Raw genomic sequence first — 115343 nt, 5'->3', positions numbered from 1 at the left:
AGCGCTGACGCACCTCGTCGACGGGGGACTGCTGGCGCGCGTCGTGCTCCCCCTCACCCTCGCCGTCCTGGGGTGGGGCGTGTCCCACCTCCTCGCCCCGCTGGGGCGCACGGCGCAGGTGGCGGGCGCGGGCTTCGCGGTCTGGAACGCCTACACCGTCGAGCGCCTCGCCCTCGGCCAGTGGGCGCTGCTGCTGGGGGTGGCGGCGCTGCCGTGGCTGGTGGCCGCCGCGACCAGGTTCCGCCGCGACGGTCGCGTGGCCGACCTGGCGTCGGCGCTCGCCTGGTCGGCGCTGGCCTCGCTCACGCCGACCGGGGGCCTGCTGGCGCTCGCCGGGCTGGTCATCGCCTGCTCCCCGCGCGTACGACGCCTCGCCCCCGCCGTGCTCGGCGGCCTGCTGCTCCAGCTCCCGTGGGTCGTCGCCGCCGTCACCGGTCCGGCCAGTCCCGTCTCCGACGCCGCCGGTGTGGCGGTCTTCGCCCCCGACACCGAGTCGCGCTACGGCCCCGTGGTGGCGCTGCTGGGCCTCGGTGGGATCTGGGACCGGCTGTCCGAGCCCGCGACCCGCGCGACGTGGCTCGCCCTGGTGGCCGCCGCCGTCGTCGTGGTGGTGCTGCTGGTGGGGCTTCCGCTGCTGCGCCGCGCCTGGGGCACGGGCGACACCGTGCGCTGGCTCGTCCTCGCGCTGGTGCTGGGCGGCACCGCGGTCGCGGCCGCGACCCCGTGGGGCGGCCAGGTGATGGAGCAGCTCGTGAGCACGGTGCCCGGCGCGGGCCTGCTGCGCGACACCCAGAAGCTGCTGGCACCCGTCGTGGTCCTCGCCGCTGCCGCGTTCGGGGCCTGCACCGCCCGGCTCGTGCGGCCCCTGGCCGGGCGTGAGGCGGCGCCGATGGTGGCGTTCCTGCTCGCCCTGCTCCCGCTCGTCCTGCTCCCGGACGCGACGGTCCGCACCTGGGCGACGGTGTCGCCAGTGCACCTCCCCGACGACCTGGACCGGGTCGCCGAGGCGCTGTCGGGCCAGGACGGTGTCGTCGTCACGCTGCCGTGGCGTGCCTACCGGGCCTTCTCGTGGGGACACCCCGGGATGACCTCGTCGGACCCCGCGGTGCGGTTGCTCGACACGGACGTCGTCACGAGCGACTCGCTGCAGGTCGGCGCGACGTTGGTGCCGGGGGAGAGCACCCGTGCCGCGGAGATCGGGGCCGCGCTGGAGGACGGTCGACCGGCGGACGTCCTGGCCCCGCTCGGCGTGACGTGGGTGCTGCTCTACCCCGACGACCGCGAGGCCCAGCTGGTCGACCTGGCCGGGCTGGAGCCGGTGGTCGTCGGCGACGACGCCGCCCTCTACCGGGTGCCCGGAGCGGCGGCGCGCAAGGAGCCGGACGCGGAGGGCCGGCGCGTCGCCGTCCTGGGCGCCCACCTCGTCGCGCTCCTCGTGGCGCTGGGGGCGCTCGGCACCCGCGCCCGGGACGTGGTGGCGGCCCGTCGGCGCCGCCGCTGAGCAGCCCGCAGCGACCGTGTCGGGAGGCAGACGCGGACCCCGCGTTGATGTACCCTGACGCTCGGTAACTTCGGCAGAGGGAGACATTCAGTGAGCAGCACGGGCACCTCCGGTTCGGCAGTGGGCAGCTGGCTGACCCTGTTCCTCCCGATCCTCATCGGCTGCATCCTGGCTGCCATCGGTCTCTTCGGTCTCGTCTACAGCCAGACCACCGCGCCGGACAAGAACCCCGCCAGCCAGCAGATCCTCGTCTACGGCGACTGATCGCCCCGTGCTCCGGCCGCTGACCGGAGCACCTGCTCGGCCCGCTCGGCACACGCCTCCCAGGTCAGGCCTGCGGCGAGCTGCCGTGCCGACGCGCCGAGCGCGCGGCGCTGCTCCGGCGCCTGCAGGAGCTCCCGGGTGACGGCCACCATCGCGTCGAGGTCCTCGACGAGGCGGCCGCTCTCGCCGTCGCGGATCGACTCGGTGACCCCACCCGCGCTCGCGTAGGCGATGCTCGGCGTCCCCTGCGCGCCGGCCTCGGTGATCGCCAGGCACCAGCCCTCCTTCACCGAGGGCATCAGCATCACCCACGCGCGGGCGACGAGCTCGTCGCGCCTCGCGGTGTCGACGTGGCCGTGGAAGGTGACCCGGTCGGTGACGCCCTCGGCCGCCGCCGCGGCCTCGAGCTCGGCGCGCCACCACCCGTCGCCGACGACGTCGAGGTGCAGCCCGGGCAGGTCGTCGGCCAGCCGGCGCACCACCGTGAAGGCGTGCTCGATCTGCTTGTGCGGCACCAGCCGCGAGAGGACCACCAGCCGCGGGGTGGGCGACTCGGCCGGCGGGTGCTCGGGCGGTGCGGCCGCGAGGCCGTTGCGCACCACGGTGGTCCGCTCGGCCGGCACCCCCAGGGCCGCCAGGTCGCGGCGCGACGCCTCGGAGACCGTCAGGAAGCTCCGTCCGCGGTAGAGCAGCGGGACGGCCCGGCTCTCGACGAACCAGCCGACCCGGCCGGCGAGCCCGGGGTAGATGATGCGCCACTGCTCGGCGTGCACGTGGTGCACCAGCGCGACCACGCCGCGCCGTCGTACGAGCGGCGTGGCGAAGGGCAGGCCGTTGACCACGTCGACGACCACGTCGACGTCGTGGCGGTGCCGCACCAGCCACGCCAGGCCCCAGGGGTAGACGGAGAGCCGGCCGCCGAGGCGCCGCAGGCGTACGCCGTCGCGCACCTCGCGCCGGGCGGCGCCGGGGTGGCGGGCGCACAGCAACGTCACCTCGTGGCCGCGCCGGACCAGCTCGCGGCCCACCGACTCCACGAACACCTCCGAGCCGCCGCCGTCGGGGTGCGTGGTGTCGCGCCAGGACAGGAAGGCGATCCGCAGGGTGCCGGGGCGCGTCATCGCGCCGCTTCGGCCTCGCCGAGGACCTCCGTGCGCAGGCGCTCGCAGATGCGGGGCGGGAGGCTCTCGCCCCGCTCGGTCAGCACGTGCCTGGCCAGCGGGCGCGCCGCCCGGCTGGGCTGGAGCGTCGTGATGTCGACGGGGAGGTTGTCGAGGTCGTCGTCGCGGTAGGTCGACCTGAGGTAGCCGGCCCACCCGCCCGGCGTCGACCACACCTCGACCCAGCCGAAGCCGGTGAGGTCGGTGACGCCCACGTTGACGCGGTAGGGCGGGAGGACGTCGAACCACGGCGCGGCGAAGAAGCCGTTCTCGTCGCGCAGCAGCACCCGCGCCCGCCCGTCGCCGCTGGTCTCGAGGAGCACCTCGCGGTCGGGATCGGTCTCGATGTCGGCGATCGGCACGCGGCCGGCGGTCGCCCGCGGCGGCACCTCCACGCGCACGATGGCCTGGCGGCGCTCGACGAGCATCCAGTGGTCGGCGGTCGCGCCGGTGCTGTAGTAGAGCGCGTCGCAGTCGCCCTGGATGTAGAGCCGGTCGGGCCCGGCCGGCACCGGGGGCAGCCCCTCGCCCTCGTCGACGAGCGGTGCGAGGCGGGACCCGCTGACCGAGATCTGGGTGTCGACGTAGCGGTTGAGCTCCGGGCCCGCGGACGTCGTGGCCGACGCGGTGAAGCCCACGAGCAGCATCGCCGCCACGGAGTACGCCGTCCCGGTGGCGAGACCGCCGGCGAGGGCCGCCCGCAGCGCCGGTCCGCGCTCGACGACCCGGTCGACCAGCACGACGGTGGCCACCATGCCGCCGAGCACCAGCAGGGGGACGAACTCGCTGGTGTAGCGGAAGGCGATGTAGCCGTAGTTCAGCACGCCGGCAGGCACCACGAGCGCGGCGATCATCGGGACGCGCAGCAGCCGGCGCTCCAGCGATCGCCGGCCGAGGAGGAGCACCATCGCGGCGAGCGTCAGGAGGACGAGGGCCGGCATGAAGGCGGTCACGCTGCCCGAGCGGTAGGACTGGTCGAGCGTGGCGCCGGCGTAGGCCCGGGCTGCGTGCTCCGGCATCGTGACGAACGGGAAGTAGTCGACGAAGCGGATGCCGAGCGGGTCGAAGTAGCTCACGAGCGTGCTGGGCAGGAACTGCAGCCCGGTGATCGACCCGCCGTTGACCTCGAGCGCGAGCTGGCGCTGCGGGCTGATCCGGGTGAAGACCTGCTCCTGGAGGGGGAACATGTAGGGGTGGTCGAACTTGGCGTAGTTGTAGGCCGCCGCCACCAGGACCGGGGCGAGACCCACCCCGAGCAGCACCCAGCCCCACCGGCGTGACACGTGCAGCCGCCCGGTCAGCATCCACAGCCCGGCCAGCACGGCGCCGCCGCACATCGCCCACCCGCCGGTGGTGCGGGTGAGCGCGAGCGCCAGGAGCGTGACGAACAGCCAGGAGGCCGCGGGTCGCGTCGGCTGGACGAGCACGCGCAGGAGCCAGTAGAGCGCCGCGATCGACAGCGGCACCGCCCACGCGTAGACCTCGTGGAAGGCCCAGGGGAGCGAGGCGTCGAAGGTCAAGGTGGTGCCGCCGAGCGCCAGGGCCAGGAACGTCCCCGAGACCACGGCCTCGAAGCGGCCCACCGGCGCACCGTGCCGCAGCAGGTCGCGCACCAGCCAGAACAGCCGCAGGGTCATCACGACCATGAGGACGTAGGCGAGCAGCATCGAGAACACGGTGAGCTCGCCCTTGAGCCCGTCGGTGACCGCGAAGACCGGCACGCGCAGCAACGCCGGGAACGGCCCGAAGTACTGGAACTCCTGTCCGTCGTGGATGAAGCCCTCGATCCCCATCGAGCCCGGCGGCAGGTGGATGTCGCCGTTGAGGAAGGCCTGGGCCTGCACGTCGAAGAAGTCGGAGGCGTAGCGGGACTCGGTCCCGGTACGGGTCGGCTGCCACGACCATGCGAGGAGGGTCAGGACGTAGGCCAGCGACCCGACGACGACCCCGACGGTGCTGGACAGTCGGCGCCAGAGCCGGCTGCGGTCAGCCATCGTCAGTCTCGCTCCAGCCGGTAGAGGAACTGGTAGCCGAAGAGGGTGGGCCACACGCGCGTGGCGAACCGGTCGAGGCGGCTCATCAGCCGGAGGCCCCGCGAGGTGACGTCCTCGGCTCGGCCCCGGTCGAGCACGTCGATGGGGGAGCCGACGACGTCGCGCTCGACGACGTGCAGGTTGCTCCTGGCCACCAGGCGCTCGAAGCTGCGGCGGGTGAAGAAGCGGACGTGCCCCTCGTCGAGCGGACCGCGCGAGTCGTACGCGAAGGTGCCGCTCGCGGCGCGGAAGCGGGGGTACCAGTGGCCGAAGTTCGGCACCGACACCACGACCTCGCCGCCGGGCGCGAGGCGCTCCCCGAGCTCGTCGAGCAGGGTGGCCGGGTCGATGACGTGCTCCAGCACGTCACCGGCGACCACGACGTCGTAGGGGCCGTCGACCCCGGCGGGCAGGCCGCCGTTGAGGTCGGCCTGCACGAAGGAGTCGACGCGCGTCTCGACCCCGGGCTCCTGCACCAGGTCGGTGCCGGTGACGTGGTGGCCCTGCTCGCGCAGCAGCGAGGCGAACATGCCGTCGGCGCAGCCCACGTCGAGCACGCGGGCCCGGGAGCGGCGCCCGGTCCACCGCAGCAGCACGCCGTGGGAGGAGTGGGCGGAGGGCTTGAGCGGGTACGCGCTCTCCACGGCGGGCGCGACGCCGTCGGTCGAGGTGCCGAAGCCCATCGACCGGGCGCGGAACTTGACCACGTCGACCATGACGTCCTTGGCGTAGGCCATGCCGTTGACGCGGCAGATCTCGTCGCCGTAGTAGGTCGGGATCGGGACCTCGCGGATCCGCTTGCGGTGCGCGAGCAGCCCCAGGATGATCTCGGTGTCGAAGTCGAAGTCGTCGCTGTAGGTGTCGAGGGGCAGCTCGTCGAGCGCCTGCACGCGGTACGCGCGGTAGCCGCTGTGCCACTCGCTGAGCTCGAGCCCGGTCAGCTTGTTCTGGGCGGTCGACAGGATGCGGTTGCCGACGTACTTGTAGAGCGGCATGCCGCCGCGCAGCGCCGAGCCGGGCTGCATCATCCGCGAGCCGAACACCGCGTCGGCCTCGCCGCGAACCAGCGGCTCGACGAGCGACTCGATGTGCTCGGGGGCGTACTGCCCGTCGGCGTGCAGGAGGACCACGACGTCGAGGCCGTGGTCGATGGCCCACCGGTAGCCGGCCTTCTGGTTGCCGCCGTAGCCCAGGTTGGACTCGCGCGAGACCACGGTCATCGGCAGCCGGCCGCTGGCCTGGAACCGGACGCCCACCTCGTAGGTGCCGTCCTGGCTGGCGTCGTCGGCGACGAGGAGGTGGTCGGCCATCTCCACGAACGAGCGCGGGAGCCGGGCAAGGGTCTGGGCGAGCGTGGTCTCGGCGTTGTAGGCCACGACCAGGACACCCACCCGCGGATGGGGCACGGGCTCCGCGGGGGCGCCCGCGTCGACCTCGGGCGCGGGGGTGATGCTCATGACTTACTCCTCAGTAGCTAGCCGGCGGTGGCAGTGTAGGCACATCCCGCCTCGTCGTGGGCGAACCCCGCACCAGCCGTCCCACGGTGTGCGATAGTACCCGCCATGCAGCGTCTGAGCTTGGTGAACATGGAGAAGCTTCGCGACCAGATGGACGCGAAGTCGCAGGCCTACCGGACCGCCTCCCCGTTCCCCTACATCGTCCTCGACGACGTCCTCACCACCGACGCGTTCGGCCGGTGCGTGGAGGAGTTCCCGGGCATCGGCGACGAGTTCTGGAAGGGCTACCTCCACGTCAACGAGACCAAGTACTCCAACACGGTGCCCGACAGCTGGGGCTCGACCCTCAAGGCGGTCGCGGAGGAGTTCTGCTCCCCGGAGTTCGTGCAGTGGCTCGAGGACCTCACCGGCATCCCGGACCTGATGCCGGACTGGTCGATGGACGGCGGGGGCCTGCACCAGACGCTGCGCGGCGGCCACCTCAACATCCACGCCGACTTCACCACGCACCACGAGCACGACAGCTGGAAGCGCCAGGTCAACATCCTGCTCTACCTCAACGAGGAGTGGCGCGACGAGTGGGGCGGCAAGCTCGAGCTCTGGGACCAGCAGATGCGCTCGTGCCAGGCCACGGTGACGCCGGCCGGCAACCGGATGCTCGTGTTCACCACCTCGTTCGACAGCTTCCACGGCCACCCGGACGGCCTGGAGTGCCCCGACGACGTCGCCCGCCGGTCGATGGCCCTCTACTACTTCACCGAAGAGGTCAACCCCGAGCGCCGTTCCACCAACTACCAGGCGCGTCCGGAGGACGGCGCGGTGGCGAAGGCCGCCGTGTGGGCCGACCGGACCGCGCTGGCGCTCTACGACCGCGCCAAGCGCCGCCTCGGGCTCAGCGACGACTTCGCGCAGCGGGTGATGTCGAAGGCTGACCGGCTGCGTCCCAGACGGCGCTGAAGTCGACGGGGTCCACGCGGCGGGTGTCGTCGCGCGGAAGGTCCACCCGTGACCACCACCCGGCCGCCAGCAGGTGGCGGACCTGGCCCTCGACGAAGTACTCGCTGGCCGCGGCCAGCAGCAGCGCGAGCGGCCACGCGACGGCGACCCGCTGCCACGACTCCCAGTCGGCGCCGTGCGCGGAGACCTGGTTGAACACCGGGAAGTGCCACACGTAGACGCCCAGTGAGCGGCGTCCGAGGAAGGCGAGCGGACGGGCTCCGACCGTGCGGGCGACGGCCACCGGGACGGACGGTGCGACCGCCACGCCGGCCAGCAGCGCCATGAGCGTGAGGTCGAGGGCGACCCCGCCCCACCCGAAGTGCCAGGACTCGTCGAGGGTGACCCAGGCCAGGGGCACGAGCGCGAGGACCGAGACGACGACCACCGCGCGGGCGTGGGGCCGGACGTGCTCGAGCCACCCGGTCGCGGTCGCGGCACCGACGGCGGCACCGGCGAGGGCGGCGTCGGCGCGGGTCGTGGTGCGCAGGAGTGCGTAGAACTGGCCCTCCTCGACGAAGACGTGGTGGCGCCAGGCCCAGCAGGCCACGAGGAGCAGCAGGAGGACGACCACCAGCGTCGTGGCGTGCCGGCGCAGCACGTGGACGAGCAGCAGGACGGCCAGGAAGACCTGGAAGTCGACCGAGACGTACCAGAGGTGGCCGAGGTCCGGGCGGGCGAGTGCCACCTCGTCGAGGACGAACCAGTTCCAGCTGTGGGTGAGCACGTGCACGGCGGAGCGCCCGAGGTCGGTGCCCGGGTAGGTGTCGCCCCCGTCGAGGACGGTCACCGCGGCGACGGCGAGGAGCAGCACCGCCACCTGGGCGGTGAGGCGGACGTAGCGACGGGCCACCACGACCGGCGGGTTGATCCCGAGGTCGGCGCGGTCGCGGCGGCGCACGAGCGAGCGGGTGTAGAGGAAGGCGCCCACCGCGAAGAAGATGCTCACCGCGAGGTTCCCGCTGTCGAGCAGGGTGGCCACGACGGGGTTGGTGTCGTCGGTGACCGGGCTCCACAGGTAGTAGTGGTGCGAGAGGAACACCAGGATGATCGCCACGCCCCGCAGGCCGTCGAGGACGCCGATCCGCTCGCCGACGAGGGTCCTTCGCGACCTGCTCCCGGACCCGTGCCCGACCCCGCTCCCGACCGTGCTGTCGACCGTGCTCTCCGCCGTCACGGGGCGTGACTCTAGTACGGGCGGGGGAAGTCCTCCGGCGAACGCCCGCACCTGTTAGGTTGCAGCCCGCGTCGCACCGAACGGATGGGGGACACATGGACGACGACAGCGAGTGGAGCCGTCCCTCGCCTCGCCGGACCCCACGCTCGCTGCGCACCCGGCTGCCCGAGCTGGTGCTCGTCGCCGGCATCGCCGTGCAGACCCTCGTCCTGGTCTCGATGTCGCGTCGCCTGTGGTTCTTCGGCGACGACTGGGACTTCCTGCTCACCCGCGGCACGATCGACGGCGGGCCCGACCGCGGCCTCTGGGCCCCGCACAACGAGCACTGGTCGACGCTGATGGTGCTGCTGTTCCGGGCGATCTTCCCGTTCGCCGGGCTCCGCAGCTACCTCGCCTACAGCATCGTGCAGATCGTCATGCACGCCGTCGTCGTGCTCCTCGTCTTCTCGGTGTTGCGCCGCGTCGGGGTGTCGCGCTGGACCAGCGTGGTCACCGCGTGGTCGGTCCTGTTCCTCGGCGTGGCCACGGAGGCGCTGCTCTCCACCACGTCGATGAACCACACCGGGTCGACGATGTTCGCGCTGGCCGCACTGCGCTGGGCGATGGTCGAGGACCGCCGGCGCCGGCACCTCCCGGTGCTGTGGCTGCTCATGCTGCTGAGCCTCATGTTCTCGGCGACGGGCGTGCCGATGGTCGCCTTCGTCGCCTACTACCTCCTCTTCTCCCGGGGACCCCGCGCATTCGCGGTCGGGCTGAGCGTGCCGGTCGCGCTCTACCTCCTCTGGTACGCCACCGCGGGCCGCGGCGAGGCCCACGACTTCGTCAGCGCGTGGGACTACACCCGCTCCACCGAGTTCGTCTGGAGCGCGGTCGCGCACGCCTTCGACGGCGCGACCGGCCTCCCCGCCGGTGGCGCCGTGCTCGCCGTCGTGCTCGTCCTGGTCCCGCTGCTCGGCATCGACCGCGAGCTCCGCGACCCGCGCCTCGACACGCTGTGCTGGGCGGGGCTCGCGGGCTACGCCAGCCACATGATCCTGGTCGTCGCGCTGCGCCTGAGCTGGGGCTTCGAGGACGCGCTGGGCGGGCGCTACGCCTACGCGGCCTTCGTCTACCTGAGCCCGGCGCTGGCGGTCTGCCTCGGCGTGCTCGCCCGTCGGGTCGTGGCGCCGCTCACGCTGCTGGTGCCGCTCACCGGGCTGGTCCTCCTCGCCTACGCCCTGCAGGGGGCGAGCACCGCCCACGCCTACTACCAGGACCTCCACACCTTCACCCGGGTCTGGCCCGACCGGCTGCTCGGGGCCGGCCAGGCGGTCGACGCCGGCCAGGAACCGCTGACGCAGTCCACCGGCGACTGGGGCGGCCCCACCATCACCGCTGACCTCGTCACCTCGCCCGAGATCCGCGACGCCCTGCCGGACCGGCTCCCGTCGGGCAAGGGACGCGTCGACGCCGAGTCGATGTTCTTCGTGGGGGTGGGCCCCGACTCCTACGACCTCGCGGCGCCCACCGCCATGCTCGGGTGGTCGGGGTTCGGCTCGCCGCTCGACGCGTCGTCCGGCTGCCGCGCCTACGACACCGCCGGGTCCCTCGAGTTCTCGCTCGACGTGGACGAGGGCGGCTCCGAGGTGCGCCTGGAGGCGGACGAGCTCACCTCCGTGCGCACCCGCATCGAGCGGTTCGGCGTGGAGTCGTGGACCCGGGACTGGTCGGTCGACTCCGACGAGGTGGTGATCGGGTCGACCGCTGCGGCGTCCACGCTGATCGTCCAGGTCGAGGGGACCGGCCCCGTCCGGATCTGCGTGCCATGAGCCGGCTGGTGTCGACGTCCACGGCGCTCGCCGAGGAGATCATCGCGCGCGACCTCCCCGACGTGGGCCCAGAGCGCCGCGCGGCTGCCGTGCGCCAGGTCGGTCGCGCCGTGGCCGCCCTGCCCGACTCGGTGCGGCCGGGGGTCGCGATCGCCGGCCGGGCGGTGCTCGTCCGGCGACGCTGGGCGGGGGAGCGGTGGCTCGACACCGACCTCCCGGTCCTGCGCGAGTACGTCCGGCTCGTGCGCGGCCTCGCCCTCGCGGCGGCCTGCGAGGCGGCCGACCCCACCCTTGGTTCGGACACGGGCTCGGACACGGGCTCGGACACGGGCTCGACGACCGGCTCGGCGACCGGGGAGGGCCCGTGAGCCGCCGGGTCGACGCGGTGGTGGTCGGCTCGGGTCCGGGTGGCTCGGTCACCGCGGACGGGCTCGCCGCCGCGGGGCTCGACGTCCTCGTGCTCGAGGAGGGCCCACGGGTCGCCCCCGAGACGCAGGTCCAGTACTCCCTCGACCAGATGGCGGAGTCCTACCGCAACGCAGGTCTCACCGCGGCGCTCGGAGCGCCGACCATCGCCTACACCGAGGGGTGCGTGGTGGGCGGGGGCAGCGAGGTCAACTCCGGGCTCTACCATCGCCCGTCGGCCCAGCTGCTCGCCGACTGGACGCGGACGCACCGCATCGAGGACCTCGCCCCGGAGGCGTTGCTGCCCCACCACCGCCGGGTCGAGGAGTCGCTCGGGATCGACGACGACCTCGGCGCCGCGCACGGCGGCGGGGCCGGACGGCTGCTCCGCGACGGCGCCGACACGCTGGGCTGGCACGCGGTGCACGTGCCGCGGGCGGCCCGGGCGTCGGCCTCGGGCACCGTCGAGCGCCAGACGATGAGCCGCACCTACCTCGCCCGGGCCGAGCAGGGCGGTGTGGAGGTGCAGGACTCGACGCGGGTCGTGCGGGTCCTCCGGCGCGGTGCCCGGGCGGTCGGCGTCGAGGTCGTGCGTCGCGCCGGCGGCCGGGACGTGCGCGAGCTGCTCCACGCCGACGTGGTCTTCGTGTGCGGCGGCACCATCCAGACCCCGGCCCTCCTGCAGCGGTCGGGCTGGCGCCGGCACGTCGGGGGCAACCTCTCGGTGCACCCGACGGTGAAGGTGGTCGCCGAGCTGCCCGAGCACGTCGACGACCTCGGCGACCTGGGCGAGGTGGCGTCGGTGCAGGTGCGGGAGTTCGCGCCCTGGCTCAGCTTCGGGTCGTCGGCCAGCACCCACGCGATGGTCGCGCTGGCGCTGTCGGAGAACTGGGACTCCTTCGGACCCCAGCTCGAGCGGTGGCAGCGCCTCGGCGTCCACTACGCCGCGATCCAGACCACCGGACGGGGACGCGTCCAGGCGGTCCCGGGCCGTCGCGACCCCGTCGTCACCTATCGCCTGTCGGCCCTGGACCGCGCGCGGCTGCGGAGCGGGCTCGCCCGGCTGATGCACCTCCTCCTCGCCGGCGGCTCACCGCAGCTGCTGCCCGCGTTCTCCGGCGCCCGGGCGGTGACCGGTCGCGACGACGCCGTCTCCGTCGCCGAGGGCTTCCGGCCCACCCGCTCGAGCCTGATGACCGTCCACCTCGCCGGCACCGTCCCGATGGGGGAGGACCGCGACCGCTGCGGGGCCGACTCGTTCGGTGCGCTGCACGACGCCGAGCGGCTGTGGGTCAACGACGCGTCCCTCCTGCCCTGGGCCCCCGGCATCAACCCGCAGGGGACGTTGATGGCGATCGCCCACCGCAACGTCGCCCGTTTCCTCGCCGACCAAGGAGCCCGCTGATGCCGACCGACCGGCCGGAGAGCCTGCCGCCCCTGCTCGCCCCCCCGGGGATGACGGTCCTCACCGGTGCCGGCGGGTGGTTCGGCCAGGCCTACCTCCGTGCGCTCGCAGAGCCGGCACCACGCCACGGCCCGGTCGGACGGTCCGGGACGGTCCGCGCGCTCGTCCGGGACCCCGCCGAGGTGCCCGGCGTGCTGGCGGCCTTGCCGGGCTGCGAGGTGCACGTGGGCGACGTCGCCGACGAGGTCGTCGTCGCGCGCCTGCTCGACGGCGCCGACGGCGCGTCCGTCGTCCACGCGGCGGGGGTCATCCACCCCGAGCGGGTCGCCGACTTCGAGCGGGTCAACGTCGGGGGCACGCGCACGGTGCTGGACGCCGCGGCCCGGGCCGGCGCGCGTCGCGTCGTGCACGTGTCGTCCAACTCGCCCTTCGGCGTCAACGTCGCCGGCGACCGGTTCCGCCAGCACGAGCCCTACCGCCCGGTGCTGGGCTACGGCGGGTCGAAGATGCGCGGCGAGCAGGCGGCCCTCGCACGGCACGACCCCGACGGGCTCGAGACGGTGGTCGTGCGCCCGCCGTGGTTCCAGGGCCCCCACCTGCCCGAGCGGCAGGTGCGCTTCCTCCGCATGGTGCGCGCCGGCCGGTTCCCGGTCCCGGGGTCGGGCGAGCAGCAGCGCTCGGTCGTGCACGTCGACAACCTGGTCCAGGGCGTCGCGTTCGCCGAGCGCTGCCGCGACGCCGGCGGCCAGGCGTTCTGGGTCGCCGACCCCGAGCCGCTGCGGCTCGTCGACATCGTGTCCACCGTGCAGGACGCCTTCGAGGCGGAGGGGCTCACCGTGCGCCGCGGCCACGCCCGGCTGCCGGCCGCGGCATCGGCCCTCGCCGAGCGCGCCGACGCCTTCCTGCAGGCACGCGGACGCTACGTCTCCGAGCTCCACGTCATGGGGGAGCTCCGGCACTCCATCGCCTGTGACGTCAGCGCGACGCGCGACGTGCTGGGCTACGCGCCGCGGGTCGGCCTGCTCGACGGCACCCGCGAGGCGATCCGCTGGTGCCTGGCCCACGGCGTCGAGCTGTGAGCACCGGCGACGCGCCCCGTCGCGCCCTGGTGACCGGCGGCAGCGGCTACCTCGGCTCCGAGGTGGTCCGCCAGCTGGTCGCGGCCGGGGTGGACGTCCGCGTGCTCGACGTGGTGGACGATCCCGGCCGCCCGGCGTCCGCCGACCTCGTCGTGGGTGACATCCGCTCCTCCGCCGACGTCCGGTCGGCCCTCGACGGCGTCGACGTCGTGCTGCACAACGTCGCGCAGGTGCCCCTGGCCAAGGACCCGGAGCTCTTCGAGTCGGTCAACGTCGGCGGCACCGAGGTGCTGCTGCGGGCGTGCGCCGACGCGGGTGTGCGCAAGGTGGTGCACACCTCCTCGTCCGCGGTGTTCGGGGTGCCGCGGGCCAACCCCGTCACCCGCGACACCGAGCCCCGCCCGGCCGAGGCCTACGGCCGGGCCAAGCTCGACGCGGAGCACCTGTGTGCCGCGGCCGTCTCCCGCGGCCTCGACGTGAGCATCGTGCGTCCGCGCACCGTGGTGGGCCCGGGCCGGCTCGGCATCTTCGGCATCCTCTTCGACTGGATCGCCGACGGAGCGGCGGTCCCGGTCCTGGGTCGCGGCGACAACCGCTACCAGTTCGTCCACGCCCACGACATCGCGACCGCGTGCCTGCTCGCGGCGGCGCGCCCCGGACCGTCGGTCTACAACATCGGCTCCGAGTCGTTCGGCACGATGCGCGCGACGCTCGAGACGCTGTGCGCGCACGCCGGCACCGGGGCGCGCGTGGTCGGCCTGCCCAAGGCGGTCATGCGGCCGCTCGTCCAGGCCACCGGGCAGCTCGGGCTCTCACCGCTCGGCCCCTACCACTGGCTCATGTACGGCGAGTCGATGTGGTTCGACGTCGCCCCGGCGCGCGACGAGCTCGGGTGGCGCTCGCGGTACTCGACCGACGACGCGATGCGCGAGGCGTACGACTGGTTCCTCCAGCGCCGCGACCAGCCCGAGCAGGCGGGCACGTCGGTGCACCGCCGCTCGGCTCCCCAGGGCGTGCTGCGCATGGGCAAGCGCGCCAGTCGCGCGCTGCTCGTGCGTCAGCCGCGGGCGTAGACGGCCACCACGACCAGCGCCAGCCACGCGGCGCCGAAGAGCTGCAGCACCCGGTCGCCGAACGCGAGGTCCTCGGGCTCGCCCGCGGCACCGCTGTCGACGTCCATCGCGTAGCGAAGCACGCCGAGCACGAAGGGCACCATCGACCCCGCCGCCCACGGCATGTTCTCGCGGTCGGAGATCTCGAACGACCACAGGCCGTAGGACATCACCAGCACGGCCGCGCTCATCGTCCACACGAAGCGCAGGTAGGTCGCGGAGTAGCGCCTCAGCGACGTGCGGGTGACCGACTCGCCGGCTCCCATCAGGCTCACCTCTCCGTACCTCTTGCCCGCGGCGACGAAGAGCGAGCCGAACGCGGCGATGAGGAGGAACCACTGCGAGAGGGAGATGTCGTTGGCCGCGCCCCCGGCGATCGCGCGCAGCAGGAAGCCCGAGGCGATCAGGGCGATGTCGACGACCGGCTCGTGCTTGAGGCGCAGGCTGTAGGACACGTTGAGCCCGACGTAGCAGGCGTAGATGGCCAGGACCTGCCACCCGATGAGGGCGGTGAGGGCGAGGCCGGCGACGGCGAGCACGACAGAGAGGACCGTCGCCAGGCGCAGGGGCAGCGCCCCCGACGCCACGGCACGGTGGCGCTTCACCGGGTGGGCGCGGTCGAGCTCGACGTCGCAGACGTCGTTGAGCAGGTAGACCGCCGAGGACCCCAGGCAGAACGCCGCGCAGGTGAGCAGCGTGGCCCCGACGACACCCGGGCTGGCGACCTCCCCGGCGAAGACCGGAGCGGCCAGGACCAGGAGGTTCTTGGTCCACTGGCGAGGCCTCAGGGCGGACACGATCGCGCCGCCGCGACGCCCTCGCAGGAGCGGCTCCACGGGCCTCGTCTGGGTCACCGGACGAGGCTACACAGATGGGTTGATCGGTTCCCTACCAATGAGTCACTTCGCTGCTAGAGTTCCCCCGACCTAAGCACTGACCAGGAGGAAATCGGTATGCGTAAAGGCTTCGGCATCGGCTTGTCGGTGCTGGGTGGATTCTTGGTCACCCTCGCCATCCTGGCCCAGTTCTGGGCCCCCGGGCGCCTGATGAAGACCCCCCTGGACACCGACAGCCTGACGCTGCTGGACGGCACCGCGGAGCTCTCGGACGGCACCGGCGGCACCACCTCCTTCCCGGTCAAGGCCTTCAGCGTGACCCGTGCCGACAGCGAGCGGTCCGACTCCGACGTCATCGTCTTCCAGAACTCCAGCTGCCTGGTCAAGGACGAGGGCGAGATCGACGAGTGCGTCAGCGCCGACGACCCGCAGGAGCGGCTGGTCTCGGCCAGCACCGACAACTTCGCCACGAACCGCCGCACCGCGATGGCCGTCGACGACCCGAAGTACCTGCCGCCGAGCGCCGAGCCCAAGCAGGGCCTGGTCAACAAGTGGCCCTTCGAGGCCGAGAAGAAGACCTACGAGTACTGGGACGGCTACGCCGGCCAGCCGGTCGACGCCACCTACGACCGCACCGAGTCGGTCGACGGCCTCGAGACCTACGTCTACAAGATCGAGGTCTCGGACGCCCCGATCGAGCTCAGCGACGGCATCCAGGGCACCTACTCGGTGGACCGCGAGATCTGGATCGACCCGACCACCGGCGCGATCATCAACCAGTCGGAGCACCAGGAGCGCGTCGACGACGAGGGCAACCCGTTCCTCATCCTCGACTACGGCTTCACCGACGACCAGGTCGCCGGCAACGCCGACGACGCCAAGTCCAACGCCGGTGCGCTCGACCTGGTGACCAAGACCGTGCCGCTCGTCGGCTGGATCGTCGGCATCCCGGCGCTGCTCATCGGGATCGCCCTGCAGCTGATGCGCCGCCGCACCGCCTGAGCCACCCCCCGTACGACCTCGAGAGGCGGCTCGACCCCCGCATGTCCGACATCGCGACCGTCCACACCGACGACGTCCGGTGGTACTCCGACACCTTCGACCGCGCCGTGCGCAACGTCGAGTCGGCGGTGCTCGGCAAGCGGCACGTCGTGCGCCTCGCCATGGCCTGCATGGTGTCGGGCGGGCACCTCCTGCTGGAGGACCTGCCCGGCACCGGCAAGACCATGCTCGCCCGGGCCGTGGCCAGGTCGGTGGACTGCTCCTTCGCACGGATCCAGTTCACCCCCGACCTGCTGCCCTCCGACGTGACGGGCGTGACCGTCTACGACCAGGCCCACGGCGAGTTCTCCTTCCACCCCGGCCCGATCTTCCACAGCGTGGTGCTCGCCGACGAGATCAACCGGGCCTCGCCGAAGACCCAGTCGGCGCTGCTGGAGGTGATGGAGGAGGGACACGTCACCGTCGACGGCCGGACCCACGACGTGGGCCGGCCCTTCATGGTGATCGCGACGCAGAACCCGATCGAGCAGGCCGGCACCTACCAGCTGCCCGAGGCCCAGCTCGACCGCTTCCTCATGCGCACCAGCGTCGGCCACCCCGACGCGGAGTCCACCGAGGCCCTGCTCGCCGAGTCGCGGGTGCGTGACCGCGCCGCTGGCCTGCAGCCGGTCGTCACCGCGAGCGAGGTCCAGCAGATGGGCCAGCTGGCCGACCTCGTCCACGTCGACCGGTCCCTCATCGCCTACGTCCGCCGCCTCGCCGAGGCCTCGCGCGAGGTCCCCGACGTCCGCATCGGGCTGTCCACCCGCGGGGCGCTGGCGTGGGTCCGCACGGCGAAGGCCTGGGCGCTGGCCGAGGGCCGCGGCCACGTCGTGCCGGAGGACATCGCCACGCTCGCCCACCCCGTGCTCGTGCACCGGATCGTGATGGCCTCGGGCGCGGCCTTCGGCGGCCTCACCCCGGACCAGGTCATCGACGACCTGCTCGCGCAGGTCCCGGTGCCGCGCAGCGGCTCGTGAGCCGTGCCGGTCGCCTCGGGCCGCTGGCGCGGGGTGCGCGCCGGCTGCCGGGCCTGCTGACCCCGCTGGGGCGCGGCGTCCTGGCGCTCGGCGTCCTCGCGCTCGGGACCGCCGTCCTGCTCAACTGGCAGGAGTTCGTGCAGCTGGGCGTGGTCGCCCTCGTCCTGGTCGCCCTCGGCCTGCTGTGGCAGGGGCTGCCCGGAGAGCCGGCGACCGGGCTGGTGCTGCGTCCCAGCAGGCTGGTCGAGGGTGGGTCCACCGCCACCGCGACGATCCGGTTGAGGGCCGGCGCCACCCCGATGCTCTTCCCGCGGCTCGTCGTGCCGGTCGGGCACCGCGAGGTCGGCCTGCGGCTGCCGTTCACCGCCCCGTTCTCCGAGCACACCGCGTCGGTGGCGCTGCCGGCGCTCCCGCGGGGGGTGCACCGCGTCGGGCCCGTGGCCCACGACAAGGCCGACCCCGTCGGCCTGGTCAGCAGGCGGGTCTCGACCGGGTCGGCGGCCGAGCTCTTCGTCGCGCCGCGGGTGGTCGACCTGGCGGTGTTCGCGGGCGGTCTCACCAACGACCTCGACGGCGCGACCAGCCAGCAGCTCTCGATGAGCGACCTGGCCTTCCACGCGCTGCGCGAGTACGTCCCCGGCGACGACCTGCGCCACGTGCACTGGCGCAGCTCGGCCAAGGCGGGGGAGCTGCTGGTGCGGCAGTACCACGAGACGCGCCGCGGCCACGTGACGATCCTGCTCGACGACCGGGTCGCGTCCTACCGCCGTCCGGGCGACTTCGAGCTGGCCGTCTCGGTGGCCGCCTCGATCGCGCTGCGGGCGGTCCGCGACGACTTCGACACCTACCTGCGCTGCGGACCCCACGTGGCGCGCGGGCGCGACGCGGCGGCGATGACCGACGCGACGTGCCGCTTCGTCACCGACACGGCCGACCACTACCTCGCGCTCTCCGCGGAGTCCGCGGGGGCCGTCACCGGCACCGGGCTCCTCGTGCAGGTCACGGGCGCGGCGCGCGACGTCGTGGAGCTGCACGCCGTCGCGGCGCACTTCGGCCAGGGCGTGGAGTGGATGGTGGTGCGGGCCGACGGAGCAGGCACCGCCTCGATCGACGACTCGTCCCTCGCCCGCCAGCTGACCGTCCCCGAGCTGGGCCTGCTGCCCGAGCTGCTCGCCAGGGGCCGTCGGTGAGGGCCGCACCGGCCGGCGCCGGGGCGAGCCTCGCCGACGCCGCGGTCACCCTCGGCTCGATCGCGCTCGTGCTCACGCTGCTCGACGAGAGCTTCTGGTCGCGCGACTACCTGGTCGCCGGCCTGGTGCCGGTCGTCTTCCTCCTCGCCCTCGCCTGGCTCGCACGCCGCTCGCCGGAGGGCGTGTGGCTCTACCTGCTGGGAGCCGTGGTGGCCTACGCGCCGCTGGGTGCGCTCGCGGCGCTGCGCCGACCGGGTCCGTGGATCGTGCCGGGCCTCGACACGATGAACCGGGTGCTCGGCGACACGTGGGCCGCGCCGCGCCTGTTCGTCAGCACCCTGCCGCCGGTCGACGCGTCCGGCAGCGTGATGCTCCTGCCCTACGCCCTGGGCTTCCTCACCGCCCTGCCCGCGGCGTGGCTGGCGCTCGGCACGCGACGTCCGCTGGCGCCCGGCGTGGCGGTGCTCGCCGGCCTCGCCGCGACCATCCCGCTCGCCGTCCTCGTGCCCGACCACTACGTCCTGCGGGGCGTCGTGCTCACAGTCGTGCTCGTCGTCTGGGCCGCCGTCCGCTCCCGCCGCAACGAGTCCCTGCAGTCGCTGGGCGGCGCGACGCGGAGCGGGATCGTCGCCACCCTCGTCGCCGCCGTCCTGGTGGCGGGGGTCTCCGGACTGGTCGGGCTCCTGGCGAGCGACGACGACCAGACCGACCGGATCCGGCTGGAGCCGGCGGGCGCGGCGGTGGCCTCGGACGCGCTCGACTCGCTCGTGACACCCTCGGCCGGGCGCGCCGAGCTGCTCAAGGTGATCGGCGTGCCCGACGGCGAGCGCATCCGCTTCGGGGCCCTCGACACCTACGACGGCCAGGCGTGGGTCCCGGCCGACCAGTCGCCGGGCGCGGGACCCGCAGGGTCGTTCCGCCGGCTCTCCGAGCAGGTCGCGCCGCTGCACCCCGGACGCGAGGTGGGGGTCCGGGTGCAGGTCCGTCCGGCCTACGTCAGCGACTGGCTGCCCACCTTCGGTGAGCTGACGTCGCTCCGCCTCGAGTCGACCGACGGGAGGACCCAGCTGGCGGACGTCCGCTACAACCAGGCGTCGTCGAGCGCGCTCGTGCAGGGCGGGGTCAACCCGCGCGACGACTACACCTTCACCGCGGTCCCGCCGCCGGGGCTGCGGGAGGGCGACCCGACGATGGAGCCCACCGACGACCAGCGCCAGCCCGAGGGCGCGTTCCTCGACCAGTTCCTCGAGCCCTTCGACCGCGCCGAGCTCGCCCCGCTCCGGCGGGTGCTGCTGATGGCGCGCTACCTGCGGCTCAACGGAGAGGTACGGCTCAGCGGCACCTCCTCGCAGGACCCCGTCGACCTCGGCCTGCGCCTCATGGGCGCGCGCCACATCGTCGCCACGCCCTTCCAGTACTCCGCGGTGACGGCGCTCGCCGCCTCCAGGCTCGGCGTGCCGGCGCGCGTCGTCGTCGGCGCGGCTCCGGGTCGCGGCGGCAGGGTCTCGCAGTCCGACGTGCTGTCGTGGGTCGAGCTCCAGTTCGCCGACGGCACCTGGCGCACCCTCGAGCCCAGCCGCTACACCGGCGTCCACCCCTACACCGAGGACGAGAGCGACGACGTGGTGAGCGCCGGCGCGTGGGTGACCCGCGAGCTGGAGATCGACGAGGACGAGGTCAAGATCCCGAAGGGTGCCGACATCGACCTGCCGGCCGACGCGGTGATCGAGGAGAGGCGCGGACCGTGGGAGACGGCCGGGCTCGGGCTGGCCGCGGCGGGCGGGCTGGTGCTCCTGGCCTGGGCGGCGGTCCCGGCGGCGAAGGCCGTGCGCCGTCGGCGGCGGGCGTCGGCGGGCTCGCCGGCCCTCCACGTGCACGCCTGGCAGGAGGTCCTCGACACCGCCCGTGACCTCGGCTCGCCGGTGCCGGAGGGGTGGAGCCGGCTGGCGCAGGCACGGTCGCTCGGTGTCGACCCCGCGCTGGCCAGACGGGCCGACGGCGTGGTCTTCGCGCCCGTCCCGGCACCCGAGGAGGAGGCCCGGCGCTACTGGGCCGACTGCGCGGAGGCGCGGGCGATCCTGCTGGACCAGGCCGGCCCCCGGCGACGGCTGTGGTCCCACCTCAACCCGGCGTCGCTGCTCGCCGGGCGGGCGCGCCGCCGGGCGGCGCGGGCCTCAGGGTCGCGCGGCGTGGGCGACGAAGATCGCCGTGCCCGGCGTCAGCCGTCCCCGCAGGCGTGACCAGCCGCCCCAGACACGGTCGTGGTGCTCGGGCCACTCCGGCTCGACCAGGTCGGTGAGCCCGAGGCCGTGCGCGGTCAGCAGCCGGACCCAGTCGCCGAGGGTGCGGTGGTGCTCCACGTAGGACACGACACCGCTCGCGTCGTCGACCTCGACGTAGGGGGTGCGGTCCCAGTAGGACTGCGTGGCGGTGAGCCCGGGCTCACCGGGGTCGTCGGGGAACATCCACCGGGTCGGGTGGGTCACGGAGAACGCGAAGCGCCCGCCCGGTCGCAGGACGCGTGCGACCTCGGCCACCGCGTCGTCGATGTCGCTGACGAACTGCAGCGCCCCGAACGAGCAGAACACGACGTCGAACGACGCGGTCGCGAAGGGGAGGGCGGTCGCGGTGGCGCGGACGGACGGCACGCTCGTCCCGGTCTCGGCGTCGAGGCGGAGCGAGTGCTGGAGCTGGCGGTGCGACAGGTCGAGGCCGTACGAGCGGCCGCCGTGGGTGCGGACCCAGCGCGAGCACTGCCCGGCGCCGCTGCCGACCTCGAGCACGTCGAGCCCGGCGACGTCGCCGAGGACCCGGAGCTCGTCCTCGGTGTGGCCCTCGGGGCCCCAGACGAAGCCGGCGTCGCCGAGGAACGCCCCGTGGGTCGCCTGGTACTCGTCGGCGTACCTGTCCCAGTCGGGGCCGTTGGCCCGGCGCGACTCGGACTCGGTGACCGGCCGCCGCTCGACACGGACGGACTGGGGCAGGTGGTCCTCCACGGCACGAGGGTAGTCAGGTGGGGCACCGGGCCACGACGCCCGGTGCCCCACCGTGTGCCGCTCAGCCCGCGGCGGGCGGCAGGCGGTGGCCGTGCACGTGGGGACGACGCGGGACCGAGCGCACGTCCGCGGGGTTGGACCCGAGCCGCACCTCCCGGCCGTCGGAGACGCCACCCCGGTCGGTGTCGCACGTGCTCGGGTCGGTCTTGGCCCGGCCGAAGAGCCTGTTGGCCCGGCCGGACTTCTCCACCTTGTCCGTCAGTCCGTCGCGGTCGGTGTCCTTGCGGCGCGGGTCGGTGCGGGTCCTGCCGATCACCAGCGTCCTGCCGTGCTTCAGCACGACTCGCTGCTCGATCCGGTAGCCCTTGACCTCGAGGCCGTCGGTGAGCCCGTCGCGGTCGGTGTCCGAGCGCAGCGGGTCGGTCCGGACGGTGAGGGACGTGCGCACCTTGCGCCCGCAGACCTGGAACCTCTCGCGGATCCTGATGCCCTGCACCTCACGACCGTCGGTGAGCCCGTCGCCGTCGGTGTCGGCGGCCAGCGGGTCGGTGTGGTGGGTGGTGACCTCGGTGCCGTCGGACAGCCCGTCGCCGTCGGTGTCGGCGTCCAGCGGGTCGGTGCCGAGCCCTCCCTCCTGGCCGTCGGTCAGGCCGTCGCCGTCGGCGTCGCCGGGGACGGGGGTCGGGCCGGGCGTGGGACCGGGGGTCGGCCCCGTCTCCGGGGCGGGCGCGAGGACGGTGTAGGTCACCGTGTCGGCGTCGCTGGTGTTGCCGGAGGCGTCGGTCTGCGTCGCGGCGAGCTCGTGCGGCCCGACCGGCAGCGCGACCGCCGACGTGCAGGCCCACGTGCCGTCGGCGGCCACGACGGCGGTGCACAGGACGGTGCCGCCGTCGCGCACGGTGACGGTGGCCCCTGCCTCGCCGGTCCCGGCGACCCGCGGGGTGGGGTCCTGGTCGGCCGCACCGTCCGCGGGAGCGGTGATCTCGGGTGCGTCCGGTGCTGCGGGGTCACCGGGGCTGACGACCACCACGGTGAAGGTGGTCGAGGCGGTCGAGGTGTTGCCGGCGACGTCCTCCGCGGTCGCGGTGAGGGTGTGCGGCCCGAGCAGGAGTGGCACGGTGGGCGTGCAGGACCAGGAGCCGTCGGGGCCGGCGGTGGTGGTGCAGACGGTGCGGCCGCCCTCGCGCACGGTGACGGCGGCGCCGGCCTCGCTGGTGCCGGTGACCGCCGGGGTCAGGTCGGTCGTGCTCGCACCGTCGGCGGGCGTGAAGACCGTGACCCCGGGGCCGGTCGTGTCGACCGTGAAGGTGGTCGATCCCGGCGGGGAGGTGTTGCCCGCCGCGTCGCTCGCGGTGGCGGAGTAGGGGTGCTCGCCCTCGGGCAGCGGGCCGGCGGGGGTGCAGCCCCAGTCGCCGGCCGCGTCGGCCTGCCCGGTGCACACCTCGTTGCCCGCCGCGTCGCGCACGACGACGGTCGCGCCGGGCTCGGCCGTGCCGCCGAACGGCGGCGTGGCGTCGGAGGTGACCGAACCGGTCGGCGGTGCGGTGATCTCGGGTGCGGCGGGAGCCGTGGTGTCGGCGGCGTTGCACGCGACGCCCCCGCTGGGGGCCGTGGCCTCGGCCGCCATCGGCGCCACGGCGAGGGAGACCTCGGTGGTGGCGCCGCCGGGGACGAGGCTGAGCACCTCGAGGTCGATGCGGAGGAGCGCGTCGAGGCTGCCCCGGCCGGTGGCGCCGGTCGAGGTGTCCGTCGGGGTGAAGGCCGTCACCGACAGGTCGACGAGTGCGTCGAGCGCCCCGAGGTCGAGGGACTGCGGCCGGCCGTCGAGCGGGATGCCGACGGTGCTGCCGCCGACGGTGGCGGTGACGGTGGGCGGGCTGACGAACCCGGAGGTGCCGGTGGTGCCGTCGGAGCGCGCCTGCAGCACGACGGGGTCGGTCACGTGGACGTTGACCCGCCCGCCGAGGAGGTCGATGTCGCCGACCGTGGTGGTGGTGCGGGCGACGACGTCGGAGCTCGCGCCGCGGTCGACCAGCGCCGTGCGGGTGCGGGTCTGCGAGGCCGTGACGTCGGCGAGCGTGCCGATCGGCTCGGGGAGCGAGGCCAGCCGCACGCCGGACAGCGTGGTGAGCGCGTCGGACAGGACGCGTTCGCCGCCCGCGCCGAGCGGCACGCAGGCGTCGTTGCCGGCCCAGGCGGCCCGGACGTCGCCCCTCAGGAGGCCGACGTCGGCGACGGGATCGAGCGGGAGGTCGAGGAGGTCGCGACGGGGCGGGTCCGACGTCGGCGGCGCGGTCACGGACTCGCGGTCTGGCCGGACCGGGACGCCCCCGAGCAGGAGCGAGGCGTCGAGGTTGGACGACGAGGCATCGCTCGCCCCCGTCGTCCCGGTGCTCGTCACCGCGCTCCGGCTGTGCCCGATCACCGCCCCCGCGAGCGTGCCTCCGAGGACCCGGGCGTCGAGGTCGACGATGTCGCCGTGGGCCGACGCGGAGTAGGTCGTCGGCAGCGGAGCGGCCGCGGCTGGCGCCTGCGTGAGCGTGACGAGCGCGGCCGGTGCGACGACGGCCAGGACGACCCCTGCCGCGGACGACCGTCGTGGTGTGCGTAGGTGCATCTTCGGTTCCCCCTGTGGTGAGCGCCCCGTGATCCACGTCAGATCCACGGGACTGTGGCAAAGAACTCACCGGAGCAACGAGCGAGACCCAGGGAGGTAACGCACGACGTCGAAGAGGTGGCGGTGGCGGCGTCCTCCGTCGGGTGGTCGTGCCACCATGCGGGCGTGAGCGACCTCGGAGACCTGCTGGCGCCGTTGCCGGGCGGGCACTCCGGGCGCACCTTCGTCTCCGACGTGGCGGGGGAGCGCACGGTCGTGCGGGTCTACCCGCCCGGCGACCCGCGCGGCGAGCAGGCCCCGGAGGTGGACGAGGCGGTGCTTCGCCTGGTCCGCGGGCTGGTGCCGGTGCCGGACGTGCTCGAGCTGCGCCGGCCGCGGGCGACCTCCGACGAGCCGGGCCTGCTGGTCACCAGCTGGCTGACGGGGGAGCGGGGCGACCTCGTGCTGGCCCGACCGGTCGACGACGGCCGACGCCGGGCGCTCGGCGTGGCGCTCGGGCACGTCGCCGGCACGCTGGCCGGCATGCCGTTCCTGCGCCCCGGCGCGTTCGCCGACTCGACCCTGGCGCTCACCGCCCTGCCCGGCGACGACCTGGAGCAGTGGGTCGCGAGCCGCCTCGCGCACTGGCCCGAGCCGGACCTCGCGAGGCTGCGGGAGGTCGCGGACCGGGCGCAGGACCTGCTCGACGCGACGGGTCGGGCCTGCCTCGTGCACGGGGACCTCAACCCCAAGAACGTCCTCGTCGACGCCGCGGAGGCGCGCGTCGTGGGCGTGGTGGACTGGGAGTTCGCCCATGCCGGGCACCCGTGGACCGACCTCGGCAACCTGGTGCGTCTCGACCGGTCGCAGCCCTGGGTCGACGGGGTCCTCGAGGGGTGGACCGCCCTGCGTGGCGGGGACCCGGCCGAGGTCCTCGACGGGGCCCGCGCGGCCGACCTCTGGTCCCTCGTCGACCTCGCCGCCCGCGCCGGTCAGAACCCCGTCGCGGACCGGGCGGAGGTGCTGCTCCGCGCGGTCGCCGCGAGCGGCGACCTCCACGCGTGGCCCGAGGGCGCCTGAGCGTGGATGCGAGCGTGGACGGGCGGCGGCCGCCCGGTTGGACGACGGCACGCGCGCACGCGTAGGCTTGGGAGTTGCGCCAGTCGTCCGCCCTGTTCCCGTACCGAGCGGATCGGGGGCTCGCCGCGTCCCCCACGACCACCCGTGGTCGAGAGGACCAGTGAAACAGACGACTGCGTGCGTCCGCACGACTCCATCCATCCAAGGAACCTCCTTCCACATGACGAGCACCCTCTCCACTCTTCCGGACTACGACGCCCCGCAGGTGGCTGTCAACGACATCGGGTCCGAAGAGGACTTCCTCGCGGCGATCGACGCGACCATCAAGTACTTCAACGACGGCGACATCGTCGACGGCACCATCGTGAAGGTGGACCGCGACGAGGTCCTCCTCGACATCGGCTACAAGACCGAGGGCGTCATCCCCTCGCGCGAGCTGTCGATCAAGCACGACGTCGACCCCAACGAGGTCGTTTCCGTGGGCGACAAGGTCGAGGCCCTGGTCCTCCAGAAGGAGGACAAGGAAGGCCGTCTGATCCTGTCCAAGAAGCGCGCCCAGTACGAGCGCGCCTGGGGCACCATCGAGCAGGTCAAGGAGGAGGACGGCGTCGTCGAGGGCACCGTCATCGAGGTCGTCAAGGGCGGCCTCATCCTCGACATCGGCCTGCGCGGCTTCCTGCCGGCCTCGCTCGTGGAGATGCGTCGCGTCCGCGACCTGCAGCCCTACGTCGGCCAGACGCTCGAGGCGAAGATCATCGAGCTCGACAAGAACCGCAACAACGTGGTCCTGTCGCGTCGCGCCTGGCTCGAGCAGACCCAGTCCGAGGTCCGCCACGGCTTCCTGACCCAGCTCCAGAAGGGCCAGATCCGCAAGGGCGTCGTCTCCTCGATCGTCAACTTCGGTGCGTTCGTGGACCTCGGCGGCGTCGACGGCCTCGTCCACGTCTCCGAGCTGTCGTGGAAGCACATCGACCACCCGTCCGAGGTCGTCGCCGTGGGCGACGAGGTCACCGTCGAGGTCCTCGACGTCGACATGGACCGCGAGCGTGTCTCCCTGTCGCTGAAGGCGACGCAGGAGGACCCGTGGCAGCACTTCGCCCGCACCCACCAGATCGGCCAGATCGTCCCGGGCAAGGTCACCAAGCTGGTGCCCTTCGGTTCGTTCGTCCGCGTCGAGGAGGGCATCGAGGGCCTCGTGCACATCTCCGAGCTGGCCGAGCGCCACGTGGAGATCCCGGAGCAGGTCGTCCAGGTCAACGACGACGTCATGGTCAAGATCATCGACATCGACCTCGAGCGTCGCCGGATCTCGCTGTCGCTCAAGCAGGCCAACGAGACCGCTGCGGCCGCCGACGTGGAGGAGTTCGACCCGACCCTCTACGGCATGACCGCCACCTACGACGAGCAGGGCAACTACGTCTACCCCGAGGGCTTCGACCCCGAGACCGGCGAGTGGCTCGAGGGCTTCGAGGAGCAGCGTGCGGTCTGGGAGGACCAGTACGCCAAGGCGCACGCCCGCTGGGAGCAGCACGTCAAGCAGCAGGAGGAGGCCAAGCAGGCCGAGGTCGAGGCCGGCGAGGCCACCTCGTACTCCTCCGGTGGCGACACCGCGGCCGAGACCGGTGGCGACACCGGTGGCTCGCTCGCCTCGGACGAGGCGCTGCAGGCGCTCCGCGAGAAGCTGACGGGTGGCCAGGCCTGATCGCCTGACCCGCACACGCACGACACGACAGCCCGCCGGGGAGACCCGGCGGGCTGTCGCCGTTCCCGGCCGCTCCGTGCCGCACCCCGCGCCTCAGGTCCGGTCCGCTACAACTGGGCCCATGACAGGCAGCGGCACCTCAGCACTGGTCCTCGGCGGCGGGGGCATCACCGGCATCGCGTGGGAGCTCGGCATCCTCGCCGGCCTCGCGCGCGAGGGCGTCGACCTCACCGACGCCGACATGGTCGTCGGCACGTCCGCGGGATCGGTGGTGGGCGCCCAGCTCGGCAGCGCCGTGCCACTGGAGGACCTCTACGCAGCGCAGCTGGAGCCCCCGGACGCCGAGCTCGGTGGGCGCCTGTCGCGGATTGCCGCGCTCAAGCTGGTGCCGCCCTACGTCCTGCCCGGCAGCGGCCGGCAGAAGCTGGCCCGGGTCGGGCGCGTGGCCCGCGCCGCCCACGCACCCGGGAGCATCGACCGGGCGGCGGTGATCCGCGCGCGGCTGCCCGTGCACGACTGGCCCGACCGCGACCTGCGCGTCACGGCGGTCGACGCGGTGAGCGGCGAGTTCACCGTCTTCACTCGCGACTCCGGGGTCGACCTGGTCGAGGCCGTGGCGGCCAGCTGCGCGGTGCCGACGGTCTGGCCCCCGGTGGGCATCGACGACCGGACCTACATGGACGGCGGCATGCGGTCCACCGCCAACGTCGACGTCGCGGCGGGCGCTGAGCGGGTCGTCGTGCTGGCGCCCCTGCCCCGTTCGTTCAGCAGGCGGACGTCGATCCGCGTGCAGCTGGAGCGGGTCGGCCCGCGCGCCTGGTCGGTCGTGACGCCCGACCCCGAGGCGCTGGCCGCCTTCGGCAAGAACCTGCTCGACCCCGCCCGGCGGGCGGTGGCCGCGGAGGCCGGGTTGCGGCAGTCGCGTGACCTCGTCGCGCAGCTGCGCGGGGTGTGGGACGCCTAGGGTCGTTGCTCCGCCGCGACGCTGCCCGGGTCCTGGCCGGTGACGGACCCCGCGAGCAGCTCGGCGAGGCGGTCGCGTCGCACCTTGCCCGTCGCGGTCAGCGGCAGCTCGTCGACGCGGAGGTAGTCCTTCGGTCGCTTGGCGGGGGCGAGCACGTCGCGCGCGTGGGCGCGCAGCGCGTCCTCCTCGGCGACCCCGACGACGACCGCGACCACGCGCTGACCCCAGTCGGCGTCGGGCAGGCCGAGGACAGCGACGTCGTCGACCCCGCTGACCTCGCGCAGCGCGTTCTCGACCTCGAGCGGGTAGACGTTGACGCCGCCGGTGATGATGAGGTCGGTACGACGGCCGTCGAGGTGGAGGTACCCCTCGGCGTCGAGGCGTCCCACGTCGCCGACGGTCAACGCCGGCCCGTCAGGGGTCTCGCGCCACGCCGCTGCGGTCTGCTCGGGCGCGCCGAGGTAGGTGAACCGGGCGTGCTCGGGCACCGCGCACCAGATCCGGCCGTCCTCGTCGGTGCTGAGCACACGACCGGGTCGTGCCCGCCCCACGGTGCCCGGGTGGGCCCGCCACTCCTCGGAGCGGCACGCGGTGAACTGGCCCTCGGTGGAGCCGTAGAACTCCCAGGTCGACCCGTCGGGGAACAGCTCGACGATCCGCTCCTTGACGGCGGGCGGGCACGGGGCACCTGCGTGGGCCACCAGCCGGAAGGACGTCAGGTCGGGCATCCCCGCCTCGTCCCAGTACGCCAGCAGCCGCTGGAGGTGCGTGGGGACGCAGAACATCGTCGTGGGCCGCTCGGACGCGATGGCTGCGGTGACCCGGACGGGGTCGAAGCGGCCCGGCACGACGATGCGGCCGCCGGCCAGGAGCGTGCCGGTCGCGAAGCGGAGCGGCGCGGAGTGGTGCAGCGGGCTGAGCACGAGGTTGACGTCGTCGTCGCGGAACCCCCAGAGGTCGCGCTCCTCGGCGACGAGCGCCGCGGCGGACACCTCGTCGAGGAGTCCGGACCACACGCCCTTCGGCGTCCCGGTGGTGCCGCTGGTGCAGTGGATCGGCCGTCCCCGGGGCAGCCCGCGCGCCCGGTCGGCCCGCTCCGCCAGGAGGTGGGCGACGTCGTGCTGCTCGGTGACGACCAGGTCGGGCCGGATCGGCGCGAGGATCCGCTCCCGCTCGGCCGCGGTGAGGGCCGGGTCGAGCGGCACCGGGAAGATCCCGTCCGCGAGCAGGGCGAGCACCAGGTCGACGTACGACGGCGTGCCCGGGACCAGGAGGGCGACCCGCGACCCCGGCGCGAGCTCCGGCCTCCGCGCGGTCGGGCTGCTGGCTGCCATGCCGGCATTGTGCCGGGCGTGGTGGCGCGGCCGCTGGCGGGTCAGCCGCGGGCGGGTCAGCCGCGGGCGGGTCAGCCGCGGGGGACGAGGTGGTGGCGCTCGTCGACCGGGCCGAGGTCGTCGAGGTGGTGCGCGGTGGCACCGGGACCGGCGAACCGGTCGTGGCGGGCGTAGCCGACCAGCAGGGGAGCGAGGGCGGCGAGGACGAGGAGGGCGAGGATGGTGGTCATGGCAGCAATTCTCCGCTCGCAGGATTGCTGCCACCAGTGGCAGCAATGACAGTGAGCGTTGACTTCCTGCCACTGATCGAGCAGGGTGGCAGCATGCAGAAGGTCGCCGTTGTCGTGCAGGAGCAGCCCGAGCCGTTCGGTCTCGGCGCGCTGTGCGAGGTGTGGTCCGAGCCCTACCACCCCGAGGACGACAACCCGGTGTTCGACTTCCGGGTCGTGACCCCGCGCCCGGGCCGGCTGCGCACGCGCGCCGGGTTCGACCTGGTCGTCGACCTGGGGCTGGAGGCGGCGGCCGATGCCGACCTGCTGTGCCTTGCGCCCAAGAGCCACCACCGCGGGTCAGACCCAGCGGTGTCGGAGCTGCTGCGGGACGCGCACGAGCGCGGCGCACTGATCTTCGCCCACTGCTCGGCGACGTTCATGCTCGGCGAGGCCGGCCTGCTCGACGGCCGCCGGTGCACCACGCACTGGCGCTACGCCGCCGAGCTCGCCGAGGCCTACCCCGGCGCCGTCGTCGACCGCGACGTGCTCTACGTCCAGGACGGCAACGTCGTCACCGGGGCGGGCTCCGCGGCCGCCCTGGACGCCGCGCTCCACGTGATGCGCCAGCAGTTCGGGGCGAAGGTCGCCGCCACCACCGCACGACGGATGGTCGTGCCGCCGCACCGCGACGGTGGGCAGGCGCAGTTCATCGAGCGCCCCGTGCCGGTCTGCGAGTCGGAGGCCCTGGCGCCGTTGCTGGCCTGGATCAGCGCCCACCTCGCCGAGGAGCTCGACGTCGAGACCCTGGCGCGGCAGATGCACATGTCGGCGCGGACGTTCGCCCGCCGCTTCAAGGAGGAGACCGGGACGACGCCGTACTCCTGGATCCTCGGGGAGCGGGTCCGCGCCGCGCAGGAGCTGCTGGAGCAGACCGACCACCCCATCGACTGGGTCGCCAGCGAGGTCGGGTTCGGCAACGCCGCCACCCTCCGACACCACTTCGGCCGCTCGCGCGGCGTGAGCCCGCAGGAGTACCGCCGCAGCTTCAAGACACCCGCCTGACCCGGGCGCGGTGATCGGTAGCCTTGGGGGCGTGAACGCGACCCCGCTGGCCGACCTGTCCGCCGACGACCTCGCCGCGCTGCTCCACGAGCAGCAAGCCGCCTACGAGGAGCTCAAGGCGAAGGGCCTGAGCCTCGACCTCACGCGCGGCAAGCCGTCGGCCCAGCAGCTCGACCTGTCCGACCGGCTCCTGCAGCTGCCCAGCACGACGAGGTCGGCGTCGGGCGTCGACGTGCGCAACTACGGCGGGCTCGAGGGCCTGAAGGAGCTGCGCGAGATGTTCGCCGAGCTGCTCTGGGTCGAGCCCGAGCAGCTCGTCGCCGGCGGCAGCTCCAGCCTGACGATGATGCGCGAGTGCCTCGTCGACCTCGTGCTCTTCGGGGGCGTGGACTCCGAGCGGCCGTGGGGCCAGGAGGAGAAGGTGCGCTTCGTGTGCCCCGTGCCGGGCTACGACCGCCACTTCACGCTGCTCGAGAGCCTCGGCATCGAGATGCTCACCGTGCCGATGGACGACGACGGCCCCGACGCCGAGGCCGTCGCCGCGCTCGTGGCCGACGACCCGACCATCAAGGGCATGTGGGTCGTGCCGACCTACGCCAACCCGACCGGTGCCGTGGTGACCCAGGAGGTCGCCGCCCGGCTGACGTCCATGCCCACCGCCGCGCCCGACTTCAAGATCTTCTGGGACAACGCCTACGCGCTGCACCACCTGACCGAGGACGAGGCCAAGAGCGCCGACGTGCTCACGCTCGCCTCGGCCGCGGGCCACCCGCACCGCCCGATCATGTTCGCCTCGACCTCGAAGATCACCTACGCCGGCGCCGGTGTGGCGTTCCTGGCCGCCTCGACCGACAACGTCGCGTGGTACCTCCGTCACCTCGGCAACGGCTCCATCGGCCCGGACAAGGTCAACCACCTGCGCCACGTCGAGTTCTTCGGCACCCCGCAGGGCGTGCGCGACCACATGGTCAAGCACCGCGAGATCATCGCCCCGAAGTTCGCCGAGGTCGACCGCGTGCTGACCGAGCGCCTCGGAGGACGCGGTGTCGCGACGTGGAACACCCCCGCCGGCGGGTACTTCGTGAACCTCGACGTCGTGCCCGGCACCGCCAGCCGCGTCGTCGAGCTCGCCCGCGAGGCGGGGGTCGCGCTGACGCCCGCCGGGTCGTCGTTCCCCTACAAGCAGGACCCCGACGACACCAACATCCGCCTGGCGCCCACGATGCCGCCCGTCGCGGAGGTCACCGGCGCGATGGAGGCGGTCGCCACCTGCGTGCTGCTGGCTGCGGCGGAGAAGGCGTCCCAGGGCACCCAGGACGCCTAGGCGGGGGCCGGCGGGCCCGGCGGCACCGCCCCGGCGCCGTCACGCCGCGACGGGCTCGGTCCCGAGGCCGCTGCGGACCAGGTCGGCGTAGCGCCCGCCCAGGAGCAGCAGCTCCTCGTGGGTCCCCACCTCGACCACGCGCCCGTGGCTCAGCACGGCGATCTGGTCGGCGTCGCGGACCGTCGAGAGGCGGTGCGCGATGGTGATGGTGGTGCGGGTGCGCGCGAGCTCCTCGAGGGTGGCGAGGATCGACCGCTCGGTCTCGTTGTCGAGCGCGCTGGTCGCCTCGTCGAGGACCAGGACCGCCGGGTCGCGCAGGAGCGTGCGGGCGATCGCGATCCGCTGCTGCTCGCCGCCCGAGAAGCGGTGACCGCGGGAGCCGACGACCGTGTCGTAGCCGTCGGGCAGCGACATGATGAGGTCGTGGACCCGGGCGTCGCGGGCCGCCTGCTCGACCTCCGCGTCGCTGGCGTCCGGGCGGGCGTGGCGGAGGTTCTCGCGCACCGTGGCGTGCAGGAGGTAGGTCTCCTGGGTGACCACCCCGACGAGCTCGGCCAGGTCGGCGGTGGCCAGGTCGCGCACGTCGACGCCGTCGAGCGTGACGCGGCCCTCGGTGACGTCGTGGAGCCGCGCGACGAGCGAGGCCAGGGTGGACTTGCCGCTGCCGGTCGCGCCGACCAGCGCCAGGCTGGTGCCGGCGGGGACGTGGAGGTCGACGTCGGCCAGGACGGGCCGGTCGGGGTCGTAGGCGAACCCGACGTGGTCGAACCGCACCTCGCCGCGCGCCGCGGAGCGCGGCAGCCGGACGGGGGAGGCCGGCTGCGCGATCTCGACCGGGAGGTCGGCGTACTCGAAGATGCGGCTGAACAGCGCCATCGACGCGGTGAGGTCGACCCCCACGTTGAGCAGGCCCATGAGCGGGCGGAACAGGCCGCCCTGCAGGGCGATGAAAGCCACCAGCGTGCCGATGGTCATCCCGCCCGACGTGGCCGGGAACCCGGCGGCCAGGTAGATCGCGGCCGGGACGGCGGCGAAGACGATGTTCATCGTGGCCATCCGCCAGCGGCCGGCGAGGCGCGAGCGGATCTCGAGACCGACGAGGTCGGAGGAGGTCTCCTCGAAGCGGGCGGCGAGGCGCGGTCCGGCACCGAGGGTCTTGGTGAGGAGCACGCCGCTGACCGAGAGGCCCTCCTCGATCTGGACGTGCAGGTCGGCGAGGCGCCGCTGACGCTCCCCGGTGACGCGGTGACGCATCCGGGCGACCTGGCGGGTCAGCAGCACCGCCGGCGGGAGCACCACGAGCGAGATCAGCGCGAGCCGCCAGCTCAGGGCGACCATCGCGACGGCGGTGCCGACCACGACGGTGAGGTTCGCCGCGACGGAGGTCGCGGTCTGGGTGACGACGCCCTGCATGCCGCCGATGTCGTTGACCAGGCGCGACTGCACCTCGCCGCCGCGGGTGCGGGTGAAGAACCCGAGGGACTGCTGCTGGAGGTGGGCGAAGAGGTCGCTGCGCAGGCGGTGCATCACGCGCTGGCCGACCGACGTGGACAGCCAGGTCTGGACGACGCCGATGACGGCGGTCGCGGCCGCCACGCCGAGCATCGCGCCGACCAGGAGCAGGAGCAGCCGCACGTCCTGTCGGGGCAGGGCGTCGTCGATCACGTGGCGGACCAGGAACGGCTGCGCCAGGCCCACGGCGGAGCTCAGCACGATCAGCGCGACCACGACGGCGAGCGCGGCCCGGTGGGGGGCGAAGAGGCGGGCGATGCGGCGCAGCGGGACGGGGGAGAGCTCGAGCTGCCGGACGTCGGCGGGATCGGGGCGCCCGCCACGCGAGCCGCGCGGACCACGGCTGCCGTCGCGCTCGCCCGGCGGGGTCGCGGAGGGGGAGCTGAAGGGGGTGGTGGTGGGGTGGACGGGGGTGGAGCGTCGGTGGTCTGCCACGCGGCCGGCTCCTCTCTGGTTCCGGGAAGGTGAGGTAACCTCACTGTGAGGCAACAACGCCACTGCGACAGGATGTATTCCGTGGAGCCCGACCCCGACCGGACCCAGACCGGCGACCTCGTGATGGCCGTCGCCCGCCGGATCCGCCGCGCCCACCTCGAGGCGCTGGCGCAGTGGCAGGTGACGCCGTCGCAGTCGCGCGCGCTGCGGGTGCTCGCCTCGCGGGAGGGCGGCATGCGGCCCTCGGTGCTCGCCGACGAGCTGCACATCGCACCCCGGTCCGCCACCGAGGTCGCCGACGCGCTGGAGGACCGGGGCTGGGTCGCCCGCACGCCCGACCCCACCGACCGCCGGGCGACGGTGCTGACCCTCACCGACGAGGGTCGCGACCTCGTCGCCCAGGTCGACGACGTACGGCGGGCCGCCTCCGAGGGCGTGCTCGACGTGCTCAGCGCCGCGCAACGTCGTACGCTCCACGACATCCTGACCGTCGTCGTGGGGGAGGACAGATGACCCTGCGGGTCGGCCTGACCGGAGGCATCGCCTCGGGCAAGAGCACCGTGTCGGCCATCCTCGCCGAGCTGGGCGCGGTGGTCGTCGACGCCGACCTGCTCGCCCGGGAGGTGGTCGAGCGGGGCACGCCCGGCCTCGCGGCGGTCGTCGAGGAGCTGGGGGACGACGTCCTGACGCCCGAGGGCGACCTCGACCGCGCCGCGGTCGGGGCGCTGGTCTTCGCCGACCCCGACGCCCGTCGACGCCTGGAGGCGATCGTCCACCCGCTCGTCCACGCCCGCGCCGCCGAGCTCGAGGCGGCGGCCCCCGAGGACGCCGTGGTGGTCCACGACATCCCTCTGCTGGCCGAGGGCGGCCGCGCCGACTCCTTCGACGCCGTGCTCGTCGTCGACGTGCCGACCGAGGTCCAGGTCGAGCGGATGGTGCGCGACCGGGGCTGGACCCGCGAGCAGGCGGAGGCCCGGATCGCCGCCCAGGCCGGCCGGGCCGACCGGATCGCCATCGCCACCCACGTGCTCGACAACACCGGGTCCCGCGAGGAGCTGCGCGCCGCCGTCGAGCGGGTGCTCGCCGAGCTGGTTGCGCGCGCCTGACGTTTCCGCGCGTTCAGGGTGCGGCCGGTAACCTCCCGGGGTGCTCTCGATCCGACCCCGCCTGGCCGCGATCGCGACGGGACTGCTGCTCGTCAGCGGCTGCGCGAGCCTGGGCGCCGACGGCGGCGAACGGGCCTCGACGTCCTCCTCGACGTCCTCCCCGTCCGCCTCCGCGACGTCGTCCCCGGAGCCCTCCGCGTCGCCCGCCGTCGACCCCGACACCCCCACGTCGTGGGGCCCGACGGTCGGCGAGCTCGAGCAGGCCCAAGAGCTGGTGAGCAGCTGGTCCGACGACCGGCTGGCCGGTCAGGTCATCGTCGGGCGCTTCCACGGCTACGACCCCGAGGTACCGGCCCAGATGGTGCGCGACCTGCACCTCGCCGGTGTCTCGATCACCGCCGACAACGTGACCGACCGCGACCAGGTGCTCGCCATGACGTCGGCCATCACCCGGGCTGCGCGGTCCGACGGCCGCCCGTTCCCGCCGGTCATCGGCGTCGACCAGGAGGGCGGCTACGTCTCCCACCTGCGCGGGATCGCCACCGACTTCCCCCACTTCCAGTCCGCCGGCCTCGCCGTGCAGGGCGACGCGCGACTCGGACGCCGGGTGACCCGCGCCGCAGCCGTCGCGACCGGCCTCGAGCTCCGCGACCTCGGCTTCACCTGGGTCTTCGCCCCGGTGGCCGACGTGACGATCGGCGCCGCCGACCCCACCATCGGCGCGAGGTCGCCCTCGGAGGACCCGAAGGTCGCGTCGCAGGCGGTGGGCGCGGCCATCAAGGGCTACGACGACGCCGGCATCGTCTCGACCGTCAAGCACTTCCCCGGCCACGGCACGGCGACGACCGACAGCCACGACACGCTGCCCGTCGTGGACTCCACGCTGGAGGAGATGCGCGAGCACGACCTGCCGCCGTTCGAGTCGGCGATCAAGCACCACGCGCCCGCGGTGATGATGAGCCACCTCGACCTCACGTCCATCGCGCCCGACGTCCCGGCGAGCATGGCGCCCGAGGTCTACTCGCTCCTGCGCGACGACCTGGGGTTCGAGGGCGTCACGATCACCGACTCGCTCGGCATGGGCGCCGTCGCGGGCCGGCCCACCCCGGCGCTCCAGGCCCTCGAGGCGGGCGCCGACCTGCTGCTGATGCCGGTCGACAACGCCGCCACGCACCAGGTCATCGTCGACGCGCTGCGCTCGGGCGAGGTCTCGCGCGACCGGGTCGAGGAGGCAGCCGCGCGGGTGGTGGCCCTGCAGATGTGGCAGGCGCGCCTGGCAGCACAGCGGCCCGTGCCCCCCGACGTGGTCGAGAGGGCACGGGCCGCGAGCGCGGACCTGCTGTCCGCGGCGTACTGACCAGGCGTCAGGCCGCGAGGTCGGGGTCGCCGGCGCGGCGGAGCTTCTGCAGCGCCTCGCGCTCGAGCTGGCGGACCCGCTCGGCGGAGATGCCGTGACGGGCACCGATGTCGGCGAGCTTGTGCTGGCGTCCGTCGGCCAGGCCGTAGCGGGCCCGGACGATGTCGGCCGAGCGCTCGTCGAGGATCCCGACGAGGTCCTCGAGCCGCTGGCGGGCCTCCGCATCCAGGACGTTGAGGTCCGGACCGGGCGCGGTCTCCTGCGCCATGAGGTCGCCGAGGGAGGTGTCGCCGTCCTCGTCGACGGGCGTGTCCAGCGAGACGTGGTCGCGACCCCAGCTCATCAGGTCGAGCACCCGGTCGAGGTCCATGCCCAGCTCGGTGGCGATCTCGTGCGGCTCGGGGTCGCGGCCGAGCTGGCGCTCGAGCGTGCGGCGGGCGCTGCCGACCTGGTTGAGCTCCTCGACGACGTGGACGGGGAGCCGGACGACGCGGGCCTGCTGCGCGATGCCGCGCGTGATGGCCTGGCGCACCCACCAGGTGGCGTAGGTGGAGAACTTGTAGCCCTTGGTGTAGTCGAACTTCTCGACCGCGCGGATCAGGCCGGTGTTGCCCTCCTGGATCAGGTCGAGCATCGGCATCTGCGAACGGCCGTACTTGCGGGCGATCGAGACGACCAGGCGCAGGTTGGCCTCGATGAAGCGGTCGACCGCGAGGCGGCCCTGCTCGGCGAGCCACTCGAGCTCCTCCTCGCTGGCGCTCATCGGGGCCCCGCCCTTGCGACGGCCGACGCGGCCGGAGTCGAGGAGGTGCTGGGCCATCAGGCCGGCCTCGATCGTCTTGGACAGCTCGACCTCCGTCTCGGCGTCGAGGAGCGGGGTGCGCGCGATCTCGTCGAGGTAGAGGCCGACGCTGTCGCGGCCCTCGATCTCACGGGTCGTGCTTGTGGTGCGGTTGGCCTGTGCAGTGCTCATCTCGTCCTCCTGCTTCAAGTGCGAGCACCCCGGTGCCGCACGCCTTGTCCAACACCTGTGTTCGTCGCGGGATTCCCCGCCGATTGCCGGTGCCTTCATCTCTCTCGACGTCCAGGGAGTACCCGGAATTCCGAGAAAGAAGAACTCTCAGGGTCTTCTCAGCCCGGACTCACCCCTGGGAGCGGGGACGGTCCCCGGACCGACCCCGGCCCACCGCCGGTCTGTGGAGGGTGGGACGCGCGCTGTGGAGATCGGCACGACTTCTGTGGGCAACCCTGTGGGACCGCGGGTTTGTCGTCGCGACCCCTTGCGGGGCGTGCGCACCGGGGCATAGAACTCTGCCTACCGACACCGCTCCGGCGGGGTCGGGGACCGGATCGGATGGCACGTTCCCAGACGGCGAGCCCTGCTCGCCGCGCAGGCCCGGTGACGGGGTCGGCGGGGCACGGTGCCCGGTCCGGTGGACCGGACGTCACCTCACCCGGTCGAACGAGGGGCTCCCGACGCTCATACCGTCGGGAGCCCCTCACCCGTTCCCGCCGGTGGCCCGGCGCGTGCTCGTCGCTGTCAGTCCTCCGACGGGGGTACGACCCGGTGCAGCGCCGGGTCGTCCATGCGGAAGCTGCGCACCGGACCGGGCGGCGTGTGCGCGGTCTCGAACCGCACGGTCACCACGCCCGACCCCGAGCCCCAGACCCAGCCGGCCCCCATCTCGTCGTGCACCACGTCGGCGCCCGGCGGCCAGGCACGACGGGGAGGCTCGGGCAGCACGACCTCGTCGTCCTCCTCCTCGCCCGGCGCGTCGCCGAACAGGTCCTCCTGCACCCAGTCGGCGAGCCCGGAGACGCCCACGCCCAGCAGGCGCACCCCGCCGGTCGTGTCGAGGTCGCCCAGCAAGGTGCGCGCGACGCGGGCGATCGTGGCGCCGTCGTCCGTCGGGCTCGACAGGGTGCTCGAGCGGCTCAGCGTGGTGAAGTCGTGGAGGCGCACCTTGATCGTGACCGTGCGCCCCGAGTGGCCGTTCTTGCGCATCCGCGCGCCGACCTCGCGCGCCTGGCGGGTGAGCAGGCCCTCCATCAGCCGGCGGTCGGTGAGGTCGGAGTCGTAGGTGCCCTCGGAGCTGATCGACTTGGTCTCCCGCTCGGCCAGCACCGGGCGGTCGTCGCGGGCTCGGGCCAGCTGCCACAGGCCGTGGCCCTGGGCCTTCCCCAGCAGCCCGACCAGCTCGTCCTCCTCGACCCGCTCGAGCTCGGCGATCGTGTGGATGCCGGCGCGCCGCAGCCGCTCGGCGGTGGCCGGGCCCACGCCGGGGATCACCGAGACCTTCATCGGCCGCAGCAGGTCGAGCTCGGTGCCCGGCGGCACGACCGTCATCCCGTCGGGCTTGTCCAGCTCGCTGGCCACCTTGGCGAGGAACTTGGAGGAAGCGATGCCGACGGTGGCGGTCAGCCCACCGGTGACCTCGTGGATCCGGGCGCGCAGCCGGGCCCCGGCCTCGGTGACGGTCGCGACCTCGAGGTCGGGCAGCCCGGCCGTGGCGAGGTCGACGAAGGCCTCGTCGAGCGACAGCGGCTCGACCAGGGGCGAGAGCTCGCGCAGGACCTGCATCACCCGCCCGCTGGTCTCGCGGTAGGCGTGGAACCGCCCGCTGAGGAACGCCGCGTGCGGGCAGCGGGCGCGGGCCTCCCGTCCCGACATCGCCGACCCGACGCCGTAGCGGCGGGCCTCGTAGGACGCGGTCGCGACGACGCCCCGCCCGCCGGTCCCCCCGACGATCACGGGCTTGCCGCGCAGGGAGGGCTTGTCGCGCTGCTCGACGGCGGCGAAGAACGCGTCGAGGTCGACGTGGAGCACCGAGGCGGTCGCCCGCATCAGTCGCCTCCCGTGCCGTCGCCGCGGGGGTCGGCGGCGGGGGAGCAGGTGGTCACGCACCCAGTCTCCCAGCCCCGGTCGCGGGCCGGGAAACGTCCACAGGCGGACCCACACCGCCGTCGTCCACAGGCCGGGAGGCGGTCAGGCGTGAGGTGTCGGTGGATGCGGAAACCGTCCTGCCATGACACCGACCCAGCCCTCCCGGCCCACCCCGTCCACCCCGTCCCCCCAGCCCACCGCGCCCACCCTCACCCTGTGCGCCCGCACGCCCGACGACCTCGTCGCGTTCGTGCCCGTCGCGCTCGGTTTCGTCCCCCAGCACTCCGTGGTCGTGATGAGCGTCGGCGGACCCGGGATGCACGCCCGCGTCGACCTCCCGCACGACCCCGACGACGTCGACGACGTGGTCGAGGCCCTGCTCCGGGCGACCCGCCGCAACCAGGTCACCGACGTCGTGGTCGTGGTCTACGACGACGACACGACCGTGGCCGACGAGACCGCCTGGGCGGTCCACGAGGAGCTCACGGCCGCCGGCACCACCGTGCACGAGGTGGTCCGCGTCCACGACTCCCACTGGTACGCCGTCCTCCCCGGCGCGCCGCTCGCGGCCTACCGCGGGGTGCCCTTCACGCTCGCGGACCACCGCTTCACCGCGGAGGGGGTCCTCGCCGGCCGGGTGACGCACGCGAGCCGCGACGACCTGCGGGCCACCCTCGCCTGCGACCCGGCCGCCGCCCGGGCGACGGCGGCCCTGCTCCCGGGTGCGCCACCGCTCGCGCCCGGAGTGCTGGCGGCCCTGGTGCGCCACCACCTCGCGGCCGGGACGGGCTTCACGACCGCCGAGCTCGCCTCGGTCGCCGTCACCGTCACCGTCGGCGAGCGACGGGACGAGGCCTGGGCGTGGCTCACGCGGGAGCAGGCCCGGTCCGCGGTCGACCTGTGGTCCGACGCCGTGCGCCGCCTGCCGTCCTCGCACCTCGCCGGGCCGGCGGCCGTGCTGGCGTTCGCCGCCTGGCTGCTCGGTGACGGCGCCCTCGCGTGGTGCGCGGTCGACCGCAGCCGCGAGGACCGGCCCCACCACTCGCTCGCCGCGCTGGTGGCCGACCTGCTCGAGGATGCCGTGCCGCCCTCGTCGTGGGAGCGGCTGCGCCCGGGGCTGGCCGGCTCGAGCGATCCCGCAGCGTGAGCACGCCCCTGCGGGCTGTTCCCGGCAGCCACCGGCCTGACTAGGGTGCGGTCATGGGAGAAGAGGTCGACCAGCAGGACTTCAGCCGCGCCGACCGGACGCGCCACCGCGAGAAGGTGCGCCGCAACCTCGACGTGTTCGCGCGCATGCTTCGCGAGGCGCGCTTCGACACCGACGACCCGATGACCGGGCTCGAGATGGAGCTCAACCTCATCGACGAGGTGGGCGACCCGGCGTTGAAGAACGCCGAGGTCCTCGAGGCGATCGCCGACCCCGACTTCCAGACCGAGCTCGGGCAGTTCAACATCGAGATCAACCTCGCGCCCGCCAAGCTGCGCGAGGGCGGTCTGTCGACCTTCGAGGACAGCCTGCGCCGCTCGCTCAACGACGCGGAGGAGAAAGCCGCCAGGGTCGGCGCCCACCAGGTGATGATCGGGATCCTGCCCACGCTCGCCGAGGGCCACATGCGCCTCGACACCCTCAGCGCGAACCCGCGCTACAAGCTGCTGTCCGAGCAGATCCTCGCCGCGCGCGGCGAGGACATCACCATCAGCATCTCCGGACGCGAGCGACTCACCACCACCGCCGACTCGATCGTCCCCGAGGCGGCGTGCACCAGCACGCAGTTCCACGTGCAGACCTCGCCCGATCAGTTCGCGGCCTACTGGAACGCCGCGCAGGCGGTCGCCGGCATCCAGGTCGCGGTCTCGGCGAACTCGCCGTACCTCCTGGGCAAGGAGCTGTGGCGCGAGACCCGGATCCCGCTGTTCGAGCAGGCGACCGACACCCGCAGCGAGGAGCTCAAGGCCCAGGGCGTGCGCCCCCGCGTCTGGTTCGGCGAGCGGTGGATCACCTCGGTCTTCGACCTGTTCGAGGAGAACGTACGCTACTTCCCGGCCCTGCTGCCGGTCACCGACGAGGAGGACCCCCTCGAGGTGCTGGAGTCCGGTGGCACGCCCAGCCTCCACGAGCTCCGCCTCCACAACGGCACCATCTACCGCTGGAACCGCCCGGTCTACGACATCGCGGACGACGTGCCCCACCTGCGGGTCGAGAACCGGCTGCTGGCGGCCGGGCCCACCGTCGCCGACACGATCGCCAACGCCGCGCTGTGGTTCGGCCTGGTGCGCCACCTCGCGGAGAGCGAGCGACCGCTGTGGTCGCAGATGTCGTTCTCGGCCGCCGAGGAGAACTTCCACGTCGCTGCGCAGACGGGCGTCGACGCCCAGGTCTACTGGCCCGGCATCGGGCAGGTACGCGCCACCGAGCTGGTGCTGCGGCGGCTGCTGCCGATGGCGCAGGAGGGCCTCGAGTCCTACGGCGTGCCGGCCGATGAGGTCGACCGCTACCTCGGGATCATCGAGCACCGCTGCAAGGCCGAGACCAGTGGCGCGGCGTGGTTCGTCCACCGCGTGCGCGAGCGCGGGGGAGAGGACCGCTACGACGCCCTCCGCGCCACCCTGCTCGACTACCGGGAGCGGATGCACAGCAACCAGCCCGTCCACGAGTGGGACTGACCCGCCTCCGCGTGCTCGGCGTGCTCAGCGTGCTCAGCGTCGGCGCAACCGGCGCCACTCCCGGCTGACGCCCGACACCGGGTCGAACCACCCGCGCCGGGTCACCACCACCAGGCTGATCGGGAGTCCCAGCGCGGACGCCGCCCAGGTCGCGGGCCCGAGCCACCTGAGGTCGTCGTCGTGGGCCGTGAGCTCGCCGGGTCGGGTGAGCCACAGCCGTGGTCGCGGGTGCAGCCGGGACCCGCGCCGCAGCAGCGCGAGCGCGAGGTCCGCCCGCAGCCCCGCGTCGGCGACCGGGACGTCCTCGCGGTGGCGGGCGCTGCGCCCCGGCACCCCGGCGTGCACCGTCGGGGCGAACCCGCGCGAGGGCGAGCCCTCGACGAGCTCGAGCACCGCGGCGCGCAGCACCAGGTGCGTCTCGCGGTCGACGGGCGCCTGGAGCGCGGCGACGACTGGCATCCGCCCAGCCTGCCCCACCTGCGCGGGTGCGACGCGCCTGTCCACAGGTGCCCAACGCTGACGGTTTCCGTTACGGTGCCAACAGGCCAGCCACACGGGCTCTGCGGCCACGAGAGGAGACCCCCATGGGCACCGTTGTCGTCGGATACGTCCCCAAGCCGGAGGGCGAGGCCGCGCTGGCCGCCGGCATCAGCGAGGCCAAGCTGCGCGGCGCCACGCTCGTCGTCGTCAACTCCCACCGCGGCGGGCAGGACTTCGACGGGGCGAGGGCGGCTGCCGCCGAGGACGACATGTCCGCGATCAAGCAGAAGCTCGAGGAGTCCGGCGTCGAGCACGACGTGCGCCAGCTCGTCCGCGGCTTCGAGCCGGCCGAGGACCTCATCAGCATCGCCGAGGCCAACGACGCCGAGCTGCTCGTCATCGGCCTGCGGCGCCGCTCGCCCGTCGGCAAGCTGATCCTGGGCAGCAACGCCCAGCGCGTGCTCCTCGACGCACCCTGCCCGGTGCTGGCGGTCAAGGCGCAGTAGCGCGCGACCCGCGCCGGTCGGGCACAATCGCCCCATGGGCTTGCAGATCACCGGTGACCCGGCCGCCGACAAGGTGCTCGACGACTCCGCGTTCGCGCTGCTCGTCGGCATGATGCTCGACCAGCAGTACCCGATGGAGCACGCGTTCCGGGGGCCTGCGAAGGTCCTCGACCGGTTCGGGACCGTCGAGCCGGGCCCGATCGCCGCCGCCGACCCCGACGAGTTCGCGGCGATGGCGGCCACCCCGCCGGCGATCCATCGGTTCCCGGGATCGATGTCCGCGCGCCTGCAGGAGCTGGCGCGGATCGTCGAGGACACCTACGGCGGCGACGCCTCGCGGCTGTGGGAGGAGGCGAGCGACGGCAAGGACCTGCTCAAGCGAGTGATGGCGCTGCCGGGCTTCGGCAAGCAGAAGGCGCAGATCTTCGTCGCGCTGCTCGCCAAGCAGCTCGGCGTACGTCCCCCGGGCTGGGAGGCGGTCGTCGGCGACTACGCCCTCGAGGGGCACCGCTCGGTCGCCGACGTGGTCGACGCCGAGTCGCTGCAGAAGGTCCGCGACCACAAGAAGGCCGCCAAGGCGGCCGCCCGCGCGCCGAAGTAGGCCGAAACCGCCGCCGGAACAGGCCCGGTGCGCCGGGCGTCGGGTCGTCCGTGGCAGAATGAGCGAGCGGCTCTTGACGTCTCCGGGCCTCGCCGCGCCCCGAAGTTGCTGGACGAGAGGTGTTCGTGTCCTCACACGCACGCAAGTTGCTCCCCGCAGAGGTGCTGTCGCACCCCTCCATCACCGCACTGGTCGAGGGCGGCGCCCCGACCGGCACCGTGTCCCCCGAGGACGTGCGGCGCGCCAGTGACGAGGCCGGTGTCGAGCCTCGCCACCTGAAGGCGCTGCTCGTGCACCTCGGCGAGCTGGGCATCACCGTGCAGCTCGACGCCTCGAGCCTGCGCGCCGTGGCGGCGACCAGCAAGCGTGCCTCGACCTCGGCCGCCGCCAAGAAGGCGCCGGCGAAGAAGGCCGCGACCGCGTCCGCCGCGACGAAGGCTGTCGAGCCCCAGTCGAGCGACGTGGAGACGGCGCCCGCCAAGGCCGCGCCCGCCAAGAAGGCGGCCGCCAAGAAGGCACCGGCCAAGAAGGCCGCCGCGAAGACCACCGGCGAGCCCGTCGACCTCGGTGCGGCCGAGGCCCCGGTGGTCGGTCCCGACGGCAAGAAGGCCCTGCCCGACATCCCGGACGACCAGTTCGAGAAGGACGTCGCAGCGGACCCGACGATCAAGGAGGACGAGAAGCAGGCCTTCACCGTCTCCGCGGCCGACGAGACCGACGAGCCCGAGCAGCAGGTCATGGTGGCCGGCGCGACCGCCGACCCGGTCAAGGACTACCTCAAGCAGATCGGCAAGGTCCCCCTCCTCAACGCGGAGATGGAGGTCGAGCTCGCCAAGCGGATCGAGGCCGGACTGTTCTCGGAGGAGAAGCTCGCCAAGGGCGGCCGGATCAGCCCGAAGATGCTCGAGGAGTACGAGTGGATCGCCGAGGACGGTCGGCGCGCGAAGAACCACCTGCTCGAGGCCAACCTCCGCCTCGTGGTGTCGCTGGCCAAGCGCTACACCGGTCGCGGCATGCTCTTCCTCGACCTGATCCAGGAGGGCAACCTCGGCCTGATCCGTGCGGTCGAGAAGTTCGACTACACCAAGGGCTACAAGTTCTCGACCTACGCCACGTGGTGGATCCGCCAGGCGATCACCCGCGCCATGGCCGACCAGGCCCGCACCATCCGCATCCCGGTGCACATGGTCGAGGTCATCAACAAGCTCGCGCGCGTCCAGCGCCAGATGCTCCAGGACCTGGGCCGCGAGCCCACGCCGGAGGAGCTGGCCAAGGAGCTCGACATGACCCCCGAGAAAGTCATCGAGGTCCAGAAGTACGGCCGCGAGCCGATCTCGCTGCACACCCCGCTCGGTGAGGACGGCGACTCGGAGTTCGGCGACCTGATCGAGGACTCCGAGGCGATCGTGCCGGCGGACGCGGTGTCGTTCACGCTCCTGCAGGAGCAGCTGCACGCGGTCCTCGACACGCTCTCGGAGCGCGAGGCGGGCGTGGTGTCGATGCGCTTCGGCCTCACCGACGGCCAGCCCAAGACCCTCGACGAGATCGGCAAGGTCTACGGCGTGACCCGCGAGCGGATCCGCCAGATCGAGTCGAAGACCATGTCGAAGCTGCGCCACCCGAGCCGGTCGCAGGTCCTGCGCGACTATCTGGACTGACCGTAGGTGCCTCTGACCGGTGTTTGCGCAGGTCAGACGCCCAATCGGACTGTAGGCAGCGACACGCCGAGGTCGCACAGCGCTCCTAGTCCAGATATCGGGCCTAGGCTCAGCGTTGTGTCGACCTCACTCACGGTCCCTCAGGCCGAGCTCCTTGCGCAGTCCTGGCAGCTCTCCCTGCGGGCCGAACGCAAGAGTCCCCAGACGCTGAAGTCCTACGGCGACGGGGTGCGTCAGTACCTGGCCTGGTGCGCCAGCCACGACGCTCCGATGGCCTCTCGAGCCAGCCTCAACCAGTGGGTCGCGGCGATGCTCGACGCTGGGGCGGCTGCGTCCACTGCTCGGGCCCGCCAGCTCGCGGTCCGCCGCTTCGCCTCATGGCTCGCCGAGGAGCGCGAGATCGAATCCGACCCATTCCTGGGGGTCAAGGCCCCGAAGCTGGACGAACAGGTCGTGGAACCGCTCACCGACGACGAGCTCCGCTGCCTCCTCAAGGCCTGCGCCCCGGCGAAAGGCGCAACGCCGGCCGAGGCGCTTCGGCATCGGCGCGATGAGGCGATGATCCGGCTCATGTTCGAGACCGGCATGCGTGCCGGTGAGGTCGTCGCCCTGGAGCTGGTTGACGTCGACCTGGCCAGCGGTACCGCCACGGTCCGACGTGGCAAGGGCGGCAAGGGGCGCACGGTGCCGTTCGGTCCCGACGCCTCGCTCGCCCTGGATCGGTACATTCGCCTACGACGCGGCCACCGCCTCGCAGACACCCCCGCACTCTGGCTGGGGGACCGCGGCAAGCGGTTCTCCTACGACGCGCTCCACAAGACACTCGCCGCACGCGCTGCCCAGGCCGGCGTCATCGGATTCCATCCCCACAAGCTCCGGCACACCGCGGCCCACCGCTGGCTCGCCGCCGGAGGCTCAGAAGGCGGCCTGATGGCCGTCGCTGGATGGACCCGACCGGACATGCTGATGCGCTACACGAAGGCGCAGGCTTCCGCGCGGGCCGCCACCGAGGCACGGGCACTGAATCTGGGGGAGCTCTGAGGGACGATCAGTCGTCTGGCCGTGCCCAAGCCGCAGACAGTCGCCGCCGGCGACGGGACGTGACAGCCGACGATCTCCCCACCCGAGACGACCTCCTCGGCCTGCCTGCCTATGAGCACGCCTGGACACTCGACGTCCTCTTGCTGTGCCCGAGCAATCGCCGGCATCGGCTCGGGTGGATGCGCGCGTCCTTGGGAAGCGGTTGGCGCCCGCACCTGGAAGACGCTGAGCCGTCCCGCACCACCGATCGAAGGCGCCCACCACTTAGCGGCGACGAGGAATCCGCAACGTCGCTCTTCCAGCCCATGGAGGACGCCACCGCCGACGAACCTCCGCTCGCGCTGCCCGTCGCGCCGCAGCCTCCGCGCACCTCCCGTCTCACCTGGGACCTCGACAAGGCCACCGGCGAGGTCCACGGTCTTCGCTGGTCCTGCGCACGCTGCGCTCAAGACCGGACACGCAGGAACAGGGCCGGAGGCATCCCCAAGGACGACAACGTCGTCCGTGCGCAGCCACTGCTCGACCTGCTGGCGGCGATGAAAGACCACGGTCCCGCATCCCTACGCGTGCGGCTGACCCGCAAGGACGTCGAAGTACTCACCGCAAGACTCGCCGAGCGAGAACCGGGCTGAGCCGGCGCACGACCGTCTATGGTCGGAGGACAAGCAACAGGGAGTCCGGCACCGGCTCCATAAATCGGGTGCGCGTTCCGAGTCGCCTCACCGGGCTTGACTCATCGGTTCCGACCTCGCGTCACGCGACGGTCGGTTGTGTCCGCAAGGTCGGACACGACGCGCAAGGAGACCCGCGCCGTGAGCAACCCCAGTAACGATGCCCGCACCCTCGCCGCACGCGCAGCTGCCGCCACGCGATGGGGGACATGCCCGGACAGAACCGCGGCTACCCAGCCAGCCCGAGAAGGTCTACGCGCCAAGTTCGCACGGGAGGTCGACCCTGACGGCACACTGGCGCCAGCAGAACGCGAGTACCGCGTCGAGCAGCTGCACCGCGCACACATGCTCCGCATGGCCATCGCCTCGAAGCGAGTGCGTGCCGCCAAGAATAATGCGGCAGAAGCATGACCGGCCGTACGACGACCCGCGCGCCCGCGGCGCGATGGGCTCACTCGGACGCAACCGCGCCGTTCAACGCCGCGTCAGTACACGACGCCCACGCGTCAGCATCCCGGGAGAGCAGCTGAATGGGCGCACAGCTCGTATCCGCGGCCGTCTCGACGGCGTTACCCCACCTCCGCAGCGATCGGTCTCGCACCGTCCTCCTGGTCATGGCCTTGGTCGCGCTCGACACGGACGAGCAACCGGTCTACTTCGGCGGCTCGGACCACCTCGCTCGTTGCCTGGGCTATGGACATGTCGCGACCTGCACCGGCTGCAGTCGTCGCCAAGACGGAAGACCTAGGTCCACCTGTGATCCTGCTGGTGAGCGCGCTGTGCGGCGCGCTCTGGCAGAGCTAGAGGCAGCCGACCTCATTCGACAGGCAACTGACGGCTCGGGGCGAAGGGTCGGCAATCGACACCACAACAGGAGATGGGAACTCACCCTTGCGCCGCGGGCGGCGCCTGTGGAGAACAATGACGCTGCTGTCGCTCCCGAGCGGACGTCATCGACCGGTCCCGACTCGACCCAGGAGTCCGGTCGCGGGAGCGCAGGCGGACAGCCTGGACCGGTCGGGAGCGGACAGCCCAGTCCTCACCAGAGGAACCAGCTTGAGGAACCACAAGAAGAGGAAACACCGCTACGACCAACTGCCGCTCTCGCTGCCCCAGTCACAGACCGCGCGCGCGAGCATGACGACGACAGAGGAAGGGGGAAGGCAGCCGCATGCCGCGACGCCATCGCGGCGGCAGCACTCCAGCCGTGACCCAGGAAGTGCGCCTACGTGCAGTCAGTCCGAATACCGTTGTGGCCGCGGCGCGCGCCCTCGTGCCGGCGTCGCCCATTCTTTAAGGCAAAACGCCCGAAGACCCGGCAGTCTTTCGTTTTCACACGGGGAACTGAGAAAAAGTCCTGGATATGCGGGATTCAGCGAGAAATCATGCGAGCGCCCGCGGCCGACGTCGGAAAGGCGCTGTTGCATAGTTCTCCCAACGGCGGCACACGATCCATCAGGGGGCGCAGGCGTGGCGAGCGACAGGAACCCATTCGACAGTGAACGCGTGCGAGAAGTCGAGAACAGCCCCGGCGTACATGTCATTTGGGACGCGCAGGGGCGGTGCCTCTACGTGGGGGAGAGCGCGAGCACCAGAACACGGATGCACCAGCACCTGTCCGGGGACCGGCAAGCGTCGTCCCTGCACGACAAGGTCGGTCGCCGGCTGGACGCAGAACTAGGACGAACAGCGACGCGCGACGAGATTCGGGAATGGCTGAACACCTGCACGTTTACGGTCGAGCCCGACACAGACCCGACACCGCGGAAGCGAGAACTCATCCTCGATCTCAAGCCACTGTTCAACGACAGGTTGCCCGCGGAGTTTCAACCCGAGAACGAAGCGGCGTACGCGCAAGGGGAGGATTCGGCGTCCAGCTCGGAGCACCTGGACCTGTCCGATGCGCTTAGTAGAGTCCTGACCGGCCTACAGGGTCGGAATGGCGGGCCAATTGGCGCTGAAGTCAAGAGCCTCGTCACCCAGACGATCCCTGAACTTCTCCGACGCGTCGTGCCTGCCGACGTCTCAGTCCGGGGGAGTACCGGCTACGGGTCCGACGCTGACGTCCCATGGGTCGCCATCACGGGTGGCGGCCCGGCATCCTCGCCGCGAACCGGCGTGTACTTGGTCTATCTCTTCGCGGCAGATGGATCCGCCGTGTACCTGAGCCTCGCTCAAGGCACCACGCTCGTCTCCGGCGGGACCCAGGTCCTGCGGAAGCGATGTTGGGACGTTCGCCGGGCACTGGGCCCGCAGGCGGACCTCGTCACGGAAATCGATCTCAAGTCCACCAACCAGCGCCCCCGCTCTTACGAGGCAGGGACTGCCTTCGCAGCCCCGTACCCAGCCAATGAAGTCCCGCCAACCGAGCGGCTGGTACACGACCTCGAACGAATGCTCGCGCTGCACCAGACCCTGCGAGATCTAGGCCTCACGACACCACCCGAGCATGAGCCCGTCCACATGCTCTTGAAGTGGAGTCGCGAGGTCAGGTCGGACACGATCGAACGCCACCGCGCAGTCGCTGAGGCCCTTGGCAGCGTCTGGTGGGGCAAGATCGGCAAGCCCGGGACCAACGCGATGAGTCCTCAACGACTGGCGCTCGTGAAGGACCAGCTCGCCTCCGGCCAGACGACCTACTGCTACCTCTACCGCACCGGAGAGGTCTGGCGGACGCGCGTCGAGGACATCGTCACCAAGCGCAGCGAGGTCGACGAGGAACGCGTCCCGGCCTACTACGGCGACGAGCACCACACGATGTTCGTCCGTCTCAGTGACTTCCACCAACTGCCTGCGGACTGGCCTAGCAAGAACCTGCTCTCCAACACCAACCCGGACCCAGCGACCCTTCCTGGAGCCTTGAGCAACCAGACGAGTCCTCTGCTGATGTATCGGCTCTGGTCGCCTACGGACGCCTCCGACAAGGACGCAGGCCCCCCCGCTGCGATACCGCCAGAGCCCGAACTGGTTGTTGTTCGTCCCGCACTCGACCTCGCCTGGCTGGAGGCAGAGACGTTGTGCGACCGCGGATGGCTCGAGGACCTGGTCGAGACCTTGCGCCGCCGCCCTCAAGTGGTCCTGGCCGGACCGCCTGGAACCAGCAAGACCTGGATCGCGCGCGCCGTGGCGCGATATATGACCCAGGACGTCCCGCTCTCCTACCGGATCCTGCAGTTCCACCCCTCGTATGGCTACGAGGAGTTCATCGAGGGCCTGCGCCCCGTGCCGGCCGGTGGCGCCATCACCTTCGACCGGGTTGATGGCGCTGTGCTGCGCATGGCGGCTGACATCGACGAGGAGTCCGACCAGCGATACGTCCTCGTCCTCGACGAGATGAACCGTGCCAATCTCCCTCGAGTGTTCGGTGAGCTTCTGTACGCGCTGGAGTACCGTGGTCAACCTGTCGACCTGATGTACACCCCGAACTACTCGCTTCCTGAGCAACTGCTGTTCGTAGGAACAATGAACACCGCCGACCGGAGTATCCGCAGCATCGACCTCGCGCTGCGCCGGCGGTTCGAAGTGTTCGACTGTCCGCCGGACGCCGCGATCCTTGATCGCTACTACGCCACGAGATCGTGCTCGGTCCCGAAACTGGTGGACGGCTTCGTCGCCCTCAACAATCGGCTGACCTCGCTTCTGGACCGTCATCACACGGTCGGTCACTCGTTCTTCATGCGCGACGGGTTCGACGTCGCTGCTCTTCGATCCACGTGGCAGCGTCAGTTGCAGCCGCTCTTCGAGGAGTACTTCTTCGATCGACCGGACGTGGCAGCCAGCCTCAGCCTGTCGGACTTCTGGCCCGATGCCTGACACCACGCTCAGCTACCTGCGCGAGTCCCGCTGGCATCCGGTGGATATCACCGACGACGAAGCCATGACCGTGGCGGCGCTGGGAAAGTCGCTCGCGGGGCAGTCGACCTGGTGGGGTGAGTCCGACTCGAGCGACGCGGAGATCTCTAAGGACTCGTCGGCGGTCCACGTCCGACGGTCCCAGCAGGGCGGGTGGGAGGTGCGGGCCGTTGATGCCGTCGGGGTGATTCGCGTCGGGGAGAAGGTCCTGGCCGTCCGTCCGAAGATCCCTGGGGACCACGTGCTTCGGTTGTTGGCAGTGGGCGGGGCCATACCTCGGGTGGCTAGCTCACCTGTGAACCTGGAGACCGGCGAGCAGTTCTTCGACCTGCTGGCGCGCTGGCTGGTGGGTTCCAGCGAGGACGTGCTCCGAGGCGACCTCATTCGTGAGTACTCAACGAGGGACGAGGAGCTCCCTTACGTGCGCGGTCGGATCGACGTCCGGCGTACGTCCCTGCGCCTGTTGGGTGGCCGGATCGAGATGCTGTGCGAGTTCGATGAGCTCGACGTGGACAACGCGATCAACCGCGTTCTTCGCGCCGCGATCCGGGTCGTGACTCGCAGTCCCTTGGCGCAGGCGACAACCCGGACCCGGGCGAATCGACTGCTCGGTCACTTCACCGGCGTCGCCGACCTCCAGCCGGAAGACCTCAAGGTCCGGGTCGGACCGCGCACCTGGTACTACGAACAGGCGCTGTCACTGGCGAAGCTGGTCCTGCGCGGCACCGCCTTCGACTTGGCTGCCGGAGAGACCTCCGCTTGCGCGTTCCTGATCCGAACCCCAGAGGCCGTCGAAGCGGGCATCCGCGCGCTGCTCGCCAGTCGCCTCGAGCCGGACCACGTCGTGACGAACAAGAGACTGCCCCTACACCCTTCGGCGAAGACCCTGAACCCGGACCTTGTGTTCGACGGAGGCCGTTCCGTCGGGGACGTCAAGTACCAGTTGCAGGGTGGCGACTGGGAGACAGCACACCTCTACCAAGCGGTGGCCTTTGCTACCGGATACCGCGCTCCTCAGGCCCTCGTCATTACTTTCACGACTGGACCAGGACCGCGACCGAGCCTGCAAGTAGGAGACGTGCGCCTGACGAATCTCTGCTGGGACGCACGCCCAGGGATCACGTGCGAAGAAGCAGCCGACGCCTTGACCAGAGATGTACGGGCTTGGCTCTCACATAGGGACACAGTTCCCAGTGCGGTCAGGACCGGCTAATGGCGTCCGTCAAAAAGCACTCTGAGCAGGTCATCGGTTGGTATCCAACTGGGACCGGAGATCCGCGAGGAGGTCATCGCCAATACGCCACCAGATCCAACCGTTGACCGACGTCCCTGTGATGTACGTGGCTGCTCCCGTTGGAGAGTCGAAATATCGACCGTCAAGGTAGATGGTCCCGTCAGACTGGAGCGTGGCCGTGTGCAAGGCGCCTTTGTGCCGCCCACGCAACTCGGTCCCTGGGACCACGACACCGGCCCCGAGCAAGTCACGCATCTTCGGATCGATCGTGCGCTTCGAACCGGTGCCGCGCTTAGGGAGCGCGCCCTGCTCCTGGGAACAGTCCGAGCACCAAGCGGCCGTAAGCCCATGAACGCACTCAACGCCGCCGTCTTGCGACATCTCCACCGCCTCCGTGCACCCAGGGAAACCCGCCGCCCATCTTTGCGCGCAAGGCCGGGCCTGCCAACGTCCCGCGCTGACGCGATGCCTCGGGCGACATGGAATTCTCGCGAGGGGGAGCGGTGACGCCAGCTGACGCCCTTGCCGGCCGCAGGCGCGCCAACGCCTCTGTAGTGGGGACCTCCGTCGCCCAGGACCCTCGGCCACGTCGGTCAGCCGTTCAGTCCGTGCCGTCGAGAGTCGAGGGCGTTCTTGAAGTGACTTTCAGCAGCGTTAACGACCGGCTCGGGGGTAGTTGGGTCGAACACCCGGAGCACCGAGAAACGGAAGGTCGACGGGTCGAGACCGCGCAGTTCAACGTTGCCACCGTGCCCGTTGGTCGCGTACGCCGACCACCGCTGCAAGATGGTCTCGGCCCCGTCCGCCTTGCCGACGTACTGCCGGCCATCACGAGTGTCGGTGATGAGGTAGATCCCGACGACCGAAGACAGAGCCGTGCGCCACGCGGCATATCGGTGTTCCCGGACAACCGCCTGAAGCTGCTGGTGCTCCAGGACAAGCGCGTCGAACCCAGGAAACCTCACTGGCTGGGCGTCGGCGATCTCCATGACCTGGTACGACGCGGCCGTGGTGGCGTTGACCCGCCACGTGCGCGGCGAGCGCCACTGGATGACCAGCCGGTTCCGCAGGTCGCTCATCTCCTCAGAGACCTCGAGATCGAACGTGCGGTTCACCTCATTGCGCTCGAGTTCGCCCTTGTTGATCAGGACCCGCCACAGTCGAGCCCGATCGCCGCCCTCTGGCAGGAACACGACCCAGACTCGAGGAGGCGCAGCCGGGAACGTGCGTGCGCTGACTGACTGGACGCGGGTGTACGCCAAGAGCTCGGTGTCCGACGAGTCGGCGTGGATGCCGGGGGTTCCATCTGCATGCATGGGCACGTACGCGTGCCGAATAATGAGGGTCTCGGCGGGATCGATGTCCGTACTAGACAGGATCGAGGCGAACGTGAGGGTCATCTGAGATAACTCCGTCCAGTCGGTTGTGTAGCGACCCTAGTGATCGCAGCGCGCTCCGGCCGGTTCTTCCCGGTTGCCCTTCACAGAGGGTTGGCCACTGGCGTCACGCCCGTCGCCATCTCGTGCTTGAGCCTGGCGGCCAAACGACTTGTTTACTTGTCGTCCGTGCCGCGGCGCATCCGCCTTGCCCGTTCCGCGACTCGGTTAGAGAGGCGGCTTCTCGAGAGGATGGCACGCTCGTAAGTCTCCGATCCGAGCGCGCGGGCGGCGTCGACGCGCCTGCTGCCTGACACGAGCGCCTTGTCTCGTAGGTCTGTTGCGGCGTCTGCCCAGCGTTTCGCCTCTAGCCGTTCTCGATTCGACTCCATGCCGAGCCTCTGCTCGAAGTCGACCACGACGTCCAGCACGTGCAAACCCGCCCGCACCACCTCGGGTGACCGGGATGGGTGCAGCAGCACCTTAGTGTTGGCAAACCCCGCGGCGGTGTCGATGCGTGACACCAAGCCGTCCGTTGTCCTTGAGATCGTCTCGAGCCGTTCGTTCCGTGCCGCCTTCAAACCGAGGCGGTGGCCGTCGAGATCGCCCGGCGTCGTAGCCAGCACGCGATCGAGCTCAAGCACGGCGATCGCGTCTTGCAACTGAATGGTCCGGGCCAGGATGGCGAGCCAGTGGCGAGTCCTGGACTCGGCGTCCTCGCTCGCCGTGACAAGGTGACCGAGCTTGGACCTTCCCTCGAGCCTTTCCGCCAAGCCGTCGAGCTGAAGCAACGTATACGCCTGGACCTCCGCGATAGTCCCCGACGAGGACTGCACCTTCGACCACGTGACCTCGTTGACCGCCCCCACGTGTGCCCTAAGTTGCATTGCTTCGTCGATCTGGAACCCGACCCCGATCAACGGAGCGACCACAGCGTCCTTCTGAGCGCGGATCAGATCGTCGAGCTTCCCGTCGATCCGGGCCAGATAGTCCGTGATCTCGCCCATGGTCTGCTGCATCGCGAGTTGAGCCATCAGCCCCGCGGCCCCGGCGAGCACGGCCGGGTTAGTCGCGAGCGCCCCAGGCCGGGTAGTGATCTGAAGCCACCCCTTGATGTCTCCGGGCTTGCCTGCCATGGCGTGGCTGACGCCTGGAATCTTGCTCTCCATCAGGCCGTACTTCTTGATCTTCTGGGCGGACTCCTCGGTCAGCTTCACCCATCGGCCCGAGGAAGACGCGATCTCCGAGCCGGCCTGCAGTCCGGCGGAACCGTGAGTCAGGACCCTCCTTAGCTGGGGCAGCCCCAGTTCTCGAGACGGCAAGTCCTCCGCCTGAAGGAACAGCTCGACAGCGGCGGGCTCACCGATGATCGCCAGGCCGTCGCCGTCGCTGATCAGTTGAACCTGGTTATCCACGTCCGCTCCTTATGGCATTGAGCCTCCCGAGCCTCGTCGCCAGAACCACCGATCCTAGGCGCCCTCGCCGGGAATGCTCGCGAGTGGGGCCTGACCTTGCTAAGCGGCTCCGCACTCCTCGTGAACCCAGCCGACGTCGGTCTTAGTGACACTCGTCCCTTCCGAGTAGCGGTCACCGCACGCCTTGCAGTTGGCACTCCACTTTGCGCTGACAACGAAGCGCCCCGCGGTCCCGGCGCCCTGCGCAGCGCTTAGCACCAGCCCGGCGAGGTCAAGCGGCGCCGCCACCGGTTCGCCTAGCATGCCGGCGTTTGCGAGCCGGTCGGCCACCTCATTGAGGTGGACCCCTGAATGACCCCTAACCCAGCGAAACGAGACCTTGCCGGTGGCCACGAGCTCAACGAAGGGCTCCCAAAGGTCCCTGTTCTTCACGGGCTCCTTCTTGGAGTTCAACCAGCCGTTCCTTTGCCAGGTGCGCCACCAGGACCGCTCGAAGCAATCGACCACATAACGGGAGTCCGACCAAACCGTCAGCGGCCGGGGCAGGGCGCGGACCGCCTCCAGCGCCGCACGGATCTCCATGCGCTGGTTCGTCGTCGCGGCGTCGCTGCCGAAGCCGAAGGTGTGTTCATCAACCACCCACCCCCAGCCCCCTCGGCCCCCGGGGTTGCGCTCGCACGCTCCGTCGGTGAAAACCACTGTCGACGCCGTCATCCGACCAGTGTCCACGTTTGCGCGCTTGGCACACCGTTGCTGTGCCCGAGCCGGGCCAACGCCATCCCGCGATCTCGCTCGGACACTCCGCGCTCACCTTCTACGCGCCCGGCCACTGATGTCCAGGCATGACACACGGGTCGACATTGCACACGGACGGGCGGGTCGCGACCACCTCAGCCCGAAGTGGGCTCTGGCCTCAGGCGGTGCCGTCTTCCGGCTCCAGGAGGGGCAGCAGTGTGCCGTCCTCAGACCGACACTCGAGGAGGTCGCGGTGCGGCAGGTCGTCTTGCGCGTAGTGATACCGGCGTTCGAGCAAATCGCGCATGGCGTCAACGTCTACCAAGGCGGTGGGGCTGTGGACGTCCCAGCCTTGGCCAATGGTGAGGAGCTGGCCGGCCATGGAGTGGTCGAGTCGGGCCAGTAGAAGGTCGATGGAGGGCCTCGGTTCGTCCGGTGTCTCGACATGGTCCATCAGGGGTCGCGCTCGCTCGTAGGTCGCGGTCTCGGGGTCGAGGCCCGCGGCTTGCATCCGCAAGCCGACGCCGACATTGGCGATGCCCATGAGGATTTGCCAGTCCTTCCATCCTTCTTCTTGGAGACGCCTGATGGTTGCGCGTCCGCGGTCATCACCGAGGAACTCAGCGACGGTGAGGTGCCAAGACCGCTGTACAACTTCGTAGCGCTCTCTGATGCGTGTCAGCGCGAGTGCGTTGTCGTACTCCGGGCCGTCTTGGGTGGACGCCTTCAGGTGCTCGTTCTCGTTCGGTTCGTACGCCTCAACGGCTGATGGGCGAGAAGCGACGGAGCAGCGCGTGTAATGGTTGGCTGGGATGAGGTCCGCGGCGTCCTCGTACGGCCGTCCGACAATGACTTTCGTGGAAAGTCCCTCGCGGAAGAGGTCGTCGGTGAGTTGGGCGAGGGCGTGCTGCGGCCCAGCGTGCACCGCTTGGAGGAGTTGGAACGCGACGGCGGTCCGGAGAACGGAACTCTCTTCAAAGTTGCTGGTGTCGTTAGACAACCGGATGGCTAGTTGAGGGCCAGAGGCTGTTTCCGCCAACTGAACGTCATTGGTGCTGCCGGGTGCGCCCTCAACGACGGTGACGTTCGCACGGACCGTTGTTGAGACTAGGACGGGGTGGTGGCGTGCGGCGTCCGCGAGGAGAATCTGAAATGCGGCGACCAAGCCTTCTGTCGTGAGGACGGTAGTTCGGTCGTTCCTGAAGGTGAACACCCAGCGAGTGCCTAGCGCCTTGAAGTCGATGATGCGGGTGAGCCCGAGGTCGGATAGGACCGGGCCAGCGAACTGTTCGGCTGCCAGGTCCAAGAACTCTGGTTCGGTGAATGGGACCTCGTTCTGCGGTTCACTCAGCTGTTCGTCGATCAGTTGGTACCAGCCGCTCGTTTGATGTTCAGCAGCGAGCAGGTGTTCGAGGTGAGGCCAGAACGCACGGATGAGGCCCGCGATTCGTAGCTCGTTCTCGCTGAGCGTGTCGAGGTCCGGGTGCTTCTCGAAGTCGAACGGGGCTGACGCGTGACGGTCTTGGACGTGGAGAGCAAGCTCAGTGAGGGCGGCAGAGTCGAGCCAGCATCCGCCGTGCTGAGTGAACTGAGCAGCTTCCATCAGCGCCTTCGGAAGATGGTTCTTGACCTCGGGGTCCGGGTTAAGATGTGCGATGGCGGCTGCGCTACAGGCATACAGCTTCGCCGCGTAAATAAGCCCTAGTCGGTCGTAGACGTTGCCGATAAAGCGCATCGTCATGACGGACCCGTACATAGTCGAGCCGTGGAACCATCGTACTTTCGCGTTGTGAAACTCGTGCAGAGCTTCAAGTGGTTTGTCGGCCCTATACAGCGCCATGCCTCGCTTGCGCGCCTTGTCGGCGATGGCGGCGTCGCCTTCGACGGCACTTAGGGATGTGTCGAGTGCGTCTCGCACCTTCGCGTACCCCGGGTGGCTTGCGAGAGTCGGAGTGAACATATCGAAGACACGCGACAGTGTCCGGGCCGAGTACGGGCGCGCGCTCGGGAGTAGGTCGGCGAGTTGCTCAAGGTAGGTCATGGCTTCGTCAAAGTCGACCAGCCCGCTCCCGGTGAGGAAGGACGTGTCAGCGTCGTCGTCGCTGAACTTGACGCCGACGTGGGCTGCGACCTCAACCGGTTCGGGTGTGCCACGTTGGGCTTCGGCTCGGTCCCAGTTGGGGTGGAGGTGAAGAGAGGCAAGGGTGCCAAGCAATGTGGCTGCGCGAACTGGATTTGCATCTCGATCGGTCCCATCGAGTTCTGCAACAATGTGGGCGCGGAGGCGTTCGTCGGCAGCGGCTATCTCTGCCGCGTTGGCTCGTCCCACGCCAGTGACCCACATGACGCCCCAGTAAGAGACGAGGGTGACAGCGTCGTCGAGGATGTCGGGGCGGTGGCTTGTGCAGGCGAAGTCGACGGCTCGGCGGACGAGATCTTCGACGCCATCGGCTACCCCCATGCCGCGAAACCTGGCGACCGACATCTCGTAGCAGGCGTGGAAGACGAGGTCGGTGTCTCCGTCGCCCTCGTCGGCAGGTGCGGTGTCGCTGAGGAACGCGGCCATGAAGTCGAGCCACTCTGGGAGCTCGGCGTTTGTGGTTTTGTCCCACGTTGCATGTCTAAGCCCGCGGATGACTTCGCCTTGAGCTGCGGGCGTCATCGCTGCTGGGCCGCGATTGCGACGAAGGTCGTCCAGAAGTTCGGCGTACCACTCGGGCGCAGTTTCGCCTTCGGGTTCCGGCTCTAGGTCCGATGGCAGTTCGAGGTAGTGCCTGGCAACCCAGATCAGATCTGGCTCTGCCAGGAGGTTTGCGACCTTGTTGCCGCTGAAGATCTCGAGGGTCACGCCGTACTCGTCGCGGGCTGCTCCCTGGAGTTCGTGGGTGGTCGCCTCGGGGATGGGGTGAACGCTGAAGAGGGCGACGATGTCGGGCGATGTCGCCCCGTCGCGGCAGATGCTGGCGAGGTCGTCGAGGACCTTCCGCTTGAGGCCAGTGCGCTGAATGGTGCACGCGACGACGACGGGTGAAGTGGACGCCGAGGCGGAGAAGCCGGCCGAGTGCGGAAGTTCATCGGGGATGCGAGTCGTGTAGGACTCTGCGTCGCGGCCTTGGTCTCCGCCTGCGCTAACCGGGCCTGTAGCGACAAGAATGTTCGAGCTGATGCGCTTGCGGGCGATGCGGGTCGCGATCTCTTCGAACTGGTGGTGTTGGTTTCGCTCTGCCAGGTCGCTCAGGCGCCATCCGATGTAGGACTCAGCTGCAGGAATCGGCTCGGTCACTTGTCCATCCTCTCGTGTCTTCCGGGCCTAAGCGGCGAAAAGACCACGACAGCCCTCTGGAACTCGCGAGACTTGGCCGCGTTCCGGGTGGTTCGCGTGCGCTCGCGATCACCGGCGTATCGCCGCCCCGCGTCGTCTGGTACCGAGGCGTAGGGGTGACACGATGCCGGGTCATCCGCATACGCGCACCCTCCGAGGCGCCCCAGCGGCGGAACCACGCTTCTCGGACTGCACGGCATGCCCGGTTACACCTGCCGCTTCCCGGCGACCGTATCTCTCTCGGGAATCATGTCGACAAGGTGGCCCGTCTGAAACTGATCCTCAGTCGCCGCTGAAGGGGACCGTAGGGTTAGCGATATGGCCAAGGATCGAGATGAGTTCACGCCCGAGTTGGTTGCCGGGCTGGTTGGGATGGTTCCGCTGGTTGGATCATTGGCTCAACCGCTCGCCCGGCACGTCACCACGAAGATGATGGAAGAGCGTGAACGAAATGCATCAGTGGTGCTGCAACTTGCTTGCCAACGGTCTGGGTATTCGAGGGAGGACCTAAACGAGCTCCTGGAGCGGGAGCCGGCATTAGTGACCCTTGTCAATCGAGTCCTCTATCAAGCCGCCATGAATGGTCAGACCACGGTACTCCAAGTACTCGCCGGGTTTCTCGGCGATGCGCTGAGCGACACCTCAAAGATCGACGACGTCCATGCTCTTCTCGCCCCTATCGCCACGCTGAGCGATCATCACATCCGGGTTCTTGTCGAACTCAACGCTTCTTCCGAAGAGCCGGACGACCTAGCAACATGGAATTTCTCGGCGCTGCTCGCGGCCGTCCCAATCCGAAGCGAAATTGTTCTCGCCGCGATTCAGGGGTTGTACGCCGGAGGCTTCGCTCAGTCGCGGGGCCTGGACGGGGGAGACGCGTCCGGTCTGCTAGGCGGCGAACTGATCTCGATCACACCTCTCGGGCAGACCTTGCTCGAGGTCTTGAGCGCCATTCGCAGCGACGAGGGGACGGGCTGAAAGGGAGACGCGCCTCGTTGGCTCGCTTCGGGAGGGCGCGACAGCGGCGGCCGACCGCCGCTGAGTCGCGTCGAGACTTGGGGCTGCCCGCAATCGGCAACTCGTGCGTCCGACCAGCGTCGGACACACGTCGTGATTCCGTCCGTCGAGCTGCCCCAGTGGCCTAGCCTCTGAGGTGGCCGGACTTCACTGCGGGATAGGGGCCCCCTTGCCTGAGAGCCGCTTCAAGTACCTGTATGAGCGCCTGGGTGACCACAACTTCCAGTTGTTGATCAACGCGCTGCTTGGTGCCCGTTTCAGCGACTACACACCGCTCCCGCTGCGCCAGGCTGACGGCGGTCGAGATGGGATTCGCCGCGGTACTTCAAGGACGCTGATCTACCAGGTGAAGTGGTCCGTGCATGGTCAGGAGAAAAGGCCCGTCGCCTGGCTCGAGTCGACGATTAAGGGGGAGGAGGACAATCTGCGGCGTCTTGCTGCCGAGGGGGTGAAGAACTACGTCTTGGTGACGAACGTGCCGAGTACGGGCATGGCCGAGCACGGCACCTTCGACAAACTCAACAAGCGCCTCGACCAATTGGCTTCGGACTATGGGCTCGAGCAGATGACGTGCTTGTGGCGAGAGTCGATCGACGCCATGGTCGACGATGCGCCCGACTCCGTGAAGTGGGCCTATGCCGACATGCTGGCCGGCTGGGACTTGGTTCGATACCTGATCGCTGAGGACACCGTCGCAAAGCACGAAACCAGACTGCGCGCACTCATTCGCAAGGTCGCGGCAGTGCAGTGGGTTGCTGACGAGCGCGTGAAATTCAGCCAGGTCGACATTGACCGGGAGAAGGTCGCCGATCTCTTCATCGACGTGAAGGCTGAGCGAATCAAGCAAGTCGGCCAGGACATCCAGGTCCAAGAGTCTGTGAAGGGCGCCGCGGCCCACCTCCTCGACCCCCTAAGCGTTACGCGCTCCGGTGCCTGCACCCTAGTTCGAGGCGCCCCCGGTCAAGGTAAGTCGACACTGTCTCAGTTCGTCGCCCAAGCTCACCGCAGCGCCTTCATCCCCGAAAAGTTGCGCTCGATGAAGCTACCGATTGTGGATGACCCCCTGTTTCCCATCCGCCTCGACCTCAGCGACTATGCGCGCTGGGCAGGCGGCGTGGACATCTGGGATCCCGAGGAGAAGAAGGGGAGGCGTCGTAGTGCAGCACGGAGCACGATCGAGTGTTTCGTTGCCGACCTGATGTCACACGCGAGCGGAGGGGCATCCCTCGATGCTCAGTGGGTTCAAGATCTGCTCGACCGGGTCCCGGCTGTCGTAATCCTCGACGGACTCGACGAGGTCGGTCGAATCGAGGTCCGCGCGGCGGTGGTGGCCGAGATTGACCGGTTCGTGACCCGGAGCCGCACCTACGCTCGCCCCCCGCAGGTCATCGTCACGACGCGTCCGAGCACGAACGAACTGCCCGAGCCCTCGACGCAACACTTCGACGTGCTCGTGCTCAACCCTCTCGACACCCGGCAGCGCGAGCAGTACCTGCGCAACTGGACCAAGGTGCGCGGCATTGAGGGCGCTTCAGGCAGGAAGTTGCGCAAGAACTACAAGGCCAAGATCAACGAGCCCTATCTCGACGAGCTCGCCGGCAACCCGATGCAGCTAACCATCCTCCTCGACCTACTCCACAAGCACGGCGAGGCGACACCAACCCAGAGAACCGCGCTGTACGACTCCTACGTCGAACTGCTGCTGGCTCGCGAGGCCAACAAGCATCCGGACTCGGTTCGCAAACACCAGGACGAGCTCCGCGAGATCATTCCTTTTCTTGGATGGCACCTTCATGCCCACACCGAGATCGACGTGGTCAACGCGAGGATGTCGGTTGAGGACCTGAAGGCCACGATCCGACACTTTCTCCAGACCTACGGCAATGAATTGTCGGTGGTCGACGACTTGTTCGAGGCTGCGAGTGACCGGCTCTGGACCCTGACCAGCAAGGCTCAAGGGGCGTATGAGTTTGAGGTGCTCTCCCTGCGGGAGTACTTCGCGGCTAAGTTCCTTTATGAACTCGCAGGTGAGGATCAAAAGGGGTTCGATCGACTGACGGTCATCCGCGAGTTGATGAGTCGGCCCTACTGGCTCAACACTGCCCGCTTCTACGGGGGCAACGCAGGTCTGGGTGGTGTTTCCGAGCTCGCCGACGGGGTCTTGGAACAACTCGAGGGACAAGCATCGCGCCCCTCCGTTATCGCCGCATGGACGCTGCTGACCGATGGTGTCTTCAACCGGCGGCCCCGGCGGGCGCAGGAGGTGCTTGACGCCCTGCTCGCCGACCGGCACCTGATAACCCTCGACATCGCCCAGGCAACGGGCGACATCGGTGCGCTGCCGCGGGCAGCGGCCGGTGGCCCGGAACTAGCGGATCCAGTGTGGGAACGGATCACGAGGGACCTCGCAGCCTCGCCGCGAGATCCCTTGACGCCGCGGCGAGTCGCAGCTTTGCGGGTCCTCCTCAACCGCCGCGACGATTTTGCGGCGTGGTGGAAGAACCAGATTGAGCTGGCACTCGTTGGTGGTGGCGACGTGACCGGGTGGCTGTGGATGGCGTCGAGCCAGCTCGACGCACCGCTGGCAGGTCTCGTCGTCGATTTGAACGGACTCGACCTCGCCGCGCCAAGGGTCGCAGAACGAACCCTTAACACGGGCCTAGTCCCTCCTCGCGACAGCGACTTCGAGGGTGACCTCGTTCAAGCGGTCCTAGACGGGCGGTGCATCAGCGTTCGCACAGCAACGTCCTTCCCGGCGCAACTGGCTGTTGCCTTCAGTGCCGCGACGATGTTCAACGACTCGTCGTCGAGCTTCGGGGGCGACTCTCACGACCCAACCAGCGAGCTACGACGGACCGCGGTCAACGGTCTTCGACGGCGACGACCGCAGTTGGCAGAAGCAGCACGACAGCGGCGATTTAAGGCCGGCGAAAAGGGCAGCACGTTCCCATGGGCCAACACGGCTACCGCACTCCACGAGGCAGTCGGGTGGTGCTGGCTTGTCTCGCAGACGGCGATCATTGGAGCTGGCTCACGTATGCGGTTGGGGCTTACGCGACAGCCGGACAAATCAGCCTTCGGTCCGAACGGGCATCCGGCGGCGCTCATCGAATTGACTCGAGCTAACGCCGACGCGGCGCCTTGGTGGCGCGAGCAGCTGGCCACGCTGAACCAACTCCCTGATGACGTTCGCGAGCTAGCACTCGCCGAGTGGTGCCTCGCGGCGTGGTGTGTCGCGTCGGCACCAGTTGTGACCGAGCTATTCGACACTTGGGAATCGCTCTACCTAAACCTTCCCGACAGCAGGCGCCACACTTTGGCTCACATCGGAGACTACATGGGTCGGCTCGGCTGGTTAGGGGAGTTGCCCAGTACCGTCACGACACAATCCCCGGTCGTCCGCGAACTCATTGAGTCTCGTCGTGATGTGCCGCCCGAGCCGCCGACGGGGGGCGGACGTACCGGCACCGGCGATACCCCCCGTCTCACTCCGCCGCCTCTCCTCGAGATTGCTCGAGAGCAGCAATGGTTCAGGGTTGACCGTACGGGACGATATCGGTGAGCCGTGGAACGTTCAGCTGCTACGGGCAGGGCTCCTATGCGCCGAAGATTCCACCTACTACCGCGCGTCATTCTGGGCCGCTCGGGCGCAGTGGCGGTTCGAGGATGGCCTGGTGGAGCAGCGGCTATGGTCACGAGGCAACTAGCACCTCAGCGGGTGGGTTCCGGCCCGCTCAAGGCGACGGGCATGCAAATTTTCAGTCAAGGATATTGCGACGCATAGTGCTGCATACGGGCCACTCGTGAGGGCTGACTCGCACAAGGGTCAGCCATCCCTAATGCGCGACTACCTGGATTGACGCCCCGGCCCCCTGGGCAGCACGACGGGCACCACGACGGGCACCACGACGGGCAGCACGACGGGCACCACGACGGGCACCACGACGGAGGGCCCGACCGCACCAGCGGCCGGGCCCTCCGTCGTCCCACCCCCGGAAGTGGGTGGACGCGACCGGGGTCCGTGGTGCCACACTCAGCGCATGGGAACTCGGACCTCTCTCGTCGCCGCAGCCGTCCCCGCGCTCGTGCTCGCCGGGCTCGTCGCGGCCCCCGCGCACGCGGAGTTCTACTCGATCGACGACCCGGCCGACGCCACCGCCTCGCTCAGCGACGTCTACGGGCTCGAGGCCAACCACGGCACCGCCAACCTGCTGGTCAAGGTGCGGTTCAACGACCTGGTCCGCTCGAGCGCGGCCGGGCTCTCGGTGTACATCGACACCGACCGCGACCAGCGCGGCCCGGAGTACGTCCTCAGCAGCGGCCTGGGCGACGGCACGGACTACGTCCTCACCAAGGCCGACGGCTGGCACGGCAGCGACTCGCCGGTCGACTGCGACTACTCCGCCCGGCCGAAGTGGCGCAAGGACGTCTTCCGCACCGTGATCAGCCGCCGCTGCCTCGGCACGCCGTCGACGGTGCGGGTCTCGGTGAAGATGGTGGACCAGGCCGACGGGTCGCACCCGGTCATGGACTGGGCGCCCAAGCGCCACCGCTGGAGCCTGCCGATGGCCTCCGGCCTCGGCGTCTGACCCTCCGACCGCGGCCGCCCGCGGTGCTCAGGTGACCGCGACGCCGACGGCCCAGGTGAGCGCTGCCAGGAACGCGGCGACCAGCTCGATGAGGATCGACACGCCCACGGCGCGCAGCGCGGCGGCGGTCGAGGGCCAGGCGCGCTCGGCGCCCACCCGGGCCCGCTCGGCGACGTACACGCCCAGCACGAACCCGAGGAACATGCCGACCAGCGGCACCACGAAGAAGCCGACGAACGCCAGGAGCGCACCGATGGCCAGGGTGCGGCCGGGGACGCCCGAGGCCTTGAGGCGCCGGCCGGGGACGAGGTACTTCACGACCGCGCCGCCGGCCAGCAGGACGGTGCACAGCGAGAAGACCACCCAGCCGGTCGAGGTGCCGACGTCGAGCGCCCAGACCAGGACCGCGCCGAGGACCAGCAGCGTGCCGGGGAGCACGGGGACGATGATGCCGGCGATGCCGACGGCGATCGCGACGGCGACGAGGACCTCGGTCAGGGACACCGGCACAGCCTCGCAGATCCTGCCCCAGACGCAGCACGACCCCGGAGAGCGTGTCCGGGGTCGTGCTGGGAGTCGGGGTGGTGCTGGTCGATCAGGCCTCGCTGCCCGCGGAGGGGGTGTCGAGCTTGTGCGTCTCGTCGTGGACGGAAGCGGCGACCTCGCGCAGCTTCTCGCCGTGCTCGCGGGCGTGGTGGGCGCAGAAGAGCAGCTCGCCGCCCGACTGGAGCTCCACGCGGAGGTAGGCCTGGGCGCCGCAGCGGTCGCAGCGGTCACCGGCCGTCAGGACGGCCTGGGTGGGTGCGGTGGCAGTGGTCACGTCAGCCTCATTTCTGTTCATCGGTGTCTGGCCCAACGTAGCCAGTGGGACAAAGATTCCCGCTGACGCCCTCGGTGCTCGAGCTCCTCCAGTGAATCACGCCACGCTCGGTCGCGTGGGCGTTGTCCGCAACGAGGGATCCCCGGTGTGTCGCGCCGAGACCCTGAGGTACCCCGTCCGGCCCGGTTCCAGCCCCCGATCCAGCCCCCGTTCCAACCGTTGGTCGGGTCGGGTCGGCGCCGCAGCCGCCGGAGGCACGTACGGCTCCGCCGCAGGCGTGCCTGCGCCGGGTCCCGGCGTGTCGCAGGTAGTGTCGGGGCGTTCCGAGATCGACCCGAGCACGACAGGACGTCCGTGGCAGCACCGGCAGACAACACCTACAACGCAGCACACCTCCTGGTCCTCGAAGGACTGGACGCGGTGCGCAAGCGCCCGGGCATGTACATCGGCTCGACCGACACCCGGGGCCTCATGCACTGCCTGTGGGAGATCATCGACAACGGCGTGGACGAGGCGCTCGCCGGTGTGGCCCACCGCGTCGAGGTGACCCTCCACGACGACGGCTCGGTGGAGGTCTTCGACGACGGCCGCGGCATCCCGACCGACAAGGAGCCCAAGACCGGGCTCCCCGGCGTCGAGGTGGTGGCGACCAAGCTGCACGCCGGCGGCAAGTTCGGCGGCGGCTCCTACGTCGCCACGGGCGGCCTGCACGGCGTCGGCCTGTCCGTGGTCAACGCCCTGTCCTCGCGCATGGACATCGACGTCGACCGCTCGCCGACCCAGCAGGGCCTGTCGTTCCAGCGCGGCGTGCCCGGGGTGTTCGACGGCGACGGCCCGTCCGCGCCGTTCACCCCGCAGTCGGGCCTGACCCGCAGGGGCAAGCGCGTCGCCAAGGGCCGCACCGGCACCCGGATCCGGTTCTGGCCGGACCGCCAGATCTTCACCCAGGACGCGCGCTTCGAGATGGAGGGCCTGGTCGGGCGCGCGCGCCAGACCTCGTACATCGTTCCCGGGCTCGAGCTGGTCATCCGCGACCAGCGCAGCGGGGAGATGGTGGAGGAGAAGTTCCGCCACGACGGCGGCATCGCCGAGTTCGTGGAGTTCCTCTCCCACGGCGAGCCCGTCACCGACATCCTCCGGCTCCAGGGCACCGACACGTTCACCGAGACCGTGCCGCTGCTCGACGACCAGGGCCACATGACGCCCCAGGAGGTCGAGCGCGAGCTCACCGTCGACGTCGCCGTGCGGTGGGACACCGCCTACGACACCGAGCTGCGCTCCTTCGTCAACGTGATCGCCACGCCCAAGGGCGGCACCCACGTGAGCGGCTTCGAGGCCGCGCTCACCAAGACGTTCAACGACGCCATGCGCGCTGCCAAGGTGCTCAAGGCCGCCGACACCGACGTGATCAAGGACGACGTCCTGGAGGGCCTCACCGCGGTGGTGACCGTGCGCCTGGCCGAGCCGCAGTTCGAGGGCCAGACCAAGGAGATCCTCGGCACGCCGGCCGCGCGCAGCGTCGTCCGCAAGGTGGTGGCCGGGGAGCTCAAGGAGTTCCTCACCTCCACCAAGCGCGCCGAGAAGGCGCAGGCAAAGCTGCTCATGGAGAAGGTCGCCGGCGCGTCGAAGACCCGCCTCGCCGCGCGCCAGCACAAGGAGAACCAGCGCCGCAAGAATGCGCTCGAGTCCTCGGCGCTGCCCGCCAAGCTCTTCGACTGCCGCAGCACCGACACCGAGCGCACCGAGCTGTTCATCGTCGAGGGTGACTCGGCCATGGGGACGGCCAAGGCCGCGCGGAGCAGCGAGTTCCAGGCGCTGCTGCCCATCCGCGGCAAGATCCTCAACGTGCAGAAGGCATCGGTCGGCGACATGCTGAAGAACGCCGAGTGCGCCTCGATCATCCAGGTCGTCGGCGCCGGCTCCGGCCGCACCTTCGACCTCGAGGCCGCGCGCTACGGCCGGATCATCCTCATGGCCGACGCCGACTCCGACGGCGCGCACATCCGGTGCCTGCTGGCCACGCTGTTCTTCAAGTACATGCCCGAGCTCGTGCGCGACGGCCGGCTCTACTCCGCCGTGCCCCCGCTGCACCGCATCGAGCTGTCCAACCCGAAGAAGGGCATGGACAAGTACGTCTACACCTACTCCGACGCCGAGCTGCAGCGTCGGCTCGCCGACCTCAAGCGCCGCAACGTGCGCTGGAAGGAGCCGGTCCAGCGCTACAAGGGACTCGGCGAGATGGACGCCGACCAGCTGGCCGAGACCACGATGGATCCGCGCCACCGCACGCTGCGCAAGCTCACGATCGACGACGTCGACGAGGCCAGCCGGGTCTTCGACCTGCTCATGGGCTCCGACGTGGCGCCCCGCAAGGAGTTCATCGTGCAGGGTGCCTACGAGGTCGACGTCGAGGCGCTCGACGCGTAGGGCGCGCCCGGCCCCGGGCCCGTGCTCGACCGTGACAGTCGTTGTGTCGTGGTCGTGGGCTGAGTACGTTTGTGGTCCGCGTCACACCGGTCGAGAGGACGTCCCATGCCCGGCGAGCAGTACGACTACATCGTCATCGGTTCGGGCAGTGCGGGCGGCGTCGTCGCCGCCCGGCTGAGCGAGGACCCGGGGGTGCGGGTCCTGCTGCTGGAGGCCGGTCCCGCCGACGACGACGACAACATCCACATCCCGTTGGCGTTCTCGATGCTCTTCAAGACCAAGTGGGACTGGAACTACGAGACCACGCCCCAGAAGCACCTCGACGGACGACGGGCGTACTGGCCGCGGATGAAGGCGCTCGGCGGCTGCTCCTCGATGAACGCGATGATCTACATCCGCGGCAACCACGCCGACTACGACGAGTGGCGCGACGCCTACGGTGCGACCGGGTGGGGGTTCGAGGACGTCCTGCCGTACTTCACCCGGGCCGAGGGCAACACCCGCCTCGCTGGCCCGTACCACGGCACCGACGGCCCGCTCCACGTCGAGGACCGCAGCTACGACCACGAGCTCAGCACGGCTTTCATCGAGGCCGGGGTCGCCGCCGGGCTGAAGCGCACCGACGACTTCAACGGGGCTGAGCAGGAGGGCATCGGGCCCTACCAGGTCACCTGCAAGAAGGGTCGCCGCTGGTCGGTGGCCGACGCCTACATCCACCCGGCGTCGGGGCGTCCCAACCTGACCGTGCGCACCGAGGCGTTCGTGACGCGGATCGTGCTCGAGGGCACCCGCGCCGTCGGGGTGGCGTACACCAAGGACGGCGAGGACCACGAGGTGCGCGCCGACGCCGAGGTCGTCCTCAGCGGCGGGGCGATCAACAGCCCGCAGCTGCTCATGCTCTCCGGCATCGGCCCCGGCGCACACCTGCGCGAGATGGGCATCGACGTCGTCGTCGACTCCCCGGGCGTCGGCCAGAACCTCCAGGACCATCCCGTGTCGGGGATCCTGAGCTACACGAAGGACACCACCGACGTCGCCGAGATGCTGGGGATCGGCAACCTGCTGAGGTGGAAGGCCCGGGGCACGGGACCGCTGAGCTCGAACGTCGCCGAGACCGGCGCGTTCTACGCCTCGCGCGACGACCTCGGGCTGCCGGACATCCAGCTGCACGTCGCACCGACCGGCTTCTACGACAACGGGATGCACGAGCCCGTGCGCCGGGCGCTGACCACGGCCGTGACGCTGGTCAACGTGCAGAGCTCGGGCCACGTGCGGCTGCGCTCGGCCGATCCCACCTGGCACCCCGAGATCGATCCCGGCTACTTCGACGACCGCGCCGACCTGGAGGCGATGATCGGCGGCTTCCGCACCGCCCTGGAGATCCTGCGGCAGGGGCCCATCGCCCGGTTCGTCGACGAGCCGTGGATCCCGGCGTCGGCCGACCCGAGCGACGACGACATCATCGAGGGCATCGGCCGGCTCGGCCAGACGCTCTACCACCCCGTCGCGACGTGTGCGATGGGCACGGTCGAGGGCAGCGTCGTCGACCCCGAGCTCCGCGTCCACGGGGTCGAGGGCCTGCGGGTCGCCGACGCCTCCGTCATGCCGCGGGTGCCGCGCGGCAACACCAACGCCCCCACGATCATGATCGGCGAGAAGTGCGCCGACCTCCTCAAGGAGTCACGATGAGCACCACGCTCGACCCGACCGCCGCATCCGCGACGTCCGCCACCGCCGCCCCCTCCGGCACCTCCGGCGACGACGCGCCCCGGGAGACCTTCGACTCCCTCGACCCCGCCAACGGCGACGTCGTCGGCACCCACCCGGTGTGCAGCCGTGCCGACGTGGACGCCGCCGTCGCCCGCGCGCGGGAGGCCGTCGACTGGTGGGGCAACCTGTCGTTCGACGAGCGGGCCGAGCACCTGCTCACCTGGCGCAGCGTGATCACGCGGCGGATCGCCCAGCTCGCCGACCTCGCCCACCGGGAGACCGGGAAGCCGCACGGCGACGCCCAGCTCGAGATCGTGCTCGCCGTCGACCACATCGCGTGGGCGGCCCGGAACGCCAAGAAGGTGCTCGGCGCCCGCAAGGTGTCCTCCGGCCTCCTGATGGCCAACCAGTCCGCGACCGTGGCCTACCACCCGCTCGGCGTCGTCGGCGTGATCGGGCCGTGGAACTACCCCGTCTTCACACCCATGGGGTCGATCGCCTACGCCCTCGCGGCGGGCAACGCGGTCGTCTTCAAGCCGTCGGAGCACACTCCCGGCGTGGGGCAGTGGCTGGCCGACACCTTCCGCGAGGTGGTCCACGGTCGCGACGTGCTGCAGGTCGTCACCGGCCTCGGCGAGACGGGGAACGCGTTGTGCCGCGCGCGGATCGACAAGCTCGCCTTCACCGGCTCGGGGCGCACCGGCAAGCTGGTGATGGCTGCGTGCGCGGAGAACCTGACCCCGGTCGTCATCGAGGCCGGCGGCAAGGACGCGCTCATCGTCGACGAGGACGCCGACGTCGCCAAGGCCGCCGAGGCGGCGCTGTGGGGCGGGATGTCCAACGCCGGCCAGACCTGCATCGGCACCGAGCGCGTCTACGTCCACCAGAACGTCTTCGACGCCTTCATGACCGAGATCCTCGACCAGGCGAAGGGGCTCCGTGCCGGCGCCGACGCGGGCGCGAAGATCGGCCCGATCACGATGCCGTCGCAGCTGGGGGTCATCCGCAGCCACCTCGAGGACGCGGTCGCGCGCGGCGCGAAGGTCGCGCTCGGCGGGCCCGACGCGGTGGGCGAGCGGTTCGTGCAGCCGACGATCCTCACGCACGTGCCCGAGGACTCGACGGAGATCACGGAGGAGACCTTCGGCCCGACGCTGGCCGTCAACCCCGTCGCCAGCATGGACGAGGCGGTCCGCCTGACCAACGCCACCGAGTACGGCCTGGCGGGCGCCGTCTTCTCCCGCGCCAACGGCATGTCGATCGCGCGCCGGATCCGGTCGGGCATGACCTCGGTCAACGCGGTGATCGCCTTCGCCGCGGTGCCGTCGCTGCCCTTCGGCGGCGTCGGGCAGTCGGGCTTCGGCCGGATCCACGGGCCGGACGGGCTGCGGGAGTTCACCTATGCCAAGGCGATCACGCGCCAGCGGTTCGCGCCGGTGATGAACCTGACGTCGTTCGCGCGCGACGCGGCGACCGACAGCAAGGTCGCGCAGCTCATCACGCTCCTGCACGGGGGCAAGCAGACACTGAAGTAGGCCGGTCGCGTACCGCATCGACCGCACGGACCGGCGCATCGCCCAGGTGCAGGCCGACCCCCAGTTCCGCCGGGCGCCCGGGGAAGCCGACCCGCGCTCCTGACGAACCACCGAGGTGGGGAACCACCCGCAGCGAGCGGAGCCGGACCCGGCCGCTGGCCCTGGGCTGCGGTCATGGTCAGCGTCACGACGGGACGAGCGCGAGCGGCGACGCGAGGAGCAGCGGCGGGTGCAGGAGCAGAGCGAGCGGATCCGCGCGATGGAGCAGGACTGACCCCGTGCCTCACACGTGCCGGGTCAGCAGCCCGGAGTCGACGTCGTAGAGGAAGCCGGCGACCTTGGCGCGCTCGCCGATGAGCGGGTGCGTGCGCACCTTGGCGACGTCCTGGCGCAGCTGGTCGAGCTGGTCGGTGACGACGCCGAACGACGCCCAGCTCGCGTCGGTGCCTGCGGACTCCCCGACCTTCGCCCTCAGCTCGGCCTCGCTCGCCGAGGCCATGGCGCAGCGGGTGTGGGGGACGACGAGGATGCGCTGGACGTTGAGCAGGTGCACGCCGAGGACGAGGGCCTCCAGTGCCTGGGGCGTCACCCGCGCTCCCGGGTTGCGGAAGATCTTGGCGTCGCCGTGCTCGAGCCCGAGCATGCGCAGCGGGTCGATCCGCGAGTCCATGCAGGTGATCAGGCCGATACCGGCGTTGGCCCGACCGTCGAACCCGCCGAGGTCGAAGTCCTCGGCGAAGGCGCGGTTGGCGTCGAGCAGGTCGTCGAAGTCGTGCGAGAAGTCAGCCACGACCCGCAGGGTAGCGTCCGTCACCCGCCGCCGGGGAAGAGGTCCCGGGTGCTGAGCCGGGTCGACCGCACCTGCCGGAACAGCACCAGCGCCAGCACGCCCGCGACGACCGCGCAGCCCGCCGCGCCCCAGAAGACGGCGTGCTCCTGCGCGATGCCGGCGACACGGAGCAGGTCGGAGAAGGCCTTGCAGCGGCTCTTGCCGTCGCAGACCTCCTGCACCGGCGGGACGGCCAGCTGCTCGGAGTAGTAGCGGCGCAGCCCGACGGTGGTGAGGGCGGAGATGCCGACCAGCATGCCGACCATCCGGGCGACCACGACGAACGCGCTCGCCACACCGTGGACGTCGTCGTCGGTGGCCGCCAGCAGCGCGGCGTTGACCGGCGCCAGGGCGAGCCCGAACCCGAGGCCGCCGACGACCAGCGCGACGTTGGCGACCGGTTCCTCGACCGTGGTGAGGCCCCACCGGGTCATCAGGACGAAGCCGGTCGCGGCGAGCGCCATGCCCGCGGCGGTGACGATCCCGGGGGAGAGGGTGCGGATCAGGTACCCCCCGAGGACGGCGCCGACCGGCAGCGCGAGCAGGAAGCGCACGAGGACGAGCGCCGCCGGGAGCTGGTCGTCGGGGTAGACGGTGGTGCGAGCGAAGAGCGGGATGTCGATCAGCGCGGCGATCAGCGCGGCCCCGACGAAGAAGCTCACCACCAGCGCACCCCACGCGGGCGTGCGCCGCAGCGCCCCGCGCGGCACGAGCGGGTCGGCGGCACGGCGTACGTGCCAGGTGAAGGCGGCTGCCGCGACGAGGGCGCCGAGGAGGTACCACCGCCCGCGCGGGGAGAAGACCTCGACCTTCGGGTCGGCGGTGGCGAAGGCGAGGATGACGCCGCCCAGGGCGAGGGCCAGCAGCAGGGCGCCGACCAGGTCGGCGTCGAGCAGCACCCGCACCCAGCCCCGCAGGTCGAGCAGGGGCCGCGGGGCGAGGGCGCACCACGCCACGAGCAGCACCAGGGCGACGACGGCCAGGGCACCGACGGGGGTGAGCCAGCGGCCGTCGCCGGCGAACGGGATGAACAGCTGGCCCCAGGTGAGGTCGCGCATCAGCCCCGGGGGCCGCACGAACACGACCCCGCCGGCGGCGACCGTGACGAGGAGCAGGACCAGGCCCACGACATCGGGTCGGCGTCTCGAGGCGCTCTGAGGTCGCGCCCCGACCACCGAGGGGGCGCGGGCCGCGACCGCGCGCACGGCGGCGACCAGCACCAGTCCGACGGCGAGGTTGACGGCGAAGATGGCGCGCCAGTCGGCCAGCGACAGCACGAGCGCGCCGAAGAGCGGGCCGAGCACCGAGCCGATCTCCTGCACGGCCGAGACGACCCCGAGAGGCACGCCCCGGCGATCGACGGGGTAGAGGTCGGCGACGAGGGCGAGCGTGGCGGGCACCAGCCCGCCGCCGCCGACCCCCTGGAGGAAGCGTCCGGCGACGATGCTGGGCATGTCGTAGGCGAGCGTGGTGACCAGCGACCCGACCGCGAAGAGGGCCAGCGCCATGACCAGGACGGGCACCCGCCCCTGGAGGTCGGCGATCCGGCCGATCAGCGGGAGCATCGCGACGTAGCCCAGCAGGAAGCCGCTGACGATCGGCGCGGCCCGCTGGAGCTGGTCGATCGGCACGCCGACGCCCGTCATCATGTCGGGCAGCGCGAGCACCACCACGTAGGTGTCCGCGGCCGCGAAGGCGACCGCGACCGCGGCGATCGCCAGGAGCAGCCGGGACGTCCGGGGCACTGCGTCGGGGGACCGCTCCGGCGTGCGGGTCACGGTGCGGAGATGTCCTTGGTCGTGCCGTAGTCGGCGAAGTCGACGGTGTAGGTCATCGGGTCGGTGTGGGGGTAGAAGACACCGGTGAGGGTGGCCTTGCGGAGCTCGCCGTCGTCGGTGACCTGCCACTCGGCGTCGAAGGAGTCGCCCGACGCCGACGGGATCACGGCGTCCATGGCGTCGCCCGGGACCGTGCCGGAGTAGGTGGTCAGGACCTCCTTGTTGTCGGCACCCCCGCGCACGCTCTCGCCGGCCTCGGGGGAATCGGTGAGCTCGAGCAGGCCGGCGAAGCCGTCCTGACCGACCAGGCCGGAGGGGTCCGGAGCTCCGTACTCCTTCGGGTCGACCTCGTTCCACCCCGGGGTGAAGGGCAGCTGGGCGTAGACGGTGTCGTCGACCGCCACCACCGGCACGTCGACGGTCTGGCCGGCGAACACCACGGTGATGGTGCCGTCGAAGGCGGGCGCGTCGGTGACGGTGCCGGTCGCCTCCTTGATGCCGGCCACCCCGTCGGGCAGCGCCCCCGTGGCGAGCGTGAGCTCCACGCCGCTGGTCGTGGCGAGCTTGTCGGAGGCCTCGGCCAGCACCTCCTCGGGCGTCTGGCCGTCGGCTGCCTGGGAGTCGTCGCCGGAGCAGGCGGCGAGGGTGGGCAGGGAGAGGAGGACGGCGGTGGCCGTCGCGGCGAGACGACCGGCGGGCCGGGCACGTCCGACGAGGGGAGCACGCATGCGGCTCAGCCTTCCACAGCGTCGCCGGCGGGGGCGTCCGCCGCGGCGGCGTCGCCCGTGACCTGTGCCGTGACGGGGGAGGCGATCGCGGCGATGGGCTGCGGAGCAGGTACGCCGGACCCGTCGCGCCGGCCGTTGGCCGCGGGCAGCTCGACCGGGGCGCCGCTCGCGGCTGCGGCCCGCGCGGGGCCGGGCCCGGCCCAGGCCGCGACGAGGGTGTCCTCGCCCTTGAGGAATCGGTGGCTGCGGACGCCTCCGGTGGCACGGCCCTTGCCGGGGTACTCGGTGAACGGCGTGACCTTCACCGAACCCGGCTCGGTGCCCTCGAGCGCGGTGGAGGACCCGGACGAGGTGACGACCACGGCGTCGGCAGGGTCGAACGCGCCGAAGAACACGACCGTCTGGCCGGCCGCGAGCTTGATGCCCGCCATGCCCCCGCCGGAGCGGCCCTGGGGACGTACGCCCGGGGCCGGGAAGTGCAGCAGCTGGGCGTCGGTGGTGATGAAGCAGAGCTCCTCCTCGCCCGTGCGCAGCTCGACCGCGCCGACGACCTCGTCGTCGTCCTTGAGCCCGATGACGTCCCAGTCGTCGCGGTTGAGCACCTCGGGGTTGACCCGCTTGACGACGCCGTCGCGGGTGCCGAGGGCGAGGCCGGGGCCGTCGCCGGCCAGCGAGGTCAGGGCCAGCACCCGCTCGCCGGCCTCCAGCGCCACCAGCTCCGACAGCGGGACGCCGCCCGCGACGTGGGGGTCGTTGGCGGTGGAGGGCAGCTCGGCGCCGATGTCGAGCACCGGGACCTTCACCAGCCGGCCGCGGTTGGTGACCAGTCCGATCTCGCCGCGCTTGGTGGTGCGCACCGCGGAGACCGTCACGTCGTGGTTGGCGCGGTCGCCGCCCGACCCGAGCGGCCCCGCGTCGCGGGTCCGGGCGAGCAGCCCGGTCGAGGACATCAGCACGAAGCAGGGGTCGTCGGAGACCTCGACGGACGCGGCGGCCGAGATCGCCGGAGCGGCGCCGAGCAGCACCGTGCGGCGCGGCGTGCCGTGCTCCTTGGCGACGTCGCCGAGCTCGTCGGAGACGACCTTCCGCAGCAGCTTCTCGTCGGCCAGGATCGCGTCGAGGTGCTCGATGGTGCGCTCCAGCTCGGCCTTCTCCTTGTCGAGCTCGAGCTTGGAGAACTTCGTCAGGCGGCGCAGCGGCATGTCGAGGATGTAGTCGGCCTGCAGCTCGGACAGCTCGAAGACCTGGATCAGCCGCTCCTTGGCCGCCGCGGCGTTGTCGGAGGACCGGATCACCTGGATGACCTCGTCGATGTCGAGGATGGCGATGAGCAGTCCGTCAACCAGGTGCAGCCGGTCGGCGGCCTTCTTGCGGCGGAAGGTCGAGCGACGCCGCACCACCTCGAAGCGGTGCTTGAGGAACACCTCGAGGAGCTGCTTGAGGCCGAGGGTGCGCGGCTGCCCGTCGACCAGGGCGACGGCGTTGATGCCGAAGGAGTCCTCCATCGCGGTCTGGCGGTAGAGCTGCTCGAGCAGCGCCTCGGGCACGAACCCGTTCTTCACCTCGATGACCAGGCGCAGGCCGTGGTCGCGGTCGCTGAGGTCCTTGATGTCGGCGATGCCCTGGAGCTTCTTGGCCATCACCAGCTTCTTGATCTGCTCCATCACCCGCTCGGTGCCGACGCCGTAGGGCAGCTCGGTGACGACGATGCCCTTGCGGCGGGCGGTGACGGACTCGACCCGCGCGGTGGCGCGCATCCGGAAGGTGCCGCGCCCCGACTCGTACGCGTCGCGGATGCCGTCGAGCCCGACGATCTTGCCGCCGGTGGGCAGGTCGGGGCCGGGGATGAACCGCATCAGGTCGTCGAGGCCGGCCTGCGGGTGGGTGATGAGGTGCTTGAGCGCCTGGACCACCTCGACCAGGTTGTGCGGCGCGATGTTGGTGGCCATGCCGACGGCGATGCCGGCCGAGCCGTTGACCAGCAGGTGGGGGATGGCCGCGGGGAGCACGACCGGCTCCATCTCGCGCGAGTCGTAGTTGGGCTTGAAGTCGACGGTGTCCTCGTCGATGGAGGCCGTCATCGCGACCGCGGCCGGCGCCATCCGGCACTCGGTGTAGCGCATCGCGGCGGGGGAGTCGTCGGGCGAGCCGAAGTTGCCGTGGCCGTCGACGGTCCGCAGCCGCATCGACCACGGCTGCGCCATCCGGACCAGGGCGTCGTAGATCGCGCCGTCGCCGTGCGGGTGCAGCCGGCCCATCACCTCGCCGACGACGCGCGCGCTCTTGACGTGGCCGCGGTCGGGACGCAGCGACATGTCGTCCATCGTGTAGAGGATGCGGCGCTGGACGGGCTTGAGACCGTCGCGGGCGTCGGGCAGGGCCCGGGAGTAGATGACGGAGTAGGCGTACTCGAGGAACGAGGTCTGCATCTCGTCGCGGATGTCGGTGTCGAGGATGTGCTCCTCGAAGTCGTCCGGGAGGGGCTGCTTCGTCGTACGGCGTGCCATGCGGCCCATTCTCGCCGGTGCCGGTGCGCCGCCGGGCGGGGGCTCGCCGGACGGGTCGACATCGGTCGGCGCGGACGGCCGGTGATTCGTTAGATTGATGCCGTGACCGACGTCGACGCCGAAGCAGCCGGGCCGGGCACGACCTCGCCCCCGCGCCACTGGGAGGCCGACGTCCTGCTCCGGGACGGCCGCACGGCGCACATCCGGCCGATGCAGCCCGAGGACCGCGCCCTGCTGGTCGAGTTCTACGCGCGCGTCTCCGACCAGTCGAAGTACTACCGCTTCTTCTCCCCGATGCCGGAGCTCTCCGAGCGCGACCTCGACCGCTTCACCCGCGTCGACCACCGCGACCGGGTGGCGCTGATCCTCACCGTCGCGGGCGAGATGATCGCGGTGGGTCGCTTCGACACGATCCGGCCCGGCTACGCCGAGGTGGCGTTCCTGGTCGAGGACCGCCACCAGGGCCGCGGCATCGGCCAGCTCCTGCTGGAGCACCTCGCGCAGGCCGGCCGCGAGCGCGGCGTCGAGGAGTTCGTCGCCGAGGTGCTGCCGGACAACCAGGCGATGATCCACACGTTCAAGGACGCCGGGTACCAGGTCAAGAGCGCCTTCGAGGACGGCGTGATGGAGCTGGTCTTCCGGATCGACCCGACCGAGACGGCCATCGGGGTGATGGAGCAGCGCGAGCACCGCGCCGAGTTCGCCTCGATCGAGCGGTTCTTCTCGCCCCGGTCCGTCGCGATCATCGGCGCCAGCCGCCGCCAGGACACGATCGGCCGCGCGCTCGTGCGCCACCTCGTCCTGGGCAACTTCGCCGGGCGCATCCACGTGGTCAACCCGAGCGCGGACTCGGTGGCCGGGATGCCGGCCTGGAAGTCGGTGGGCGAGATCCCCGGCGAGGTCGACGTGGCCATCGTCGCGGTGCCCGCCGAGGCGGTCCAGGACGTCGTCCTCGACTGCGCCGCCAAGGGCGTGCACGGGCTCGTCGTGATCTCCTCCGGCTTCGCCGAGACCGGCGAGGAGGGCCGCCAGCGCCAGCGCCGGCTCGTGGGGCTCTCGCGCTCGTACGGCCTGCGGCTGATCGGGCCCAACGCGCTCGGCATCATCAACACCGACCCCGACGTCTCGCTCAACGCCTCGCTGTCGTCGGTGATGCCGCCGCGCGGGCGTGCCGGCTTCTTCTGCCAGTCGGGCGCGCTCGGCTCGGCGATCCTCGAGAAGGTGCAGAACCGCGGCCTGGGCCTGACCACCTTCGTCAGCGCCGGCAACCGCGCGGACGTCTCGGGCAACGACCTGCTGCAGTACTGGGAGGAGGACGACGCCACCGAGGTCGTCCTGCTCTACCTCGAGTCGATCGGCAACCCGCGCAAGTTCTCCCGGATCGCGCGACGAGTCAGCCGCCGCAAGCCGATCGTCGCCGTCCGCTCGGGCCGCAGCTCCCAGGGCGTGCCGATGGGCCACGCGGTCCGCAAGATCTCGGCGCCGGCCGACGCGGTGGACGCGATGTTCCGCCAGGCGGGGATCATCCAGGTGGAGTCGCTGGAGCAGATGTTCGACGTCGCCCAGCTGCTGGCGCACCAGCCGCTGCCCCGCGGGCGGCGGGTCGCGATCGTCGGCAACTCCGACGCCCTGGGCCTGCTGGCGGCCGACGCCGCGAACTCGGTGGGCCTGGTGGTCAACAAGCAGGAGGCGCTCGGCGCCGACGCGACGGCCGAGGACTTCGAGGACGCGCTCGACGCGGCGATCGACGACCCCGAGGTCGACTCGGTGGTCGCCATCTTCATCCCGCCGCTCAATGTCGCCGGCGCCCGCGAGGACGTCGCCAACGTGCTCGCCGCGGTCGGGGAGCAGTCCGACAAGCCCATCGTGTCGACCTTCCTCGGCACCGAGGGGGTGCCCGAGCTGCTCCGGGTGCCCGACGTGGCCGGCTCGAGCGCCGGCCGCGGGTCGGTGCCGTCGTACCCCGAGGTCGAGGCGGCCGTGCGCGCGCTCGCGCGCGTGGTTGAGTACGCGGTGTGGGTGCGCGTGCCCCAGACGTCGAGCGTCGAGCCGGGCGAGGTCGACCGCGACGCCGCCCGCCACCTCGTCAACGAGGTGCTGATGCGCCACCCGGAGGGTCGTGAGCTCGACTTCCCGGAGCAGCTGCGGCTGCTGGAGGCCTACGGCATCCACCTGTGGGAGACCTACGCCGTGGAGTCGCTCGACGAGGCGGTCGCGGCGGGGGAGGACCTGGGCTGGGACGTCGTGCTGAAGGCGACCGCCGACCACCTGCGCGACCGGCCCGACCTCGCGCACGTGTGGCGCAACATCGACACCCCCGACGAGATGGCGGACGCCTGGACCACGCTCAACCAGGTGATCACCGACCCGTCGCGCGCCGGCTTCGTGGTGCAGCGCAACGCCCACCCCGGCGTGCCGGTGACGATCTCGACGATGGAGGACCCGCTCTTCGGCCCTGTGCTCTCCTTCGGGATCGGCGGACCGCTGACCGAGCTGCTCGGCGACCGCTCCTACCGGATCCCGCCGCTGGCCGACCACGACGCGCAGGACATGGTCCGCGAGATCAAGGCCTCGCCGCTGCTCTTCGGCTACCGCGGCAGCGAGATCGTCGACGTGGAGGAGATCGAGCGGCTCGTCCGCCAGGTGGCGCAGCTCCAGCACGACCTGCCGCAGGTGCGCGCGCTGCAGCTGCCGCTGGTCCTCGCCGGCGCCGACGGTGCCGCGGTGCTCGGGGCGACCGTCCGGGTGGAGCCGGTGAAGGACCCCCGCTCCGACTGGTTCGTGCGCCGGCTGTCCACGATGCCCGGGGACACGATCCCCGACTGAGCGGGGACGCGTGACAGACTTCCCCCATGGCCCGCTCCACCCGTGACGCGGACGTCTCCGACGACCTCCGCCAGGCGATCCACCGCACCGGCTACTACCCGGAGGTCGTCGCCGACGGCGTCTTCTCGGCAGCCGGGGGTGAGGACGTCGTCTCGTTCTTCGTCCACCACGAGACGACGTTCGACCACGAGGAGGTGCGACGGCACCTCACGGCGCTGCTGCTGACGCCCACGCGCCTGGTGATCGCCCACACCGACGAGCACCCCGGCGACGACCTCCTGCCCGAGCCCTACACCTCGACGACCACCGAGGCGGTGACACTCACCTCGATCCGCACGGTGGTGGTGACCCGGATGGTGGCCAACCCCACGGCGGGCGTCGCCCCGCCGGCCGAGGCGGTGCTCACCATCGGCTGGGGAGGCGTCGGACGCCTCGACCTGGAGCCGGCCGGCTGCTCGGACCCGAACTGCGACGCCGACCACGGCTACACCGGCACGCTGGCCGGCGACGACTACACCCTGCGTGTCTCCGCCGCAGCCGAGGGCAAGGACGCCGTCGGCGGCCTGCTGGCCTTCGCGGACGCGCTCTCCGCGCGCACGCGCGGCTGAGGCTGTCGGTGACCTCCACCCCGGACGCGGCCGGGCTGACCGCGCCCGCCTACGGCGACCGCTCGCTCGCCGACGTGCTCCCGTCGGTGGCGCGGGCCCTCGGCTCCCCGCTCGAGGGCCACCCGGTCGGTCTCGACCTGCCCCCGGCGCCGTCGTACGTCGTCTTCCTCGTCGACGGCCTCGGCGCCGAGCTGCTCACCCGCCACGGCCACGCCGCGCCCTACCTCTCCTCCCTCCTCGACGGCGGCACCACCGGCACCGCGGGCGTCCCCTCGACCACCGCCACGTCGCTGACCTCGCTCGGCACCGGCCTGCCCCCCGGCGCCCACGGCCTGGTCGGGTTCACCGCGCGCATCCCCGGCACCGACCGGCTGCTCAACCACCTCGGCTGGGACAAGCACGTCGACCCGACCGAGTGGCAGCCCCACCCGACGGCCTTCGGGCGGCTCGCCCACGCCGGGGTCCACGTCACCTCGGTCAACAAGCGCGACTTCAACGGGTCCGGGCTCACCGTCGCCTCCCAGCGCGGCGCCACCTACGTCGGCGCCGACCGGGTCGGCGAGCGGATCGCCGCCACCGTCGCCGCCTCCGCCCACGCCCCGTCGCTGACCTACGTCTACGACTCCGACCTCGACTGGACCGGCCACAAGTTCGGCGTCGCGTCGTCGCAGTGGCTGCAGCAGCTGGCGATGGTCGACGCCGAGGCCGAGCAGCTGCGCGAGGCGCTGCCGTCCGCCACCCGCCTGCTCGTCGTGGCCGACCACGGCATGGTCGACAGCCCGTCGTCCGCGCGCGTCGACGTCGACGAGGTCGACGGCATGCGTGACGGCGTGGCGCTGATCGGCGGCGAGGCGCGCTTCCGACACGTCTACTGCGCGGCCGGTGCCGTCGACGACGTCGTCGCGACTTGGCGCGAGGTGCTGGGCGCCCGCGCGACCGTCCTGAGTCGAGAGGACGTGGTCGGGCGTGGCTGGTTCGGCTCGGTGGCCCCGGGCGTGCTGCCGCGCCTCGGCGACGTGATGGTCGCCTGCCACGACGACACGGCGATCGTGTCCACCCGCGACTTCCCCTACGAGAACACCCTCGTCGGCCTCCACGGGTCGCTGACGCCGGCGGAGATGCGGATCCCCATCCTCGTCGGCTGAGGACCACCCCGGCCCTCGTCCGGCGTCCGGATGAGGCGGCGGTCGCGACACTGGCCCATGAGTCTCCTGGAGACTCACTGCTCCGGGCCCCCCGTCGGCGCCCGCCCGGCCGGCACTGGCCCTTGAGTCTCCTGGAGACTCAAGGTCGTGGCCTGGCCGCGCGTGCGGTCGGCGTCGGGGCCCATGCTGGCCCTCGAGTCTCCTGGAGACTCACGGTCGATCGGGGGGGAGCGGAGACGCCGCAAGATGCCGTGAGTCTCCGAGAGACTCACTGGCCAGTGCCGCGGGGGAGTCCGTCGCAGGACTCGCCACGGGGTCGGGATGGGCCGGCCGCTCAGCCGAACGGCAGCGGCTCCGGTGCCAGACTGACCGCCTTGGCGCGCGCGGCGGTGAGCCGGCGGCGGTGGTGCTGGCGGCAGAGCACCTCGTACGCCACGTCGGCGGGCGGCTCGTCGGCCTGGTCGACGTCGCCGACGACGACGACCTCGCCGTCGGTCACCATGGCGCCGTTCTCGGTGCGGGCGTTGTGGGTGGCGCGCTTGCCGCACCAGCACAGCGCCTCGACCTGGAGCACGTTCATCCGGTCGGCGAGCTCGACGAGCCGGCCGCTGCCGGGGAACAGCTGGGTGCGGAAGTCGGTGAGGATGCCGAAGGCGAAGACGTCGATCTGCAGCTCGTCGACGACCTTGGCGAGCTGGTCGATCTGCGCGGCGGAGTAGAACTGGGCCTCGTCGCAGATCAGGTAGTCGATCCGGCCGCCACGGGTGAGGGTGTCCACGACGTACTTCCAGAAGTCGAAGTCGCTGTCGACCTCGAGCGCGTCGTGGGTCAGGCCGAGACGGCTCGACAGCACGGCCTGGCCGGCGCGGTCGTGGGTGGTGAAGATCCGCCCCACCCGGCCGCGTGCGGCGTGGTTGTGGTTGGTCTGGAGCGCCAGCGTCGACTTGCCGGAGTCCATCGTGCCCGTGAAGAAGTGCAGTTCAGCCATGTCCGGGCGATCTTGTCACAGCCGCAGGCCCGGACGACGGCTACCGTGCCGGGCATGGACCAGGTCGTCAGCCCCGCCCCGCGCAGGCAGCCGCTCATCAGCACCGACGAGCTCGCGGCGACGCTCGGGGAGGTCACCGTCCTCGACGTGCGCTACGCGATGGGGGGTCCGCCCGGGCGCGAGGAGCACCGCGCCGGGCACGTGCCGGGCGCGGCGTACGTCGACCTCGACGCCGACCTGGCCGACCTGCCCGGCGACGGTGGCCGGCACCCGCTGCCCGACGAGGCGCGCTTCGCCGAGGCGATGCGGCGCGCGGGCGTGCGGGGCGACCGCCCCGTGGTGGTCTACGACGACTGGCAGGGCCGCGCGGCCGCGCGGGCGTGGTGGCTGCTGCGCTTCCACGGCCACGACGACGTACGGGTGCTCGACGGCGGCTGGACCGCATGGCGCGAGGACGGCCACCCGGTCGAGTCGGGCGACGTCACGCCAGACCCAGGGGACTTCACGGTGTCGGCCGACAAGCAGATGGCGGTCGTCGGGCCCGACGACGTGCAGGACGTGGAGGTGCTCGTCGACGCCCGCGCGGCGGAGCGGTACGCGGGCGAGACCGAGCCGGTCGACCGGGTGGCCGGACACATCCCCGGCGCGGTCAACGTCCCGACCACCGAGAACCTCGACGAGCGAGGTCGCTTCCTCCCGCCCGAGCGGCTCCGGGAGGTCTACGCCCGCGTCGGGGCAGAGGTGGCGGGGACCGTGGCGGCGTACTGCGGGTCGGGTGTGACCGCCGCGCACGACCTCGTGGCGATGGAGGCGGCCGGCATCGAGGCGGCGCTCTACCCCGGCAGCTGGAGCGGGTGGGTCACCGACCCGGACCGGCCGGTCGCGACCGGACGCTGACGGCCGCGGGCAGCCACGGGTCAGCGGGCGACGACCTCGTCACCGACCGACACGCGGCCGGTCGTCTCGGGCACCACGTGCACCGCGAACAGCGTCTTGCCGCCGACGAGCCGGCGACGCGCCAGCGTGCGGACCGGCTCCTTGCCGGTCGTCAGCGTGTCGAGGTCGATCGTCGTGACCACGCATCGGCCGACCGGCTTGGCGACGCGGAAGCGGACCTCGCCGACCGTCAGCGACGTCCATCGGTCCTCCGCGAACGGCTCGTCGCCGTCGACCACGAGGTTGGGGCGGAACCGGTCGATCGCGAGCGGACCAGGCGGTTCCTCCCCACGCTCGAGCGCCTCCTCGACGATCCAGTCGTCGAGCTGCCGCAAGGAGGCCAGCGAGGCGACCGTGACCGGGAACGAGTCGGCGAACGCGGTGTGGTCGCGCTCGGAGGAGTAGCCCGGCTGGAGGCGTCGCCGGTGCGGCTCGTGGCACCACACCAGACGTACGTCGTCGCGGCCGAGCGCCTTGGCCAGCCAGGCGTCGGCGTCGGGGATCGGCACGGCGGTCAGGTCGAGGGAGAACAGCCGGACGGGCAAGGCGTCACCGGTCGGGACGTCCAGGTCGAGGTCGTCGAGGTCCGGGGCCCGCAGGCGCAGCGCGCGCCTCACCGTGGGGTCGGTCGACGGCGTGTCGGCGACGACGGTGAGCAGCGCGTGGACCTCCCGTGACGACACGAGCCGTCCCGAGCCGTCGACGACCATCCACGACCGGTCGTCGACCAGGCCGCGGGGCTCCACGGACGCCGAGGCCACCGACCGCACCGCGCCTGACTTGAGCGGGTGGACCCCCAGGCGAAGCAGCCGCATCAGTCGTTCTTGCCGCCGCCGAACATGATCTCGTCCCAGCTCGGCACCGAGGCGCGGCCGCGCTTGCGGGCGGGCTTGCTGCGCGGCTCGACCGGCGGCTGCGCGGCGGGCGCCTCCTCGGCGGGCTCGCCGGCGTCGTCGCGCGGGGCGGCGCCGCGGTCCACCGCACCGCGATCGGCGCTGGGGACGTCGGTGCCCTCGAGGTAGGCCTCGACGGGCCGCTCGGCGCCCAGCTCGTCGGACAGGGCGGTCAGCTCGGCCGTGGCCTCGTTGGCCGAATCGTCGTCGGGTGCCGGGGCACGGTCGGTCGTGACCATCTCGATGGCGTCGTCACCCAGGGGGAGCTCGTCGGCGCCGACCGAGCTGAGCCGACGCTGGCGGGCGGCGGCCAGGTCGTCGGAGGCCGGCGCCGCGGGGGAGGCTTCGGCTGCGGGGGCAGGGACGTCGCCGACGAGCCATCGGGCGTCGTCGTCGTCGACGGTGACGAAGCTGCCGCGCGGGTCGTGGGAGAAGGTCGCGGTGCCGATGCGGCCGGCGACGTCGTAGGCCGCGGTGAGGGTCCAGCGACCGTCCTCCCGGCGCCAGGCGTCCCACTCGACCTGGGAGGGGTCGACGTTGTGCGAGCGGAGCTGGGCGCCGACCGCCTCGCCGAGCGTCCGGGCGCCGGACTCGGTCGAGCGGCGGCGCACCGACGCCAGCTGCGCGCGCTCGGCGACGTGGGCGCGCTCGGCGAGGACCGGTGCCGCGAACGGCATGATCTTCTCCACCGAGGTCCCCGCGGCGTGAGCGACCGACTCCGGAGTCTCACCCGCGCGGATGCGCGCCTGGATGTCGCGGGGGCGGAGGCTTGATTCCATCGGGATCTCCAACTGGCCGGTGCGGTCGGGCACGCCCGTGAGGGCGCGGCGGAGCCGGGCGTCGATCACCAGCGTGTGCTCCCGACCCTCGTCGTCCACCAGCAGCAGGCGCTTGCCGTCACCGCTGCGTCCGGTGAACGTCAGCTGGGCCATGGTCGGCGGGCTCCTGACTGCGGCTGGTGGTCGGCTGGTGGTCTCGGCTGGTCGCGGGTGGGCGGGTGTCGTGCGCTCGGCGTGCGTTCCGGCGAGCCTACGCCAGCGCGGGGTCGCCACGGCGCTCCACCTGCGGCGCGCCCGCGGGTGGCCGGCGGGATAATCTTCGCGCGTGCCGTCGCCCGAGCTGTCCACCATGCTGGTGGTCCTCGACCTCGTCGGCATCTTCGTGTTCTCGGTCACCGGGGCCCTCGTCGCGGTCCGCAAGCACCTCGACCTCTTCGCCGCCACGGTGCTCGCCGGCGTGACCGGCCTGGGCGGCGGGTTCATCCGCGACGTCCTCATCGGCGCCACCCCGCCGGCGGCGCTCGCCGACTGGCGCTACCTCCTCGTCCCGGCCACCGCGGGGCTGCTCACCTTCGTGTTCCACCCGACGGTCGGCCGTCTCGAGCGGGTGGTCACCCTCTTCGACGCCTTCGGGCTCGCGCTCTTCTGCGTGACCGGCGCGCTCAAGGCCGTCGACTACGGCCTCGGCCCGCTGCCCGCGGCGCTGATGGGCATGGTCACCGGCATCGGCGGGGGCGTCATCCGCGACGTGCTCGCCGGTCGGGTGCCGGTCATCTTCGAGGGCGTCCTCTACGCGACCCCGGCGCTCGCGGGCGCGGCCGTCGCCGTCGTGCTCGACCGGGCCGACCTGTCGCTGCTCGTGGTGGCCGCCGCGGGCTTCGGCACCTGCCTGGGCTGGCGGCTGCTGGCGCTGGTGCGCGGGTGGCAGGCGCCGATGCCCCGCGGCCCGGCCAACGTCTGAGACGGTCTCAGTCGCCGAGCACCCGGCGCAGGTACGCGTTGGCGAAGACCCGGTAGGGGTCGAGCCGCTCGCGCATCGCGAGGAAGTCGTCGAAGCGGTCGTACGCCGGAGCGAGGTCGGCCGCCGTGCGGGTGTGGACCTTGCCCCAGTGCGGGCGACCCCCTGCCTCCCGCAGCACGGGCTCGAGGCCGCCGAAGTAGGCGCGGTGGTCGGTGTCCATCGGCACGTGGAAGGCCAGGTAGAAGCTGTCGCGTCCGTGCGAGGTCGACAGCGGCACGTCGTCGGCGGGCGCGGTGCGGATCTCGACCGGGAACGCGACGCGCCAGTCGCTCGCCTCGACCAGGCGGCGGCACTCGCGCAGCACGTCGAGCCCGACCTCGCGCGGGACGGCGTACTCCATCTCGCGGAACCGGACCCGGCGCGGGCTGACGAACACGCGGTGCGCGAGGTCGGAGTAGGTGCGCTCGGACAGGGCGTGACCGGCGAGCCGGTTGATCCGGGGGACCAGCGCCGGCACCCGCGACCCGACGCGGCACAGGGCGCCGAACACGGTGTTGGAGACCAGCTCGTCCTCCCACCACGCGGCCAGGGCCGACGGCGGGTCCTGCTCGCCCGGCTCCAGGTCGGTGCGGACGTTCTGCTTGACCATCATCGCGTCGGTGTGGGGGAACCAGTACATGTCGACGTGGTGGGACGCCGCCACCATGTCGTCGTAGGACTCGAGCGCCTCGTCCCAGCGCATCGGCTGCTCGTGCGCCTCGACGACGAAGAGCGGCTCGACGTGGAAGGTCAGCGCGGTGAGCACGCCGAGGGCACCGAGCCCGACGCGGGCGACGTCGAGGACGTCGGGGTTCTCCTCAGCCGACGCACGCACGACCTCGCCGGTGCCGTCGACGAGCTCGAGGCCCGCGAGCTGGGCGGCGAGCCCGGCGGCGACCCCGCCGGTGCCGTGGGTGCCGGTCGACGTGGCGCCGGCGAGGGTCTGCTCGGCGATGTCACCCATGTTGTGAAGCGACAGGCCCAGCCGCTCCAGGGTCAGGTTGAGCTCCTTGAGCGGGGTGCCGGCCCGGGCGGTGGCCGTCATGGCCTCGCGGTCGACCGCGAGCACCCCGGTCATCGCCCCTGGCGTCAGCAGGGTGTGCTCCGGAGCGGCGATCGCGGTGAAGCTGTGGCCGGTGCCGGTCATCTTGACGGTCGTGCCGTCGCGCCGGGCCCGGCGCACGGCGTCGACGACCGCCGCCACGTCGGCCGGTTCCTCGACGTGCTCCGGCACGGCCTCCTCCAGGCCTGACCAGTTGCGCCAGCGGGTGCCGTCGAAGGGCGTGCTCATGCCCGCACGTTAGGGCATCAGGTGGGGCCCGGGCGGGCGGTCTGCGCGACGAGCGCGCCGAGGACGCCGCCGGCGAGCGCGACGACGTACGCCGCCGACGCCCCGCTGTGGTCGACGACGAGGCCGGCGACGCTGGCGCCGGGCGCCACGCCCGCCACGATCCCCGTGTGGAGGATGGCCATCCCCTCGGTGAGGCGGCCCGACGGCACGTGCTGCTCCACCATCGTCATCGTGCCGATGAGGGTGGGCGCGATGGACAGTCCGCCCACCAGCAGGACCACCGCCATCACCGGCACCGACCCGATGAACGGCAGCGGCGCCATCGCCAGCGCCATCGCGGCCGAGCCCCAGCGCAGCCGGTGCTCGGGCCCGCTGCGCCACGCGATCGCGCCCGTCACCAGCCCGGCGACCAGGCTGCCGAAGGACCACGCCGCCAGCAGCCAGCCGGCGACCCAGCGCCGTCCCTGCTCCTCGGCGAACGCGACGGTGGTGACCTCCGCGGCACCGAACAGCGCCCCCAGCGTGAGGCAGACCAGCGCCAGCGGCAGGACCAGCCGCCACGGCATCGGCGGGCGCTCACCGGCCGGCGACGTCCGCCGCGCCGGTGGCTCGGTCGACCGCTGGAGCGCGAACGCGAACGTCCCGACGACCCCGGTGACCAGCGCCGTCGTGAGCCCCGCGACGGGGTGCCAGCTCGTCGCGAGCAACGTCACCACGACGGGACCGACCACGAAGACGACCTCGTCGAGCACCGCCTCCAGCGCGAAGGCCGTCTGCTTCTCGCCGGACTCCTCGAGCAGGTGCGACCAGCGCGTGCGCACGCTCGCGCCGACCTGCGGCAGCGCCGCACCGGCGACGGCGGCGAAGACGTAGGTCCACGGGCGCGCCCAGCCCTGCTCGACCGCCAGCATCATCAGCGCGAGGCCGGCGCCGAACACCGAGATCGCGACCGGCAGCACCCGGAACTGGCCGAAGTGGTCGACCCAGCGGCCGTGCAGCACCGCGAACGCGGCCTCGGCGAGCACGAAGGTGGCCGACACGGTCCCGGCCAGGCCGTAGGAGCCGGTGCGGTCCTCGACGAGCAGCACGATGCCCAGCCCGACCATCGAGATCGGCAGCCGTGCGACGAGTCCGGCAGCGCTGAAGGCGAAGGCGCCGGGGCGCCGCAGCACGCGGCCGTAGGAGTCGAGCATCGCCCGTATCGTAGGGCGATCTACGCTGACGGCATGAATCCTGCGCAGCCCGACGTGCAGCCCTACGACGCCCTGCTCCTGCTCTCCTTCGGAGGCCCGGAGAAGCCGGAGGACGTGGTGCCGTTCCTCGAGAACGTCACCCGCGGCCGCGGCATCCCACGCGAGCGCCTGGAGCAGGTGGGCGAGCACTACTTCCTCTTCGGCGGCAAGTCCCCGATCAACGACCAGAACCGGGCCCTCATCGCGGCCCTGGAGAAGGACTTCGCCGAGCAGGGGATCGACCTGCCGGTCTACTTCGGCAACCGCAACTGGGACCCCTACCTCGCCGACACCCTCGCCCGGATGACCGCCGACGGGGTGCAGCGGGCGGCGGTCTTCGCCACGTCGGCGTACTCGTCGTGGTCGTCGTGCCGGCAGTACCGGGAGAACCTGTACGACGCCGTGGAGGCCGTGCCGGGTGCGCCGCGGCTCGACAAGCTCCGGCAGTACCACAACCACCCCGGCTTCGTGGACCCCAACGTCGACGCCGTCCTCGCCGCGCTGGCCGAGCTGCCCGACGGTGGCGAGCGGGCGCGCCTGGTGTTCGTGACGCACTCGATCCCGACCGCGATGTCCGAGACGAGCGGCTCGCTCGACCCGGCAGGTCAGCCGCGCGGCGCGTACGTGCGCCAGCACCGCAGCACCGCCGACGAGATCGCCCGGCGGGTCAAGGAGGCCACCGGCCGCGCCCACCGCCACGACCTCGTCTACTGCTCGCGCTCCGGCGCCCCGTCCACGCCGTGGCTGGAACCCGACGTCAACGACCACCTCGAGGACCTCGCGACCGACGGCGTCGACTCCGTCGTCATCGCGCCGATCGGCTTCGTCTCCGACCACATGGAGGTCATCTACGACCTCGACACCGAGGCGATGGAGACCGCCGAGAAGCTCGGGATCCGCGCCGTCCGTGCGGCGTCGGCCGGCGTCGACCCACGATTCGTGGCGATGGTGCGCGACCTCGTGCTGGAGCGGGCCGCCGCCGAGCGGGGCGAGTCGCCCGAGCGTCCGGTCGTCGGCTCGATGGGGGCCGGCCCCGACGTCTGCGGTGTCGGCTGCTGCCCCAACGCCCGCGGCGAGCGCCCGGCACTGTGCGGCGCTGACTCGTGAGCGCTGCCCGGGGTGTCCCGGCGCCGGCCGACCTGCGTGACCTCGCCGTCGCGCTCGCGCGGGAGGGTGCGGAGCTCGCGCGCGACATGCGCCGCGGCGGCATCGAGGTGGCCGACACCAAGAGCAGCGCCGTCGACGTGGTCACCGAGGCCGACCGCGCCGTCGAGGACCTGCTGAGGCGCCGCATCGCCGAGCACCGGCCCGACGACGCGGTGCTGGGCGAGGAGGGCGACGACCTCCCCGGCACCAGCGGGGTCCGGTGGGTCGTGGACCCCATCGACGGCACGGTCAACTACCTCTACGGCCTCGCGGACTGCGCCGTCTCGGTGGCGGTCGAGGTCGGCGGCGAGGTCGTCGCCGGAGCGGTCGTCGCGATCTGGACCGGCCTGACGTACGCCGCCGCCCGCGGCGAGGGCGCGACGCGCGACGGACTCCCCATCCGGGTCCGCCCGGTGCCGCCCGCGGGCGAGCGGCTCGTCCTCACCGGGTTCGGCTACCAGCGCGAGGTGCGCGAGCACCAGGCCGCCTGCGTCGCGCGGCTGCTCCCCGAGGTGCGCGACATCCGCCGGATGGGCTCGTGCGCGCTCGACCTGTGCCACGTCGCGGAGGGCGCCGCCGACGGCTACGTCGAGGCCGGCCCCCAGCCCTGGGACCACGCTGCCGGGGGACTCGTCCTCGCCGAGGCCGGCGGGCGGTTCGAGCTGCTCGAGGGCCGGACGACGCCCGGCGGGACGCCGGCGCGGGTCGTCGTGGTCGGGAGTCCTGCGGACGGCTGGGACGGGTTCGTGTCGACGCTCGCGGACGCCGGGTTCTTGGAGTCCGTGGCTCCCTGACGCCCCGGCTGCCGAGGCGTTCGGGACCGCCCGAACAGGTGGTCGGTTCCGGGCCGTTCCCCGGGGGAGCTGCCGCGCAATTGTCGGGGATCCGCCTGGGGCTCGCCGGGGAATAGGGAGACCGGTGCCACTGTTCAGGCGACACGTCGCGGACCGGCTCACCACGGAGCCGGTTCATGGTGCACAATCTGGCGCCGACGACGAGCACAGCTGGCGACGTCCGCGCCGCGATCCAGCGCGACGCCCGCCACGGCAGGGGAGAGGGAATCGATGGCTACCGACTACGACGCACCACGCAAGACCGAGGAGGACCAGAGCGAGGAGAGCATCGAGGAGCTCAAGGCGCGGCGTCACGACAAGAACTCGGGCAAGGTCGACGAGGACGAGACCGAGGCGGCCGAGTCCTTCGAGCTCCCCGGAGCCGACCTGTCGCACGAGGAGCTCGCGGTCGAGGTCATGCCTCGGCAGGACGACGAGTTCACCTGCATGAGCTGCTTCCTGGTGCACCACCGCTCGCAGCTGGCGGACGAGAAGAAGCTCATCTGCCGCGACTGCATCTGAGCAGTCCACCACCGGTCACGACGGCGCCCGGCCCTGTCAGGGGCGGGCGCTGTGTCGTGCCCGGGGTCAGGACGCCAGGTCAGGACGCCGGGTTGGGACGCTCGAGGACCGCTCGACGCCGTGCCTCCCGCCGCTCGTCGAGGTGCACGACCTCAGCAGCGAGCTGGTGGAGCGCCGGGTGGTCGTCGGGCGTGCCGTGCATCAGCCGCTCGACCCGCTTCCAGTGGTGACCCAGGCGGTACCTGATCGCCGGGTCCTGCGCCTGACGGGACCGGCGGACCCACGCGAACGCCTCCACCGACGTCATCGTCCGCAGCTCCCGTGGCACCCACCACCCCGTCGCCCTCAGGTCGACGTGCGCCGGGAACCGGCTGCCGCCGCGCGTGCGGGCACCGTCGGCCCGCATCGGGTCCACCTGCTCGCCCGTGAGGCGGTCGTGGACCGACGCGACCAGTCCGGCCAGGCGCAGCAGCCGCTCGAGCACGCTCACGCGGGGGCTGGTGCGGCCGGTCTCCCACCGGGCCACCACCGACTGGGAGACGTCGAGCAGTGCGGCGAGGCCGCGCTGGGAGACGTCCAGGATGCGACGTACCCGCCGCACCAGGCCGGGCACCTGCCCCGCGAACGGGCCCATCCACCACCAGGCGCGCTCCTCCTCGGTCCACGTCGCGAGGCACTCCCACGGCGGGTCCTCCTGGCTGAACGCCGGCTCCCGCGTTCCTTCGCCGCCGTGAGGGGAGTCCGTGCCTGTGGCCGCGTTCCCGCTGACGCCAGTGTCGGACCCAGCGCCTCCGTCCGTCCGGTCTCCTCCGTCGTCCCTCGTCGCCATGGCAGCTCCGTCCTGGTGGGGCGTCCCCGGTGGACGCCGCTGGGGAGCCATCACACGCCGCCCGTGCGACAACCGCTCGTCGTCTTCCACAGCGGGGCTTCACGAGCAGGTCGGAAGTGGGTCTGTGGACGCCTGCTGGCCCGCTTCACCGCGCCATCGCCGCACTGGCCCGTGAGTCTCCAGGCGACTCAGGGTGCCGACGCCACCCGCCCCGCCTTGAGTCGCTCAGCGACTCACCGGCACGGGATTGACGGGTCCGGCGGCGACGCATCGCATTGAGTCTCTGACGGACTCACGGGCGAGGGTCGCCGGCTGTCGAGGCGGGGACGCGCTGACGTTGAGTCTCTGACGGACTCGAGGGTGAGGGTCGCCGGGCCTGCTGGTCGCCGGGTTCGCGCCACGAACGGTTCTGCCCTCAGGGGCAGGGCGCGTCGGCGCGAGCACGGGCTCGGACGGCGCGCGCGTGCGACGGACCGAGCTTGGGGAGGGAGCCGAAGGGATCAGGACTGGGCGGCAGGCGCGTTCTTGGCGTCCTGTCCGTCTTTCTGCAGCTGCGGGGGGAGGTGGCCGGTGGAGCGGGCGTAGTAGTGCGCCGCTCGGCGCGAGGCCAGCATCCGGGCCACACCGATCAAGGCGCCGCTGATCGTGGCCCACATGACCGCCTCGGGCACGCTGACGTCGGGGTCGGCCGGGTTGGCCGGCGGGTTCTTGCCGGTGGTGGCGCGCCACGAGGTGGTGAGGGCCTTCTTGGCGACGGCCGCGGCACCGAGGGCGGCGGCGAGCGAGAACGCCGAGTAGAACTTGCTGGACGAGTCCGAAGAGGCCATGGGCGCAACCCTACCCAGCAGGCGTGCCGGTCCGGCCCACCCGCACGGCCGAGACGAGGTCGTCCGGGCGGCGGCAGCTGAGCAACCAGTACGGGGCCGGGTCGGCCGGGTCGGTGATCTCCACCTTGACCGCACGCTTGAGGTAGGGCCGGAGCAGCAGGTACGCGCGGGCGTCGGCGTCGCGGCCCGCCATCAGGCGTACGTCCTCCGGCGCGAGAGCGACGACCTCACCGACGTGCTGGAGGCCGACGTGCGCCTTCCCGGCGCGGAGCTCGCCGGCGCCCACGCCGACGCGGGCGCGGCCGTAGGAGAGGAACAGGGCGGCCATCAGCGCGATGCAGGCCGCGCCGACGGCGTGGCCCCACGCGGTGTGGTCGGGGACTGCGGCGACGATCGCCAGCCAGAGGGACGCCACCAGCATCGTGCCCTGCGCCCACCAGCGCAGCGGGACGGTGAGGCGTTCGGCGTAGTCCACGGCGCAGAGCCTATAGATTGCCTCCTCGTGCCCGACCACGACCCACACCCGCCCGCCGCCGACCTCGAGATCGCGGTGGTCCGGCTCGACACGGAGCTCCCGCTCCCGTCGTACGCGCACCCGGGAGACGCCGGCGCCGACCTCCACACCACCGTCGACCTGACGCTGGCGCCGGGGGAGCGGGCGCTGGTGCCGACGGGCATCTCGATCGCCCTGCCGGACGGGTACGTCGCGCTGGTGCACCCGCGCTCGGGGCTGGCCTCGCGGCACGGGCTGTCGATCGTCAACACCCCCGGCACGGTCGACGCGGGCTACCGCGGTGAGATCAAGGTCCTCCTCATCAACCACGACCCCGTCGAGCCCGTGACCCTGCACCGCGGCGACCGCATCGCGCAGCTCGTCGTCCAGCGCTTCGAGCGCGCCCGCTTCGTCGAGGTGGGGGTGCTGCCCACGTCGGTCCGCGGTGACGGGGGCTACGGTTCTACAGGTACCGGTTCGCGTCCGTGAGCCGAGACGAGCACGAAGGAGCAACGACGTGAGGTTCCGCCGCAAGGCCGAGGAGACCGCCACGAGCGCCGAGGCGACCACGACCCCGGTCGCGTCGTCCACCGAAGCCCACGACGCGCCCGACGCAGCCGCGGCGGGCACCTCGCCCGCAGCCGGCGCTGGGCCATTCGACGCCGCTCAGGTCGAGGGCGACGGCATCGAGCGGGCCGACCTCGGCTCGGTGCTCGTCCCCGCGATCGCCGACCGCGAGCTCCGCCTCCAGGTCGACGAGGCCTCGGGCGAGGTGCGCGCGGTCATGCTGGCCGGCCCCGACGGCGCGTGCGAGTTCCAGGCGTTCGCCGCCCCCCGCAACGGCGACCTCTGGTCGACCGTCCGCCCCCAGATCGCCGAGGACCTCGCCCGCCGTGGCGGCACAGCCGAGGAGCGCGAGGGTCGCTGGGGCACCGAGCTCGTCTGCGCCCTGCCGGTGCAGCGTCCCGACGGCACCGTCGCGACGCAGCCCTCGCGGATCATCGGCATCAACGGCGAGCGGTGGTTGCTGCGCGCCTCCTTCCTGGGCCGGCCGGCCGTGGAGCCGGAGGCGACCCCGGAGTGGGAGGACGCGCTCGCGCAGGTCGTCGTACGCCGTGGCGAGCAGGCCATGCCCGTCGGCGAGCCGCTGCCCGTCCGGCTGCCGGACGACGCCCGTCGGGTGCGGTGAGCCGTGCCGAAGAGCCGCGTCCGGCAGGCGCTCTCGAAGTGGGCCGACAGCCAGGACCAGCACCAGCGTGACCTGCGCCAGTCGCACGCCACGGGCGAGGCGGTCGCCATCGCCGACGCGCCGGAGCGCGAGCGGGTCGTGGTCAACGGCGTGCTCCACACCGTGACCCTGCGTCCGCGCGGCGGCGTGCCGGCCCTCGAGGCCGAGCTCGAGGACGGCTCCGGTGCTATCACCATCGTGTGGCTCGGGCGTCGCCGGATCGCCGGCGTCGACCCCGGGCGCTCGGTCACCGTCACCGGCTGCATCGGCCGCCAGGGCGGGGTGCCGATCATGTTCAACCCGCGCTACGAGCTCCGCCCGTGACCCAGCCCCCCGCCGAGCAGCCCCAGCCGCAGCAGCGGCAGCCCGACCAGGTCGAGGCGGAGCAGCCCGAGCCCCGGCCCGTCGCTGCCGCCACGGTCGAGGAGGTCGTGCGCGCGCAGCTGGCGAAGGCCCTCGGTGGCCGGCGCGGCATGGCCGAGGCGGCCGTGCCGACGATCCTCTTCACCCTCTCCTGGCTGACCCTGCGCGACCTCCAGCTCGCGCTAGGCATCAGCATCGGCGCGGCGCTGGTGCTGCTGGCGGTCCGGCTGGTGCAGCGCTCGACGGTCCAGTTCGTCGTCAACGCGCTCCTCGGCATCGGCATCGGGTGGTACTTCGTGCACCGCTCGGCCGCGTCCGGCGGGTCGGCCGAGGACCAGGCGCTCGCGTACTTCCTGCCGGGCCTGCTCTACAACGGCGGGTACGCCGTCGTGCTGGCCCTGACCTGCCTCGTCGGCTGGCCGCTCGTCGGCTTCATGGTCGGCAGCATCACCGGCGACGCGACCGCGTGGCACGGCGACCGGCAGGTCGTCCGGCTGTGCTCGCGACTGACGTGGCTGCTCGCGCTGCCGTGCGCGCTGCGGGTGGCGGTGCAGGCGCCGATCTGGCTCGCCGGGTCGTCGGGGTCGATGGACGCCGACGCGGCCGTCGCGGCCCTCGGGGTGCTGAAGATCGTGCTCGGGTGGCCGCTGCAGCTCGCGGCGCTGGGCACGATGGTCTGGCTGCTCTCGCGCAACCGCACGCCCGTGGCCCCCGGGGTCTCGGGCGTCCCGGACGCCCCCTCCGCCTGAACGCGCCCCGGCCTGTCGGGGCGGGGGCTCAGGACGAGCGGCGGTCGGGGGAGAGCAGGTCCTCGAGCTCGCCCTCGACCTCGGCCGGGACGACGAACAGCAGCTCGTCGCCCGCCTCGAGCGGCTGCTCGGCGTCGGGGGTGTAGACCTGACCGTCGCGCAGGATGGTGACCAGCGCGCAGTTGTCGGGGAACGGCACCAGCCCGCTCGGGGTGCCGACGTAGGGGGAGCCGGCGGCGAGCGTCAGCTCGACGAGGTTGGCGTTGCCCTGCCGGAAGGTGAAGAGCCGCACCAGGTCGCCGACGGAGACGGCCTCCTCGACCAGTGCCGACATGATGCGCGGGGTCGAGACGTTGACGTCGACGCCCCACGCCTCGGTGAAGAGCCACTCGTTGTTGGGGTGGTTGACCCGGCCCACGGTGCGCGGCACGCCGAACTCGGTCTTGGCCAGCAGCGAGGTGACCAGGTTGGCCTTGTCGTCGCCGGTGGCCGCGATCACCACCTCGCACGTGCCGAGCTGCGCCTCGGCCAGCGAGGACAGCTCGCAGGAGTCGGCCAGCAGCCACTCCGCGTTGGGCACCCGCTCTGGGCGGATGGACGAGGGGTTCTTGTCGATCAGCAGGACCTGGTGGCCGTTCTCGATCAGCTCGCGGGCGATCGAGCGACCCACGGCTCCGGCTCCGGCGATGGCGACGCGCATGTGTGCAGTGCTCCTGGCTGAGGTCGGGGCGGTCAGTCGGCTTCGGGGCCGGACTCGAGGACGGAGTAGGCGTGGGCGGCGTTCTCCTCGCGGATGACCAGGTGGAGCATGTCGCCCTCCTGCAGCACGCTCTCGCGGGTCGGGAGCATGCCCTCGCCGAGGCGGTCGATCCACGCGATCCGGCTGCGCGACTGCATCTGGAACTCGACCGTGCGGCTACCGATCCACGCCTCCGGGATCGGGACGTGGTCGACGCGGATCGTGCCGGACGGGTCGCGGAAGTCGGGCTCGGCGCCGGCGGGCAGCAGGCGCCGCAGGACCTGGTCGGCGGTCCACTTCACCGTGGCGACGGTGGTGATGCCGAGGCGCTGGTAGACCTCCGCGCGGCCCGGGTCGTAGATGCGGGCGACGACCTGTTGCAGGCCGAACGTCTCGCGCGCGACGCGGGCGGCGATGATGTTGGAGTTGTCACCGCTCGACACGGCCGCGAAGGCGTCGGCACGACGGATGCCGGCCTTCTCCAGCACCTGCTGGTCGAAGCCGTAGCCGGTGATCTTGTCGCCGTTGAACTCCGGCCCGAGACGACGGAACGCGTCCGGCTCGCTGTCGATGATCGACACGGTGTGGTTGCGGTCCTCGAGGCTGCGGGCGAGCGTCGATCCGACGCGGCCACAACCCATGATCACGACGTGCACGCGTGAACCGTATCCCAGCGAGGAATCCCGTGCCCCCGGGTCTAGGCTTCCCCACCGTGAGTGTCGGCGACGTGTCCAAGCGCATCCTGCTGGGCCGCAAGCTGCGGAGCAGCCAGCTGGGCGAGACCCTGCTGCCCAAGCGCATCGCCCTGCCCGTCTTCGCCAGCGACGCGCTGTCCTCGGTCGCGTACGCGCCCGACGAGGTCTTCATCATGCTCGCCGTCGCGGGGGCCTCGACCTACGTGTGGTCGTGGAAGATCGGCATCGCCGTCGCCCTCGTGATGCTCACCGTGGTCGCGAGCTACCGCCAGACCGTCCACGCCTATCCCTCGGGCGGCGGCGACTACGAGGTCGCCACCGTCAACCTCGGGCGCAACGCCGGGGTGACCGTCGCCAGCGCGCTGCTCGTCGACTACGTCCTGACCGTCGCGGTGTCGATCTCCTCGGCCGCCCAGTACGCCGCCGGCGCGATCAACGGCCTCATCGGCCACGAGGCGACCATCGCGGTCATCGCGGTCATCGTGCTGACGGCGATGAACCTGCGCGGGGTCCGTGAGTCGGGCGCCTTCTTCGCCGTCCCGACCTACTCCTTCATGGTCGCGATCCTCGGCATGTGCGCCTACGGACTCCTGCAGCTGCTGACCGGCGACCTGCCGCAGGCCGAGAGCGCCGACCTCGTCATCGAGCCCAAGGAAGGGTGGGAGGGGCCGCTCAACCAGGTCGCGCTGCTGTTCCTGCTCGCGCGCGCCTTCTCGTCGGGCTGTGCCGCGCTCACCGGCGTCGAGGCCATCAGCAACGGCGTCCCGGCGTTCCGCAAGCCCAAGAGCCGCAACGCCGCGACCACGCTCCTCCTGCTCGGCATGATCGCCATCTCGATGATGATGAGCGTCATCGTGCTGGCCAAGCAGATGGCCATCAAGTACGTCGACCCGCACGAGCTGGACCGGCTGCGCACCGCGTCCGGCTCCGCCGTGCCGGACGGCTACGACCAGCACCCGGTCATCGCGCAGATCGCCGCCGGGGTCTTCGACCACTTCTCGCCGGGCTTCTACTTCGTGCTCACCGTCACCGGCATCATCCTGGTGCTGGCGGCCAACACCGCCTTCAACGGCTTCCCGGTGCTGGGCTCGATCCTGGCCCAGGACGGGCTCGCGCCCCGGTCGCTCGGCTCGCGCGGCGACCGGCTGGCCTACAGCAACGGCATCGTGTTCCTGGCGGCCATGTCGATCCTGCTCATCTGGATCTTCGACGCCGAGACGACCAAGCTGATCCAGCTCTACATCGTCGGCGTCTTCGTCTCCTTCAACCTCAGCCAGCTCGGCATGATCCGCCACTGGACCCGCCACCTGCGCAGCGAGCAGGACCCGGTGGCGCGCCGCCGGATGATGCGCTCGCGGGCGATCAACACCTTCGGCCTCGGCATGACCGCCGTGGTGCTGGTCATCGTGCTGCTCACCAAGTTCCTGGCCGGCGCGTGGATCACGATCCTGGCGATGGGCTTCTTCTTCCTGCTGATGAAGGCGATCGGGCGTCACTACGCCCAGGTCGAGCTCGAGCTCGCCGCCGACGAGCAGGACAAGATCATGCCCACCCGCGTCCACGCGATCGTGCTCGCCTCCAAGCTGCACAAGCCGACGCTGCGGGCCCTCGCCTTCGCCCGGGCCACCCGCCCCAACGTGCTCGAGGCGATCTACGTCAGCATCGACACCAAGGCCACCAACCGACTGCTGGAGGAGTGGGACGAGCGCCACCTCGACATCCCGCTCAAGGTGCTGCACTCGCCCTACCGCGAGGTCGTGCGCCCCATCGTGGAGTACACCCAGGAGATCCGCCGGGCCAGCCCGCGCGGCGTCGTCGCGGTCTACATCCCCGAGTACGTCGTCGGCCGCTGGTGGGAGCAGCTCCTCCACAACCAGACCGCGCTGCGCCTCAAGGGCCGACTGCTGTTCACCCCGGGCGTCATGGTCATCTCCGTGCCCTACCAGCTCCGCTCCTCGCTCGTCGCACGCGAGCGGGAGGAGCGCGACGAGGTGCGGGTGCACGCCGGTGACCTGCGCCGCGGCCGGGTGTTCTCCCGCGGCGACTCCCGTCGACAGGGCGACCAGTGACGAGGCGACAGGCACGCTCCCGCACGCCGCGCGGCCGCTCCCGCGTCGGGGAGCGCTTCGAGGTCGAGGTCGGTCCGGTCGCCCACGGCGGGCACTGCGTGGCCCGGCTGCCCGAACGCGAGTCGCGCGTGGTGTTCGTGCGCCACGCCCTGCCCGGCGAACGTGTCGTGGTCGAGGTCACCGAGGGCACCGACGGCGACCGGTTCTGGCGCGGTGACGCCGTCGAGGTGCTCGAGGCCTCGGCCGACCGCGTCGAGGCGCCCTGCCCGTACGCCGGCCCCGGGCTGTGTGGCGGCTGCGACTTCCAGCACGTCGCGGTGCCGGCGCAGCGCGACCTCAAGACCGCCGTGGTGCGCGAGCAGCTGGTCCGCCTCGGACGCCTCGACGCCGACTCCGCGCTGGTGCGCGAAACGCAGGTCGAGGCCGTCCCCGTCCCGGGCCGCCCCGACGACGGACTGCGCTGGCGCACCCGACAGCGCTACGCAGCGCTGCCCGACGGCATGCCCGCGATGCGGGCGCACCGCTCGCACCGCCTCGTCCCGGTCGACGACTGCCTGATCGCAGCCGACGGCGCCCGCCCGGCCGACGCTGACGGACTCCTGGTCGACGAGGGCACGTCGCAGGTCGCCGCTCACGACGTCCTCGTCGGTGACACCTCCCACGCCTTCAGCGTCGCGACCGACGGCTTCTGGCAGGTCCACCCCGAGGCACCCCGCGTGCTGGTCAGCACGGTCATGGAGCTCCTCGACCCGCAGCCGGGGGAGCGGGCGCTCGACCTCTACTCTGGCGTCGGCCTCTTCGCCCGGTTCGTCGGCGCGGCGACCGGTGCCCGGGTCGTCGCGGTCGAGGCCGACCGCGACGCCTGTCGTCATGCCAGGGCCAACCTCGCCGGCCTCGAGCGCGCCGCCGTCGAGTGCGGCCCGGTCGACCGCGTTCTGCGCCACGGCTACGACGAGCCCTTCGACCTCGTCGTCCTCGACCCGCCGCGCGAGGGCGCCAAGCGCGCCGTGGTGGAACAGGTCGTCGACCGCCGCCCGCGCGCGGTGGCCTACGTCGCCTGCGACCCCGCCGCACTGGGCCGTGACGTGGCGATCTTCGCCGAGCACGGCTACGAGCTCACCGCCATCCGCGCCTTCGACCTCTTCCCGATGACCCACCACGTCGAGTGCGTGGCGCTGCTGACCCGGACCGGCCCCGGGCAGGCGTGATCCCCACCTAGGATCGCCGGGTGCGTCTGATCTCGGCAGTCCTGGGCTTCGCGCTGCGCAAGGCAGGACTCGTCGCAGCGGTCGCGCTGTCGCTGTTCCTCGGGCTGCTGCTGGTGTCGGCCCTCGTGCCGGTGCTGCGCGAGGCGGAGGCCGAGCGTGACCGGCTGCAGGAGGTGTCCCAGCGCCGCGCCGCGCTCGAGGACCAGCTCGCCGGGCTGCAGAGCTCGTACGAGGCGGCGCAGGCGAGGGCGACCGAGACCCTCACCACCGAGGTCGCCGCCGAGGTCGAGGCGGGCACCGGACGCGTCGCGGAGCAGGCGTCAGAGGTCGAGGCGCGCCAGGGCGACCTCTGCGGCCGGCTGGAGGCGCTCGCGGAGGACGTGCTGCCCGGGCCGAACCCGTGCGACGACGCGCAGAAGGCGCTCGACGCGGCGGAGGACGCGCTGGCGACGTTCGAGGACAACCTCGCCGACGCACGCGCCGACGCCGCGGTGCTGGCCGACCCCGCGCTGAGCAACGAGGAGAAGCTCGACCGGCTGGGCGAGGACGGCGGACTCGCCACCCAGCAGCGCGAGATCGACAACACCGGGTCGGAGCTGGCCCAGGCCGAGGCAGACGAGGCGCGCCTGGAGCGGGCGCAGGGCTCGTGGGCCGGCAGGGTGGTGGACCTGTGGGCGCGGTCGTGGCGCTGGATCGTCCTCACCGCGCTCCTGCTGGTGCTGGCCCCCGGCCTGCTGCGCGTGGTGAGCTACTTCGTCCTGATGCCGCTGGTCAGGCGGGCCCACCGCCCGATCCACCTGGCCGAGGACCCCGATCCCGCCGCGTACCTCCGCACGTCGCAGGCGCAGCGCACCCTGACGGTCCGCCTGGAGGACGGCGAGGTGCTCTCGGCGCGCTCGGAGCACGTGCGCCCGGTGCAGGGCACGGTGCGGGGCCGGCTGCTCTACGACTGGTCGTCGCCGTTCATCAGCTTCGCGGCCGGCCTCTACGGCCTGAGCCGCGTCACGGGCGACGGCGGCGCCACGTCGGCCACGCTCGCGACTCCGAACGACCCCGACTCCTACCTGATGCGCATCGACTTCCGGGACCACCCCGGCGTCGTGATGCGCCCGCGTCACGTCGTCGGCGTGGTGGGCGCGCCGGAGCTGCAGACACGCTGGCGCTGGGGCATCCAGTCGCTCGCCACGTGGCAGGTCCGCTACATCCTGTTCTCCGGCACGGGCAGCCTGGTCGTGCAGGGGAGCGGCGACGTCGTGGCGACCGACCCGGGCGGCGCGTCGACGCGGATGGAGCAGAACCTCGTCATGGGCTTCGACTCCCGCCTGGTGGTCAGCGTCAACCGCACCGAGGTGTTCTGGCCCTACCTGTGGGGCAGGACGCCGCTGGTCGACGACGAGTTCTCCGGCGCCCACCCCCTGTTCTGGCAGAAGTCCACCGGTGACGGGCCGAGCAGCCCGATCGCGAAGGTCTTCGACGCCTTCTGGTCCGCGTTCGGCAAGGTGCTCGGGTTCTGAGACACGCGGCGCCGTGCGCCGGCGTGCGACAGTGGGGTCATGGCCCGCTACGCCGTCAACCAGGACGCCGTCGCCCACGCACGCCGCCTGATCGAGTCCCGGCAGTACGTCCTCGACAGCGACTGGGGCGACGTGCAGCCCGGCACCGACGCCCAGAACGCCTACCTCGAGCGGCACTCGTGGGACGACTACGCGGCGTGGCACCTCGCCCTCACCGAGGGTGCGAACGACCAGACGAAGGCGCGGTACGCGTTCGTCTACGGCGACCTGCGTCGGGTCCACCGCTCGGGCCTGGTCGCCTGCGTCTACCGGGCGGCGGAGTGGAGGCACAAGGCGGTCGAGCTCGCGGCCCACGACCTGCTGCAGGAGCTGGACCGACGCGCCGGCATCGGGTAGGTCAGCCGACCAGCCCGGCGAGGCGCGCGAGCGCTGCGGCGCGGTCGGTGGTGTCGACGACGGTCCAGCCCTGCTGCGGCGCGAGGTCGAGGAGCTCACGGCGTCCGCGCAGGACGAGCTCGTCGCCGCCGCGCTCCTCGATGATCCGCGACACGACGGCGCTGACCGGGGTGACGGTGCGGCCGTGGAGCCGCTCGAGCAGGTCGCCGGGGGCGACGTCGAGCACCACGCCGACGTACGCCGCTCCCGCGTCGGCCGCGGCGGCCTCGAAGCGCGCGCACTCGCTCGGGGTGACGATGAGCTGGGGGAGGACGACGTCGCGCCCGGTGGCGAGGTAGGCGGTGATGAGCGCGAGCGCGGACGTGCGGACGGCCGCCCCCGTGCCGACGAAGTCGTCCTCCCAGCCCGAGACCCACGAGCGGAGGTCGTCGATGTCGCAGACCAGCGTCCCCGGTCGGTTGGCTGCATGAGCGCGGGCGAGGGTGGACTTGCCGACCCCCGACGGGCCGTTGAGGTGCAGGAGTGTCGCCACGCCGGGAGGCTAGCGGGCCGGCGCGACGCGTGTGATATCTTGACGTCAAGATACTGCGACGTCTGAAGATGAGGGTTGCCTGTCTTCCGGTCCCCTCGCGCACGAGGGCAGGATGGACGGCGTACCCCGCGAACTCCCCGAAGGAGATGTGGCTGATGGCCAGTCAGGACAGCTTCGGTGCCAAGGGCACCCTGGACGTGGACGGACAGTCCTACGAGATCTACCGCCTCGACGCGGTCAAGGGCGAGGGCCTCGACGTCGAGAGCCTGCCCTTCTCGCTGAAGGTGCTGCTGGAGAACCTGCTCCGCACCGAGGACGGCGCGGACATCACCGCCGACCACATCAGGGCCATCGCCGGCTGGGACGCCAGCGCCGCGCCCGACCAGGAGATCCAGTTCACGCCCGCCCGCGTGATCATGCAGGACTTCACCGGTGTGCCCTGCGTCGTCGACCTCGCCACGATGCGCGAGGCGATGGCCGAGCTCGGCGGCGACGCCACCAGGATCAACCCGCTCGCGCCGGCCGAGATGGTCATCGACCACTCCGTCATCGCCGACGTCTTCGGCTCCGCCGACGCCTTCGAGCGCAACGTCGAGATCGAGTACGAGCGCAACCGCGAGCGCTACCAGTTCCTGCGCTGGGGCCAAGGCGCCTTCGACGACTTCAAGGTCGTCCCCCCGGGCACCGGCATCGTCCACCAGGTCAACATCGAGCACCTGGCGCGCGTGGTCATGGTCCGCGACGGCGTGGCCTACCCCGACACCTGCGTCGGCACCGACTCCCACACCACGATGGTCAACGGCATCGGCGTGGTCGGCTGGGGCGTCGGCGGCATCGAGGCCGAGGCCGCGATGCTCGGCCAGCCGGTCTCCATGCTGATCCCGCGCGTGGTCGGCTTCAAGCTGTCCGGCGAGCTGCCCGAGGGCTCCACCGCCACCGACCTGGTGCTGACCATCACCGAGATGCTCCGCGAGCACGGCGTGGTCGGCAAGTTCGTCGAGTTCTACGGCGAGGGCGTCTCGGCGCTGCCGCTGGCCAACCGCGCCACGATCGGCAACATGAGCCCCGAGTTCGGCTCGACCATCGCCGTGTTCCCGATCGACGACCAGACCGTCGACTACCTGCGCCTGACCGGCCGCAGCGAGGAGCAGCTCGCGCTCGTCGAGGCCTTCGCCAAGGAGCAGGGCCTCTGGCACGACCCGAGCGCCGAGCCGCGCTACAGCGAGCGCCTCGAGCTCGACGTGTCGACGGTCGTCCCGTCGCTCGCCGGCCCCAAGCGCCCGCAGGACCGCGTCGAGGTCTCGGCCGCCAAGGAGTCGTTCCGCGGCGCGCTCAAGGACTACGTCGACGAGGGTGACAGCGACCCCGACGACGCCGCTGCCGCGTCGGGCTACGACGAGGCCGTCGAGGAGTCCTTCCCGGCCTCCGACGCCCCGAGCCACTCCGGTGGCAACGGTGCGCCGGTCCACGCCAGCACCGCGACCGGTCGCGCCAGCAAGCCGACCAAGGTGACGGTCGACGGCCAGGAGTTCGAGGTCGACCACGGCAGCGTGGTGATCGCCGCGATTACCTCGTGCACCAACACCTCCAACCCGAGCGTGATGATCGGTGCGGCGCTGCTGGCCAAGAACGCCGTCGACAAGGGCCTGGCCCGCAAGCCGTGGGTCAAGACCTCGCTGGCCCCCGGCTCCAAGGTCGTCTCCGACTACTACGACCGCGCCGGCCTCACGCCGTACCTCGACAAGCTCGGCTTCAACCTCGTCGGCTACGGCTGCACCACCTGCATCGGCAACTCCGGCCCGCTCATCCCCGAGGTCTCCGCCGCGGTCAACGAGGCCGACCTCGCGGTCGTCTCGGTGCTCTCGGGCAACCGCAACTTCGAGGGCCGGATCAACCCCGACGTGAAGATGAACTACCTCGCGTCCCCCCCGTTGGTCGTGGCCTACGCCCTCGCCGGCTCGATGGACGTCGACCTGTTCAACGACCCGCTGGGCCAGGACACCGACGGCAACGACGTGTTCCTCAAGGACATCTGGCCGAGCCCGCGGGAGGTCGAGGAGACGATCGCCCGTGCGATCACCTCCGACATGTTCGGCTCCTCCTACGCCGACGTCTTCAAGGGCGACGAGCGCTGGCAGTCGCTGCCCACCCCGGAGGGCAACACGTTCGAGTGGGACCCCGAGTCCACCTACGTCCGCCGCCCTCCCTACTTCGACGGCATGCCCACCGAGCCGGAGCCGGTCACCGACATCGTCGGCGCCCGCGTCCTGCTCAAGCTCGGCGACTCGGTCACCACCGACCACATCAGCCCGGCCGGTGCGATCAAGAAGGACAGCCCCGCGGGCCGCTACCTCGCCGAGCACGGCGTGGAGCAGCGTGACTTCAACTCCTACGGCTCGCGCCGTGGCAACCACGAGGTCATGATCCGCGGCACGTTCGCCAACATCCGCCTGCGCAACCAGATCGCGCCCGGCACCGAGGGCGGCGTGACCAAGGACTTCACGAAGGACGGCGAGGTCACCAGCGTCTTCGAGGCGAGCGAGAACTACCAGGCCGCCGGCACCCCGCTGGTCGTCCTGGCGGGCAAGGAGTACGGCTCCGGGTCCTCGCGCGACTGGGCGGCCAAGGGCACCGCGCTCCTGGGCGTCAAGGCCGTCATCGCCGAGTCCTACGAGCGCATCCACCGCTCGAACCTCATCGGCATGGGTGTCATCCCGCTGCAGTTCCCCGCGGGCAAGACGGCCGACGACCTGGGCCTGACGGGTGCGGAGGTCATCTCGATCTCCGGCATCACCGAGCTCAACGACGGCACCACGCCGAAGACCGTCACGGTCAAGGTGGAGCCGGCTCCCGGCACCGACATGGCGCACGGCGAGACCAGCGAGTTCGAGGCCGTGGTGCGCATCGACACCCCTGGCGAGGCGAACTACTACCGCAACGGCGGCATCATGCAGTACGTCCTGCGCAACCTCCTGCGCGCCTGACGCACCGCTGAGCGGACCCTGACGGGCCGCGTCCGGGACCTCCCGGGCGCGGCCCGTCGGCCATCTCGGGAGCGACGGTGGAGCGCCCGGCCCGTAGGTCGGGCCGGACGCTCCACCGTCGCCACGTGTCGGACCTCGTGGGGGCGCCGGTAGCCTGACGCGCGTGGACGACCCCGCTGCGCACGACGCCCCCGACGCACCGTCGGAGGAGCAGTCGGCGGAGGTGGACGGGTCGCCCGAGACGCCGGCCAGCACCGCGAACCGGCTGCCGCTCGTGCTCTCCACGGTGCTGGCGATGCTGGTGATGGCTGGGGCGCTCGTGGCGCCGCTGGTCGACAAGGCGCTCCACGGCGAGGAGGAGGCCCAGCGGGCCCGCGACCTCCGCGCGGTGCAGACGTGGGACATCACCTCCCGCGAGCACACCCCGGGCGACGTCGCGTACCCCCAGGACCCGCCGGCCGGCGGCCCGCACGCGCCGGTGTGGCTGGCGTGCGGTGTCTACGAGGAGCCGGTGCGCGAGGAGAACGCGGTCCACGACCTCGAGCACGGCTCGGTGTGGATCACCTACGACCCCGACCTCGCGATCGACGACGTCGAGCGACTCGCGGAGGCGCTGCCCGACAACGGGATCATGTCGCCGCGCGAGTACCTTCCGGCGCCCGTGGTCGTCACGGTCTGGGGAGCCCAGCTCCGCCTCGACGGGGCCGACGACCCCCGACTCGCGCTGTTCATTACGGAGTACGGCGACGGGCACACCGCCCCCGAGATCGGGGTCAGCTGCCAGGGCGGCACCCCGGACCCCCAGGGCGCGCTCCCCGGCGGCGCCAACGCCTGACCCGACGGGTCCGCAGCCGCGCGCTGCGCCCTGAGTCTCCTGGAGACTCAAGGCGCAGCGGGGCCCGGCACCGACCGTGAGTCTCCTGGAGACTCACGGCGCAGCGTCAGTGGTTCAGCGCTCCAGGAAATGCAGGAGCGCGCGGTTGAACTCCTCCGCGTGGCTCACGTTGAAGCCGTGAGGGGCGCCCTCGACGACGACGAGGTCGGAGCTCGCGATCGCCGCGTGGGTGCGCTGGCCGGAGCCCTCGAACGGCACGATCGCGTCGGAGTCGCCGTGGATCACGAGCGTCGGGACGGTGACCTTCGTCAGGTCGTCACGGAAGTCGGTGGTGCCGAAGGCCTCCATGCAGCCCAGCGCGGCCGTCTGGTCGCTCTGGTGGCACAGGGCGATCGCCTCCTGGCGTTGCTCCTCGGTGACCTTGAGCTCGCCGTCGGCGGAGAAGAAGTCCCTCGTGAAGCCGTCGAAGAAGGTGGTGCGGTCGGCCTTCAGGCCGTCCTCCATCTCCTTCGCGGCCTCCTCGGTCAGCGGGCCGTCGGGGTTGTCGTCGGACTTCATGAGGTACGGCGGGACGGCGGCCGCGAAGACGACGGAGTGGATCCGGTCCTCACCGTGGCGGGCGATGTAGCGGGCCACCTCGCCGCCACCCATGGAGAAGCCGACGAGCGTCACGTCGGTGAGGTCGAGCTCCTCGAGCACGCCGTCGAGGTCGTCGGCGAGCGTGTCGTAGTCGTAGCCCCCCGAGGGCTTGTCGCTGCGACCGAAGCCGCGGCGGTCGTAGGCAACCACGCGGTGGCCCGCGGCGCTGAGGGGGCCGACCTGCTCGCTCCACGACTCGCCGGACAGCGGCCAGCCGTGGATGAGGACGACCGGGCGGCCGGGGCCGCCGGAGTCCTCGACGTGGACCTTGGTGGAGTGGAGGAGACCGGAGCTTGCGGTGACGTCGGGCACGTGCGTTCCTTCCGTTGGGACCCCGGTGGGCCGGGGCCTCTCAGAGGGTTCGAACGTAGGCATGCGACCGGATGGGACGTCCCACCCGGGCGGGTGGCGGGCCCTGGGACAGGGGTGCCGCCCGCGTGCCCTAGCGTGGGCCGCATGATCGTCGCCTTCTCCCTCTCGCCCATGTCCGGCGACCCCACCGGGTCCGTCACCGACGCCGTCGCAGCCGCCGTGCGGGTCGTGCGCGAGTCCGGGCTGCCGTGCGAGACCAACGCGATGTTCACCAACATCGAGGGGGAGTGGGACGAGGTGATGGCGGTGGTGAAGAAGGCCGTCGACGTGGTGGCCGAGGTGTCGCCGCGGGTCGGGCTCGTGCTCAAGGCCGACATCCGGCCCGGCTACGACGGTCAGCTGACCGCCAAGGTCGAGCGCATCGAGCAGGCCCTGCGGGACTGACCGGGAAGGGCCGCTAGCGTGGCGGCATGGACTCCGAGACCACGACCCACCGCACGGGTGGCGAGGAGACGGTGCTCGACCTGACCCGCGTCGCCGCTGACTTCGTGGCCGGTCGCGGCGACGGCCTGCTGCAGGTCTTCGTGCCGCACGCCACCGCCGGCATCGCCGTCATCGAGACGGGTGCCGGGTCGGACGACGACCTGCTCGCGGCCCTCGCCGACCTGCTCCCCGCCGACGACCGCTGGCGCCACCGCCACGGATCGCCCGGCCACGGGCGCTCCCACGTGATGCCGGCCGTCGTCCCGCCCCACGCCACTGTGCCCGTCCTCGACGGCCGGCTCGCGCTCGGCACGTGGCAGAGCATCTGCCTGGTGGACCTCAACGTCGACAACGACGAGCGCACGGTGCGCTGGTCGTTCCTGGCGGGCTGAGCGGTGACGGCCGAGGTTGCACTGGAGGTCCGTGAGGCGGGCGACAGCGACACCCCCGCCGTCGAGGCCGTGGTCGAGGGGGCCTTCGGCGAGAAGGGTGCGGCGGTCAACGACGTGATGGCCCGCCTGCGCGGGGTCGAGGACATGGCGGTCGAGCTGGTGGCCGTCGAGGACGGAGAGGTCGTTGGGTGCGTGGCGCTGTCTCGCGCCTGGCTCGACGCGCGCGAGCGGCTGGTCGACGTGCTGGTGCTCAGCCCGCTGGCCGTGGCTCCCGCTGCACAGGGGCGGGGAATCGGCACCGCCCTGCTCGCTGCCGTGCCGGACGTCGCGGAGCGGCTCGGCGCACCGCTGGTCTTCCTGGAGGGCTCGCCCGCCTACTACGGCCCGCGCGGCTGGCAGGCGGCGTCGGCCCACGGGCTCGACCGGCCCTCGCCCCGGATCCCTGAACCCGCCTGCCAGGTGCTGCTGCTCGGGGGTCATGAGCCATGGATGACCGGGAGGCTGGTCTACCCCGATGCGTGGTGGCGCCTCGACCTCGTCGGGCTCCGCGACCCCGACCTGGCCGCGATCGAGGCTCAGCTGGCCGACTGACCGCAGGTCGAACACGCGTTCGATAGGGTGGTCACGTGTTCCCCGTCCCGCAGCCGCACCCCAGGCCCGAGGCCCCGCAGGGCCACAGCGGGGTGGCGCCGCCGGGATGGCCGCGCCAGGTGCGTCCGCCGGACACCCCGGACTGGGAGGTGACGGCTGCGGCCTGGCTGCTCGACCTCTGCCCGCCCGACTACCGCAGGTTCCCCGGGCTGCGCCGCCACGTGGTGGTGCTGGCGCGCTTCGCTGTGCTCCACGTCGAGGCGCAGCAGCTGGCCACGCGTCGCGGGCTGAGCGAGATCCGCGGCGACCTGAAGCACGTCGCGAGCGAGGCGGTCGTGCAGGCGGCGGTGCAGACCTTCCAGCTCGAGGACGCCCGGCTGATGGCGGTGCGGCGCGAGGTCGGCCTCGTCGAGGACGCCCTGCGCGGCACGCGCTACCGCGTGCGGATGTGAGCGTCGATCGTGCCGGCCTTCCTCCGGAGCGACGTCTACGCCAGCATGGCGCCATGACCCCGACCGCGCAGACCCTGACCGTCCACCCCGTCCCGGCGATGGGCGCCGAGGACGTCGTCGTCGCACCCGACGGCACGGTCTTCACCGGCACCGAGGACGGCGCGCTGTGGGCCCTCGACCCGCGCACGGGGAGCACCCGCCGGGTCGCGGACACCGGGGGTCGCCCGCTCGGCATCGAGCTGCTCGACGGCGGCGACCTGCTGGTGTGCGACGCCCATCGCGGCCTGCTCCGCGTCGCGCCCGACACCGGGGCCGTCGACGTGCTCCTCGACCGCGTCGAGGGCCGGCCGATGCGGTTCTGCAACAACGCCGCGGTCGCGGGCGACGGCACGATCTGGTTCAGCGACTCCTCCCTCCACTTCGGCGTCGAGCGGTGGAAGGACGACTTCGTCCAGGACACTCGCACCGGGCGGCTGCTGCGCCGCGATCCCGACGGCACGGTCGAGGTGGTCCTCACCGGGCTCGCGTTCGCCAACGGGGTGGCGCTGGCCGCCGACGGGGCCTACGTCGCGGTGGCGGAGACGCGCGCCCGCACCGTCGTACGTCTGTGGCTCACCGGTCCGAGGGCGGGGGAGCGCGACCACCTGGCCGCCGACCTGCCGGGATACCCCGACAACATCAGCCGCGGCAGCGACGGGCTCGTCTGGGTGACGATCGCCAGCCCGCTCGACCCGGTCGTGGAGCGCCTCGGCTCGGCGCCGATGGTGCTGCGCCGCGCGGTGACCCGGATCCCCGAGGCCCTGCAACCCAAGCCGAAGCACACGATCCGGGTGCAGGCGTTCGCCGACGACGGGTCACTCGTGCACGACCTCGACGTGCCCGCGCCGGCGAGCGGGCCCGGCTACCACATGGTCACGGGCGTGCGGGAGCACGAGGGCCGGGTCTGGATGGGGAGCCTCCACGAGCCGTCGGTGGCGGTCCTCGACCTGCCATGAAATAGACTCCCGGACCATGGGACTCCTCGACTCGATCGCGTCTCCGCGTGACCTCCGCGGCCTCTCCGCGGAGCAGCTGGACGAGCTGGCCGCCGAGATCCGGGACCTGATGATCCGGACCGTCGCCACCAACTCCGGTCACCTGGGACCCAACCTCGGCGTGGTCGAGCTGACCCTGGCCATCCACCGGGTCTTCGACTCCCCGCACGACCGGGTCGTCTTCGACACCGGCCACCAGTCCTACGTGCACAAGCTCGTGACCGGCCGCCACACCGACTTCGCCACGCTCCGCAAGGAGGGCGGCATCAGCGGCTACCCCAGCCAGGCCGAGTCCGAGCACGACATCGTCGAGAACTCGCACGCCTCCACGGCGCTCTCCTACGCCGACGGCCTCGCGAAGGCGTACGCCATCAAGGGCGAGGACCGCCACGTCGTCGCGGTCATCGGCGACGGAGCGCTCACCGGTGGCATGGCGTGGGAGGCGCTCAACAACATCGCCATCGCGCGCAACAGCCGCCTGGTGATCGTGGTCAACGACAACGAGCGCTCCTACACCCCGACCATCGGCGGGCTCGCGACCGCGCTGACCTCGCTGCGCACCAACCCGCGCTACGAGCAGGTCCTCGACCTGGTCAAGAAGCGCCTCAACGCCGTCCCGGGCGTGGGCCACGCGGCCTACGACGCGCTCCACGCGGTGAAGAAGGGCATGAAGGACGCCCTCGCGCCGCAGGGCCTGTTCGAGGACCTCGGCCTGAAGTACGTCGGACCGGTCGACGGCCACGACCGGGCCGCGATGGAGCAGGCGCTGGCCAGCGCCAAGCGCTTCGCCGCGCCCGTCATCGTCCACGCCATCACCCGCAAGGGCCAGGGCTACGACCCAGCGATGCGCCACGAGGCCGACCAGTTCCACGCGCCCGGGCCCTTCGACGTGCAGACCGGTGCCGAGAAGCCCAAGGGCAAGATCTGGACCGACCACTTCTCCGAGGCCATCGTCGGCATCGGCGAGCGCCGCGACGACGTCGTCGCGATCACCGCGGCGATGATGCACCCGGTCGGGCTCGACACGTTCGCCCAGAAGTTCCCCGAGCGCACCTTCGACGTCGGCATCGCCGAGCAGCACGCCGCGACGTCCGCCGCCGGGCTCGCGATGGGCGGCATGCACCCCGTCTTCGCCGTCTACGCCACGTTCCTCAACCGGGCCTTCGACCAGGTGCTGATGGACGTCGCGCTGCACCGGTGCGGGGTCACGTTCGTCCTCGACCGCTCCGGCGTGACCGGCGACGACGGTGCGAGCCACAACGGCATGTGGGACATGTCGATCCTGCAGGTCGTGCCCGGCCTCCGGCTCGCCGCGCCCCGCGACGTCACCCGCCTGCACGAGCTGCTCGACGAAGCCGTGGAGGTCGACGACGCCCCGACCGTGGTGCGCTTCCCCAAGGGCCCGCCGCCGGCCGACGTGCCCGCCATCGACCGTGTCGGTGGGGCCGACGTGCTGGTGCGCGAGGGGGACCAGGACGTCCTGGTCGTGGCCGTGGGCTCGATGTGCACCACTGCCGTCGAGGTCGCCGGGCGGCTCACCGCACAGGGCATCGGCGTCACCGTCGTCGACCCCCGCTGGGTCAAGCCGGTCGACCCGGCCATCGTCGAGCTCGCCCGCGAGCACCGCCTGGTCGTGAGCGTGGAGGACAACGGCCGCGTCGGCGGCTGCGGCGCCACGCTGCTGCAGACGCTCAACGACGCCGGCGTGCGCACGCCGTTCCGGCTCCACGGCATCCCGCAGGAGTTCCTCGACCACGCCAAGCGCGACGCGATCCTGGCCCGCATCGGCCTCGACGCCCAGACCATCGCGCGCGGCATCGTCGAGGACGTCACCGCGCTCGACCAGGGCGTGGCGCTCGTCGAGGTCGACCACACCGCCTGAGCGCGCGGCGCGCCGCGTCCGCGCCGACGGGGTGACCCGCCGGTAGCGGTTCCGGGTGCCCTAGGTTGCTGGGATGAGCATCTGGCGCACCAAGTCCATCGAGCACTCGATGGCCGACACGGAAGATCCCGAGTTCAAGCTCAAGAAGAGCCTCACCGCCCTCGACCTCACCGTCTTCGGCATCGGCGTCATCATCGGCGCGGGCATCTTCACCCTCACCGGGCGTGTGGCGCAGGCCTACGCCGGCCCCGGTGTCGTCTTCTCGTTCATGGTCGCCGCGATCTGCTGCGGCCTCGCGGCGCTGTGCTACGCCGAGTTCGCCTCGACGGTGCCGGTGTCGGGCTCGGCCTACACGTTCTCCTACGCCACGATGGGCGAGCTGGTCGCCTGGATCATCGGCTGGGACCTGATCCTCGAGCTGATGCTCGGTGCCTCGGTCGTCGCGCAGGGCTGGTCGTCGTACTTCGAGACCTTCCTCGGCGAGATCGGCCTCACCTGGCCCGAGAGCATCGGCTACGGCGACACCTTCGACGCGCCGGCGTTCCTCCTCGTCGCGGTGCTCACCGCGCTGGTCGCCTTCGGCATCAAGGAGTCGCTGCGGGTCAACCTGGTGCTGGTGGCGCTCAAGCTCTTCATCGTGCTGTTCGTCATCATCGCCGGCATCCAGTTCATCGACACCGACAACTACAAGCCGTTCGTCCCGCCGAGCTCGCCGGGCACGACCGCCGAGGGCTGGCTGCACACCCCGCTGATCCAGACCGTGTTCGGTGCGCCGGGCGTCTACGGCGTCGCCGGCATCCTGTTCGCCGCGTCCCTGGTGTTCTTCGCCTACATCGGCTTCGACGTCGTGGCGACCACGGCCGAGGAGGCGCGCAACCCGCAGAAGGACCTGCCGCGCGGCATCATCGGCTCGCTCGTGGTCTGCACGATCCTCTACATGGCCGTCGCGCTGGTGATCACCGGCATGGTCAAGTACGACGACATCAACCCCGACGCGGCGCTCGCGACCGCCTTCATCGACCAGGGCAGGGACGGCTACGCGACGCTGATCTCCGCCGGTGCGGTCGCGGGTCTCACCACCGTCGTGATGACGCTGATCATCGGCGCGGTGCGGGTGTTCTTCGCGATGAGCCGCGACGGGTTGATGCCGACGGCCCTGGCCCACGTGAACCCGAGGACCGGCACCCCGGTGCGGATCACGATCGCCATCGGCGTCGTCGTCGCGCTCGTCGCGTCGCTGACCCCGATCGGCAAGCTCGAGGAGATGGTCAACATCGGCACGCTGTCGGCGTTCGCCCTCGTCTCGATCGCGGTGCCGATCCTGCGCAAGAACCGTCCCGACCTCGAGCGCTCGTTCCGGGTGCCGTTCTCCCCGGTCCTGCCGTGGGTCTCGGCCGCGATCTGCGTCTTCCTGATGCTCAACCTGACCGCGGAGACCTGGCTGCGGTTCCTGGTCTGGATGGCGCTCGGCTTCGCGATCTACTTCGGCTACGGCTACAAGCACAGCCGGGTCGGCCGGGGCATCGGCGAGCCCGCGCGCGACTACTCCGTGCGCGACTGACCTGACGCACCTGCACGCGCCAGAGGGCGCGAGCTGACGCATCTGCACACGTGCTCGCGTGCAGATGCGTCAGCTCGGCGGTCCGTCCGCGTGCGTTTGCGTCAGCTCGTCAGGAGTCGAGGTGCGTCCCCAGCGGGAGCTGGAAGCCGCCGTCGAGGGTGACCGGCTCGCCGCAGGCCCCCGTGGAGACGGTGCACGGGAGCAGGTGCGCGACCTCCTCGCCGTCTCCGTCGACGCCGCTGAAGGCCAGGACGGCGACGGTGTCGTCGTCGAGCCACTGGAACGGCAGCGCCCACGCGAAGCCGGTGTCGAGGTCGGTGCGCTCGCCCGACGCGGTGTCGAGCAGCACGCCCGTGTCGTCGCTCTCCGCCACGACGTGGCCGCCGTCGGGCGAGAGGTGCGCGAAGCTGTCGACCGTGAGGGTGAGCGAGCGGCCCGGACCGGTCGCCCGCGCGGTGCGGTCACCGGTCGAGCGCAGCAGCGTGCCGGCCTGCGCGTCGATGACGACGCCGCCGGGGTCCGTGCCGAGCCTCTGGTACGCCTCCGGTGTCACCGGCTGCCACGTGTGCACGCCCTCGGAGCTCGCGGCGTAGACCGTCGCCCCGTCCATCGCGGTCAGGCGCACGTCGCGGCCGGGGAGCCGCGGACCCGTCACCCTGTCGCCGGTGGCGACGTCGAGGCGCACGGGGCGCCCGTCGGGATCCACCCACGCGACCCGGGTGTCGTCGGCCACCAGCTCGGCGTCGTCCACCTCCGGCTCGGCGACCTCGCCCACCACGTCGAGGGCGTCGCCGCTCCAGACCCGGACCCGCCGCTCGGGGTCGGTGAAGACGACGTCATCACCCGCCCAGACCCACGCCCGCACGTCGACGCCGAGGTCGACGTCGGGCTCGCCGACACGGTGGAGCGTGCTGCCCGTGACCCACGCGAGCGCGAGCGGGTGCGCGTCGGTCCCGTCGGCGACACGGTCGGGTCGCGTGTCCGGCGTGCCACCGGCGCCGCCGCCCAGCATCGCCACGCCTCCGACGACGACGACCGCAGCGGCGGCCAGGCCCCCGAGGACCGCGGTACGCCGCCGGCGTACGCGCCGCTCGCCGTCGCGGGTGATGGTCGCGAGGTCGACGTGGGGAGCGTCGAGCCCGTCGGCGCGCTCGTGGAGCAGGTCCTGCAGCATCCCGGTCATCGGGTGGCCTCCAACAGGTGCAGGGGCAGCACGTCGCCGTCGGCGCGCTCGCCCAGGTGGTCGCGGAGCTTGCGGAGCCCGGCGGAGACCTGGCTCTTGACCGTGCCGGGCGCGCAGCCGAGGACCTCGGCGGTGCGGGCCTCGGACAGGTCCTCGTAGAAGCGGAGCACGATCGCGGCCCGCTGGCGCGGCGGCAGCGACTGCAGCGCCGACCACAGCAGGTCGCGCGTCGAGAGGTCGTCGGCGTGGTCGCCCGGCGAGCGCCGCTCCGGCACGGTGTCGATGGGCCGCTCGGCCCAGCTGCGCCGGCGGAACCAGGTGATCGCCGTCGTCGTGATCGCCTTGCGGGTGTACGCCTCGGCGTTCGCCGGGTCGCGCAGCCGGGGCCAGGCGACGTAGGTCTTGGTGAGCGCCTCCTGCAGCAGGTCCTGGGCCAGGCCGCGGTCGCCGACCATCAGGTACGCCGTGCGGTGCAGGGACGCCGACCGCGCAGCCACGAACTCGGCGAAGGCCGCCGGGTCGCGTCGGGTCATGGGATCTCCTCGTGAGGGGGAGTGGGTCACCCCTACCGACGATCCGACCACGCGATCCGGTTCGTCGGGCCGCCGACCCGGCGCGAATGTCCCCCGAAATGGCACCGAGTCGGCGCCA

At 71.7% G+C, this 115343-nt stretch carries 98 protein-coding genes (1 of these 98 cut by a window edge); 60 read left to right on the top strand and 38 right to left on the bottom strand.

The window, feature by feature from the left end:
• On the top strand, nt 1–1501 hold the 3' portion of the coding sequence (locus tag ACFFJG_RS20075; protein ID WP_378520575.1) for an MmpA family trehalose lipid delivery protein. It extends 248 nt beyond the left edge of the window; the window shows 1501 of its 1749 coding nt (coding positions 249–1749); the start codon falls outside the window, past its left edge; it ends in the stop codon at nt 1499–1501.
• Nucleotides 1502–1591: 90 nt separating this feature from the next.
• A complete protein-coding gene (locus ACFFJG_RS20070) occupies nt 1592–1765 on the top strand; it encodes a hypothetical protein (RefSeq protein WP_183079811.1) in 174 nt (57 codons plus the stop codon).
• On the opposite strand, the gene ACFFJG_RS20065 is transcribed toward ACFFJG_RS20070, so the two are convergent.
• Genes ACFFJG_RS20065 through ACFFJG_RS20055 form a run of 3 tightly spaced genes read right to left on the bottom strand, consistent with a single transcriptional unit; the run spans nt 1753 to nt 6415 of the window.
• On the bottom strand, nt 1753–2886 hold the full coding sequence (locus ACFFJG_RS20065; RefSeq protein WP_378520574.1) for a glycosyltransferase family 4 protein: 1134 nt from the start codon (nt 2884–2886) through the stop codon (nt 1753–1755). The genes ACFFJG_RS20070 and ACFFJG_RS20065 overlap by 13 nt on opposite strands.
• Nucleotides 2883–4919 carry a hypothetical protein gene (locus tag ACFFJG_RS20060; RefSeq protein WP_378520573.1) on the bottom strand — a complete coding sequence of 679 codons (2037 nt, stop codon included), beginning with the start codon at nt 4917–4919 and terminating at the stop codon, nt 2883–2885. The genes ACFFJG_RS20065 and ACFFJG_RS20060 overlap by 4 nt, the downstream gene beginning before the upstream one ends.
• 2 nt (nt 4920–4921) lie before the next feature.
• Nucleotides 4922–6415, bottom strand: coding sequence for a bifunctional glycosyltransferase/class I SAM-dependent methyltransferase (locus ACFFJG_RS20055; RefSeq protein WP_378520572.1), 1494 nt, complete (start codon nt 6413–6415; stop codon nt 4922–4924).
• Nucleotides 6416–6520: 105 nt separating this feature from the next.
• Between ACFFJG_RS20055 and ACFFJG_RS20050 the strand changes: the two genes are divergently transcribed.
• On the top strand, nt 6521–7372 hold the full coding sequence (locus ACFFJG_RS20050; protein WP_378520571.1) for a 2OG-Fe(II) oxygenase: 852 nt from the start codon (nt 6521–6523) through the stop codon (nt 7370–7372).
• Here ACFFJG_RS20050 and ACFFJG_RS20045 read toward each other — a convergent pair.
• The gene (locus tag ACFFJG_RS20045; RefSeq protein WP_378520570.1) at nt 7308–8588 is read right to left on the bottom strand and encodes an acyltransferase family protein; all 1281 of its coding nucleotides are present in this window, start codon (nt 8586–8588) and stop codon (nt 7308–7310) included. The two genes, ACFFJG_RS20050 and ACFFJG_RS20045, sit on opposite strands and share 65 nt — an antisense overlap.
• A gap of 95 nt (nt 8589–8683) precedes the next feature.
• Here ACFFJG_RS20045 and ACFFJG_RS20040 point away from each other — a divergent pair, with 95 nt between their 5' ends.
• Genes ACFFJG_RS20040 through ACFFJG_RS20020 form a run of 5 tightly spaced genes read left to right on the top strand, consistent with a single transcriptional unit; the run spans nt 8684 to nt 14358 of the window.
• Nucleotides 8684–10396, top strand: coding sequence for a hypothetical protein (locus tag ACFFJG_RS20040; protein ID WP_378520569.1), 1713 nt, complete (start codon nt 8684–8686; stop codon nt 10394–10396).
• Complete coding sequence (locus tag ACFFJG_RS20035; RefSeq protein ID WP_378520568.1) at nt 10393–10764, top strand: hypothetical protein; 372 nt, start codon at nt 10393–10395, stop codon at nt 10762–10764. Before ACFFJG_RS20040 ends, ACFFJG_RS20035 begins: the two co-directional genes overlap by 4 nt.
• Nucleotides 10761–12206 (top strand): FAD-dependent oxidoreductase, encoded by a 1446-nt coding sequence (locus ACFFJG_RS20030; RefSeq protein ID WP_378520567.1) that lies wholly within the window; start codon nt 10761–10763, stop codon nt 12204–12206. The genes ACFFJG_RS20035 and ACFFJG_RS20030 overlap by 4 nt, the downstream gene beginning before the upstream one ends.
• Entirely contained in the window at nt 12206–13285 is a 1080-nt protein-coding gene (locus ACFFJG_RS20025; protein ID WP_378520566.1) for an NAD-dependent epimerase/dehydratase family protein, read from the top strand. The genes ACFFJG_RS20030 and ACFFJG_RS20025 overlap by 1 nt, the downstream gene beginning before the upstream one ends.
• Nucleotides 13282–14358 carry an NAD-dependent epimerase/dehydratase family protein gene (locus ACFFJG_RS20020; RefSeq protein ID WP_378520565.1) on the top strand — a complete coding sequence of 359 codons (1077 nt, stop codon included), beginning with the start codon at nt 13282–13284 and terminating at the stop codon, nt 14356–14358. The genes ACFFJG_RS20025 and ACFFJG_RS20020 overlap by 4 nt, the downstream gene beginning before the upstream one ends.
• Here ACFFJG_RS20020 and ACFFJG_RS20015 read toward each other — a convergent pair.
• Entirely contained in the window at nt 14343–15251 is a 909-nt protein-coding gene (locus tag ACFFJG_RS20015; protein ID WP_378520564.1) for a decaprenyl-phosphate phosphoribosyltransferase, read from the bottom strand. The two genes, ACFFJG_RS20020 and ACFFJG_RS20015, sit on opposite strands and share 16 nt — an antisense overlap.
• 99 nt (nt 15252–15350) lie before the next feature.
• Here ACFFJG_RS20015 and ACFFJG_RS20010 point away from each other — a divergent pair, with 99 nt between their 5' ends.
• From ACFFJG_RS20010 to ACFFJG_RS19995, 4 genes are read left to right on the top strand one after another with little or no spacing between them, the layout of a single operon-like run.
• On the top strand, nt 15351–16235 hold the full coding sequence (locus ACFFJG_RS20010; protein WP_378520563.1) for a PorA family protein: 885 nt from the start codon (nt 15351–15353) through the stop codon (nt 16233–16235).
• 41 nt (nt 16236–16276) lie between these two features.
• Nucleotides 16277–17254: an AAA family ATPase gene (locus ACFFJG_RS20005; protein ID WP_378520562.1), complete on the top strand. Its 978-nt coding sequence runs from the start codon at nt 16277–16279 to the stop codon at nt 17252–17254.
• Nucleotides 17251–18444, top strand: a complete 1194-nt coding sequence (locus ACFFJG_RS20000) for a DUF58 domain-containing protein (RefSeq protein ID WP_378520561.1) — start codon at nt 17251–17253, stop codon at nt 18442–18444. The genes ACFFJG_RS20005 and ACFFJG_RS20000 overlap by 4 nt, the downstream gene beginning before the upstream one ends.
• The gene (locus ACFFJG_RS19995) at nt 18441–20684 is read left to right on the top strand and encodes a transglutaminase TgpA family protein (RefSeq protein WP_378520560.1); all 2244 of its coding nucleotides are present in this window, start codon (nt 18441–18443) and stop codon (nt 20682–20684) included. The genes ACFFJG_RS20000 and ACFFJG_RS19995 overlap by 4 nt, the downstream gene beginning before the upstream one ends.
• Here ACFFJG_RS19995 and ACFFJG_RS19990 read toward each other — a convergent pair.
• Nucleotides 20619–21440, bottom strand: a complete 822-nt coding sequence (locus ACFFJG_RS19990; protein WP_378520559.1) for a class I SAM-dependent methyltransferase — start codon at nt 21438–21440, stop codon at nt 20619–20621. The two genes, ACFFJG_RS19995 and ACFFJG_RS19990, sit on opposite strands and share 66 nt — an antisense overlap.
• Before the next feature lie 61 nt (nt 21441–21501).
• Nucleotides 21502–24057 (bottom strand): Ig-like domain-containing protein, encoded by a 2556-nt coding sequence (locus ACFFJG_RS19985; protein WP_378520557.1) that lies wholly within the window; start codon nt 24055–24057, stop codon nt 21502–21504.
• A gap of 165 nt (nt 24058–24222) precedes the next feature.
• Here ACFFJG_RS19985 and ACFFJG_RS19980 point away from each other — a divergent pair, with 165 nt between their 5' ends.
• From ACFFJG_RS19980 to ACFFJG_RS19970, 3 genes are all read left to right on the top strand, one after another.
• On the top strand, nt 24223–25116 hold the full coding sequence (locus ACFFJG_RS19980; RefSeq protein WP_378520556.1) for a phosphotransferase family protein: 894 nt from the start codon (nt 24223–24225) through the stop codon (nt 25114–25116).
• Between the two features lie 220 nt (nt 25117–25336).
• A complete protein-coding gene (gene rpsA, locus ACFFJG_RS19975; RefSeq protein WP_378520555.1) occupies nt 25337–26818 on the top strand; it encodes a 30S ribosomal protein S1 in 1482 nt (493 codons plus the stop codon).
• A 121-nt stretch (nt 26819–26939) separates the two neighbouring features.
• Entirely contained in the window at nt 26940–27782 is an 843-nt protein-coding gene (locus ACFFJG_RS19970) for a patatin-like phospholipase family protein (protein ID WP_378520554.1), read from the top strand.
• Here the strand turns inward: ACFFJG_RS19970 and ACFFJG_RS19965 are convergent.
• Together ACFFJG_RS19965 and ACFFJG_RS19960 are read right to left on the bottom strand one after the other, a co-directional pair.
• Nucleotides 27779–29116 carry a class I adenylate-forming enzyme family protein gene (locus ACFFJG_RS19965; protein ID WP_378520553.1) on the bottom strand — a complete coding sequence of 446 codons (1338 nt, stop codon included), beginning with the start codon at nt 29114–29116 and terminating at the stop codon, nt 27779–27781. The two genes, ACFFJG_RS19970 and ACFFJG_RS19965, sit on opposite strands and share 4 nt — an antisense overlap.
• A 71-nt stretch (nt 29117–29187) precedes the next feature.
• On the bottom strand, nt 29188–29346 hold the full coding sequence (locus tag ACFFJG_RS19960) for a hypothetical protein (RefSeq protein WP_378520552.1): 159 nt from the start codon (nt 29344–29346) through the stop codon (nt 29188–29190).
• Between the two features lie 93 nt (nt 29347–29439).
• On the opposite strand from ACFFJG_RS19960, the gene ACFFJG_RS19955 reads away from it, so the two are divergent.
• Both ACFFJG_RS19955 and ACFFJG_RS19950 read left to right on the top strand, forming a co-directional pair.
• Nucleotides 29440–30390, top strand: coding sequence for a GlxA family transcriptional regulator (locus ACFFJG_RS19955; protein WP_378520551.1), 951 nt, complete (start codon nt 29440–29442; stop codon nt 30388–30390).
• 31 nt (nt 30391–30421) lie between these two features.
• Nucleotides 30422–31714 carry an aspartate aminotransferase type Ic gene (locus ACFFJG_RS19950; protein ID WP_378520550.1) on the top strand — a complete coding sequence of 431 codons (1293 nt, stop codon included), beginning with the start codon at nt 30422–30424 and terminating at the stop codon, nt 31712–31714.
• A gap of 39 nt (nt 31715–31753) precedes the next feature.
• On the opposite strand, the gene ACFFJG_RS19945 is transcribed toward ACFFJG_RS19950, so the two are convergent.
• Nucleotides 31754–33661 (bottom strand): ABC transporter ATP-binding protein, encoded by a 1908-nt coding sequence (locus ACFFJG_RS19945; protein WP_378520549.1) that lies wholly within the window; start codon nt 33659–33661, stop codon nt 31754–31756.
• Between the two features lie 81 nt (nt 33662–33742).
• Here ACFFJG_RS19945 and ACFFJG_RS19940 point away from each other — a divergent pair, with 81 nt between their 5' ends.
• Genes ACFFJG_RS19940 through ACFFJG_RS19930 form a run of 3 tightly spaced genes read left to right on the top strand, consistent with a single transcriptional unit; the run spans nt 33743 to nt 36124 of the window.
• On the top strand, nt 33743–34174 hold the full coding sequence (locus ACFFJG_RS19940) for a MarR family winged helix-turn-helix transcriptional regulator (protein ID WP_378520548.1): 432 nt from the start codon (nt 33743–33745) through the stop codon (nt 34172–34174).
• Nucleotides 34171–34767 (top strand): dephospho-CoA kinase, encoded by a 597-nt coding sequence (gene coaE / locus ACFFJG_RS19935; RefSeq protein WP_378520547.1) that lies wholly within the window; start codon nt 34171–34173, stop codon nt 34765–34767. Before ACFFJG_RS19940 ends, coaE begins: the two co-directional genes overlap by 4 nt.
• Nucleotides 34768–34807: 40 nt before the next feature.
• Entirely contained in the window at nt 34808–36124 is a 1317-nt protein-coding gene (locus tag ACFFJG_RS19930; RefSeq protein ID WP_378520546.1) for a glycoside hydrolase family 3 protein, read from the top strand.
• 7 nt (nt 36125–36131) lie between these two features.
• Here the strand turns inward: ACFFJG_RS19930 and ACFFJG_RS19925 are convergent, their stop codons facing one another.
• The gene (locus tag ACFFJG_RS19925; RefSeq protein WP_378520545.1) at nt 36132–37097 is read right to left on the bottom strand and encodes a sigma-70 family RNA polymerase sigma factor; all 966 of its coding nucleotides are present in this window, start codon (nt 37095–37097) and stop codon (nt 36132–36134) included.
• A 567-nt stretch (nt 37098–37664) separates the two neighbouring features.
• A complete protein-coding gene (locus ACFFJG_RS19920) occupies nt 37665–38969 on the bottom strand; it encodes a DNA polymerase IV (protein WP_378520544.1) in 1305 nt (434 codons plus the stop codon).
• 181 nt (nt 38970–39150) lie between these two features.
• Here ACFFJG_RS19920 and ACFFJG_RS19915 point away from each other — a divergent pair, with 181 nt between their 5' ends.
• Complete coding sequence (locus tag ACFFJG_RS19915; RefSeq protein ID WP_378520543.1) at nt 39151–40155, top strand: DUF4192 domain-containing protein; 1005 nt, start codon at nt 39151–39153, stop codon at nt 40153–40155.
• Between the two features lie 53 nt (nt 40156–40208).
• Nucleotides 40209–41672 (top strand): glutamate-cysteine ligase family protein, encoded by a 1464-nt coding sequence (locus ACFFJG_RS19910; RefSeq protein ID WP_378520542.1) that lies wholly within the window; start codon nt 40209–40211, stop codon nt 41670–41672.
• 33 nt (nt 41673–41705) lie between these two features.
• Here the strand turns inward: ACFFJG_RS19910 and ACFFJG_RS19905 are convergent, their stop codons facing one another.
• On the bottom strand, nt 41706–42131 hold the full coding sequence (locus tag ACFFJG_RS19905) for a hypothetical protein (RefSeq protein WP_378520541.1): 426 nt from the start codon (nt 42129–42131) through the stop codon (nt 41706–41708).
• 125 nt (nt 42132–42256) lie between these two features.
• Here ACFFJG_RS19905 and ACFFJG_RS19900 point away from each other — a divergent pair, with 125 nt between their 5' ends.
• The 7 genes from ACFFJG_RS19900 (at nt 42257) to ACFFJG_RS19870 (ending at nt 51694) form a co-directional block, all read left to right on the top strand.
• Nucleotides 42257–42658: a universal stress protein gene (locus tag ACFFJG_RS19900; protein ID WP_378520540.1), complete on the top strand. Its 402-nt coding sequence runs from the start codon at nt 42257–42259 to the stop codon at nt 42656–42658.
• A 34-nt stretch (nt 42659–42692) separates the two neighbouring features.
• Entirely contained in the window at nt 42693–43259 is a 567-nt protein-coding gene (locus ACFFJG_RS19895) for an HhH-GPD-type base excision DNA repair protein (protein ID WP_378520539.1), read from the top strand.
• A 347-nt stretch (nt 43260–43606) separates the two neighbouring features.
• Nucleotides 43607–44917 carry an RNA polymerase sigma factor gene (locus ACFFJG_RS19890; RefSeq protein ID WP_378520622.1) on the top strand — a complete coding sequence of 437 codons (1311 nt, stop codon included), beginning with the start codon at nt 43607–43609 and terminating at the stop codon, nt 44915–44917.
• Nucleotides 44918–45034: 117 nt separating this feature from the next.
• Nucleotides 45035–45958: a tyrosine-type recombinase/integrase gene (locus tag ACFFJG_RS19885; protein ID WP_378520538.1), complete on the top strand. Its 924-nt coding sequence runs from the start codon at nt 45035–45037 to the stop codon at nt 45956–45958.
• Nucleotides 45959–46017: 59 nt separating this feature from the next.
• Nucleotides 46018–46590 (top strand): hypothetical protein, encoded by a 573-nt coding sequence (locus tag ACFFJG_RS19880; protein ID WP_378520537.1) that lies wholly within the window; start codon nt 46018–46020, stop codon nt 46588–46590.
• 1641 nt (nt 46591–48231) lie between these two features.
• Entirely contained in the window at nt 48232–50442 is a 2211-nt protein-coding gene (locus ACFFJG_RS19875) for an MrcB family domain-containing protein (protein ID WP_378520536.1), read from the top strand.
• A complete protein-coding gene (locus ACFFJG_RS19870; protein WP_378520535.1) occupies nt 50435–51694 on the top strand; it encodes an McrC family protein in 1260 nt (419 codons plus the stop codon). Before ACFFJG_RS19875 ends, ACFFJG_RS19870 begins: the two co-directional genes overlap by 8 nt.
• 30 nt (nt 51695–51724) lie before the next feature.
• Here the strand turns inward: ACFFJG_RS19870 and ACFFJG_RS19865 are convergent, their stop codons facing one another.
• From ACFFJG_RS19865 to ACFFJG_RS19845, 5 genes are all read right to left on the bottom strand, one after another.
• Nucleotides 51725–52096: a restriction system modified-DNA reader domain-containing protein gene (locus ACFFJG_RS19865; protein WP_378520534.1), complete on the bottom strand. Its 372-nt coding sequence runs from the start codon at nt 52094–52096 to the stop codon at nt 51725–51727.
• Nucleotides 52097–52308: 212 nt separating this feature from the next.
• Nucleotides 52309–53115 carry a GIY-YIG nuclease family protein gene (locus ACFFJG_RS19860; protein WP_378520533.1) on the bottom strand — a complete coding sequence of 269 codons (807 nt, stop codon included), beginning with the start codon at nt 53113–53115 and terminating at the stop codon, nt 52309–52311.
• A gap of 152 nt (nt 53116–53267) precedes the next feature.
• Nucleotides 53268–54506, bottom strand: coding sequence for a hypothetical protein (locus ACFFJG_RS19855; RefSeq protein WP_378520532.1), 1239 nt, complete (start codon nt 54504–54506; stop codon nt 53268–53270).
• Between the two features lie 99 nt (nt 54507–54605).
• Complete coding sequence (locus ACFFJG_RS19850) at nt 54606–55220, bottom strand: ribonuclease H family protein (RefSeq protein ID WP_378520531.1); 615 nt, start codon at nt 55218–55220, stop codon at nt 54606–54608.
• A gap of 199 nt (nt 55221–55419) precedes the next feature.
• Nucleotides 55420–58524 carry a hypothetical protein gene (locus ACFFJG_RS19845; RefSeq protein ID WP_378520530.1) on the bottom strand — a complete coding sequence of 1035 codons (3105 nt, stop codon included), beginning with the start codon at nt 58522–58524 and terminating at the stop codon, nt 55420–55422.
• A 357-nt stretch (nt 58525–58881) separates the two neighbouring features.
• Between ACFFJG_RS19845 and ACFFJG_RS19840 the strand changes: the two genes are divergently transcribed.
• From ACFFJG_RS19840 to ACFFJG_RS19830, 3 genes are all read left to right on the top strand, one after another.
• Nucleotides 58882–59541, top strand: coding sequence for a hypothetical protein (locus tag ACFFJG_RS19840; RefSeq protein ID WP_378520529.1), 660 nt, complete (start codon nt 58882–58884; stop codon nt 59539–59541).
• A gap of 208 nt (nt 59542–59749) precedes the next feature.
• The gene (locus tag ACFFJG_RS19835; protein WP_378520528.1) at nt 59750–63142 is read left to right on the top strand and encodes an NACHT domain-containing protein; all 3393 of its coding nucleotides are present in this window, start codon (nt 59750–59752) and stop codon (nt 63140–63142) included.
• A gap of 478 nt (nt 63143–63620) precedes the next feature.
• Nucleotides 63621–64169, top strand: a complete 549-nt coding sequence (locus ACFFJG_RS19830; protein ID WP_378520527.1) for a hypothetical protein — start codon at nt 63621–63623, stop codon at nt 64167–64169.
• 27 nt (nt 64170–64196) lie between these two features.
• On the opposite strand, the gene ACFFJG_RS19825 is transcribed toward ACFFJG_RS19830, so the two are convergent.
• Complete coding sequence (locus ACFFJG_RS19825; RefSeq protein WP_378520526.1) at nt 64197–64673, bottom strand: DUF456 domain-containing protein; 477 nt, start codon at nt 64671–64673, stop codon at nt 64197–64199.
• A gap of 91 nt (nt 64674–64764) precedes the next feature.
• Nucleotides 64765–65010 (bottom strand): DUF7455 domain-containing protein, encoded by a 246-nt coding sequence (locus tag ACFFJG_RS19820; RefSeq protein WP_378520525.1) that lies wholly within the window; start codon nt 65008–65010, stop codon nt 64765–64767.
• A 333-nt stretch (nt 65011–65343) separates the two neighbouring features.
• Here ACFFJG_RS19820 and ACFFJG_RS19815 point away from each other — a divergent pair, with 333 nt between their 5' ends.
• From ACFFJG_RS19815 to ACFFJG_RS19805, 3 genes are all read left to right on the top strand, one after another.
• Nucleotides 65344–67416, top strand: a complete 2073-nt coding sequence (locus tag ACFFJG_RS19815) for a DNA gyrase/topoisomerase IV subunit B (RefSeq protein WP_378520524.1) — start codon at nt 65344–65346, stop codon at nt 67414–67416.
• A gap of 105 nt (nt 67417–67521) precedes the next feature.
• Nucleotides 67522–69105 carry a GMC family oxidoreductase gene (locus tag ACFFJG_RS19810; protein WP_378520523.1) on the top strand — a complete coding sequence of 528 codons (1584 nt, stop codon included), beginning with the start codon at nt 67522–67524 and terminating at the stop codon, nt 69103–69105.
• Nucleotides 69102–70661, top strand: coding sequence for an aldehyde dehydrogenase family protein (locus ACFFJG_RS19805; protein WP_378520522.1), 1560 nt, complete (start codon nt 69102–69104; stop codon nt 70659–70661). Before ACFFJG_RS19810 ends, ACFFJG_RS19805 begins: the two co-directional genes overlap by 4 nt.
• Nucleotides 70662–70944: 283 nt before the next feature.
• Here ACFFJG_RS19805 and ACFFJG_RS19800 read toward each other — a convergent pair whose 3' ends face one another.
• Genes ACFFJG_RS19800 through ACFFJG_RS19785 form a run of 4 tightly spaced genes read right to left on the bottom strand, consistent with a single transcriptional unit; the run spans nt 70945 to nt 76503 of the window.
• On the bottom strand, nt 70945–71451 hold the full coding sequence (locus ACFFJG_RS19800; RefSeq protein ID WP_378520521.1) for a beta-class carbonic anhydrase: 507 nt from the start codon (nt 71449–71451) through the stop codon (nt 70945–70947).
• 20 nt (nt 71452–71471) lie between these two features.
• Nucleotides 71472–73268 (bottom strand): MFS transporter, encoded by a 1797-nt coding sequence (locus tag ACFFJG_RS19795; RefSeq protein WP_378520520.1) that lies wholly within the window; start codon nt 73266–73268, stop codon nt 71472–71474.
• The gene (locus ACFFJG_RS19790; RefSeq protein ID WP_378520519.1) at nt 73265–73996 is read right to left on the bottom strand and encodes an LppX_LprAFG lipoprotein; all 732 of its coding nucleotides are present in this window, start codon (nt 73994–73996) and stop codon (nt 73265–73267) included. The genes ACFFJG_RS19795 and ACFFJG_RS19790 overlap by 4 nt, the downstream gene beginning before the upstream one ends.
• Before the next feature lie 5 nt (nt 73997–74001).
• A complete protein-coding gene (locus ACFFJG_RS19785; RefSeq protein WP_378520518.1) occupies nt 74002–76503 on the bottom strand; it encodes a DNA gyrase/topoisomerase IV subunit A in 2502 nt (833 codons plus the stop codon).
• 102 nt (nt 76504–76605) lie between these two features.
• Between ACFFJG_RS19785 and ACFFJG_RS19780 the strand changes: the two genes are divergently transcribed.
• The 3 genes from ACFFJG_RS19780 to ACFFJG_RS19770 are packed head-to-tail and all read left to right on the top strand — an operon-like array spanning nt 76606 to nt 81082.
• Entirely contained in the window at nt 76606–79329 is a 2724-nt protein-coding gene (locus ACFFJG_RS19780; RefSeq protein ID WP_378520517.1) for a bifunctional acetate--CoA ligase family protein/GNAT family N-acetyltransferase, read from the top strand.
• Nucleotides 79330–79355: 26 nt separating this feature from the next.
• Nucleotides 79356–79937, top strand: a complete 582-nt coding sequence (locus tag ACFFJG_RS19775; RefSeq protein WP_378520516.1) for a DUF5998 family protein — start codon at nt 79356–79358, stop codon at nt 79935–79937.
• A gap of 8 nt (nt 79938–79945) precedes the next feature.
• A complete protein-coding gene (locus tag ACFFJG_RS19770; protein ID WP_378520515.1) occupies nt 79946–81082 on the top strand; it encodes an alkaline phosphatase family protein in 1137 nt (378 codons plus the stop codon).
• Between the two features lie 334 nt (nt 81083–81416).
• Here ACFFJG_RS19770 and ACFFJG_RS19765 read toward each other — a convergent pair whose 3' ends face one another.
• A complete protein-coding gene (locus ACFFJG_RS19765) occupies nt 81417–82070 on the bottom strand; it encodes a thymidine kinase (RefSeq protein ID WP_378520514.1) in 654 nt (217 codons plus the stop codon).
• Between the two features lie 54 nt (nt 82071–82124).
• On the opposite strand from ACFFJG_RS19765, the gene ACFFJG_RS19760 reads away from it, so the two are divergent.
• Nucleotides 82125–82967, top strand: a complete 843-nt coding sequence (locus ACFFJG_RS19760; RefSeq protein ID WP_378520513.1) for a sulfurtransferase — start codon at nt 82125–82127, stop codon at nt 82965–82967.
• A 20-nt stretch (nt 82968–82987) separates the two neighbouring features.
• Here ACFFJG_RS19760 and ACFFJG_RS19755 read toward each other — a convergent pair whose 3' ends face one another.
• Nucleotides 82988–83821 carry an MOSC domain-containing protein gene (locus ACFFJG_RS19755; RefSeq protein WP_378520512.1) on the bottom strand — a complete coding sequence of 278 codons (834 nt, stop codon included), beginning with the start codon at nt 83819–83821 and terminating at the stop codon, nt 82988–82990.
• Nucleotides 83821–84831 (bottom strand): septation protein SepH, encoded by a 1011-nt coding sequence (sepH, locus tag ACFFJG_RS19750; protein WP_378520511.1) that lies wholly within the window; start codon nt 84829–84831, stop codon nt 83821–83823. Before sepH ends, ACFFJG_RS19755 begins: the two co-directional genes overlap by 1 nt.
• Before the next feature lie 172 nt (nt 84832–85003).
• Here sepH and ACFFJG_RS19745 point away from each other — a divergent pair, with 172 nt between their 5' ends.
• Nucleotides 85004–85639 carry a trimeric intracellular cation channel family protein gene (locus ACFFJG_RS19745; protein WP_378520510.1) on the top strand — a complete coding sequence of 212 codons (636 nt, stop codon included), beginning with the start codon at nt 85004–85006 and terminating at the stop codon, nt 85637–85639.
• A gap of 7 nt (nt 85640–85646) precedes the next feature.
• Here ACFFJG_RS19745 and ACFFJG_RS19740 read toward each other — a convergent pair whose 3' ends face one another.
• Together ACFFJG_RS19740 and ACFFJG_RS19735 are read right to left on the bottom strand one after the other, a co-directional pair.
• On the bottom strand, nt 85647–86969 hold the full coding sequence (locus ACFFJG_RS19740; protein ID WP_378520509.1) for a D-arabinono-1,4-lactone oxidase: 1323 nt from the start codon (nt 86967–86969) through the stop codon (nt 85647–85649).
• 17 nt (nt 86970–86986) lie between these two features.
• Nucleotides 86987–88162, bottom strand: coding sequence for an MFS transporter (locus ACFFJG_RS19735; protein ID WP_378520508.1), 1176 nt, complete (start codon nt 88160–88162; stop codon nt 86987–86989).
• A 33-nt stretch (nt 88163–88195) separates the two neighbouring features.
• Between ACFFJG_RS19735 and ACFFJG_RS19730 the strand changes: the two genes are divergently transcribed.
• From ACFFJG_RS19730 to ACFFJG_RS19720, 3 genes are all read left to right on the top strand, one after another.
• Nucleotides 88196–89308, top strand: a complete 1113-nt coding sequence (locus ACFFJG_RS19730) for a ferrochelatase (RefSeq protein ID WP_378520507.1) — start codon at nt 88196–88198, stop codon at nt 89306–89308.
• Complete coding sequence (locus tag ACFFJG_RS19725; protein WP_378520506.1) at nt 89305–90141, top strand: inositol monophosphatase family protein; 837 nt, start codon at nt 89305–89307, stop codon at nt 90139–90141. Before ACFFJG_RS19730 ends, ACFFJG_RS19725 begins: the two co-directional genes overlap by 4 nt.
• A 270-nt stretch (nt 90142–90411) precedes the next feature.
• Entirely contained in the window at nt 90412–90702 is a 291-nt protein-coding gene (locus ACFFJG_RS19720) for a DUF4193 domain-containing protein (RefSeq protein ID WP_121143038.1), read from the top strand.
• Between the two features lie 79 nt (nt 90703–90781).
• On the opposite strand, the gene ACFFJG_RS19715 is transcribed toward ACFFJG_RS19720, so the two are convergent.
• The 3 genes from ACFFJG_RS19715 to ACFFJG_RS19705 form a co-directional block, all read right to left on the bottom strand.
• Complete coding sequence (locus tag ACFFJG_RS19715; RefSeq protein WP_378520505.1) at nt 90782–91336, bottom strand: helix-turn-helix domain-containing protein; 555 nt, start codon at nt 91334–91336, stop codon at nt 90782–90784.
• A 695-nt stretch (nt 91337–92031) separates the two neighbouring features.
• The gene (locus ACFFJG_RS19710; protein WP_378520504.1) at nt 92032–92358 is read right to left on the bottom strand and encodes a DUF4235 domain-containing protein; all 327 of its coding nucleotides are present in this window, start codon (nt 92356–92358) and stop codon (nt 92032–92034) included.
• A gap of 10 nt (nt 92359–92368) precedes the next feature.
• Nucleotides 92369–92833, bottom strand: a complete 465-nt coding sequence (locus ACFFJG_RS19705; RefSeq protein WP_378520503.1) for a DUF3093 domain-containing protein — start codon at nt 92831–92833, stop codon at nt 92369–92371.
• Nucleotides 92834–92860: 27 nt separating this feature from the next.
• Between ACFFJG_RS19705 and dut the strand changes: the two genes are divergently transcribed.
• From dut to ACFFJG_RS19685, 4 genes are read left to right on the top strand one after another with little or no spacing between them, the layout of a single operon-like run.
• Nucleotides 92861–93340, top strand: a complete 480-nt coding sequence (gene dut, locus ACFFJG_RS19700; RefSeq protein WP_378520502.1) for a dUTP diphosphatase — start codon at nt 92861–92863, stop codon at nt 93338–93340.
• Nucleotides 93341–93368: 28 nt separating this feature from the next.
• Nucleotides 93369–94040 carry a DUF3710 domain-containing protein gene (locus ACFFJG_RS19695; RefSeq protein ID WP_378520501.1) on the top strand — a complete coding sequence of 224 codons (672 nt, stop codon included), beginning with the start codon at nt 93369–93371 and terminating at the stop codon, nt 94038–94040.
• Between the two features lie 3 nt (nt 94041–94043).
• Nucleotides 94044–94403: an OB-fold nucleic acid binding domain-containing protein gene (locus tag ACFFJG_RS19690; protein WP_378520500.1), complete on the top strand. Its 360-nt coding sequence runs from the start codon at nt 94044–94046 to the stop codon at nt 94401–94403.
• Complete coding sequence (locus ACFFJG_RS19685; protein ID WP_378520499.1) at nt 94400–95191, top strand: DUF3159 domain-containing protein; 792 nt, start codon at nt 94400–94402, stop codon at nt 95189–95191. The genes ACFFJG_RS19690 and ACFFJG_RS19685 overlap by 4 nt, the downstream gene beginning before the upstream one ends.
• A gap of 28 nt (nt 95192–95219) precedes the next feature.
• Here the strand turns inward: ACFFJG_RS19685 and ACFFJG_RS19680 are convergent, their stop codons facing one another.
• Complete coding sequence (locus ACFFJG_RS19680) at nt 95220–95891, bottom strand: potassium channel family protein (RefSeq protein ID WP_378520498.1); 672 nt, start codon at nt 95889–95891, stop codon at nt 95220–95222.
• 32 nt (nt 95892–95923) lie between these two features.
• Nucleotides 95924–96586: a potassium channel family protein gene (locus ACFFJG_RS19675; protein WP_378520497.1), complete on the bottom strand. Its 663-nt coding sequence runs from the start codon at nt 96584–96586 to the stop codon at nt 95924–95926.
• Between the two features lie 56 nt (nt 96587–96642).
• On the opposite strand from ACFFJG_RS19675, the gene ACFFJG_RS19670 reads away from it, so the two are divergent.
• From ACFFJG_RS19670 to ACFFJG_RS19655, 4 genes are read left to right on the top strand one after another with little or no spacing between them, the layout of a single operon-like run.
• Complete coding sequence (locus ACFFJG_RS19670) at nt 96643–98694, top strand: APC family permease (protein ID WP_378520496.1); 2052 nt, start codon at nt 96643–96645, stop codon at nt 98692–98694.
• Entirely contained in the window at nt 98691–99902 is a 1212-nt protein-coding gene (locus ACFFJG_RS19665; RefSeq protein ID WP_378520495.1) for a class I SAM-dependent RNA methyltransferase, read from the top strand. The genes ACFFJG_RS19670 and ACFFJG_RS19665 overlap by 4 nt, the downstream gene beginning before the upstream one ends.
• Before the next feature lie 20 nt (nt 99903–99922).
• Nucleotides 99923–101416 (top strand): hypothetical protein, encoded by a 1494-nt coding sequence (locus ACFFJG_RS19660; RefSeq protein ID WP_378520494.1) that lies wholly within the window; start codon nt 99923–99925, stop codon nt 101414–101416.
• Nucleotides 101417–101455: 39 nt separating this feature from the next.
• Complete coding sequence (locus ACFFJG_RS19655; protein WP_378520493.1) at nt 101456–101812, top strand: hypothetical protein; 357 nt, start codon at nt 101456–101458, stop codon at nt 101810–101812.
• Nucleotide 101813: 1 nt separating this feature from the next.
• Here the strand turns inward: ACFFJG_RS19655 and ACFFJG_RS19650 are convergent, their stop codons facing one another.
• The gene (locus tag ACFFJG_RS19650; protein ID WP_378520492.1) at nt 101814–102344 is read right to left on the bottom strand and encodes an AAA family ATPase; all 531 of its coding nucleotides are present in this window, start codon (nt 102342–102344) and stop codon (nt 101814–101816) included.
• Nucleotides 102345–102499: 155 nt separating this feature from the next.
• Between ACFFJG_RS19650 and ACFFJG_RS19645 the strand changes: the two genes are divergently transcribed.
• Both ACFFJG_RS19645 and ACFFJG_RS19640 read left to right on the top strand, forming a co-directional pair.
• Entirely contained in the window at nt 102500–105328 is a 2829-nt protein-coding gene (locus tag ACFFJG_RS19645; protein ID WP_378520491.1) for an aconitate hydratase, read from the top strand.
• Between the two features lie 163 nt (nt 105329–105491).
• Entirely contained in the window at nt 105492–106163 is a 672-nt protein-coding gene (locus tag ACFFJG_RS19640) for a thioredoxin-like domain-containing protein (protein WP_378520490.1), read from the top strand.
• 114 nt (nt 106164–106277) lie between these two features.
• On the opposite strand, the gene ACFFJG_RS19635 is transcribed toward ACFFJG_RS19640, so the two are convergent.
• Nucleotides 106278–107114: an alpha/beta fold hydrolase gene (locus ACFFJG_RS19635; RefSeq protein ID WP_378520489.1), complete on the bottom strand. Its 837-nt coding sequence runs from the start codon at nt 107112–107114 to the stop codon at nt 106278–106280.
• A 144-nt stretch (nt 107115–107258) separates the two neighbouring features.
• Here ACFFJG_RS19635 and ACFFJG_RS19630 point away from each other — a divergent pair, with 144 nt between their 5' ends.
• From ACFFJG_RS19630 to ACFFJG_RS19600, 7 genes are all read left to right on the top strand, one after another.
• A complete protein-coding gene (locus ACFFJG_RS19630) occupies nt 107259–107558 on the top strand; it encodes a thiamine-binding protein (RefSeq protein ID WP_378520488.1) in 300 nt (99 codons plus the stop codon).
• 26 nt (nt 107559–107584) lie between these two features.
• Nucleotides 107585–107989, top strand: a complete 405-nt coding sequence (locus ACFFJG_RS19625; protein ID WP_378520487.1) for a YjbQ family protein — start codon at nt 107585–107587, stop codon at nt 107987–107989.
• Between the two features lie 3 nt (nt 107990–107992).
• Nucleotides 107993–108580 (top strand): GNAT family N-acetyltransferase, encoded by a 588-nt coding sequence (locus ACFFJG_RS19620; RefSeq protein ID WP_378520486.1) that lies wholly within the window; start codon nt 107993–107995, stop codon nt 108578–108580.
• A 35-nt stretch (nt 108581–108615) separates the two neighbouring features.
• A complete protein-coding gene (locus tag ACFFJG_RS19615; protein WP_378520485.1) occupies nt 108616–109032 on the top strand; it encodes a hypothetical protein in 417 nt (138 codons plus the stop codon).
• Nucleotides 109033–109085: 53 nt separating this feature from the next.
• The gene (locus tag ACFFJG_RS19610) at nt 109086–110027 is read left to right on the top strand and encodes an SMP-30/gluconolactonase/LRE family protein (RefSeq protein ID WP_378520484.1); all 942 of its coding nucleotides are present in this window, start codon (nt 109086–109088) and stop codon (nt 110025–110027) included.
• A gap of 16 nt (nt 110028–110043) precedes the next feature.
• On the top strand, nt 110044–111948 hold the full coding sequence (gene dxs / locus ACFFJG_RS19605; protein WP_378520483.1) for a 1-deoxy-D-xylulose-5-phosphate synthase: 1905 nt from the start codon (nt 110044–110046) through the stop codon (nt 111946–111948).
• A 73-nt stretch (nt 111949–112021) separates the two neighbouring features.
• Entirely contained in the window at nt 112022–113509 is a 1488-nt protein-coding gene (locus tag ACFFJG_RS19600; RefSeq protein ID WP_378520482.1) for an amino acid permease, read from the top strand.
• 109 nt (nt 113510–113618) lie between these two features.
• Here the strand turns inward: ACFFJG_RS19600 and ACFFJG_RS19595 are convergent, their stop codons facing one another.
• Both ACFFJG_RS19595 and ACFFJG_RS19590 read right to left on the bottom strand, forming a co-directional pair.
• On the bottom strand, nt 113619–114692 hold the full coding sequence (locus ACFFJG_RS19595; RefSeq protein ID WP_378520481.1) for a hypothetical protein: 1074 nt from the start codon (nt 114690–114692) through the stop codon (nt 113619–113621).
• On the bottom strand, nt 114689–115225 hold the full coding sequence (locus ACFFJG_RS19590) for a SigE family RNA polymerase sigma factor (protein ID WP_378520480.1): 537 nt from the start codon (nt 115223–115225) through the stop codon (nt 114689–114691). The genes ACFFJG_RS19595 and ACFFJG_RS19590 overlap by 4 nt, the downstream gene beginning before the upstream one ends.
• Between the last annotated feature and the right edge of the window lie 118 nt (nt 115226–115343).

The sequence above is a fragment of the Nocardioides zeicaulis genome (assembly GCF_042432345.1).
Lineage (GTDB): Bacteria > Actinomycetota > Actinomycetes > Propionibacteriales > Nocardioidaceae > Nocardioides > Nocardioides zeicaulis.
The sequence above is the reverse complement of the archived record's forward strand: the minus strand, read 5'-3'. Positions and strand labels throughout refer to the sequence as shown.

What these genes read in the sequence shown, in the direction of transcription:
- sepH (WP_378520511.1), bottom strand. Translation starts at nt 84,831, where the DNA reads ATGGCCCAGCTGACGTTCACCGGACGCAGCGGTGACGGCAAGCGCCTG.
- ACFFJG_RS19875 (WP_378520536.1), top strand. Translation starts at nt 48,232, where the DNA reads ATGCACCAGCACCTGTCCGGGGACCGGCAAGCGTCGTCCCTGCACGAC.
- ACFFJG_RS19850 (WP_378520531.1), bottom strand. Translation starts at nt 55,220, where the DNA reads ATGACGGCGTCGACAGTGGTTTTCACCGACGGAGCGTGCGAGCGCAAC.
- ACFFJG_RS19610 (WP_378520484.1), top strand. Translation starts at nt 109,086, where the DNA reads ATGACCCCGACCGCGCAGACCCTGACCGTCCACCCCGTCCCGGCGATG.
- ACFFJG_RS19790 (WP_378520519.1), bottom strand. Translation starts at nt 73,996, where the DNA reads ATGCGTGCTCCCCTCGTCGGACGTGCCCGGCCCGCCGGTCGTCTCGCC.
- ACFFJG_RS20010 (WP_378520563.1), top strand. Translation starts at nt 15,351, where the DNA reads ATGCGTAAAGGCTTCGGCATCGGCTTGTCGGTGCTGGGTGGATTCTTG.
- ACFFJG_RS20055 (WP_378520572.1), bottom strand. Translation starts at nt 6,415, where the DNA reads ATGAGCATCACCCCCGCGCCCGAGGTCGACGCGGGCGCCCCCGCGGAG.
- ACFFJG_RS19765 (WP_378520514.1), bottom strand. Translation starts at nt 82,070, where the DNA reads ATGGCTGAACTGCACTTCTTCACGGGCACGATGGACTCCGGCAAGTCG.
- ACFFJG_RS19775 (WP_378520516.1), top strand. Translation starts at nt 79,356, where the DNA reads ATGGCCCGCTCCACCCGTGACGCGGACGTCTCCGACGACCTCCGCCAG.
- ACFFJG_RS19600 (WP_378520482.1), top strand. Translation starts at nt 112,022, where the DNA reads ATGAGCATCTGGCGCACCAAGTCCATCGAGCACTCGATGGCCGACACG.
- ACFFJG_RS19910 (WP_378520542.1), top strand. Translation starts at nt 40,209, where the DNA reads ATGGGAGAAGAGGTCGACCAGCAGGACTTCAGCCGCGCCGACCGGACG.
- ACFFJG_RS20060 (WP_378520573.1), bottom strand. Translation starts at nt 4,919, where the DNA reads ATGGCTGACCGCAGCCGGCTCTGGCGCCGACTGTCCAGCACCGTCGGG.
- ACFFJG_RS19680 (WP_378520498.1), bottom strand. Translation starts at nt 95,891, where the DNA reads ATGCGCGTCGCCATCGCCGGAGCCGGAGCCGTGGGTCGCTCGATCGCC.
- ACFFJG_RS19900 (WP_378520540.1), top strand. Translation starts at nt 42,257, where the DNA reads ATGGGCACCGTTGTCGTCGGATACGTCCCCAAGCCGGAGGGCGAGGCC.
- ACFFJG_RS19860 (WP_378520533.1), bottom strand. Translation starts at nt 53,115, where the DNA reads ATGACCCTCACGTTCGCCTCGATCCTGTCTAGTACGGACATCGATCCC.
- ACFFJG_RS19645 (WP_378520491.1), top strand. Translation starts at nt 102,500, where the DNA reads ATGGCCAGTCAGGACAGCTTCGGTGCCAAGGGCACCCTGGACGTGGAC.
- ACFFJG_RS19720 (WP_121143038.1), top strand. Translation starts at nt 90,412, where the DNA reads ATGGCTACCGACTACGACGCACCACGCAAGACCGAGGAGGACCAGAGC.
- ACFFJG_RS19840 (WP_378520529.1), top strand. Translation starts at nt 58,882, where the DNA reads ATGGCCAAGGATCGAGATGAGTTCACGCCCGAGTTGGTTGCCGGGCTG.
- ACFFJG_RS19625 (WP_378520487.1), top strand. Translation starts at nt 107,585, where the DNA reads ATGGACTCCGAGACCACGACCCACCGCACGGGTGGCGAGGAGACGGTG.
- ACFFJG_RS20065 (WP_378520574.1), bottom strand. Translation starts at nt 2,886, where the DNA reads ATGACGCGCCCCGGCACCCTGCGGATCGCCTTCCTGTCCTGGCGCGAC.
- ACFFJG_RS19590 (WP_378520480.1), bottom strand. Translation starts at nt 115,225, where the DNA reads ATGACCCGACGCGACCCGGCGGCCTTCGCCGAGTTCGTGGCTGCGCGG.
- ACFFJG_RS19870 (WP_378520535.1), top strand. Translation starts at nt 50,435, where the DNA reads ATGCCTGACACCACGCTCAGCTACCTGCGCGAGTCCCGCTGGCATCCG.
- ACFFJG_RS19755 (WP_378520512.1), bottom strand. Translation starts at nt 83,821, where the DNA reads ATGCGGCTGCTTCGCCTGGGGGTCCACCCGCTCAAGTCAGGCGCGGTG.
- dxs (WP_378520483.1), top strand. Translation starts at nt 110,044, where the DNA reads ATGGGACTCCTCGACTCGATCGCGTCTCCGCGTGACCTCCGCGGCCTC.
- ACFFJG_RS19630 (WP_378520488.1), top strand. Translation starts at nt 107,259, where the DNA reads ATGATCGTCGCCTTCTCCCTCTCGCCCATGTCCGGCGACCCCACCGGG.
- rpsA (WP_378520555.1), top strand. Translation starts at nt 25,337, where the DNA reads ATGACGAGCACCCTCTCCACTCTTCCGGACTACGACGCCCCGCAGGTG.
- ACFFJG_RS19865 (WP_378520534.1), bottom strand. Translation starts at nt 52,096, where the DNA reads ATGTCGCAAGACGGCGGCGTTGAGTGCGTTCATGGGCTTACGGCCGCT.
- ACFFJG_RS19735 (WP_378520508.1), bottom strand. Translation starts at nt 88,162, where the DNA reads ATGCTCGACTCCTACGGCCGCGTGCTGCGGCGCCCCGGCGCCTTCGCC.
- ACFFJG_RS19915 (WP_378520543.1), top strand. Translation starts at nt 39,151, where the DNA reads ATGACACCGACCCAGCCCTCCCGGCCCACCCCGTCCACCCCGTCCCCC.
- ACFFJG_RS20025 (WP_378520566.1), top strand. Translation starts at nt 12,206, where the DNA reads ATGCCGACCGACCGGCCGGAGAGCCTGCCGCCCCTGCTCGCCCCCCCG.
- ACFFJG_RS19895 (WP_378520539.1), top strand. Translation starts at nt 42,693, where the DNA reads ATGGGCTTGCAGATCACCGGTGACCCGGCCGCCGACAAGGTGCTCGAC.
- ACFFJG_RS19740 (WP_378520509.1), bottom strand. Translation starts at nt 86,969, where the DNA reads ATGAGCACGCCCTTCGACGGCACCCGCTGGCGCAACTGGTCAGGCCTG.
- ACFFJG_RS19730 (WP_378520507.1), top strand. Translation starts at nt 88,196, where the DNA reads ATGAATCCTGCGCAGCCCGACGTGCAGCCCTACGACGCCCTGCTCCTG.
- ACFFJG_RS19970 (WP_378520554.1), top strand. Translation starts at nt 26,940, where the DNA reads ATGACAGGCAGCGGCACCTCAGCACTGGTCCTCGGCGGCGGGGGCATC.
- ACFFJG_RS19985 (WP_378520557.1), bottom strand. Translation starts at nt 24,057, where the DNA reads ATGCACCTACGCACACCACGACGGTCGTCCGCGGCAGGGGTCGTCCTG.
- ACFFJG_RS19920 (WP_378520544.1), bottom strand. Translation starts at nt 38,969, where the DNA reads ATGCGGGCGACCGCCTCGGTGCTCCACGTCGACCTCGACGCGTTCTTC.
- ACFFJG_RS19785 (WP_378520518.1), bottom strand. Translation starts at nt 76,503, where the DNA reads ATGGCACGCCGTACGACGAAGCAGCCCCTCCCGGACGACTTCGAGGAG.
- ACFFJG_RS19965 (WP_378520553.1), bottom strand. Translation starts at nt 29,116, where the DNA reads ATGGCAGCCAGCAGCCCGACCGCGCGGAGGCCGGAGCTCGCGCCGGGG.
- ACFFJG_RS19715 (WP_378520505.1), bottom strand. Translation starts at nt 91,336, where the DNA reads ATGGGCCCGTTCGCGGGGCAGGTGCCCGGCCTGGTGCGGCGGGTACGT.
- ACFFJG_RS19595 (WP_378520481.1), bottom strand. Translation starts at nt 114,692, where the DNA reads ATGACCGGGATGCTGCAGGACCTGCTCCACGAGCGCGCCGACGGGCTC.
- ACFFJG_RS19830 (WP_378520527.1), top strand. Translation starts at nt 63,621, where the DNA reads ATGGGAACTCGGACCTCTCTCGTCGCCGCAGCCGTCCCCGCGCTCGTG.
- ACFFJG_RS20040 (WP_378520569.1), top strand. Translation starts at nt 8,684, where the DNA reads ATGGACGACGACAGCGAGTGGAGCCGTCCCTCGCCTCGCCGGACCCCA.
- ACFFJG_RS19960 (WP_378520552.1), bottom strand. Translation starts at nt 29,346, where the DNA reads ATGACCACCATCCTCGCCCTCCTCGTCCTCGCCGCCCTCGCTCCCCTG.
- ACFFJG_RS19955 (WP_378520551.1), top strand. Translation starts at nt 29,440, where the DNA reads ATGCAGAAGGTCGCCGTTGTCGTGCAGGAGCAGCCCGAGCCGTTCGGT.
- ACFFJG_RS20050 (WP_378520571.1), top strand. Translation starts at nt 6,521, where the DNA reads ATGCAGCGTCTGAGCTTGGTGAACATGGAGAAGCTTCGCGACCAGATG.
- ACFFJG_RS19760 (WP_378520513.1), top strand. Translation starts at nt 82,125, where the DNA reads ATGGACCAGGTCGTCAGCCCCGCCCCGCGCAGGCAGCCGCTCATCAGC.
- ACFFJG_RS19655 (WP_378520493.1), top strand. Translation starts at nt 101,456, where the DNA reads ATGGCCCGCTACGCCGTCAACCAGGACGCCGTCGCCCACGCACGCCGC.
- ACFFJG_RS20005 (WP_378520562.1), top strand. Translation starts at nt 16,277, where the DNA reads ATGTCCGACATCGCGACCGTCCACACCGACGACGTCCGGTGGTACTCC.
- ACFFJG_RS19710 (WP_378520504.1), bottom strand. Translation starts at nt 92,358, where the DNA reads ATGGCCTCTTCGGACTCGTCCAGCAAGTTCTACTCGGCGTTCTCGCTC.
- ACFFJG_RS19905 (WP_378520541.1), bottom strand. Translation starts at nt 42,131, where the DNA reads ATGCCAGTCGTCGCCGCGCTCCAGGCGCCCGTCGACCGCGAGACGCAC.
- coaE (WP_378520547.1), top strand. Translation starts at nt 34,171, where the DNA reads ATGACCCTGCGGGTCGGCCTGACCGGAGGCATCGCCTCGGGCAAGAGC.
- ACFFJG_RS20035 (WP_378520568.1), top strand. Translation starts at nt 10,393, where the DNA reads ATGAGCCGGCTGGTGTCGACGTCCACGGCGCTCGCCGAGGAGATCATC.
- ACFFJG_RS19805 (WP_378520522.1), top strand. Translation starts at nt 69,102, where the DNA reads ATGAGCACCACGCTCGACCCGACCGCCGCATCCGCGACGTCCGCCACC.
- ACFFJG_RS19810 (WP_378520523.1), top strand. Translation starts at nt 67,522, where the DNA reads ATGCCCGGCGAGCAGTACGACTACATCGTCATCGGTTCGGGCAGTGCG.
- ACFFJG_RS19925 (WP_378520545.1), bottom strand. Translation starts at nt 37,097, where the DNA reads ATGAGCACTGCACAGGCCAACCGCACCACAAGCACGACCCGTGAGATC.
- ACFFJG_RS19820 (WP_378520525.1), bottom strand. Translation starts at nt 65,010, where the DNA reads ATGAACAGAAATGAGGCTGACGTGACCACTGCCACCGCACCCACCCAG.